This window comes from Streptomyces sp. R302 (assembly GCF_012927245.1).
Lineage (GTDB): Bacteria > Actinomycetota > Actinomycetes > Streptomycetales > Streptomycetaceae > Streptomyces.
The window spans coordinates 1-110,427 of record NZ_JABBGE010000012.1 but is presented as its reverse complement, the minus strand read 5'-3'; the positions used below and the strand labels follow the sequence as shown (position 1 = coordinate 110,427).

The following is a 110,427-nucleotide window of genomic DNA, read 5'->3' as shown; positions in this document are numbered from 1 at the left end:
CCTCGGGGTGCCGGGTGAGGCCGAGGTAGTCGTTGCTCGCCAGGTCGAGGAGGTCCGACTCGGCCGGGCGCGGGCGCAGGGTCCTGACGAGGCCGGCCTCGGCCCGGCGGCGGGCCTCCGCGCCGGTCCAGTCGAAGGCGGCGCGGCGCGCGGGCGGGGTCGGCTGGGCCTGGGGCATGCGGCGCTCCTTCGGTCGGCACCTGGTGCGGGCGCCTCGGGCCGGCACCCGTACGGCGCCTGGGGTCGACGCCTTTTGTAGGCAGCGCACAGACCCTAACGGCAGGAGGCCGAGGTCGGGATGTGGTCATACACACACCTCGATCACGCCCGTTTGTTCAGATCCTCCTTGGCCCGGGGGTGTGCCGTAGGCAAGGATCAACCCTTATGGACCTGCTGAACACGCTGGTGGAGAAGGGGCTGCGGCGCGAGACGCCGACCCGTGAAGAAGCGCTCGCCGTGCTGGCGACCTCCGACGACGACCTGCTCGATGTGGTGGCGGCCGCCGGGAAGGTGCGCCGTCAGTGGTTCGGGCGGCGGGTGAAGCTGAACTACCTCGTCAACCTGAAGTCCGGGCTGTGCCCGGAGGACTGCTCGTACTGTTCTCAGCGGCTCGGCTCCAAGGCCGACATCCTCAAGTACACCTGGCTGAAGCCGGACGAGGCGTCCGAGGCGGCGGCGGCCGGCATCGCCGGCGGCGCCAAGCGCGTCTGCCTGGTGGCGAGCGGCCGCGGTCCGACGGACCGCGACGTCGAGCGGGTCGGCAGGACCATCGAGGCGATCAAGGAGCAGAACGAGGGCGTCGAGGTGTGCGCCTGCCTCGGTCTGCTCTCCGACGGCCAGGCCGAGCGGCTGAAGACGGCCGGCGCGGACGCGTACAACCACAACCTGAACACCTCCGAGGCGACGTACGAGGGGATCACCAAGACCCACACGTACGCCGACCGGGTGGACACCGTGCAGAAGGCGCACGCGGCGGGCCTCTCGGCCTGCTCGGGCCTGATCGCGGGCATGGGCGAGACCGACGAGGACCTGGTCGACGTGGTGTTCGCGCTGCGCGAGCTCGACTCGGACTCGGTGCCGGTCAACTTCCTGATCCCCTTCGAGGGCACGCCGCTGGCGAAGGAGTGGAACCTGACCCCGCAGCGCTGTCTGCGGATCCTCGCCATGGTCCGCTTCGTCTGCCCCGACGTGGAGGTCCGGATCGCGGGCGGCCGCGAGGTGCACCTGCGGTCGATGCAGCCGATGGCCCTGAACATCGCCAACTCGATCTTCCTCGGCGACTACCTGACCAGCGAGGGCCAGGCCGGCCAGGCCGACCTCGACATGATCGCGGACGCCGGCTTCGAGGTGGAGGGCGCGGGCACGACCACGCTCCCCGCCCACCGCGCCGACGCGCTCGCGGCGGCGGGCGGCGGCTGCGGCTCGCACGCCCCGGCGGGCGGCGGCTGCGGTTCCGAGGCGGCGGCCGGCTGCGGCTCGCACGCGGAGGCGGCCGGCGGCTGCGGTCCGTGCGGCGGTCACGCGGCGGCTCCTGCCGAGACTCCTGCCGCGACCCCGGCCGAGGTGCCGGCTTCCGCTTCGGCGTCGGAGGCCCGGACCGACCTGGTGGCGGTCCGCCGCCGCGGCGCCGGCACGGACCTCGCCCCGAACGCGTAACGGGTGACGATGCGCAACGACGAACTCCTCGCCCTGGACCGGGCGCACGTGTGGCATCCGTACGGCCCCATGCCGGGCCGTGCGGAGCCGCTGGTGGTCGCGTCCGCGTCCGGGGTGCGGCTGCGGCTCGCCGAGCCGGCCGAGGGGCACGCCGAGCTGATCGACGGCATGTCGTCGTGGTGGTCGGCCGTCCACGGCTACAACCACCCGGTGCTCAACGAGGCGGCGCGCGGCCAGCTCGACCGCATGAGCCACGTGATGTTCGGCGGGCTCACCCACGAGCCCGCGGTACGGCTCGCGGCCCGGCTCGTCGAGATCACGCCGGAGCCGCTGCGGCACGTCTTCCTCAGCGACTCCGGTTCCGTGGCGGTCGAGGTCGCCGCCAAGATGTGCCTGCAGTACTGGCGTTCGCTCGGCCGCCCCGCCAAGCGGCGGCTGCTGACCTGGCGCGGCGGCTACCACGGCGACACCTGGCAGCCGATGTCGGTGTGCGATCCCGAGGGCGGGATGCACCAGCTGTGGTCCGGCGTGCTCCAGCAGCAGCTCTTCGTGGGCGAGCCGCCGGCCGCGTACGAGGAGTCGTACGCCGAGCTCCTGCGTACCGCGATCGCGCGGCACGCGGACGAGCTGGCCGCGGTGATCGTGGAGCCGGTGGTGCAGGGCGCGGGCGGCATGCGCTTCCACGACCCCGGGTACCTGCGGGTGCTGCGGGAGGCGTGCGACGCGCACGGCGTGCTCCTCGTCTTCGACGAGATCGCGACCGGCTTCGGCCGCACGGGCACGCTGTTCGCCGCCGACCAGGCCGGGGTCTCCCCCGACGTGATGTGCCTGGGCAAGGCGCTGACGGGCGGATACCTCTCGATGGCCGCGACGCTGTGCACGAGCGCGGTGGCCGACGGCATCTCCCGGGGCGAGGTGCCGGTGCTCGCCCACGGGCCGACGTTCATGGGCAACCCGCTGGCCTCGGCGGTCGCCTGCGCCTCCATCGACCTGCTCCTCTCCCAGGACTGGGCGCTGGAGGTCAAGCGGATCGAGAGCGGGCTGCGCGCGGGCCTCGCCGGCGCCGAGTCGATCCCCGGCGTCCGCGACGTGCGGGTGCTCGGCGCGATCGGCGTCGTCCAGCTCGACCACGAGATCGACATGGCGGCGGCGACGCGGGCGGCGGTCCGGGAGGGCGTGTGGCTGCGCCCCTTCCGGGACCTCGTCTACACGATGCCGCCGTACGTGACCGAGGACGCCGACCTGGCCCGGATCTGCGCGGCGGTGCGCGCCGCCGCGGCCGCGGGCTGAGCGGACCTGCAGGAGGAAGGGAACAGCATGGGGATCGTCGTCGTCAGCGGGACGGGGACGGAGATCGGCAAGACGGTCGTCACGGCGGCCGTCGCCGCCGCGGCGGTCGCCGCCGGCCGTTCGGTGGCGGTCCTGAAACCCGCGCAGACCGGGCTCGCGCCCGGGGAGCGGGGCGACGCGGACGAGGCCGTACGGCTCTCGGGCGCGAAGACCGCCGCCGAGCTGGCCCGCTACCCGGAGCCGCTGGCCCCGGGCACGGCCGCCCGGCGGGCGGGCATGGCCCCGGTCGGCCCCGAGGGGGTCGCGGAGGCGGCGCGGGGGCTCGCCGACGGGCACGACCTGGTGCTCGTCGAGGGCGCGGGCGGCCTGCTCGTCCGCTTCGACGACGGCGGCGGCACGCTCGCCGACGTGGCCCGGCTGCTCGGCGCGCCGGTCCTCGTGGTGGCGCCGGCCGGGCTCGGGACGCTGAACTCGACCGCGCTGACGGGCGAGGCGCTGCGTGCGCGCGGGATCGAACAGCTCGGCGTCGTCGTCGGCAGCTGGCCGTCGGAGCCGGACCTCGCGGCCCGCTGCAACCTCGCCGACCTGCCGGACGCGGCCGCCGCCCCCCTGCTCGGCGCGATCCCGGAGGGCTCGGGCGCCCTGCCTCCGGCCGCCTTCCGGGCAGCGGCTCCCGACTGGCTCGCCCCGGCACTCGGCGGCACGTGGGACGCGGAGGCGTTCCGCCGGGAGGCCGGCGCCTGACGCCACGCGCGCGTCCCCTCGCTCCCCCTAAGGTGAGGGGATGCGCGCACACGTACAGGAGCTCGTCTTCGACTGCGGTGATCCGGCCGTGCTGGTCCGGTTCTGGGCGGGGCTGCTCGGCGGGGAGCCCGTGGACCGGAGTCCCGACTGGTCGTACGTGGAGCCGCCCGGGTTCGTCCGGGTCGCCTTCCAGCGGGTGCCCGAGGGGAAGGCCGTGAAGAACCGGCTGCACCTCGATGTGGAGGTGGAGGATCCGGAGGCGGCGGCCGGCGAGGTGGCGCCGCTGGGCGCGGTCCGGGTCGGCGGTCTCGTCACCGACGAGCAGGGGTCCTTCCAGGTCATGCGGGATCCTGAGGGCAACGAGTTCTGCTTCGTCACGGGGTGAGGAGCGGGTGACGAGCGGGTGAGGAGCCACGGCGTCCACGGTGCGGAATGCGCTGGCTGGGCTCCGTAGCCGCGTGATGGGATCGGGCCATGATCGCGATACAGCTCCGTGCCGCCGTGCCCGCCGACGCCGAGGCCGTCCTCGCCTTCTGGCGGGAGTCCGCCGAGGGCACCTCCATCTCCGACGACGTCGACGGGGTGAGGCGGCTGCTCGACCGTGACCCCGAGGCGCTGATCCTCGCCGTGGACGGCGACCGGATCGCCGGTTCCGTGATCGCCGGCTGGGATGGCTGGCGGGCCTCGCTCTACCGGCTCGCCGTGCTCCCCTCGTACCGCAGGCGCGGGATCTCCAAGGCGCTGCTCGCGGCGGCGGAGGAACGGTTCGCCGCGCTCGGCGGGCGGCGGGCGGACGCGATGGTCCTGGAGGAGAACGAGCGGGCGCACCACGCGTGGGGCGCGGCGGGGTACGGGCGGGAGGAGCGGTGGCGCCGGTGGGTGAAGCCCCTCACCGACTGATCGGCCCGTCGTTTTGCTGATCCTTTACCATGGGATCTCCTTCGGACGGCCAAGAGACCGACCGAGACGACCGAAAGGTGTGAACGTCCGCCCATGGGCGAGCCTCCCAGTAGCCGACATCGACACAGGCGAGATCGACACAGCCGAGATCGCGCACTCCGTGCCCCGCTGACTGATCATGGGACGGAGGTGAACCGATGACCGAAGTGCTTCTGCTCCTGGTGGCGCTGCTGCTGTCCCTCGCGTGCGGCGCGTTCGTGGCGGCGGAGTTCTCGCTGACCACCGTCGAACGGGGCGAGCTCGAAGCGGCCGTGGAGCGCGGCGAGCGCGGCGCGGCCGGCGCCCTCAAGGCCGTCAGGTCGCTCACGTTCCAGCTCTCCGGCGCCCAGCTCGGCATCACCGTCACCAACCTGGTCGTCGGCATGCTCTCCGAGCCCTCGATCGCCGCCCTGATCAAGGGCCCCGTCGAGGACCTCGGCTTCTCCGCCGCCGTGGCCTCCTCGATCGCCCTGGTCATCGGCACGGCCCTGTCCACCGTGGTCCTCATGGTGGTCGGCGAGCTGGTCCCCAAGAACTGGGCGATCTCCTCTCCGCTCGCGGTCGCCAAGGTCGTCGCGACCCCGCAGCGCGTCTTCACCGCCGCGTTCAAGCCGCTGATCAGCCACCTCAACAACACCGCCAACCGGATCCTGCGCCGCCTCGGCATGGAGCCGGCCGAGGAGCTGGCCTCCGCCCGCTCCCCGCAGGAGCTGGTGGCGCTCGCCCGCCACTCGGCGAAGGAGGGCGCCCTGGAGGCGGACACCGCCGAGCTGTTCGTCCGCACCCTGAACCTCGCCGAGCTGACCGCCGAGAACGTGATGACGCCGCGCGTCCAGGTGACCGCCCTGGAGGTCCAGGCCACCGCGGAGGACGTCGCCAACGCCACCCGCGCCACCGGCCTCTCCCGCTTCCCCGTCTACCGGGGCAACCTCGACTCGGTCGTGGGCATCGCCCACATCAAGGACGTCCTGGCCATACCGGCGGACGAGCGGCGGCTGCGCCGCGTCGGCGACATCGCCCGCGAGCCGCTGCTCGTGCCCGAGACGCTGACCGTGGACAAGCTGCTCGACCGGCTGTCCGGCAAGCAGACGATGGCCGTCGTCATCGACGAGTACGGCGGCACGGCCGGCGTCGCGACCCTGGAGGACATCGTCGAGGAGGTCGTCGGCGAGGTGCGCGACGAGCACGACCCGCACGAGACCCCCGACCTTGCGCGCGCCGGGACGGACGAGGACGGCCGCCTCCTGTGGTCGGCCGACGGAGCCGCCCGCACCGACCAGCTGGAGCGCATCGGCCTGCGGGTGCCGGACGGGCCGTACGAGACCCTCGCCGGCGTCCTCGCCACCGGCCTGGGCCGCATCCCGGCCGTCGGCGACACCGTGGAGATCGACGGCTGGCGCCTCGACGTGGTCGACGCCTCCGGGCGGCGCGCCGCGCGCGTCCTGATGCACGCGCCGCTCCCCGAGGACGGGAACGAGACCGGGGAGGACCACCGATGACCGCGATCCAGCTGCTGATCGGCCTGCTCACGCTCGTCGTGAACGCCTTCTTCGTCGGCGCCGAGTTCGCCCTGATCTCGGTCCGGCGCAGCCAGATCGAGCCGCTCGCCGAGTCCGGCGACCGGCGCGCCCGCAGCGTCGTCTGGGGCCTGGAGCACGTCTCCGCGCTGCTCGCGGCGGCGCAGCTCGGCATCACGCTGTGCACCCTGGTGCTCGGCATCGTGGCCGAGCCGGCCATCGCGCACCTCCTGGAGCCCGTCTTCGACGCCGTCGGCGTGCCGCACGGCCTGGTCCACCCGATCTCCTTCGTGATCGCGCTGGCCGTGGCCACCTATCTGCACATGCTGCTCGGCGAGATGGTCCCGAAGAACATCGCGCTCGCCGAGCCGGCGAAGACGGCGCTGCTCCTCGGCCCGCCGCTGGTCGCCCTGGCCCGCGCCCTGCGGCCGGTGATCTTCGCGATCAACGCCTTCGCGAACGCGCTGCTCAAGCTGTTGCGGGTGGAGGCGAAGGGCGAGGTGGCGGCGACCTTCTCGGACGACGAGCTGGCCCGGATGGTCACCGACGCGAGCGACGCCGGGCTGCTCGACGACCGTGCGACGGAGCGGCTGCACGACGCCCTGGAGCTGGGCCGCCGCCCGGTCAGGGACGTGGTCATGCCGGTGGAGAAGGTGCGGTACGCGCGCGTGGGCACCACTCCGGAGGAACTGGAGGCGCTCTCCGCCGAGTCCGGCTTCTCCCGCTTCCCGGTCGTGGACTCCGGCCGGCGGATCCTGGGCTACCTCCACGTGAAGGACGCCCTGGACATCTCCCCGCGCGACCTGCCGTTCCCGGTGTCGGCGCTGCGGCCGATCGCCCGGGTGCGGGCGGCGACGCCGCTGGACGACGTGCTGACGGCGATGCGCCGCAGCCGGACGCACCTGGCCGGCGTGCTCGACGAGGACGGCAAGCTGGCCGGCCTGGTGACGATGGAGGACGTCCTCCGCGAGCTGGTGGGGCGCCCCCTGGCGCCGTGACGGCCGGACCGCGCGGAAGGGCCCCGGGAACGCGGTTCCCGGGGCCCTTCCCGTGTGCGCGGCGCGCCGGTCAGAGCGCGCCGGCCGCGAGCCAGTCGTCGAGCGGGCCCCGGTCGCCGGTGAGGGTGAAGCGCGGGTCGTCGGCGTCGTACCGCCGGTGCATCAGGAGCAGCAGGTCGCCCGCGTCGGCCGTGACGGTCGCCGTCGGCTCGGTGCCGCCGCTCCCCCGGCTCCAGGCGAAGCCGCCGCCGCCGAGGACGAGCGTCCAGGCGGCGGCGCTGTCGCGCGCGTCCAGGCGCAGCACGGCGCCGTCGCGGTCGAGGTGGGCGAGCGGCTCGGCGATCCAGGGGATGTGGGGTGCGGTGGCGAGGTGGTGGTCGAGGGCCTCGGCGGCCGTGCCGGGGGCGAGCGGCCGGGCGGTGCCGGTGAGCGCGATCTCGGCGTCGGCGAGGTGGACAGCCGTCTCGGCGAGGACGTGGCGCGGGTAGTGGCGTACGTACGGCTCCGCTCCCGGCGACCAGACCGGCGCGGCGGGGTCGGCGGCGCGGGCCGCGGCGGCGAAGCCCTCGGCGCGGGCGGCGAACCAGCCGGGGTACGAGGCCGGGTCGGCCGGCGGGTCGAGGGCCAGGTCCCCGGCGCGGACCCGGGTGGCGGGGCGGGCGGTCACCAGGTGCGCGGCCCAGCCGTGGACCGTGCCGAGGTGGCGGGTGAGGTCGGCGAGGGTCCAGCCGGGGCAGGTCGGGACCGGCGTCGCCGGGTCGGCGTCGCGGACGGTGTCCGCGTACCGACGGGCGTGGTCGGCGACCGCGTCGACGGCCGCGAGGTGGGGGTCCTCGTCGAGCCCGAAGCCGGGCGAGACCCGGAGGAGGTCCTCGCGCCGGGGCCCGGGCGGGCGGCGGAGGGCGGCCTCGCGGAGGAGGCGGTCGAGGGCGTGCCGGTCGGCGGCGCCGAGGCCGCCGAGGACGTACCCGGTGTCCTCCAGCCACCGCACGGCGGTGTCGGGGTCGAGCACGTCCTCGTCGCTGGTCTCGACGGCGGTGACCAGCCCGGCCAGCGCCTCGGCCAGGGCGTTCAGGAGCGCGTCGCTCATCGGGTCTCCCCTCCCGGGTTCTCCTCGGCGGCCACGCATACCGCGCGGTATGATCGGCTCCGCCATGGAGATCAATGCCACGTACAACAGTCTCGTCGCCGTCGGGGACAGCTTCACCGAGGGTATGTCGGACCTGAGGCCCGACGGTTCCTACCGGGGGTGGGCGGACGTCCTCGCGGGCCGGCTCGCGGCCCGCGCGCCGGGCTTCCGGTACGCCAACCTCGCCGTGCGCGGCAAGCTCATCGGCCAGATCGTCGAGGAGCAAGTCCCCCTGGCCGCGGGGATGGAGGCCGATGTGGTGACCCTCGTCGGCGGGCTCAACGACACCCTCAGGCCCAAGGTCGACATGGGCCGCGTGAAGGGCCTCCTCACCGAGGCCGTGGAACGCCTCACACCCTCCTGCGGACAGCTCGTCCTGATGCGCAGCCCCGGCCGGAACGGCCCGGTGCTCGACCGCTTCCGCCCCCGGATGGAGGAGCTCTTCGAGCACATCGACGACCTTGCCGCCCGGCACGGCACCCTCGTCGTCGACCTGTACGGGGCGCCGGTCCTGGCCGACCCGCAGCTGTGGGACGTGGACCGGCTGCACCTCACCGCCGAGGGCCACCGGCGGGTGGCCGAGGCGGTGTGGCAGACGCTGGGGCTCGCCCCCGGACACGACTGGCGGGAGCCGCTGCCCGCCGCGGTGCGGCCCGGCTGGGTGACCCGGCGCGTCGCGGACGCCCGGTTCGCGAGGGAGCACCTGGGCCCGTGGATCGGCCGCCGGCTCACCGGACGCTCGTCCGGGGACGGCCGCCCGCCCAAGCGGCCGGAGCTGCTGCCGTACGAGACCCGGTCCGAGGTCCGGCCCGACGGCGACGGCCGGCGGGCGTGACCTGGGTCTCGTAGCAAGCTCCAGCCCGGACCACGGCGCTGGCCTGCAGAAATCACCAGTAAACTCTGGACACGTGACTGCTGCGACTGTGAAGCCCCGTATCCCCAACGTCCTGGCCGGCCGCTACGCCTCCGCGGAGCTCGCCGTCCTCTGGTCCCCCGAGCAGAAGGTGAAGCTGGAGCGCCAGCTGTGGCTCGCCGTGCTGCGTGCCCAGAAGGACCTCGGGATCGAGGTTCCGGAGACGGCGATCGCCGACTACGAGCGCGTCCTCGACCAGGTCGACCTCGGCTCCATCGCCGAGCGCGAGAAGGTCACCCGGCACGACGTGAAGGCCCGCATCGAGGAGTTCAACGCCCTCGCCGGCCACGAGCACGTGCACAAGGGCATGACCTCCCGTGACCTCACGGAGAACGTCGAGCAGCTCCAGATCCGCCTCTCCCTGGAGCTGATCCGGGACCGCGTGGTCGCCGTCCTCGCCCGCCTCGGCAAGCTGTCCGCCGAGTACGGCGAGCTGGTCATGGCCGGCCGCTCGCACAACGTCGCCGCGCAGGCCACCACCCTCGGCAAGCGCTTCGCGACCGGCGCGGACGAGCTGCTCGTGGCGTACGCCCGCCTGGAGGAGCTGCTCGGCCGCTACCCGCTGCGCGGCATCAAGGGCCCGGTCGGCACCGCCCAGGACATGCTCGACCTGCTCGGCGGCGACGCCGGCAAGCTCGCCGACCTGGAGCGCCGGATCGCCGGTCACCTCGGCTTCGCGCACGCCTTCACCTCGGTCGGCCAGGTCTACCCGCGCTCGCTGGACTACGACGTGGTCACCTCTCTGGTGCAGCTGGCCGCCGCCCCGTCGTCCCTCGCGAAGACCATCCGTCTGATGGCCGGCCACGAGCTGGTCACCGAGGGCTTCAAGCCCGGCCAGGTCGGCTCCTCCGCGATGCCGCACAAGATGAACACCCGCTCCTGCGAGCGCGTCAACGGCCTCATGGTCATCCTGCGCGGCTACGCCTCGATGACCGGCGAGCTGGCCGGCGACCAGTGGAACGAGGGCGACGTGTCCTGCTCCGTGGTCCGCCGCGTGGCCCTGCCGGACGCCTTCTTCGCCCTGGACGGCCTCCTGGAGACCTTCCTCACCGTGCTCGACGAGTTCGGCGCCTTCCCGGCCGTCGTCGCCCGCGAGCTCGACCGCTACCTCCCCTTCCTCGCCACCACCAAGGTCCTCATGGCCTCGGTCCGCGCCGGTGTGGGCCGCGAGCTCGCCCACGAGGCGATCAAGGAGAACGCGGTGGCCTCGGCCCTCGCCATGCGCGAGCAGGGCGTCGAGCGCAACGAGCTGCTCGACAAGCTCGCCGCCGACGAGCGCATCCCGCTGGACCGCGCGCAGCTCGACGGGCTGATGGCGGACAAGCTCTCCTTCACCGGTGCCGCCGCCGACCAGGTCGCGACCGTCGTCTCCCGCATCGAGGAACTCGTCAAGCAGCACCCGGAGGCCGCCGCCTACACCCCCGGGGCGATCCTCTGACCCGGACCCGCCGGTTCACCCCCGAGGAACTGGAGGCCGCCCGCGACCGCGTCGTCCCCGACGTGGCCGAGGGCGGCCTCGCCGTTCTCTTCTGCGGCATCAACCCGGGCCTGATGACCGCCGCGACCGGTCACCACTTCGCGCGCCCGGGGAACAGGTTCTGGCCGGTGCTCCACCTGTCGGGCTTCACCCCGCGGCTGCTGCGCCCCGACGAGCAGGACGAGCTGCTCGCGTACGGGCTCGGCATCACCAACGTCGCCGCCCGGCCGACCGCGCGCGCCGACGAGCTCAGCCGCGAGGAGTACGTGGAAGGCGGCCGGATCCTCACCGAGAAGGTGCGGCGGCTGAAGCCCCGCTGGCTCGCGGTCGTCGGCGTCACCGCGTACCGCACGGCCTTCGGCGAACCGAAGGCGGCGATCGGCCCCCAGGAGCGGACCGTCGGCACGACCCGGATCTGGGCGCTGCCCAACCCCAGCGGGCTCAACGCGCACTGGACGGCGGAGACGATGGCCGAGGAGTACGCCCGCCTCAGGGAGGCCGCGGGCCTGCCGCCGGCCGCCGCTACGGCGGATCCACCTCGGTGACGACGGCGAGGAGCTGGAACGGCAGCTCCTTGTCCCACTGCGAGACCCCCAGCCCTGTCCAGCGTGCGTCGACCCGCCACAGCACCAGGTCGGGGACGTGCGCGCAGAGCACCCCCCAGGGCTCGGGCAGCTCCTCCCCCTCCATGCTCCGGGCGTGCAGCGACCACAGGCTCATCCGGTCCGGCTCGCCCCAGCGGGCCGTGAGCACGGCGGCCAGTCCGTCGCGCTCCGCCTCGTACTGCTCCTCGACCGCCTCCCGGCGTTCGGCGTCGGCCTCCCAGAAGTCCTCGCTGGTGGCCAGCGCGGCGACGTGGAAGCCGGGCCCGCTGTCGAGGTCGCCGGAGCGCGCCGGCGACGCGGGGAACGCCCGCGACCGCAGTAGGTCGAGCTCCGACAGGAGACGCCTCGTCGTCATGGGCCCAGTAAACCGTCCCCCACCGACAGTTGGCGCCGCGTCAGCCGACCCGGTGGCGGCGGGCGCGGATCTCGGTGCGGACACGTCGCGGACACGGGCCGGGGGCGACTGTCGCCGCTTCCGGAACCATTGAGTACCATCCGGCTGAGACGGGCACGAGCTGGGAGGACACACGGTGGGGCGGCTGACCGGCGGGGATCCGTCTCTGCTGCGGCGGATCAACTCCGCGGTGGTACTCCATGCGCTTCGGGGCTCCGACGCGCGCACCCTGACGGACCTGACCCGGATCACCGGCCTGTCGCGGCCGACCGTCGAAGGCGTCGTCGAGGGCCTCATCGAAGGCGGTCTGGTCGTCGAGGTGGCGCCCGAGGAGGGCGAGGCCCGTCGTCAGGGCCGCCCGGCCCGCAGGTTCCGCTTCCGCGCCGAGGCCGGCCATCTGCTCGGCATCGAGATCGGCCCGCACCGCGTCGCCGCGCTCCTCTCCGGCCTGGACGGCCGGATCATCGGCGCCGGCGCCCGCGAGGTGTCGGAGACCGCGGCCGAGGACGAGCGGCTCGACAAGGTGCGCACGGTCGTCGCCGACGTGCTGCGCCGGGCCGGGGTGCCCCGGTCCAGTCTGCGGGCGGTCGGCGTCGGCACCCCCGGCATCGTGGAGGCCGACGGGACGGTCCGGCTCGGCACCGCGCTCCCCGGCTGGACGGGCCTGGCGCTCGGCGAGCGGCTGCGCCGCTCCTTCCGCTGCCCGGTGATCGTGGAGAACGACGCCAACGCGGCGGCCGTCGCCGAGCACTGGAAGGGCGCCGCGACCGACTCCGACGACATCGTCTTCGTCCTCGCCGGGCTGAGCCCCGGGGCGGGCTCGATGATCGGCGGCCGGCTGCACCGCGGTTACGGCGGCGCGGCCGGCGAGATCGGCGCGCTGCACCTGCTGGGGCGGGGCGTGACGCCGGAACACCTCCTCTCGACGACGGACGAGCCGCTGCACCCGCTGGACGAGCAGGCGGTGGCGGAGGTCTTCACGCTGGCGCGGCAGGGCGACGCGCGGGCCCAGGCCGCCGTGGAGCGGTTCACCCAGCGGCTGGTGCACGACGTCGGCGCGCTCGTCCTGGCGCTCGATCCGGAACTGGTCGTGGTCGGCGGCTGGGCGGCCGGCCTGGACGGGGTGCTCCCGCCGCTCCGGGAGGAGCTGGCGCGCTTCTGCCTGCGCCCGCCGAGGGTGGTGCTCTCGCTGCTCGGCGAGGCCGCCGTCGCGACGGGCGCGCTGCGGCTCGCCCTCGACCACGTCGAGGAGCAGCTGTTCGCCGTCGAGGGCGGCGTGACGGCCCGCCGCTGAGCGTGCCCGCTCGCGTACGTACGACGAAGACCCGGCCTCGGTGGGGCCGGGTCTTCGTCGTACGGATCGGGGCCGCGCGCGGCCCTCGGGTCAGGAGGCCATCGCCAGGTCGGCGGAGTCGCCGAAGGTGAGACGGCAGGTGTCGGCACGGTAGGTGGCGACGGAGACGGCCGCGGTACGGCCCCCGGAGAGGTAGCGGGTCGTCACGACGAGGACCGGCGAACCCGGCAGCCGGTCGAGCTCCTTGGCGTCGTCGGCGCGCGCCGACCCCAGCTCCACGGAGCGGTCCTGGCCGTCGAGGGCGAGCTGCTGGAGCTCGCGCAGCACGGCGGAGGCGGTCGCGGACCCGTCGGCGTCGGCGGTGAGTCCGGTGACGGAGGTGGCGGGCACGTAGAGCAGCTCGGCGGCGACGGCCTGCCCCTGGGTGAGGCGCACCCGGCGCACCACGTGCACGGAGGCGTCGGCCGGGGTCTCCAGGAGGCGGGCGACGGCGGCGGGCGCCGTGCCGAGGACGGAGTCCTGGGCCTGCCAGGCGTCGTCGCCGACACCGGGCCAGGCCTGCTGTGTGGTCGAGACGTCGACGCCGACGCGCGGGGGCGCGACCGTGGTGCCGACACCGCGGCGGCGCTGGAGGCGCCCTTCCAGCTCCAGCTGCTCCAGGGCCTGGCGGAGCGTGGCCCTGGCGACGCCGAAGCGGGCCGCGAGCTCGCGCTCGTTGGGCAGGATCTCGCCGACCGCGAAGTCGGAGTCGAGAGCTTCGCCGATCACCGTCTTGAGGTGCTGGTACTTCGGTTCCTGGACCGATTCCAGCTGCGTGGTCCCCACCCTGTCCTCCGAATTCGCCGTGTCCCGCGGCGTTTCCGCGCCCTTGTTTATTAAAGGTTCCTGCACTAACCCTGTGACGATAAGGCGCGCCACCACCTTGGTCAAGACCAATCCTCCGCCGAACGTCCGGAAATGTGACCCTCTGACCTTGATCGTTCACAGGACGTTCGCACCTCCGTGAGGCGCGCGCGGCACGAGGCCCCGCCCGCCGGATCGGCGGGCGGGGCCCGAACTCGTCGTGCACGGCTCTTGAACTCGCGGCTACCGGCCGGTAATTCTTGCTGACAGGACGTCTAAGAGGATGGGCGAGGGAGTCACCATGCCTGCACGGATCACGTTCGAGTTCGAGACCCCGCGGGGTCCCCGCACCACCTCCCTGACGTACGAGCGCCGCGGGGCGGGCGAGCCGCTGCTCCTGCTCCACGGCATCGGACACCACTGGCAGGCCTGGGAACCGGTCCTCGACGTACTGGCCGCCGAGCGCGACGTCATCGCCGTCGACCTGCCCGGCTTCGGCGCCTCCGACGGCCTCCCGCCCGGCTGCGCCTACGACCTCTCGACCGTCACCCCGGTGCTCGCCGCCTTCTGCGCGGCCCTCGGCGCCGAGCGCCCGCACGTCGCGGGGAACTCGCTCGGCGGACTGCTCGCCCTCCAGCTCGGCGGCGAGAAGGCCGTCCGCTCGGTCACCGCCCTCTCCCCCGCCGGATTCTGGTCCGAGGCCGAGCGCCGCTACGCCTTCGCGACCCTGCGCACGATGCGCGCGGCGGCCCGGGCGATGCCCGTCCCCCTCATCGGCCGGCTCTCCCGGACCCCGGTCGGCCGCACCCTGCTCACCAGCACCATCTACGCCCGGCCCGGCCGCCGTTCACCCGAGGCGGCCGCCGCCGAGACGATGGCGCTGCGCGAGGCCACCGGCTTCGACGAGACCCTCGCGGCGGGCCGCGCCGTCCTCTTCCGCGACGACGTCCCGTCCGTGCCCGTCACCCTCGCCTGGGGCAGCCGGGACCGGCTGCTCCCGCGCCGCCAGGGCGTCCGCGCCAAGCGGACCCTGCCCGGTGCCCGTCTGGTCCGGCTGCCCGGCTGCGGTCACGTGCCGATGAACGACGACCCCGCGCTCGTCGCGCGCGTCGTCCTCGACGGCAGCGCCACCGGCTGAGCCGCCCGCCGCCTTCCGGCGGGTCAGCAGCCCGGTGCCGAGCGCGGCCCCGGCGCCGACCAGCAGACCACCGGCCGCCTGCGGCAGCCCGAGCGTCGCCTGGCCGACCACGGCCGCGCTGAGCGCGGCAGCCACCGGGATCGCTCCGGTGTAGAGCGTGGCGCGCTCCATGCCGATGCGCTGGACCCCCATGTAGAAGAGGACGAAGCCGACGACGGTCGCGAGGGCCGCCTGCCACAGCAGCGCCCCCGCCTCCACGCCGGTCGGCATCCGTACGAAACCGGCCCCGTCCACGGCGAGCCCGAGCAGCGCGGCCTCCACGGCCCCGACCCCGCAGACGGCGACCGTGAGCAGGCGGGGCCCGAGCGGACGCAGCACCGGCACCGCGAGCACGGTGAATCCGACCTCGCCCGCCAGTGCCGCCACCGACCAGCCGAGCCCGGCCGGATCGGTACGCCCCCACCCCTGCACGGTGAAGGCACCGGCGGCGACGAGCAGCGCCCCGTACAGCACCGGCGGCGCGGGCCGCCGTCCTTCGAGGAGCGGGACGAGCACGGCGACCACGATCGGGGCGCAGCCGACGACGACCCCGGGGACGGCGGGTTCGGCGCTGCGCTCGGCCGCGAGGACCGCCAGATTGAAACCGACCATGCCGACGGCCGCCAGGACCGCGATCCGCCCCCACCCGCGGGCGCCGAGCAGCCGGAGCGGGGCGAGTCCGCCGCGGCCGAGGAGGGGCAGGAGGAGGAGACAGGCGGCGCCGTACCGAAGGGCCTGCCCGCCCGCGTACGGGTAGGCGCCGAGCAGGCCGTTGGCGGTGAAGGAGGCTCCGACGAGGGCGTAGGCGAGGGTCACGAGCAGGACCCCGCGCAGGGCGTTCGCGTTCATGGACCTGACGCTAGGGAGCCGGGCGGTCCCGGTTAAGGTCCACTTCCATGACGCCATCGGGGACCACTTCGGACGCGGCACCGACGGGGGCCGGTTCGTGCACGGCACCGACGGGGACCGGCTCGGACGCGGCACCGACGGGGACCGGTTCGGGCACGGCACCGACGAGGACCGGTTCGGGCACGGCACCGACGAGGACCGGTTCGGGCACGGCACCGACGAGGACCGGTTCGGACGCGGCACCGGCGGGGACCGGTTCGGACGCGGCACCGGCGGGGGCCGGTTCGGGCGCGGCCCGGACGCCCGACCGGGACGGTGGGGCGCAGCCCGCCTGGGAGCTGCTGCTTCCGGCGGCCGGGGCGCCCGCCCGGCGACGGGGCCGGGCCCTGCAGGAGGCGCTGCGCGAGGCGGTGCGCTCCGGGCGGCTCGCGGCCGGCACCCGGCTGCCGTCGAGCCGGGCGCTCGCCGCCGACCTGGGGGTCTCCCGCGGCCTGGTGACGGAGGCGTACGAGCAGCTGACGGCCGAGGGCTACCTGCGCAGCGCCCGAGGCTCGGGAACCTGGGTCGCCGACACGGCGCGTACGGGGCGGACGGCTGCGGCGGCCGCAGCGGCGGCGGGTCCTGGGGGCGCGTCGGTGCCTGGCGCCGCCTCGGGTCCTGGCAGTGCCTGGGGTCCTGGCAGTGCCTGGGGTCCCGGCGGTGCTTGGGGTCCCGGGGGTGCCCCGGTGCCCGGGGGTGCCTGGGGTCCCGGTGGTGCTTGGGGGCCTGGGGGTACCTCAGGACCTGGTGGCGCCTCGGGTCCCGGGGGTACCTCGGGACCCGGCAGTGCCTGGGGTCCTGGCAGTGCCTGGGGTTCCGGAGGTACCTCGGGACCCGGCGGTGCCTCAGGTCCCGGCAGTACCTCAGGTCCCGGCGGCGCCTCAGGTCCCGACAGCACCTGGGGTTCCGGAGGTACCTCGGGACCCGGCGGCGCCTCAGGTCCCGGCAGTACCTCAGGTCCCGGCGGCGCCTCAGGTCCCGGCAGTACCTCAAGTCCCGCCAGTACCTCAATGCCTGGCAATACCCCGGGACCCGGCAGTACCCCAGTGCCCGGCAGTACCACGGGACCTGACGGCGCCTCGGTGCCCAGCAGTACCTCGGGACCTGGCGGCGCCTCCGGTCCCGGGGGTACCTCGGGTACCAGCGGCACCTCGGTGACCGGCGGCGCTTCGGGGCCCGGGGGCACCTCGGTGACCGGCGGCACTTCGGGACCCCGGGGCGCCTCGGGACCCGGGAGCACCACGGGACCCGGCGGCGCCTTCGGTCCTGGCGGCGCTTCGGGGGCCGGTGGTGTCTCCGTGCCCGTGCCCGGGGTGTTTGTCGACTTCCGGGCAGGTACGCCTGATCTGTCGCTCTTTCCGCGTGCGGCCTGGGCGGCGGCGCAGCGGGCGGTGCTCGCCGGGTTGCCGCACAGCGCGCTCGGCTACCCGGATCCGCGCGGGCTGCCCGTGCTGCGCGCCGCGCTCGCGGGGCTGCTCGCGCGGCGGCGGGGGGTGGTGGCGGACCCCGGCCGGCTGGTGGTGTGCTCGGGGGTGGCGCAGGCGGCGACGCTCCTCGGCACGGTGCTGCGGGCGCGCGGGCACCGCGCGGTGGGCGTGGAGGACCCCGGCAGCCCGGAGCACGGCCGGCTCTTCGCGGCCACGGGCCTGGACACGGTCTGGTTGCCGCTCGACGAGGAGGGGCTGCGTCCCGGGCCGCTCGCCGCAGCGGACGTACGGGCCGTGGTGGTGACGCCTGCGCACCAGTTCCCCTCGGGGATCGCGTGGTCGGCGGAGCGGCGCGGGATGCTCCTGGAGTGGGCGCGGGCGGTGGACGGCCACGTCCTGGAGGACGACTACGACGGCGACTTCCGGTACGACCGGGCGCCGGTCGGCGCGCTCCAGGGCCTGGATCCCGAACGGGTCGTGTACACGGGCTCGGTGAGCAAGTCGCTCGCGCCCGGGCTGCGGCTCGGCTGGGCGGTGCTGCCGGAGGCGCTGGTCGAGGAGGTCGTCGAGCGGAAGCGGACCATGGACCTCGGGCACCCCTCGCTCGACCAGGCGACGCTGGCGCACCTGGTGACCAGCGGGGCGTACGACCGGCAGCTCCGCCGCTGCCAGCGGGCGTACCGCGAGCGGCGGGACGCCCTGCTCGCCGCGCTGGAACGGCACTTCCCCGGGACGTCGGTGACCGGCATCGCGGCGGGGCTGCACGTCATCGCGTGCCTGCCGGCCCGGTACGGGCCCCCGGAACGGTTCGTGGCGCGGGCGGCGGGCGCCGGGGTGGTGGTGCGCCCGCTGGAGGAGTACGGGACGGCGCGTCCGGCGGACGGGGCGGTACGGCTCGTGCTCGGCTACGCGCATCTGGCGCCGGCGGTGATCGCGGAGGGGATCCGGCGGACGGCGGAGGCGCTCGGCGGGCGGTGAGCGGACGCCGGGGCGAGCTGTTCACGCGGGGTTCGCCCGAGCGCCGCTCCCGGCGGCTAGGCAGGGGGCGGCCGGTGCGAACTCGCGCACCGGTGACCGGCCTTGACGTCCGGCAGCCGTGACGTCCGGTCGTCCTGACGCGCCCTCGGAGGCTCCGTATGACCATGAACCCGATCGGTTCCGGCCCCGCCGTATCTTCGTCCGCGTCCGCGCCCGCGCCCGGGCGCCGTGCTCTGCTGCGGGGCTCGCTCGCGGTCTCCGCCGGACTCGCCCTGGGCGGTGCCGGGTTCGCGGCGCCGGCCTTCGCCCTGTCCGGGCGTCCCGAGGCGCGGTGGGGCGTGCAGGCCGGCGACGTCACCGCCCGTTCGGGGCTCGTGTGGGTGCGGTCGGACCGGCCGGCCCGGATGATCGTCGAGACCTCGGCGACGGAGTCGTTCCGCCGGGCCCGCCGCCACGCCGGGCCCCTCCTCGGTCCGGGCACCGACTTCACGGGGACGACGGCCCTCCACGGTCTGCCGGCCGGCGAGCAGATCCACTACCGGGTCATCCTCGCCGACCCGCACGACCCGCGGCGTACGAGCGAAGCGGTCACCGGCACTTTCCGTACGGCTCCGGAACGGCGCCGCGACGGCGTGCGGTTCCTCTGGTCCGGCGACATCGCCGGGCAGGGGTGGGGCATCAACCCCGACATCGGCGGCTTCCGCGCCTTCGAGGCCATGCGCCGCCTCGACCCCGACTTCTTCCTCTGCAGCGGTGACGCCGTGTACGCCGACGGGCCGCTGCAACCGTCGGTGACGCTCCCCGACGGGCGGGTGTGGCGCAATATGGTGACGCCGGAGAAGGCGAAGGTCGCCGAGACGCTCGACGAGTACCGCGGCACCTTCCGCTACAACCTGCTCGACGGGAACGTCCGGGCCTTCAACGCGCAGGTGCCGACGGTGGCGCAGTGGGACGACCACGAGGTGCGGAACAACTGGTACCCGGGGCAGATCCTCGACGATCCGCGCTACACCGAGAAGGACGTGGACGTGCTCGCCGCCCGGGCGTCCCGCGCCTTCTCCGAGTACTACCCGGTCTCCACGCTGCGGCCCGGCACGGGCGTCGGGAGCGGCGGCCGGATGCACCGGGTGGTGCGGTACGGGCCGCTGCTCGACGTCTTCGTGCTCGACATGCGCTCGTACCGCAACGCCAACTCGCCCGGCCGGCAGGCCGACGACACCACCGGCATCCTCGGGGCGGAGCAGCTCGCCTGGCTGAAGCGGGAGCTGGCGGCCTCCCGGGCGGTGTGGAAGGTGCTCGCCGCCGACCTGCCGATCGGGCTCGTCGTCCCGGACGGGGCGGCCGCCTTCGAGGCGATCGCGCAGGGCGACCCGGGCGCGCCGCTCGGGCGGGAGCTCCAGATCGCCGAGCTGCTGCGCTTCGTCAAGCACCGGCGGATCACCGGCACCGTCTGGCTGACCGCGGACGTCCACCACACCTCCGCGCAGCACTACGCGCCGGAGCGCGCGGCCTTCCAGGACTTCGCGCCCTTCTGGGAGTTCGTGTCGGGCCCGCTGGCGGCGGGCGGCTTCCCGGCGAACAAGCTGGACGGGACCTTCGGCCCGGAGCGGGTCTTCGTGCGGGCGCCCGAGCGGGCGAACGTGTCGCCGATGGAGAGTCCGCAGTACTTCGGCGAGGTGGACATCGACGGCGGGAGCGGGGAGCTGACGGTGCGGCTGCGCGCGGACGACGACGCGGTGCTGTTCACGAAGGTGCTGTGGCCGGGCCTTGTGGGGCAGTAACTCCGAGCGGTATCCGCCGCGGAACGGACTGCGCCAGGGGGCCGATCAAGGCCAGACAGAAATGGCCTGAATCGGTCAGAAATCCTCCAGATCGCCACGTAACCCGCCAGTCACAAAACGTTCGTGATCACGCAACACCGCTCGGTCACAGTGAAGCCATGACCGACGTGACGTCCTCGAAGAGCACCCGCCGCCCGCACCACTGGCGCCACGATCTGATCGAGCTCGCGGCCCTGTTCACCGCCGTGGTGGTGGCCGACACGATCGCCAAGACCATCGTCAAGGGGCCCGACGGCCCCCACCTGCTGGTCTTCTCGGCGATCGCGCTGGTCGCCACCGCGGGCTTCCACACCTGGTGGGCACGGAGGCACAGCCATGCCCCACCCCCGCCCGCACCCGCACCCGCACCCGCACCCGCCCCGACACCCGACAGCGCGCCGGAGTCCACCGGCACCGCCCTGTGGCGCCTGCGGACCACGGTCGACGACGCCCCCGGCAGCCTGGCCGCGCTGTGCACGGTGCTCGCCCGGCTCCGCGTCGACATCCTGACCCTCCAGACGCACCCGCTGCCCCGGGGCACGGTCGACGAGTTCCTGCTCCGCGCCCCGGCCGGCCTCTCCGCCGCCGACCTCGCCCGCGAGACCGCCGCCGCCGGCGGACGCGACACCTGGACCGAACGGGCCGACGCCCACGACCTCGTGGACACCCCCACCCGCGTCCTGGGCCTCGCCACCCGCACCGCGCTCGACGCCGCCGAACTCCCCCTCGCGCTGCGCCGGCTCCTCGGCCGGTGCACCCTGCACTCGATCCCGGCGGTCTCCCTCACCGGACGACCCACCGGCGAGGAGACGCCCGTCGAGGGCGTCCTGGAGGAGACCGTGATGAAGCTGCGCGACCCCGGCGGGGGCACGCTGCTCATCGAGCGGCCCCATCTCCCCTTCACCCCCACCGAGTTCGCCCGGGCCCGCGCGCTCGTCGAACTCGACGCGCGGCTCGGCCCCCGGGTGCCCCGCAGCCAGGACGTGTTCACCCTCCCCGAGGGCAACGAGATCACCGTCCGCCGCGCCGACCAGCGCGACCTGCCCGCCGCCCGCGCCCTGCACGAGCGCTGCTCGGCCCGCACCCTGGGGCTGCGCTACCACGGGCCGGTCGGCGACACGGACCGGTACCTCGACCACCTGCTGAGCCCCCGCTTCGGCCGCACCCTCGCCGTGCAGACCACCTCCGGACGGCTCGTCGCCCTCGGCCACCTGCTGTGGGACGGCGACGAGACCGAGGTGGCGCTGCTCGTCGAGGACGACTGGCAGCGCCGCGGGGTCGGCTCCGAACTCCTCGGCCGGCTCGTGGAGATGGCCGGGGAGGCCGGTTGCGAGAGCGTCTACGCCGTGACCCAGGCCTCCAACACCGGCATGGTCGCGGCGATGCGGGCGCTGGGCCTGCCCCTCGACTACCAGATCGAGGAGGGCACCCTGGTGATCACCGCCCGGCTGGACCCGGCACCGCGACGGAGCGAACCGTCCCTGCCGCAGTCCCACCCTCAGCCCCGCCCGCAGGCTCGGCGGAGCGAGCGCTGAGCGCTTCGGTGAGGTCGCGCCACAGGTCCTCGACGTCCTCCAGGCCCACCGACATCCGCAGCAGCCGGTCGCTGACGCCGGCCGCCCGGCGGTCGCCCTCGTGGACGATGCGGTGGCTGATGGACGCGGGGTGCTGGATCAGGGTGTCGACGCTGCCGAGGCTGACCGCCGGGGTGATGAGCCGGACGCCGGCGATCACCTCGTGCGGGTCCCCGTACACCTCGAAGGCGATCATCGCCCCGCCGATCGCCGGGTAGTGGACGCGGGCGATCCGCGGGTCGGTGGCGAGCCGGCGCACCAGCTCGGCGGCGGTGGTCGACGCCGCGCGCACCCGGACCGGGAGGGTGGAGAGGCCCCGGAGCAGCAGGTAGCCGGCGAACGGGTGGAGCACCCCGCCGGTGGCGAAGCGGACCCGGCGCAGCTCGCGGGCGAACTCCTCGTCGCAGGCGACGACGCCGCCCATGACGTCGCCGTGGCCGCCGAGGTACTTGGTGGCGCTGTGCAGGACGATCCGCGCGCCGAGCCCTGCCGGGCGCTGCAGGACCGGGGTGGCGAAGGTGTTGTCGACCAGGAGCGGCACCGAGCCGCAGGAGTGGGCGACGGCACGGATGTCGACCTCGGCCAGGGTCGGGTTGGCCGGGGACTCCACCATCACGAGGCCGGTGTCGGGGCGGATCGCGTCGGCGACGCCCGCCGGGTCGGTCCAGGTGACCTCGGTGCCGAGCAGCCCGGCGTCCAGGAGGTGGTCGCTGCAGCCGTAGAGCGGGCGGACCGCCACGACGTGCCGCAGGCCCTGGCTCGCGCGGGCCAGGACGACGGCGGTCAGGGCCGCCATGCCGCTGGCGAAGGCGACGGCGGCCTCGGTGCCCTCCAGGCGGGCGAGGGCGTCCTCGAAGCGGGCCACGGTCGGGTTGTCGAGCCGGGCGTAGACCGGCGGGCCTTCGGGCCGGGCGCCGGTGGCGGCGAACTCGTCGATGCGGGCGGCCTCCGCCCGGGCGTCGGACGAGGGGTAGGTGGTGGACAGGTCGAGCGGCGGGGCGTGCAGCCCGAGCGCGGCGAGGTCTTCCCGGCCGGCGTGCACGGCTTCGGTGGCGAGCGCCTTCGGGGTGGCCGAAGGGGCGTGATCCATGGCGTCCATGGGCGGCACTCTGAACGGATACCGGGAAGTAGCGATGCCTCTCCGTGCTACGTTCGGCAGATGGCCGAATCTGTCGTACTGGACACGGTCGATCTGCACATTCTCCGCCTTCTGCAGAACGACGCCCGGAGCACCTACCGCGAACTCGCCGCCGAGGTCGGCGTCGCCCCCTCCACCTGCCTGGACCGGGTGGCCCGGCTCCGCCGCACCGGGGTGATCCTGGGCCACCAGCTCCGACTGGATCCGGCCAAACTCGGTCGCGGTCTGGAGGCGCTGCTGCTCGTCCAGGTCCGGCCCCACCGGCGCGAACTGATCGGTCCGTTCGTCGACCGGATCCGGGCCCTGCCCGAGTCCCGGGCGCTCTTCCACCTCACGGGACCCGACGACTACCTCGTGCACGTGGCCGTCGCCGACCCCGCCGACCTGCAACGACTCGTGCTCGACGAGTTCACCTCGCAGCGCGAGGTGGCCCGGGTCGAGACCCGGCTGATCTTCCAGCAGTGGGAGTGCGGCCCGCTCCTCCCGCCCGGTGCGGGAGCGTCCTTGTCAGCCGTGTGAGCACCGGACGAGGGTGACGGGAGCATGGCGCAGGCATCAGGATGAGTCACATGCCAGAGAGTTCCCGCAGCCACCTGCCCCGTCAGGTCGCCGACGCCTTCGTCGACGACCTCATCGCCCTCGACCCGATCACCGGCACCCACCTGGGCGTCCGGGAGAGCGCAGGCCGCCTCCCCGACTTCTCGCCCGAAGGCCAGGAGGCCGTGGCCGAGCTCGCCCGCCGGACCCTCGCCCTGCTCGACGAGGCCGAGCGGACCCCGGGCGCGGACAGCGACGCCGAGCGGCGCTGTGCCCGCCTGCTCCGGGAGCGGCTCACCGCCGAACTCGCCGTGCACGAGGCCGACGAGGGCCTGTGCGCGGTCAGCAACATGCGCTCGCCGGTGCACAGCGTCCGGATCGCCTTCACCGTGATGCCCACCGAGACCGAGGACGACTGGACGGCCGTCGCGCAGCGGCTGCGGGCCGTCCCGGCCGCCCTGGAGGGCTACCGGGCGTCTCTCGCGCTCGGTCTGGAGCGCAAGCTGTACGGCGGGCCGCGCGCCACCGCCACCTTCGTGGAGCAGCTCGCCGACTGGGCGGGCGGCGACGGCGGGCCCGGCTGGTTCGAGCAGTACGCCGCGGAGCGCCCGGACTCCCTGCCGGCGGAGCTGCGTACCGAACTCGCCGCGGCCGCCGCGGAGGCGAGCGGCGCCCTCGCCGCGCTGCGGGACTGGATGCGCGACGTGTACGCCCCCGCCGTCGCCGGCGCCCCCGACACCGTGGGCCGCGAGCGCTACCGGCGCTGGAGCCGCTACTTCAACGGCACCGACCTGGACCTCGACCAGGCGTACGCGTACGGCTGGGACGAGTACCACCGGCTGCGCGCCGAGATGGTGACCGAGGCCGACCGGATCCTGCCCGGCTCCGACCCGTGGGAGGCGCTCGCCCACCTCGACGAGCACGGCACCCACATCGAGGGCGTCGACGAGGTCCGCGCGTGGCTCCAGGGGCTCATGGACGAGGCGATCGACGCACTGGACGGCACCCACTTCGAACTCGCCGAGCGGGTGCGGAAGGTGGAGTCCCACATCGCCCCGGCGGGCGGGGCCGCCGCCCCGTACTACACCGGCCCCTCCGAGGACTTCTCGCGCCCCGGCCGGACCTGGCTGCCGGTCGACGGGCAGACCCGCTTCCCGGTCTACGACCTGGTGTCGACCTGGTACCACGAGGGCGTCCCCGGCCACCACCTCCAGATCGCGCAGTGGGCGCACGTCGCCGACAGCCTCTCCCGCTACCAGGCGACGATCGGCATGGTCAGCGCCAACGCCGAGGGCTGGGCGCTGTACGCGGAGCGGCTGATGGACGAGCTCGGCTTCCTGCCGGACGCGGAGCGCCGGCTCGGCTACCTGGACGCGCAGATGATGCGGGCCTGCCGGGTGATCGTGGACATCGGCATGCACCTGGAGCTGGAGATCCCGGCGGACTCGCCGTTCCACCCGGGCGAGCGGTGGACCCCGGAGCTGGCGCAGGAGTTCTTCCAGCGGCACAGCAGCCGGCCGCCGGCGTTCGTGGAGAGCGAGCTGACCCGCTATCTGTCGATGCCGGGCCAGGCGATCGGCTACAAGCTGGGCGAGCGGGCGTGGCTGCTCGGCCGCGAGCGGGCCCGCGAGGCGCACGGCGAGGCCTTCGACGCGAAGGCCTGGCACATGGCCGCGCTGAGCCAGGGGCCGCTGGGCCTGGACGACCTGGTGGACGAGATCTCCCGCCTCTGATCCGATCCCGCGGGAGGTTTCCCCGGCGGTCGGCTTGATCCGCCGGGGAAACCCCTGTTGGCTCTGTTGCCATGAACGGTCCCCCGCACGACTACACGCCGGACGCCACCGACTGGCGGATCCTCGACGCCCTCCAGGCCCAGGGCCGGGCCAGCTACGCCGACCTCGCCCGCGCCGTCTCGATGTCGCCCTCGGCGGTGACCGAGCGGGTGCGGCGCCTGGAGGACGCCGGGGTGATCACCGGCTACACCGCCGTGGTCGACCACGAGCGGCTCGGCCTGCCGATCCTCGCCTTCGTACGGCTCCGCTACCCCACCGGCAACTACAAGCCCTTCCACGACCTGGTGGCCGTCACCCCCGAGGTCCTGGAGGCGCACCACGTCACCGGCGACGACTGCTTCGTGATCAAGGTCGCCGCCCGGTCGATGCGCCACCTGGAGGAGATCTCCGGGAAGATCGGCACGCTCGGCTCGGTGACGACCAGCGTCGTCTACTCCTCGCCGCTCCCCCGCCGGCCCGTCAGCCGCTGAGCGCGTCCCCGCCGGTGCGGAGGCGAACGGAGGAGCCGTGCCGGTCCTTGGCGACCTCCAGCTGGGCGGGGATCCGGCGGCGCAGGTCGGCGACGTGGCTGACAAGGCCGACGCTCCTGTTCCGTTCGCGCAGCGAGTCCAGGACGTCGAGGACCTCGTCGAGGGTCTGGTCGTCGAGGCTGCCGAAGCCCTCGTCGATGAAGAGGGTGTCGAGCCGGACGCCGCCGGCCTCGTCGGTGACCACGTCGGCGAGGCCGAGCGCGAGGGCGAGCGAGGCGAAGAAGGTCTCTCCGCCGGACAGGGTGGCGGTGTCGCGGGCGTTGCCGGTCCAGGCGTCGACGACGTGCAGTCCGAGACCGCTGCGGCGGGTGCCCGCGCGCGCGTCGGAGTGGACGAGGGTGTAGCGGCCCGAGGACATCCGCTGGAGGCGGGCGGAGGCGGCCGCGGCGACCTGTTCGAGCCGGGCGGCGAGGACGTACGACTCCAGGCGCATCCGGCGCTCGTTGTCGGCGGAGGTGCCGGCGGTGAGGCCGGCGAGCCGGGCCACCCGGTCGTGTTCGGCGCGCAGCGGGCCGAGGCGGCGCACCTCGGTCTCGGCCTGGCGGGCGAGGGCGGCGAGACCGGTGGCGCGCTCGCGGGCCGCCGTGAGCGCGGCGCCCGCGGCCCGCAGCGCGCGCTCGGCCGCCGCGTGGGCGGCCTCGGCCCCGGCCGGGTCGACGGGCGGCAGCGCGGCTGCCTCGGCGACGCCGGGTTCGGCGAGCCGGTCGGCGACGGTGGCCGCCTCGGCCTGCCAGACGTCGAGCCGGTGCTGGCAGGCGCGGCGGCGCTGCTCGTCCAGGAGGGCGGCGGCGGCCTCGGCGGGGGTGGTGAAGCCGGCCCGGTAGGCGGCGTCGGCGAGGTGGGCGTCCGCCTTCTTCAGGCGGTCGGCGGCCAGTTCCTCGGCGCGTACGGCTCCGGCGGCGCCGACCAGGAGGGCGATGCGGCGCTCCAGGAGCCCGGCGTGCTCGGCGACGGTGGCGAACGCGCCGCGGCCCCGCGCCAGTTCCTCGGCGAGCGCGGCCCGCTGCCGTTCGAGGCCTTCGCGGTGGGAGGTGCGGGCGGCGACGCGCCGCTCCGCGTCCTGCCGCTCGGCGACCCGCTCCTCGTGCTCGCGCTCGGCCCGCGCGAGCGCCTCGCGCGCCGCGTGGGTGCGCCCGGCGAGCGCGTGCGCCTCCGCGTGACGCGCGGTCAGTTCAGCCGCCTCGTCGGCGAGTTCGGCGACGGTGGGCCGGCCGTCCGAGGCTCCTGGGGTGCCCAGGGAGCGCACCTCCTCGCGGGCGGCGGCGAGCGCCTCGCGGGTGCCGGCGAGCGCGCGCTCGGCGGCCCGGCCGCGCTCGTCGGCCTCGGTGTAGCGGGCGTACGCGGCCTCCTCGGCGGCCCGGTCGACGTGGTCGGCCGTGAGGGCGGTCGGGGCGGGGTGGCTGGTGGAGCCGCACACCTGGCAGGGGTCGCCGTCGGCGAGGGTGGCGGCGAGTTCGGCGGCGATGCCGCGCAGCCGGCGGGACTTGAGGTCGAGCCAGGTCTCGTGGGCGGTGTTGCGGGCCTCTCGGGCGGTGGCGTACCGCTCCTCGGCACGGGCCAGGTCCTCGGCGAGGGCGTCGCGGCGGCGGGCGGCGGCGAGCCGGAGGCGGAGGGGTTCGAGGCGGCCGGCGAGCTGTTCGGCGCGGGTGACGGCCTCCTGCGCGGAGTCGACGGCCTGCTGGAGCGCGGCGCGCCGGGGCTCCCAGTCGGCGAGCCAGCCGGCCGCCTCCTGGAGGGCCTCCTCGTCGGCGCGGGCCTCCCGGTCGAGGAGGGCGCGCTCCGCGGCGAGTTCGGCGGCGACGCTCTCGGCGCGGCGGGCGGCGGCGAGCCCGCCGAGCTCCTCGCGGAGCCGGTTCTCCAGGGTGGAGAGGTGCTCGGCCGGGGACTCGGCGAGCTCGGGGGGCAGTTCGGCGCGGGCCGCGTCACGGTCGGCGAGCGCCCCGGCGTGTTCGCGGACGGCCTCGTGGCGCAGGGCGAGCGCGGGGGCGACCCGGTCGGCCTTGAGGGCGAGGTCGAGGGCGTGCCGGTCCCGGTCCCGCTCCGGGACGCGGGCGGTCAGCGCCTCCTGGCGGCGCAGCGCCTCGGCGTGCCGGGCCTGCCGGGCGGCGAGGTCACGGGCGTCCGCCGCGGCGGCGCGGGCGAGGCCCTCGGCGTGCTCGGCGGCGGCGAGGCGGACGGCGGCGATGTCGGCGGCCTCGCGGGCCTCGGTGCGGGCGACGGCGCCCCAGCCGAGGACGGCGTCGGCGAGGCCCGGTTCACCCGGCCTGCCGTCGACGGGGGTGCTCGCGGCGGGCAGGCCCCCGGCGGCCTGGGCCATGCGGTGGGCGAGGGCGAGGAGGCGGGCGTCGCCCTCCTCGACGCGGTGGGCGGCGGCGCGGCGGAGCTCGGCGAGGCGTTCCTCGACGGCGGCGAAGCGACGGGTGTCGAAGAGGCGGCCGAGGAGCTTGCCGCGGGCCTCGGCGTCGGCGCGCAGGAAGCGGGCGAAGTCGCCCTGCGGGAGCAGCACGACCTGGCAGAACTGGTCGCGGCTCATGCCGAGGAGCTGGGTGATCTCCTCGCCGATCTCCTGGTGGGACTTGGAGAGCCCGGTCCACGCGCGCGTGGCGGGGTCGTACTCGCGCAGGGTGCTCTGCGCCTTCTCCGTGGTGAAGCCGCCGCCGCGCTTCTTGGGGCGCGGCTGGGCGGGGCTGCGCCGGATCTCCAGGCGCCGGCCGCCGACGGTGAGGTCGAGCAGCACCTCGGTGAGGGTGTCCACGGGCGCGTGGTCGCTGCGGAGGGTGGAGCCGGAGGACTGGCGGGCGCCGGGCACGCTCCCGTACAGGGCGAAGCAGACCGCGTCGAGGACGGAGGTCTTGCCCGCGCCGGTGGGTCCGTGGAGGAGGAACAGCCCGGCGGCGGACAGGGCGTCGAAGTCGACGGTCTGGGTGGTCCCGAAGGGGCCGAAGGCGGTGATCTCCAGCCGGTGCAGCCTCATCGGCCGGCCTCCCGTTCGGTGGTGGCTGCCTCGACGCGGACGTCGTCGAAGGCGCCGTACAGCACAGTCCGTTCGGCCGGGTCGAGGCCGTCGCCGGCGCGGACGTAACTCACGAAGTCCTCGGCGATCTGCTGGTCGCTGCGGCCCCGGAGCCGCTGGGCGTAGGAGGCGAGGGAGTCGGTGTCGGCGCGTTCGGGGTCGAAGACGAGGCTCAGGGTGTGCGGGAAGCGCGCGGCGAGCCGGGCCATCGGGTCGTGGGGCCGGACGGCGTCGGTGAGGGTGGCCTCGATCCAGGAGTCCCGGTGCCGCTCGTGCGCGGGGTCGTCCAGCAGCTCGTCGAGCCGGCCCCGGAGACGGGCGAGGGGGCGGGGCACCGGGCAGTCGACGCGCTCGGCGGCGGCGATCGCGCCGTCGCCGTCCAGGTCGATCAGCCACATCGTCTTGCGGTGATCGGCCTCGGAGAAGGAGTAGGCGAGCGGCGAACCGGAGTAGCGCACCCGCGGGGTCAGCGTCTGGGAACCGTGCAGGTGGCCGAGGGCCACGTAGTCCACGCCGTCGAAGACCGCGGCGGGGACGGCCGCGACGCCGCCGACGGTGATGTCGCGCTCGCTGTCGCTGGGCGCGCCGCCCGCGACGAAGGCGTGCGCGAGGACGACGGAACGCGTCCCCTCGGGCCGGGCGGCGAGGTCCGCCCGCACCCGGTCCATCGCGGCGGAGAGCACCGCCTCGTGCCCGGACCTCGCCGCGCCGAGCTGCTCCCGTACCAGCGCCGGCTCCAGGTACGGCAGGCCGTAGAGGGCGACCTCGCCGTGGGCGTCCGTGAGGACGACGGGGGTGCCGATGCCTGCCGGGTCGGTCCGCAGGTGGACGCCCGCGCGGCCGAGGAGTCCGGCGCCGACGCCGAGGCGGCGGGCCGAGTCGTGGTTCCCGGAGATCATGACCGTGGGCACGCCGGCCTCGGCGAGGCGGTGCAGCGCGCGGTCGAACAGCTCGACGGCGGGCAGCGGCGGCACGGCCCGGTCGTAGACGTCCCCGGCGACGAGCACGGCGTCCACCTCGCGGTCGCGGACGGTGGCGACGAGGTGGTCGAGGAAGGCGGCCTGGGCTTCGAGCAGGCCGACGCGGTGGAAGGACCGGCCGAGGTGCCAGTCCGAGGTGTGCAGGAACCTCACGTCGTCGTCCCACCCCGCATGCGCGTGCCGCTCCTCGCCCCTGGTCCTGGATCCAAGATCTTGGATCCAGGATTCCGGATCCAGAATCCTGTGTCCCGGATTCTGGATATTGGATCCCGGATCCCGGATCCGAAGTTTGTGTCCCGGATTCTGGATCCAAGATTCTGGATCCAGAATTCTGGCGCCCGGATCCTGGATCCAGGGCCCCGGATCTTGGATCCGTTGCTCTATCGTCCGCCCACCACGCTAACCCGGCGGGGGCAGTGGCCGGGGCCACAAGCGGAGGCTCAGGCGTCGCCGTACGCCTCGCCGCCGAGTTCCACGGTGGCCGTGCCGGCCGTCACGTCGGCGAGCCAGGCGCGGAAGGCGGGCACGTCGGCGTCGGGGAGGCCGATCTCGAGGGTGACGGCCTCGGCGTAGCGCACCTCGCGGACGGAGCGGCCGGTGGAGCGGAGGTCGTTCTCCAGTTTTCCGGCCCGCTGGTGGTCGACGGTGACGGTGGCGAGCCGGTAGCGCTGGCGGGTGAGGGTGCCGAGGGCGTCGAGGGCCTCGCCGACGACGCCGCCGTAGGCGCGGATGAGGCCGCCCGCCCCGAGCTTCACGCCGCCGTAGTAGCGGGTGACGACGGCGGCGACGTACCGCATGTCGCGGCGCAGCAGCATCTGGAGCATGGGGACGCCGGCGGTGCCGCCGGGTTCGCCGTCGTCGCTGGCCTTCTGTACGGAGGCGTCGGCGCCGAGCACGTAGGCGAAGCAGTTGTGGGTGGCCGTCGGGTGCTCGCGGCGGATCCGGGCGACGAACTCCTGTGCCTCCTGCTCGTCGGCGACGGGCGCGAGCGCGCAGAGGAAGCGCGAGCGGTTGATCTCGGTCTCGTGGACGCCCTCGTGGGCCAGCGTGCGGTACTGCTCCTGCATCCCGCCAGCCTACGTGCCGTACGGGTCCCGGTCGGCGCCGCCCGGTCCCGGGGCTCCGGCTGCGGGCGGGTGGGCCCCCGGCACGTCGGGGAGGCCGGCGAAGGGGAGGGCGCGCAGGGCGAGGGCCCAGCCGAGCCGGGCCTCGCCGGATTCGGCGGAGCGGCCGGTGAGCTCGGCGACGCGGCCGATGCGGTTGAGGACGGTGTTGCGGTGGCAGTAGAGGAGTTCGGCGGCGCGGGAGGCGGAGCAGCCGTGGTCGAGCCAGACGCGGAGGGTGGTGAGGAGCGCGGTGCGTTCGCCGCCGGTGGCGAGGACGGGTCCGAGGTGGACGGTGACGATCCGCTCGGCGATGTCGGGGCGGCCGCCGAGCAGGATCTCGGTGAGGCGGTCGTCGAAGACGGCGGCCTCACCGCTGCCGGCGGGGAGGGTGCGGAGGGTCTGCTCGGCGAGCCGGAGGGCGCGGCCCGCCTGGGAGAGGCGTTCGAACTCGGGCGAGACGCCGGCGGTGGCGCCGGTGCGTTCGCGCAGCGCGTCGAGGAGGCGGAGCAGCGCGGGATCGGGCCGGGCGCCGGGCGGGGACGGGGTCCGGCCGGCGGGGGTGTCGCGGCGCGGGAGGCGGACGACGCCGGCGTACCGGCCGGAGCGCGGGCGCCAGAACGACCAGAGTCCCTGGGCCTCCAGGACGGGCGCGGGCTGCGGCGGCGCGGCCGGGTCCTGGGTGGCGACCACGACGACGTACCGGTCCTGGGCGGGCACGCCGAGGGCTGCGGCCGCGGCGGCCGCGACGGCGGGGTCGTCGGCACGGCCGTCGAGCAGCGCGTCGAAGAGGGCGGCCCGGCGGGTGTCCCGCTGGTTCTGGAGCTCCAGCTGGGCGAGCCGGTAGGCGTCGGCCATCGCGACCGAGTAGCGGTCGATGGTCTCCCAGACGGCGCCGGCGACGTCGAGCTCCAGGTCGCGGCTGTCCGCCTCGCGGCCGCTCCTGGTGCGCAGGTGCTCGGCCATGAGCTGCCACAGGACCCGGCCGCCGCGCCGGTACGCCTGGAGGACGATGTCCAGCGGGACGCCCTGCTCGGCGCGGCGGCGGCCGGTGTCGCGGGCGGCGCCCTCGAAGTCGCCGCCGGTCGGGGCGAGGCCGCCGAAGTCCTCCAGGGCGCGCAGCATGTTGTCCCGGCAGAACCCCCACAGGTCCTCGCGGGTGACGGGGTCGCCGGCGGCGTAGGTGCCGGAGTGGGCGCGGATGTCGTCGACGGCCCGGTCGGTGAGCCGGTCGACGTCGGCGAGCAGCGCGGCGGCGAGGGTGCGGCGGAGCGCGCCGGAGCCGCCGGCCGGGTCCAGCCGGGTGTGCGCGCCGGAGCCGCCGGCCGAACCGGGCCGGGTGCGCGCGGCGGGCCCGACGTGCGGGCCGCCCGGCCGGCCGGGCCTCGGTCCGGGGGTTCCGGGGGTTCCGGGGGTTCCGGAGGCTCCGGGGGCTCCGGCAGCTCCGGAAGATCCGAGGGCTCCGGAAGATCCGGGCGGTCCGGAGGCTCCGGGAGCTCCAGGGGCTCCCGGCGCTCCGGGTGGGCTGGACGTCATGGCCCGCACCGTAACGCCGTGGTTTGGCGATTGCCACGCCCGGGCGGCGGCCGGGTGGCCGATGCCCAGCCCGGATCGCCGCATGGTGTGCGTCTGCACATGGTGTGGGGGTGGTCCGGCGATCGATTCTGTGCCGTGTCACGGAATGTTGACATCGCCGTCAACTCCACGTCTTGGGAGCGTGTCATGTCACTGAGCGTCGCCGGCGTCCTGGGCGAGTCCGCCCGTCACTTCCCCGACCGGATCGCCGTCGTCGAGGGCGCGAGCCGGTTCACCTACCGCGAGCTGTGGGACGGGGCGCTGCGCTGCGCGGCCGGGCTGCGGGAGGCGGGGGTGAAGCCGGGCGACCGGGTGGCGGTGCTGCTGCCGAACACCGTCGAGTTCCTGCGCGTCTACTACGGCGCGCTCGCCGCCGGCGCCACCGTCGTGCCGGTGCACGCGCTGCTCGTCGCCGACGAGGTGCGATACGTCCTGGAACACAGCGGGGCGACGGCGATCGTGAGCGGCGGGCCGCTGTGGGCGGTCGCCGACGAGGCGGCGCGGGCGGCCGGGGTGCGGGCCTTCCAGGGCGGGCCGTCGGCGCCGGAGCCGCTGGCGGCGGCGGAGCCCGCCGAGCCGTCCGACACGGCGGTGATCCTCTACACGAGCGGCACCACGGGCCGCCCCAAGGGCGCCTGCCTCACCCATCTCAACATCGTCATGAACGCGTCCGTCACCTCGCAGGACCTGCTCGGTCTCGGCGCGGACGACGTCGTCCTCGGCTGTCTGCCGCTCTTCCACAGCTACGGGCAGACGTGCGCGATGAACGGGACGCTGCGGCAGGGCGCCACGCTGGTGCTGCTGCCGAGGTTCAGCGGCCCCGCGGCGCTCGACGTGCTCGCCGACGAGGGCGTGACGGTGTTCATGGGCGTGCCGACGATGTACCACGCGCTGGTGGAGGCGGCGGCCTCCTCCGACCGGCGTCCTGAGGCGCTGCGGGCGGCGGTCTCCGGGGGCGCGGCGCTGCCGGTCGCGGTCCTGGAGCGTTTCGAGGAGGCCTTCCGGACGCCGGTCCTGGAGGGGTACGGGCTGACGGAGACCGCGCCGGTGGCGACGTTCAACCAGCCGCACCTGGGGCGGCGGCCGGGCACGGTGGGGCATCCGGTGTGGGGCGTGGAGGTCGGGGTGGCCGACGCGGCGGCCGAGGACGCGATCCGGCTGCTGCCGGACGGCGCGGTCGGCGAGATCGTGGTGCGCGGGCACAACGTCTTCGCCGGCTATCTCGACGATCCCGCGGCGACGGCGGCGGCGGTCGTGGACGGCTGGTTCCGCACCGGCGATCTGGGCGTCCGCGACGAGGACGGCTTCCTGCGGATCGTGGACCGGAAGAAGGACCTGGTGATCCGGGGCGGGTTCAACATCTATCCGCGCGAGGTGGAGGAGGTCCTGGTCCGTCACCCGTCGGTGTCCGAGGTCGCCGTGATCGGCGTGCCCGACGAGGCCAAGGGCGAGGAGGTGTGCGCGGTGGTGGTCCGGCGCGAGGGCGCGGGTCCCGTCGCGGAGGAGGAGCTCGTCGACTGGGCGCGGGAGCGGCTCGGCCGCCACAAGTACCCGCGCCTCGTCCGCTTCGTCGACGCCCTGCCCCTGGGCCCGACCGGCAAGGTCCTCAAGCGCGCCCTCGTGGAACCCCGGCCGTGACGGCGCCCGAGGCGGCGCTCGCCGCCGGGCGGGTGCGGGGCGCGTTCGTGGCCGGCGGGGTGGCCCGCTTCCTGGGCGTGCCGTACGCGCGGCCGCCGTTCGGGCCGCTGCGGTTCCGGGCGCCGGAGCCGGTGGAGCCGTGGGAGGGGGTGCGGTCGGCGACGGAGTTCGGGCCGACCGCGCCGAAGCGGCCCTACGCGCCACCGCTGGACGCGCTGTTGCCGGACCCGGCGGTCGAGGGCGACGACTGCCTCAACGTCAACGTCTGGGCGCCCTGGGACACCGCGTCCGGCACCGGGCGGGGCGGCCGGCCGGTGATGGTGTGGATCCACGGCGGTTCGCTGATCCACGGCTCCAACGCCGTCCCCGTCTACGACGGCGCCGCGTTCGCCCGCGACGGCGTGGTCCTCGTCTCCGTCAACTACCGGCTCGGCGTGGAGGGGTTCGGGGTCTTCCCCGACGCGCCGGCCAACCTCGGTCTGCGCGACCAGCTCGCCGCGCTCACCTGGGTGCGGGAGAACGTCGCGGCCTTCGGGGGCGATCCGGCGCGGGTGACGGTCTTCGGGGAGTCGGCGGGCGCGATCTCGATCGCGGCGCTGCTCGCCTCGCCGCTCGCGCACGGGCTGTTCCGGCGGGCGGTCGTGCAGAGCGGGGCGCCCATGGCGCTGCCGGTGGCGCGGGCGCGGCGGACGACCGAGGCCGTGGCGAAGCGGCTCGGGGTCCCGGCGACGGCGGAGGCGTTCGCCGCGGTGGACCGGGAGCGGCTGCTGACGGCGCAGACGGAGGTGACGGCGAAGGGCTCGCCGCTCACCGGCGGCGGCCACTCCTTCCAGCTCGTGGTCGACGGCGACGTGCTGCCGCGCGATCCGGCGGAGGCCCTGCTCGGCGACGGCGGGCCGGGCGTGGCGTCCGGCGAGGTCGACCTGCTGCTGGGGACGACATCGGAGGAGTACCGGCTCTGGTTCGTGCCGAGCGGCCTCGTGGAGCGGCTGTCGGCGCCGACGCTGCGGCTCGCGCTGTGGAAGTCGCGGGTGCCGTCGCGTACGGCGCGGGTCTACCGGGCGAACCGGCCGCAGGCCAGGCCCGGCGAGATCCTGGGCGCGCTGGCCACCGACAAGCTGCTGCGGGTGCCGCTCAACCGGCTCGCCGACGCGCGGCTGCGGTCGGGGGCGGCGGGACGGACGTACGTGTACGAGTTCGGCTGGCCGTCGCCGGTGCTCGGCCTCGGCGCCTGCCACGCCCTGGAGCTCGGCTTCGTCTTCGACACCCTGGACACCCCGGAGGCGCGGGCGATGACGGGGCCGGACGCGCCGCGCGCGCTGGCGGCGGCGATGCACGCGGCCTGGGTGGCGTTCGCGGCGGAAGGCGATCCGGGGTGGCGGGCGTGGGACGCGGAGCGGCCGGTGATGGCCTTCGGCCCGGGCCGTCCGTCCCTGGTCCTGGCCCCCCGGGAGGACGAACGGCGCGCCTGGGACGGCTGAGGCCCCCACCGCGCCCACCGCGCCCACCGCCGGGTCCGGCACGGGAAGGATCCGGGGCCGCGGCGGGTTCGTACCGGGGGAAGGCCCGTACGGAACGAACGAACGAAGGAAGGCATCAGGGATGAGCGTCGACACCACGATCACCGAGGCTGCGGAGCGCTCCGAGGAGGAGACCGTCCGCCGGATCCTGACGGGCACGGGCGACACCTGGGCGATCGTGGGCCTCTCCGCGAACCGGGAGCGCGCCGCGTACGGGGTGGCGGCCGTGCTCCAGCGCTTCGGCAAGCGGATCGTGCCGGTCCACCCGAAGGCGGAGACGGTCCACGGGGAGCGGGGCTACGCCTCCCTCGCCGAGATCCCGTTCCCGGTCGACGTCGTGGACGTCTTCGTCAACAGCTCCCTGGCGGGCGCGGTCGCCGACGAGGCGCGGGAGGCCGGCGCGAAGGCGGTCTGGTTCCAGCTCGGCGTCGTCGACGAGGCGGCGTACGCCCGCACGACGGAGGCGGGCCTGGACATGGTGATGGACCGCTGCCCGGCGATCGAGATCCCGCGCCTGGGCTGACACCGCGTCACGGACGGCGCGTCACGGACGGCGGGTCACGGACGGCGGGTCACGGACGGCGGGTCACGGACGGCCCGCCGCCCGGGCCGTCACTCCACGGGCCGGCCGAGCCCCTCCAGGACGACGGCGTTCGGCAGCTGGGCGAAGGCCTTGCCCGGGAGGATGAGCTTTCCCCGGCGGCGGCCGCTGCCGACGAGCACCCAGGGGGTGTCGACGACGGCGGCGTCCACGAGGAGGGGCCACGCGGCGGGGAGGCCGACGGGGGTGATGCCGCCGTACTCCATGCCGCTGTCGCCGGTGGCGGTCTCCATCGGCGCGAAGCTCACCTTGCGGGCGCCCAGGTGCTTGCGGACGACGCCGTTGACGTCGACGCGGTGGGCGGACTTCACCAGGCACGCGGCGAGCGTCGTCGTCTCGCCGCGCTTCCCCGCCACGACGACGCAGTTCGCGGACGCGTCGAGGAGGGCCGGGCCGTGGTGCTCGACGAAGACGGCGGTGTCGGCGATGGCCGGGTCGGTGTCGACGTAGAGGATCTGCTCGGCGGGCACCGGTCCGGTCCAGGCGCGCACGGCCGCGGCGACGGGCGGCGTGAGGAGGTCCGGGCGGTCGGGGGCGGGCAGGGCGTCGTCGAAGTCTCCGATGGGTGCGCGCATGCGCGCCACGCTAGCGGCTCCCGCCCGGCGCCCGGCCCGCCGTCTCGGCGTACGGGCGGCCGTCTCAGCGTACGGGCGGCACCGAGACGGCCATGGTCAGCTCGACGGTCTCGTCGCCGTCGTTGCGGTACGTGTGCGGGGCCGAGGCCTCGAAGACGGCGGAGGTGCCGGCGGGGACGGTGTGCTCGACGCCGTCGACGACGAGGGTGAGCACGCCGGCGGTGACGTGGAGCAGCTCGGTGGTGCCCTGCGGGTGCGGGTCGGAGGAGCTGCCGTCGCCGGACACGAGGGACCAGGACCAGAGTTCCAGCGGGCCGCGGGCCTCGGTGCCGACGAGCAGGGTGGTGTGGCTGCCGGCCGGGGTGGACCACATGCGGACGGCCTGCTCCGGCGGCACGAGCCGGACGTGGGTGCCCTGCTCGTGGTCGAGGAGGGTGGTGAGGGAGACGCCGAGGGCGTCGGCCAGCTTCACGGTGGTGCCGACGCTCGGGTTGGTCCTGGCCTGCTCGATCTGGATGATCATGCCGCGGCTGACGCCGGAGCGGGCGGCGAGCGCGTCCAGGGTGAAGCCCCGTTCGTTGCGCCAGCGCTTGAGGTTACGGGCGAGCGACTGGGTCAGCTGGTCGAGGTCCGACACATTCCGTCCAATATTCTCGATGGAAGAGTCCAATAGACTGCACTACGGTGCAGCGCACCCGATCGTGCACTGCACTGTACTGCCCCGGCCCGCCCGTACCCGCCTGCGAGGACCCCCATGACCGCCGTGTTCGCCCTGGCCACCGCCCTCCTCTGGGGCCTCGCCGACTTCGGGGGCGGACTGCTCACCCGGCGCCTCCCGGCCCTCACCGTCGTCGTGGTCTCGCAGGTCCTCGCCGTCCTCGTCCTCGGCGCGGTCGTCGCCGCGACGGGCGCCTGGACCGAGGCGGGCCCCGAGCTCTGGTACGCAGTCGCCGCGGGCGTCGTCGGCCCCGCCGCGATGCTCGCCTTCTACAAGGCCCTCGCGCTCGGCCCGATGGGCGTCGTCTCGCCGCTCGGCTCGCTCGGCGTGGTCGTCCCCGTCACCGTGGGCCTCGTCCTGGGCGACCGGCCCGGCCTGTTCCAGGTCGGCGGCATCGTCGCCGCGATCGTGGGCATCGTCCTCGCCGGCGGCCCCGAGCTGCGCGGCGCTCCCGTCCGGCGTCAGGCCGTCGTCCTCACGCTCTTCGCCGCCTTCGGCTTCGGTGCGGTCATGGCGCTCATCGCCGAGGCGTCGACCACGGTCACCGGCCTCTTCCTCGCGCTCTTCGTGCAGCGCGTCACCAACGTCGCCGTCGGCGGCGGCGCGCTGTACCTCTCCGTGCGGCGCGGCGGCCGGGCGCTGCCCGAGGAGGGCTTCGGGGTGATCCGCGGCGCGCTTCCGGCGCTCGCCTTCGTGGGTCTGGCCGACGTCGCCGCCAACGGCACGTACGCCATCGCGGCGCAGCGCGGTCCGGTCCTGGTGGCCGCCGTGCTCGCCACCTTCTACCCGGTGGTGACCGCGCTCGCCGCGTTCGGCATGCTCCGCGAGCGACTCCGCGCCGTCCAGGCGGCGGGTGCGGGACTCGCGCTCGTCGGCACGGTCCTCATCGCGGGCGGCTGACCCGCGGGGGGGCTGACCCGCGGGGGGGTGCACCGCAGGGGGGTGCCCCGCAGAGGGCACCGCAGGGGGGGGCTGCCCCGCGGGCGTCGGCTCACGGGCGCCTGAGCAGCGGGCGTCGACTCAGGACGACGGGGCCTCGGCCTGCTCCTGCTCGATCTCCCAGGCCGCGAGGGCCGCCAGCTGCTCGGAGGTGACGTCCTCCGGTATCGGCCTCGGGGCCGGCGTGCGCAGCGGCGGCTGCCAGCCCCGCTCCGGATCCCAGCGGCGTACGACCCTGGCCGGGGCGCCCGCCACCACCGAGTGGTCGGGCACCTCGCCGCGGACCACCGCGCCGGCCGCGACGACGACGTTCCGGCCGATCCGCGCGCCCGGCAGGATCACCGCCCCGGTGCCCAGCCAGCAGCCGGGGCCGATCGAGACCGGCTCGGAGCGGGGCCACTGGCGGCCGATGGGCTCGTGCGGATCGTCGTAGCTGTGGTTCGTCGACGTGATGTAGACGTACGGACCGCAGTAGGTGTCCGAGCCGATGGTGATCGTCGTGTCGGCGATGACGTGGCTGCCGCGGCCGAGGACGACACCGTCGCCGAGGGTCAGCACCGTCTCCGTGCCGAGGTCGAGCCCCGGCAGCATCCCGGCGGTCAGGGTCACCTGCTCGGCGATGATGCAGCACGCGCCGATCTCGATCCACCGCTCGCCGAAGACCGTGCCCTGCGGGAAGGCGAGCCGGGTGCCCTCGCCGAGCCGCCGGAAGCGCAGCCGCCCGGGGTGCTCCGCCGTCACCGCGCCCGCCTGCTGCGCCCAGCGCAGGCCGCCCTGGAGGGCGTGGGCGACGACCCGGCGCCGCCAGGCGGTCAGGGATGAGAACGTGTTTCCGTTTTTGGGCACCCCGACACCGTAGTCGGCGGCGTCGGAGCCGATCAGCGCCGTCCCCTGTGATGTCCGTCATGGGCCCGGCATAGGGTGCGGGCAGAACACCGGATGGCGCGACACCACCACGGCCGCACGGGCCGTACGGACCCCCAGGAGTGAGACCCCATGGCAGAGGCGTTGATCAAGGCCGTCGGCGGCAAGGAGCCGGTCGTCGACCCGACCGCCTTCACGGCCCCGACCTCGGTGGTGCTCGGCGAGGTGACGCTCGGGGCGCGCGCCGGGATCTGGTACCACGCGGTGCTGCGCGCCGACTGCGGTCCCATCACCGTCGGCGAGGACTCCAACGTCCAGGACAACTGCACCGTCCACGTCGACCCCGGCTTCCCCGTCTCGATCGGCGACCGCGTCACGATCGGGCACAACGCCACCGTCCACGGCTGCGTCATCGAGGACGACGTCCTCGTCGGCATGGGCGCGACCGTGCTCAACGGCGCCCGGATCGGCGCGGGCTCGCTCATCGCGGCGCAGGCCCTGGTGCCGCAGGGCATGGAGGTGCCGCCCGGCTCGCTGGTCGCCGGCGTCCCCGCGAAGGTCCGCCGCGCGCTGACCGAGGAGGAGCAGGCCGGCATCCGGCTGAACGCCGAGATGTACCTCCACCTGGCCAAGACGCACGCCGAGGCGTACGAGGACTGATCCCGCGCTTCCCCCGACACTCGCCTACGTGACGGAGGGCGGCGCCCGGAACGCTCCCGGGTGCCGCCCTCCGTCACGTACGGACGCGCCGCGCGCTCACTCCGCCGCGACCGGCTCCCGCGGAGCGTCCGACTCCGGCTCCGAATCCGAATCCGGCTCGCGCTGCTGTCGCTGCGCCTCTGCGGCGGCCTTCTTGGCACGGTTCTTGATGACGAGCATCGAGGTGACGCCGATGAGGACGGCGAGCACCAGGCCCAGCCAGGAGAACCGCTTCAGCCACGCCTCGGCGACGATGCCGACGGAGTAGATGACGGCGGTCGTGCCGCCCGCCCAGAGGATGCCGCCGAAGACGTTGGCGACGAGGAACTTCCAGTACGGCATCTTCAGGACGCCCGCCAGCGGGCCTGCGAAGATCCGCAGCAGGGCGATGAAGCGGCCGAAGAAGACCGCCCACATGCCCCACTTCTGGAAGGAGCGCTCGGCGAGCGCGATGTTCGCCTCGCCGAAGTGCTTGGGGAACTTCCCGCCGAGCCAGGCGAGCAGCGGCCGACCGCCCTTCCGGCCGATGGCGTACCCGATCGAGTCGCCGATGATCGCGCCGGCGGTGGCGCAGCCGCCGAGCACCCACGGGTTGATGTCGCCGTGCTGCGAGGCGAGCAGGGCCGAGCTGACGAGGACGATCTCGCCGGGGAGCGGGATGCCCAGGCTCTCCAGTCCGATCACCACCCCCACCAGCGCGTAGATGGCGACGGCCGGGATCGTCTCCAGCCACTCCTGGACGTGCAACGCGGGTTCCTCCCGTTGGTCCGGCCCGGCCCCGGTCGCGGGCCGCTGCGGTGGCGCGCCCCGCGTCGGGCACGCCGGGGCAGCCTACCCGGTCGGCCCGAACGGACCTCGACCGTGGCCCGGAGCCCGGGGTCCGCGGCCGACCCGGCGACGCGCGGGGACCGCCGCCCGGCGCCGAGGACGAAGCCGCCGACCGCGGTGGACCAGGAGGAGAGGGTGCGGGCGGTGAGGTGGACGGTGACGCGGCGCCGCTCCCCCGCGGCCGTTCGAGCCGCCGGTAGCCGGCGAGGAGGGAGCGGGGCTGGTCGATGCCGCGCGCGGCCGGGTCGGGCGAGCCGCCGAGGTAGACCTGGGGGACGTCGACGCCGGGGCGGTCGCCGCCAGCACCGCCCGCCGCGACAACCGCCCCCGGCCGTCCCGCACGCGCGCGTGGCCCGGTCCCGGCGCGCCGGACGCGGCGGGCGCGGCGGGCGCCGACGCGCCGCCGGTGGCGGGGGCGCCCGAGGCGGCGGATGGGGCGTACGAGGCACCGATGGCTCGACGCGCACCCGTGGCGGCCCGGTTCGGAACGGTCGGGCTGATCGGGCTGATCGGGCTGATCGGGCCGGTCGGAGTGGTCGACGGCGGCGGGACGGGCGGAATCGGAAGGTCTCGGCTCGTCCGGCATCGGCGGCCCCTCGGGGCGGACGGCCGGACGCCCGCCGGTCTAGCCCGCGCCCGCAGTGTGCGGGACGGGCCCACAGTGTGCGGGACGGGCCCGCCGCTTCCGGGGCGCTGCCCCGGGACGCGGCCGCCCCCGCACCCGAAGGGAGGGTGCGGGGGCGGGGAGGCGGTCCCTACCGGCGGCTCACTTGCCGGGGGCGTTGGGCCTCAGCGTCCAGAGGACGGTCATCTCGCCGGTGACGGCGCCGTCCTCGCGGGTGATGTCGATGCGGACGGGGAACTCGGGGCGCTCTCCGGCGTCGAGTTCGGCGACGACGTCGGCGATCGGGCGGCCGAGGGTGGCGGTCGCGGTGACGACGCCCATGGCGAGCTTCTTGTACGCGATCTCCGCGTTGACGGCGAGCGGCACGGCGCGGCCGAGCTGGTCGCCGAAGGCGGCGAGGACGATGGCGCCGCTGGCGGACTCGGCGAGGGTGAACATCGCGCCGGCGTGCGGGCCGCCCACGTGGTTGTGGTAGGCGGGCTGGTCGGGCAGGCGCACGACGGCGCGCTCGGCGGTGGTCTCCAGGAACTCCAGGTTGAGGGTTCCGGCCATGGGGACCGTGGCGGCGAGCATCTCGCCGACGGACTTCTGGTCTGCGCTCATGAGCCGTGATGTTACCCGTGAGTAGAAGTCTTGGCCATGCCTTCGCGGACCGGAGCGCGACTGCCCGCGGGGCCGCCGGGGCGGGGCCGGGCGTGGCCGGGCCCGCGCCACCCCTCTATCGTTACGGCCCATGTGGCCAGGACAGCAGCCGCCCGGGGGCGAGCAGAACCCGCAGGACCAGAACCAGAACCCGTACCAGCAGCCGGGGTACCAGCAGCCGAACCCGTACCAGCAGCCGACGCAGCCGGGATTCCCGCAGCAGGGCGGCTACCCGCAGTACCCGCAGCAGGGATACGCGCAGCCCAACCCGTACCAGCAGCCGACCGTGCCGCAGTACCAGGTGCCCGGACCGGTCCCGCCGCAGGGCCCGGGCGGCGGCGGCCGGAAGCGGACCACGCTCATCGCCATCGTCGCCGCCACGGCCGTGGTCGTCGCGGGCGGCGTGACCGCCTTCCTCGTCCTGGGCGAGGACGAGGGCGGGAAGGACGTCGCCGAGAAGCCGGCGGCGAGCTCCTCGGCCCCCTCCTCCCCCGCGACCGCGTCGAGCGAGCCCCCGGAGGCGCCGACCTCCGAGATCGAGAACCCGCGCGGCGCCGGCGAGGAGTACCAGCCGACGATCCCCGGCTGGAAGGTCGTCCACAACCCCTCGTACGGCACGCTCTTCGACGTGCCACCGGAGTGGGAGGTCGGCAAGCCGACCATGAGGGTGGGCTTCGAGGACACGAAGAAGGGCGACGGCAGCCCGCTCGTCGTCATGTCCGGGCCCGCCGACCTCAAGAGCAAGTGGTGCGCCTTCGACTCGGACAAGAACGGCAGCCCCGAGTACTCGGGACTCGCGGGCGCCGGCACCAAGGGCGCCCAGGGCGCCAAGGACGCCGCCTCCGCCGCGCGCGGCCAGGCCGGCATGTGGGTGTGGGCGGCGTTCGCCCAGCACATGCCGGAGAAGACCATCAAGATCAGCACGCCCGTCCCGTACACCACGGAGTCCGGTCTCAAGGGGAGCATGGCCACGGCCGTCGCCCCCGGCGTGACGAAGCGCAACAAGTGCGAGACCGACGGCAAGTCGATGGCGTTCAGCTTCCTCAACGCCAAGAACGACCTCTCGACCTTCGTGCTCTACGCGGCGGACGGCGTTAAGGACGAGCTCCCGGACGCGACGATGCGGAAGATCCTCTCCACGGTCCGCCTCACCCCGAGCTCCTGAGCGTCCGACGAGGACGCATCCGGTTCGGCAGAGACCGGTGTGGCAGATTCGGCAGAAACCGGTTTGGCAGGAAGGGGAGGCGGCGGGGATAGTCCCCCGGTGACGAAACGCTCCGCCTCCCCTCGCACCACCCGCCGCCCCGCCTGGGCCGGACGCAACTACGTGCTGCTCACCGCCGCCACCATCGTGACGAGCCTCGGTGCGAACGGCGCCCTGATCGCCACCACCTGGGCCGTCTTCGAGTCCGGCGGCGACGCGGGCGACGTGGGCCTCGTCGCGATGGCGCGCTTCCTGCCGCTCGTGCTCTTCCTGCTCATAGGCGGCGCGGTGGCCGACCGCTTCCCCCGGCACCGCGTGATGGTCGCCGCGAACACGATGAACTTCGTCTCCCAGGCGGTCTTCGCGGCGCTGGTCCTCTCCGGCACCGCCGAGATCTGGCAGATGATGGTGCTCACCGGGCTCTGCGGCGCCGGGCAGGCCTTCTTCAACCCGGCGGCCGAGGGCATGCTCATGTCCAGCGTCTCGGGCGAGCAGGCGAGCCGGGCCTTCGCCTTCTACCGGATGGCGATGCACGGCGCGGGCATCGGCGGCGCCGCGCTCGGCGGCGCGCTCGTCGCCTTCGTCGGCGCCGGCTGGGTCCTCGCCGTCGACGCCGCCGCCTTCGCCGTGGCGGCCGCCCTGCGGGCCTTCCTGGACGTCAGCGGCATCCCCGAGCGCAAGCCCGGCGGCGGGCTCCTCTCCGATCTGCGCGAGGGCTGGCAGGAGTTCGTCGGCCGACCGTGGCTGTGGTCGATCGTCGCCCAGTTCTCCGTCGTCGTCGGGCTCATCGGCGCGGTCGAGTCGGTGTACGGACCGCTGGTCGCCCGCGACGAGCTCGGCGGCGCCCGCCCCTGGGGCATCGCGCTCGCGGGGTACGGCGTGGGCACGGTCGCCGGAGCCGTCCTGATGACCCGGTGGAAGCCGCGCCGGATGCTCCTCGTCGGCACCCTCGGCGTCTTCCCGATCGCGCTGCCCTCGGCGGCGCTCGCCGTCCCGCTGCCCGCGATCGGGCTCACGCTGGTGATGTTCGCCAGCGGTGTGGCGATGGAGATCTTCGGCGTCTCCTGGATGACGACGCTGCACCAGGAGATCCCGGAGGAGAAGCTGTCCCGGGTCTCCGCCTACGACTGGTTCGGCTCCACCGCGCTGCTGCCCCTGACGACCGCCCTCGCCGGGCCGTCCGAGACGGCCTTCGGCCGGACGGCCTCGCTGTGGGGCGCGGCGGCGCTGATGATCCTGGTCACGGCGCTCGTCCTGCTGGTCCCCGACGTCCGCAACCTGACGCGGCGTCCGCACCAGGAGGGGGCCGCCGCGGCCGGTGGGAGCGTGCCGGCGCAGGGCGCGTCAGCCGATGCCGAAGGCGCCCTCGGGCGGCACGGGTGACCCGACGGCCTCGGCGTCGCCGACCGGGGCCGCGTCCCCGGTGAACCGCGCCAGCGCCTCCCCGTGCTCCACGCGCGCGGGGAAGGCGTCCGCGGCCGCCCTGCGGGTGAGCCCGGGCACGTCGAGGGGCTCGTCGGAGGCGACCAGGACCGCGTTCCCGAACCGCCGGCCGCGCAGCACCGCCGGCTCGGCGATCAGCGCGAGCTCGGGGAAGACCGCCGCGAAGGTGGCGAGCTGGCCCCGGAGGAAGTCGAACGGCGCCCCGTCGGCGAGGTTGGCCGCGTAGGTCCCGCCCGGGCGCAGCGCCCGCCGGACCTCGCGGGCGTACGTGAGCGAGGTCAGGTGCGCGGGGACGCGCGAGCCGCCGAAGACGTCGCCGACGATCAGGTCGGCGGAGGCGGTGGGCGCCGCCTCCAGCCAGGCGCGCGCGTCGGCGGTGTGCACGGAGATGCCGGAGCCGTCCGGCAGCGGCAGGTGCTCGGCGACCAGCGCGACGAGCCCGCCGTCGGCCTCGACGACGTCCTGGCGCGAGCCGGGCCGGGTGACGGAGACGTACCTGGGCAGCGAGAGCGCGCCGCCGCCGAGGTGGAGGACGTCCAGCGGCGCCCCCTCGTCGGCGGTCACGTCGACCACGTGCCCGAGCCGGCGGGCGTACTCGAACTCCAGGTGGCCGGGCTCGTCGAGGTCGACGTACGACTGCGGCGCCCCGTCGACGGTGAGCAGCCAGGCCCGCTCCCGGTCCACGTCGGGCATGAGGCGCGCGGTGCCGTGGTCGACCTGGCGCAGGACGGGAATCTGCTCGTTCACCCCTTCATTGTCCTCCCGCACGGATCATGCTCGCGCCACACCGGCACCCCGGCAGACTCGCGCAGCCGCCCGGCGGGATTCCCGGCAGGGGGCGGGTCACAGGTGCTTGAGGGCCTCGCGGACGGAGAGCGGGGAGAGGAGGGAGCGGTTGTCGGCGACGAAGGCACGCACCTCGCCCGGAGCGGTCTTGGCGTACTCGCGCAGGCTCCAGCCGATGGCCTTGCGCAGGAAGAAGTCGGTGTCGGCGGCGCGCCGCAGACAGTACGCGAAGAGCCGTTCGGCGTCCGTGTCCTCCTTGAAGCGCAGCTGGTGGAGGAGGGCGGTGCGGGCGATCCACAGGTCCTCGTCGTCGATCCACCGGTCCATCTCGGCGCCGAGCGCCGGGTCGGCGGCGACGAGTCCGCCGACGACGTGGGCGGCGAGGTGGTCGACGGTGTCCCACCAGGAGACCGTGGTCACGAGCCGCCGGGCGACGGGCAGGAAGCCGGACGAGCACCGCTTCACGTGGCGGCGCAGGTAGTCGACGGCGAAGTAGTGGTACTCGCGCTCGGGGAGGGCGAAGCAGCGCAGGGCGACGGCCGCGCAGTCGTCCTCGCCGGGGCGCGGGATGCCGTCGAGGACGGTGCGGGCCAGGGCCCGGCGCTCCGGCGTCCGGATGCCGAGGAAGGGTGCCACGCCCTTCATGTACGCGACCATCTCCTGCGCCCGGAAGGGGTTCCCGGCGGCGGGGTAGACCGTGGTGAGCCGGCCGAGGACGGTGTCGGCGAGCTCGCTGTCGGGGACGGCGTACGGGCGCGGTTCGGGGACGTCGTACGAAGGCTGTCCCGGCCGCCCGGGGTCGGGCGGGCGGCGGCCGGGGTCGGACATGGCGCACATTACGGCGATCATACGGAGGTCTCCGTTACTCTCCCGGGATGCTCGCTCCCGTGCCCCGGCCGACGGACCCGTTCGCCGTCCGCTGCTCCCGGGCCCTGCTCGCGCCCCGGTCGCGTCTCGCGCTGCTCGCGCTCGTCCTGCTGACCGCCGGCGCGCTGGTCGTGGTGTACGAGCCGCAGCGCCTGCTGGCCTCGGGGTGGCCGCGGGCGGCCGGCGCGGACGCGGTGCTGCTGTTCGGTCTGGCGTACGGGCTGTGCACGGCGGCGTTCGTGCCGCGCCCGGTGCTGAACCTCGCGGCGGGGGCGCTCTTCGGTTCCGCGTACGGGCTGACGGCGGCGGTGGCGGGGACGGTGCTCGGCGCCGGGATCTCGTTCACGCTGGGCCGGGTGCTCGGGCAGGACGCGCTGCGGCCGCTGCTCAAGGGGCGCTGGCTGCGGGCGGCGGACGGGCAGCTGAGCCGGCACGGCTTCCGCTCGATGCTGGCGATCCGGCTCTTCCCCGGCGTGCCGTTCGCCGCGGCCAACTACTGCGCGGCGGTCTCGCGGATGGGGTACGTGCCGTTCCTGGTGGCGACGGCGATCGGCACGGTGCCGAACACGGCGGCGTACGTGGTGGCCGGCGCGCGGGCGGGCGAGCCCGGCTCTCCGGCGTTCCTGTTCTCGGCCGGGTTCATCGTGGTGTCGGGGCTCACCGCGGCGGTGGTCGCCTGGCGGAAGCGGCACGCCCTGCGGCGGCCGGCCACACCCGCGAACGCGCCCGTGGCGGAGTCCGTGACCGCGCCCGCGACGGCCGACGCCGCCTGATCACGAGCACGTCACCTTGGGGCGGTACGCTGCGCTCGACCTTCTGACCGCACACGTACATACGGGACGGCCCAAGCCCCATGAGTTGGTTCGAATCGTTCATCCTCGGACTCGTCCAGGGGCTGACGGAGTTCCTTCCCATCTCCTCCAGCGCGCACCTCCGGCTCACCGCCGCCTTCGCCGGCTGGGAGGACCCGGGCGCGGCCTTCACGGCGATCACGCAGATCGGCACGGAGACCGCCGTCCTGATCTACTTCCGCAAGGACATCGGCAGGATCGTCTCGGCATGGTTCCGCTCGCTGGCGGACAAGTCGATGCGCTCCGACCACGACGCCCAGATGGGCTGGCTGGTGATCGTCGGCTCCCTCCCGATCGGCGTCCTCGGCCTCACGCTCAAGGACCAGATCGAGGGCCCCTTCCGCGACCTGCGGCTCATCGCCACCACGCTGATCGTGATGGGTATCGTCCTCGGCATCGCCGACCGGCTCGCCGCCCGCGACGAGCTCGGCGGCCGCCACCGGGTGGTCCGGGAGCGCAAGACGCTCAAGGACCTCGGCGTCCGCGACGGCCTGATCTACGGCGTCTGCCAGGCGATGGCACTCATCCCGGGCGTCTCCCGCTCGGGCGCGACGATCTCCGGCGGTCTGCTGATGGGCTACACCCGTGAGTCCGCCGCCCGCTACTCGTTCCTCCTGGCGGTCCCCGCCGTGCTCGCCTCCGGTGTCTTCGAGCTGAAGGACGCGACCGAGGGCGGTCACGTCTCCTGGGGTCCGACGATCTTCGCGACGATCGTCGCCTTCGGCGTGGGCTACGCGGTGATCGCCTGGTTCATGAAGTTCATCACCACGAAGTCCTTCATGCCGTTCGTCTACTACCGGATCGCGCTGGGCATCCTGCTGTTCGTCCTGGTCGGCACGGACGTCCTCAGCCCGCACGCGGGCGAGTCCGGCGACTGAGGTCCCGGGAGAGACGATTCCGCCGGGGGCGGGTCCCGCGAGGCGCGGGGCCCGCCCCCTCGCGTTCCTCAGCCCTGGTAGGGGACCCGGGCGATCTCCCTGACGCCGCCGAGGGTGCCCCACTCGTTCTTCCCGAGCCGGGTCAGCGGGCGCATCCGGGTGATCTCGGGGTGACCGTCGTCCAGGAACGCCTCGTCGACGGCGACGTGCACGACACGGCCGAAGACCACGGTCGAGTCCCCGATCCGGAGCGTGCTGTGCAGCTCGCACTCCAGGGCCACCGGAGAGGCGGCCACCCGGGGCGCCTTCACCCGGCGGCCCGGCTCGCGCTCCACCCCGCAGGCGTCGAACTCGCTCGTGCCGCGCGGGAAGTCCGTCGCCGTCGCGTTGATCTGCTCGAAGAGCCCCTCGGGGGCGAGGTTCACCACGAACTCGCCGGTCTCCTCCACATTGCGCAGCGAGTCCTTCCGGCCGACGGAGGTGAACTGCACGACCGGCGGGTTCACCGAGGCGATGGTGAAGAAGGAGTGCGGGGCGAGGTTGTCCGTGCCGTCGGCGGAGCGGGTGGAGACCCAGGCGATCGGCCGGGGGACGACCGTCGCGGTCAGCAGCCGGTAGACGGCGGTGGGGTCGGTCAGAGCGGGGTCGACGTCGATGCGCATCCGGCCAGTATGACCGGGGCCCCGGACAGGGGGGCGCACGCCTCTTGGCGCCGTGCGCCCGCTGCCCGACACTGAGGCGATGACGCAGCGCGTGGACCTCGCGATCGTGATGGACCGGCTCGCCGTCGACGACCTGGTCACCGGGTACGCGGCGGCCGTGGACGACGCCGACTGGCCCGGCTACCGCGCCCTCTTCACCCCGGACGGGCGCGCCGACTACTCCGGCTCCGGCGGCATCGAGGGGCCCGCCGCCGAGGTCGCCGACTGGCTGGCGGCGACCATGACCCTCTTCCCCGTACGCCAGCACCTGATCGTCAACCGCCGGGTGACGCTGCACCGGCCCGGCGGCTACGCCGAGACCGGCGACGCGGCCGAGATCCGCGCCGACTACGTCAACCCGATGCGGACGGCCTCCGGCGACGACTTCGTCTGCGGCGGCCGGTACGCCTTCACGGCCCGCCGCACCGCCGACGGCTGGCGGCTGCGCTCGGTCGTCGTGGAGGAGCGCTGGCGCCGGCTGCCGTAACCGGGCGCAGACTGGAGGCGACGGGCGGGAGGCACACCATGCGGAAGCCCCTGGGGCGCGTGAGGCCGGTGCGGTCGCTGCTCGCCGTCGGCTGCGGCGCGCTGCCGGCGCTCGCCTTCCCCGCGCCGGGCCTGTGGTGGTGGGCGTACGTCTGCCTGGCGCCGTGGCTGCTCCTCGTGCGTACGGCTCCGGGGGCGCGCCGGGCGGCCCTGGACGGGTGGTGCGGGGGCGTCGGCTTCCTGCTGGCCGTGCACCACTGGCTGCTGCCGAGCGTCCATGTGTTCCTGCTGGTGATGGCGGTGCTCCTGGGGCTGCTGTGGGCGCCGTGGGGTGTGCTCGTACGGGCGCTGCTCGGCGGGGTGCCGACTCCGGCGCGGGCCGCCGTGGCGCTGTGCGCGGTGCCGTCGGGGTGGCTCCTGATCGAACTGGTGCGGTCGTGGGAGGGGCTCGGCGGTCCGTGGGGGCTGCTGGGCGCGAGCCAGTGGGAGGTGCCGGCGGCGCTGCGGCTCGCCTCGGTGGGCGGCGTGTGGCTGGTGAGCCTCCTGGTGGTGGCGGTGAACACGGCGGTGGTGCTGCTGCTCGCCGTGCCGGGGCTGCGGGCGGTGGGGGTGGCGGGGCTCGCCGCGTGCGCCCTGGTGGCGGGGACGGCGGCGTGGGGCGTGGCGCCGCCGCGCCCGTCCGGCGCGGTGCGGGTGGCGATGGTGCAGCCGGGGGTGCACGGCGGGCCGGAGGGCGCGGAGCGGCGCCTCGACCGGGCCGCGGAGCTGACGCGCGGCCTCGCCGGGCAGCGGCTCGACCTGGTGGTGTGGGGCGAGAGCGGGGTGGGCCGGGATCCGGCCGGCGATCCCGCGCTGACCGCCCGGCTGACCGCGCTGGCGCGGACGGTCGACGCGCCGCTCCTGGTGAACGTGGACGCGCGCCGGGCGGACCGCCCCGGCATCTACAAGAGCGCGCTGCTCTTCGCGCCGGACCGACCGACCGGTGACCGGTACGACAAGATGCGGCTCGTGCCGTTCGGCGAGTACGTGCCGGCCCGGGAGCTGCTCGGCTGGGCGACCGCCGTGGGCAAGGCGGCCGAGGAGGACCGGCGGCGGGGGAAGGCGCCGGTGGTGATGGAGCTGCCCGGTGCGGGGCGGCCGGCGGTCGGGCCGCTGGTCTGCTTCGAGTCCGCGTTCCCCGACATGGGCCGGCGGCTCGCCCGGGACGGCGCCGACGTGATCGTCGTCCAGTCCTCGACCAGCACCTTCCAGGGCAGCTGGGCGCCCGCGCAGCACGCCTCCCTCGCGGCGCTGCGGGCGGCGGAGACCGGCCGTCCGGTGGTGCACGCGACGCTGACCGGGGTCAGCGCCGCGTACGGCCCCGACGGCCTGCGGGTGGGACCGCCCGTCGGCACGGACGCGAGCACCGCCGTCGTCCGCGAACTGCCGCTGTCGGGGACGACGACGGCGTACGTCCGCTGGGGCGACTGGCCGCTCTACGGCGCCTGCCTCGTGGTCGGCGCGGTGTGCGCGGCGGCGGGCGCCGGGGCGCTCAGGAGGCCTGCTCCAGGGCGTCCCGGACGACGCGCTCGCACAGGGCGTGGGTGAGCAGCGCGTCGCGGGCGCTGAGGAGGGTGCCGTCGCGGACGGCGTCGAGGAAGGCGTGGACGGCCTGTTCGATGCCCCGCTGGCGGGCCACCGGGACCCAGTCGCCGCGGCGGCGGACGCTCGGCTGGCCCTTGTGGTCGACGACCTCGGCGAGGTTCAGGACCTGGCGCTTGGTGTCCTGTCCGGAGACCTCCAGGACCTCCTCGGTGGAGCCGTTCATCCGGTTCATCATGCCGATGGCGGTGAAGCCGTCGCCGGAGAGCTGGAGCACCACGTGGTGCATGAGGCCGTCGCGGATCCGGGCCCGGACGTCGATGTGGTCGGCCTCGCCGGGGAGGAGGAAGCGGAGCGTGTCGACGACGTGGATGAAGTCGTCGAGGACGAGGGTGCGCGGGTCCTCGGGGAGCCCGATGCGGTTCTTCTGCATCAGGATCAGCTCGCGCGGGTGGTCGAGGCACTGGGCGTAGCCGGGGGCGAGGCGCCGGTTGAAGCCGACGGCGAGGGAGACGCCGCGCTTCTCGGCGAGCTCGACGATCCGCTCGGATTCGGCGTACTCGTAGGCGAGCGGCTTGTCGACGTAGGTGGGGACGCCGGCGTCGAGGAGGCGGCCGGCGATCTCGGGGTGGGCGGCGGTGGAGGCGTGCACGAAGGCCGCGTCGATTCCGGCGGCGAGCAGCCCGTCGAGGTCCCGGTGGCGGCGGGCGGCCGGCACGTGGAAGGTGTCGGCGACGCGGTCCAGGGTGGCCGCCGTGCGGGTCTGGAGGTGGAGTTCGACCCCGGGGAGGGTGGCGAGGACGGGCAGGTACGCCTTCTGCGCGATGTCGCCGAGTCCGATGCAGCCGATCTTCACGGGGTCTCTCCCTCTGCGGTGGTCCGACGGCCCGTGGTACGGAGGCCGTTCGCGCCGGTCAGCTTACGCGGGAGGGCTCCGCGACCGGGGGCCGCCAGTCGGCGATGCCGTCGAAGCCGCGCAGGACGAAACCGGGGCCGAAGCGGGAGACGGTCCGCACGAGCGTGTCGCGCAGGGCGACGGCCGGGCGGGCCGACACGAGGGTGAGGGCGCCGGTGCGGGCCGCCTTGCGGACCAGGGCGGTGGTGCGGGGCAGCCGGTCGGCGGTGTACGCGGCGAGGTCCCGGCCCGGGTCGAAGGCGGCCGGGACGCGGGCGTGGTGGGCGAGGACGACGGCGTCCTCGACGGCCTGGTTCCCGCCCTGTCCGAGGCTGGGCATCATCGCGTGCGCCGCGTCGCCGAGGAGCGCGGTACGGCCCTGGTGGAAGGCGGGCAGCGGGTCGGTGAGGTGGTGGACGTCGTGGCGCAGCACCCGCTCCGGGTCGGCGGCGGCGAGGATCTCGGGCACCGGGTGGTGCCAGTCGCCGAAGAGCCTGCGGAGTTCGGCGAGTTCGCCGTCGGGGGCGTGGGACCCGGCGGGCGCGGCGGCCATGGCGTAGGAGTAGATCCGGCCGTCCTTGAGGGGCTGGGTGCCCCAGAGGCGGCCGCGGCCCCAGGTCTCGTGCGGGGCGAAGGGGCGGGCGGGGGCGGGGATGACGATCCGCCAGGTGGTGCAGCCGGAGTAGCGCGGTCCCGGGTGGCCGGGGAAGAGGGTCGCCCGGGCGGCGGAGCGGATGCTGTCGGCGGCGACGGCGAGTTCGGCCTCCAGTTCGCCGTCGGGGGTGGTGACGCGGGCCGGGGTCCGGGCGTCGCCGGGGTGGGCGAGGGCGGCGGGCGCGCCGGTGCGGATCGCGTCCGCCGGGAGGGCGGAGGCGAGGATCTCGACGAGGGTGGCGCGGTGGAGGAGGACGAGGGGGTCGCCGAAGCGCTCGGCGGCGGCGCGGGCGTCGGTGCGGGCGAGCCAGCGGCCGTCCGGGGAGCGCATCCCGCCGTCGCCCTGCCAGGCGGCGAGGTCGCGGACGCGGTCGCCGAGGCCGAGGGTGTCGAGGGCGCGCAGGGCGTTGGGGGCGAGGCCGATCCCGGCGCCGACGGGGGCGAGGTCGGCGGCGCGTTCCAGGACGGTGACGTCCCACCCCCGCCGGTGGAGGCCGACGGCCGCGGTGAGGCCGCCGATACCCGCTCCCAGAACGACGGCGCGGTGCTGTGTCATGACTACTCCCTCGGTGCGACGGCTGCGCCACGGCCGCGGAAGCCGCGAACTACAGCTGTAGTAGGCAGATGCCATGACCGTACTACGGCTGTAGTCACGAGGGAAGGCAGGGAGGGCGGGCAGGGCGGGAAGGGTGAAGGGGTCGCGCCCTCGGACCCTCGGCGGGCCCGTGCCTTCGGGCCGTCGGGGGCCGCGCCCTCGGGCCGTCGGGGGGCCGCGCCTTCGCGCCGTCGGGGGGCCGCGCCTTCGCGCCCTCGGGGGCCCGTACCTTCAGGCCGTCGGGGGCCGCGCCCTCGGGCCCTCGGAGGGCCGCACCTTCCAGCCGGTCGGAGGGCCGTACCCTCGGACCCTCGGAGGGCCGCACCCTCAGGCCGTCGGGGGGCCGCACCTTCGGGCCGCAGGAGGGCCCGCACCTTCGGGCACGTCGGAGGGCCGCGCCCTCGGGCCCTCGGAGGGCCGCACCTTCCAGCCGGTCGGAGGGCCGTACCGTCGGCCGGTCGGAGGGTTCGCCCCATGTCCTAGGTTGGTCCCCATGACCGCGCACTCCCCCGCCCCCGCCCCCGCCCCCGCCCCGGAACCCGCGCGGACCCGCGCGGAGCGGATCGGCGACGCGGCCCTCGACCTGCTGGTGGAGCGCGGCATGCGCGGGCTCACCCACCGCGCGGTCGACGAGCGGGCCGGACTCCCGCAGGGCTCCACCTCCAACCACGCGCGCACCCGCCAGGCCCTCCTGGAGACGGCCGTCCGCCGCCAGGCCGAGCGCGAGGCGCGGGTCCTCGCCCCGGACGAGCTGCCGGCGCCGGGCGCGAGCCCCGAGCTCCTCGCGGACACCCTCGCGCTCGCCCTGCACCGCTATCTGACCGACCACCGCTCCCTGCTCGTCTCCCGCTACGAGCTGGCCCTGGAGGCGACCCGCCGTCCCGAGCTGCGCGGCTTCTTCGACCGCGCCGGAGCCGCCTTCCACGGCCCGGTGATCGCGATGATGCGCGGCGCCGGCTCGCCGACCCCGGAGCGGCACGCCCTCTCGGTGATCGCCTGGTGCGAGGGGCTGATGTTCTCCTGCGCCGCCGGCTCCTTCCACTCCGCCGTGCCCGGCCGCGAGGAACTGCGGACCGGCTTCGACGAGCTGCTGCGCGGCATGCTCACCGGTCCGTCGCACTGAAAGCGCTGGCGCGCCGCCGCGCGCCTCCGCCACGATTCCTCGTATGACCATCGATCACACGGCAGCACCCGAGCGCGTCGAACCCTCCACCACCGCGGACGAGCGCCAGGCCCTGGAGCAGTGGCTCGACTACCACCGTGCGACCCTGGCGACGAAGTGCGCCGGCCTCACCGACGAGCAGTTGCGCACCGCCTCCGCCCCGCCCTCCGACCTCAACCTCCTCGGCCTCGTCCGGCACATGGCCGAGGTCGAACGCGGCTGGTTCCGCAAAGTCCTCGCCGGTGAGGAGACCGCCTGGCTGTACGCCACCGACGAGGACTACGACCGGGACATCCACGCCACCGAGGAGGACACCTACGCGGAGGCGTACGCCACCTGGCAGGGCGAGATCGCCCACGCCCGCGAGGTCGCGGCCGGGCGGTCCCTGGACGACCTCGGAGCCGGCGTCCACCGCAGCGGCGAGCTGTTCAACCTGCGCTGGATCTACCTCCACATGATCGAGGAGTACGCGCGGCACAACGGGCACGCCGACCTCCTCCGCGAACGGATCGACGGCGCCACCGGCGACTGACCCGCCCGGTCAAGGAGGGTGACCTGCCGCTCACCCGTGCGGGGCATTCCCCGCCGGTAGGGGTTCGAAGATCGACGCCGGACCAGCAGAGTGACGCGGGTGCAAGGAAACCGAACCCCCGCGCGGCTGCTGGCCGGTGCCGCCGTCGCCGCCGCCCTGACCGGGTGCGTCGCCGTCGACGGGCCGCCCCCGGCGCCCGCGCCGTCTCCCGCGCCCGCCGTCGACCCCGTACGCCCCGCCCAGGACGTGGAGCCGCAGATCGCCCTCCAGGGACCGGCCCGGGAGGCCCTCGAAGCGGCGCTGCCTGCGCCGGCCCGGAGCACGGCCCCGCCGCGCGGCGAGACCCGCCGCGCCACCGGCCACGCGGCCCCGTCCCGTACCCCGCCCCCCGCGGCCTCCCCGCCCTCCCCCGCCGCCGCCCGGCCGCCCGCCGGGCACGTGCCGCGGGTGGCGCCGCCCGCCGGGCCGGAGGCCCGTGAGCTGGAGCGGCTGACGGAGCGGCTGCGGAAGGCGCCGCCGGTGACCGGGAAGGACGTCTGCGAGCTCGGCGAGCGGTACGGCGCCCTGGACCCCGCGAACGTCCGGGCCGAACTGTGCCCGGACGCGCACGCGCGCTGAGCCGCCCGGCACCGCCTCAGCCCTCGCGGAGCCGCTGGTCGAGGCGGTCGATGGCGGCCCTGACCCCCCGGCCGTACCGGTCGTCGTCGAGGGCGTCGGAGGCGGCGCGGGCCCGCTCCAGGTGGGCCCGCGCGGCGTCCGGCCTGCGCAGCTTGGCGTAGTCGGCGGCGAGGTCGAGGTGGAGCTTCGGATAGAGGGCGCGCAGGGCGGCCGCCGAGTCGTGCGCGGCGAGCCGCCCGTCCTCCAGGCCCTCGGCGGCGCTGAGGGCGCGCAGGTCCCAGGCGAGCTCGGTGTCGGGGTCGTCCTGGGTGTCGGCCAGGTAGTGGGCGAGGGTGCAGCGGTGGAGGGGGTCCCCGTCGGGGCCGAGCTGCTGCCACAGGGCCCCGAGGCGGTTGCGGGCCTCCTCCCGGTCGCCGCCGTGGAGGAGCATCCTGGCCTGGCCGATCCTGGTCAGGACCCCCTCGTCCGACGTCCGCTGCTGCTCGGTCACCGCGGCCTCCCGGCACTCGCCCTGCGTGGAGATCCGACGCTAACCGGCGGAGGACCCGATCACGCCGAGGCTCAGCCGAGGTCCGGGATGCGCCAGTCGATCGGCTCGTGGCCCTGGGCGGCGACGGCCGCGTCGATCTGGGTGAACGGATGGGAGCCGAAGAACTTCTTCGCCGACAGCGGCGAGGGGTGGGCGCCCTTCACCACGACGTGCCGCTCCTCGTCGATGAGCGGCAGCTTCTTCTGGGCGTAGTTGCCCCACAGGACGAAGACGGCCGGGTCCGGGCGGGAGGCGACGGCCGTGATGACGGCGTCGGTGAACTTCTCCCAGCCCTTGTTCTTGTGCGAGTTCGCCTCGCCGGCGCGGACGGTGAGGACCGCGTTGAGCAGCAGGACGCCCTGCTCGGCCCACGGCATCAGATAGCCGTTGTCCGGGATGGGGTGGCCGAGCTCGGCGTGCATCTCCTTGTAGATGTTCCGCAGCGACGGCGGGGTCTTCACGCCGGGGCGGACGGAGAAGCAGAGGCCGTGGCCCTGGCCCTCGCCGTGGTACGGGTCCTGACCGAGGATCAGGACCTTCACCTTGTCGTACGGGGTGGCGGACAGCGCCGCGAAGACCTCGTCCTTCGGCGGGTAGACCGGCCCGGCGGCCCGCTCCTGCTCGACGAACTCGGCGAGCTGGGCGAAGTACGGCTTGTCCAGCTCCTCGCCGAGGACACCCCGCCAGGACTCGGGCAGCATGCTGATGTCGGTCACGGTCCACAACCTCCGGTGGTTCGTCAGTTCCGGATACGGAACCTACCGGGGCCCACTGACAGCGGGCCCCGGCGGCCCCTCCGTGACGCCGGCTACCAGCTGGCGCGGCGGTGCAGCTCCCACAGCTGCATGACCGTCTGCGGGTCGAGCGCGCGCTCGCCGCCGCCGATGTCCTCGCGGGCGGCGATGTACAGCTTGCCCTGCCACAGCGGCAGCAGCCGGACGTCCTCGACCATGATCGCCTGCGCCTCCTCGAACTCGTCGGTGACGGCCCCCCGGTCGCTCTCGCGGCGGGACTTGGGCAGCAGCACGTCGGTGATGCGCGGGCTCAGGTAGGGGGTGCCGAGCACGTTCTTCTTGCCCAGGAAGGGGGCGATGAAGTTGTCCGGGTCCGGGAAGTCGGGGAACCAGCCGCGCCCGAAGACGGCGTACTCGCCCTGCTGGTAGGCGGCCTGGTACTCGGTCCACGGCTTGCCCTGGATGGTGACCTCGAAGAGGCCGGAGTCCTCCAGCTGGCGCTTCAGCTCGGCGAACTCGTCGGCCGTGGCGGAGCCGTACCGGTCGGTCGTGTACCAGAAGTTCAGCTCGACCTTGTCGGTGATCCCGGCCTTCTGGAGGATCTTCGCGGCCTTCTTCTTGTCCGGGTGGCCGTAGGTGTCGAAGTACTTGGTGGTGTGGGCGGCGATGCCCTTGGGCACCATCGAGTACAGCGGCTCGGCGGTGCCGCGGTAGACCTTGCTGACCAGCTGGTCGCGGTCGACGAGCTGGGCGATGGCCCGGCGGACGGCCGGGTTCGCCACCGACTCGTCCTCCGTGTTGAAGACCAGGTAGCGGATGTCGGCGCCGGTGGACTCGACGAGCTGGAGACCCTTGTTCTCCTCGCTGTCCGCCTCCAGGGAGGTCACCTCCTCCGCGGTCAGACCGCGGTAGGTGGCGTCGATCTCCTCGTCGCGCAGGGCCTTGACCATCGCCTCCGACTCGTCGAAGTACTTGATGGTCACGCCGCCGTTCTTGCGGTCGGCGAAGCCCTTGTAGTTCGGGTTGCGGGTCAGCTCGGCCTGCTTGCGCACCTCGTACCCGTCGAGGACGTACGGGCCGGAGCCGGCGATCTTGCCGTCCTTCTCGCGGAGCTTGTCGGCCGGGTACTCGGCCGGGTCCACGATCGACATCGCGGGGGTGGCGAGGACGAAGGGGAAGGTCGCGTCGGCCTTGTTCAGCTTGAAGACGACGGTGCGCTCGCCGACCGTCTCGACCGAGGCGAGCGAGCCGAGCATGCCGTTGGGGCCGCCCTCGGCGTCGATGGTGCGGATGCGCTCGATGGAGTGGCGCACGGCCTCGGCGTCGAGCTTGTGCCCGTTGGAGAACGTGAGACCCTCGTAGAGCGTGCACTCGAAGACCCGGCTGGACGCGTCGGTGAATTTGCATTCGGCCGCGTCGGGCTTCGGCACGTTCGATCCCGTGGGGAAGCTCACCAGGGTCTGGTAGACGTTCCGGAAAAGCTCCCAGGAATTGTCCCAGGAAGCCGCGGGATCGAGCGTCGTGGGGGAACTCATGGTCCCGATGGTGATCCTCTGCTCCCCGGCGGACTCGGTATCCGAGAAAACACCGCATCCGGATACCAGGGATATGGACGCAAGGGCTGCAGCGGCCTGCAGACTCGTCCGGTTGAACACGTGCACGCTCCTCGTTCAGCCTGGGGTCGGCCGACGATACCGCAGTACCCCGCCAGGTCAATGGGCGAGCCCGGCGGGGCACTTGAGACGTTCGAGACGCAACCGGGGCCAATCCGGACAGGAAATTCCGGAAAGTGTCCGATAATCGGTCAGCCGACTCCGGCGTTCAGGAAGATGCCGCCGTCGACGACCAGGGTCTGGCCGGTGATCCATCCCGACTGGTCCGAGGTCAGGAAGGCCGCGGCGCCTCCGATGTCCTCGGGCACGCCGAGCCGGCCCATGGGGTACGCGGCGGCCGCCTCGGCCTCCCGGCCCTCGTAGAGCGCCTGGGCGAATTTCGTCTTCACCACGGCGGGGGCGATGGCGTTCACCCGGACCACCGGTGCGAATTCGTGCGCCAGCTGCTGGGTCAGGTTGATCATCGCGGCCTTGCTGACGCCATAGGCGCCGATGAAGGGCGAGGCGGAGATTCCGGCGACGGAGGCGATGTTCACGATCGTGCCGCCGTTGTCCTTCTGCCACGCGTGCCAGGTCCGCTGCGCGAATCCGAGCGCCGAGACCACATTCGTCTCGAAGACCTTCCGGGCCACGTCCAGGTCCAGATCGGCGATGGGGCCGAAGACCGGGTTCGTGCCGGCGTTGTTCACCAGGTGGTCGACGCGGCCGAAGGCGTCCATCGCGGCCTCGACGGCGGCGGCCTGGTGGGCGGTGTCGTGGGCCTTGCCCGCGACGCCGACGGCCCGGTCGGCGCCCAGGCGCTCGACGGCCTCCTTGAGTGCCTCCTCGCCGCGCCCGGTGATGACGACCCGGTCGCCCCGGGCGACGAGCGCCTCGGCGATGCCGAAGCCGATGCCCCGGCTGGCGCCGGTGACGAGCGCGACCCTGCCGGAGAGCTCCGGCGGCTGCTGTACGGTCATCCCGCTCTCCTCGTTCTCTGGTACGGGGGTCAGTTGAGCGGGCCGCCGGCCACGTACATGACCTGGCCGGAGACGAAGCCGGCGTCGTCGCCCGCGAAGAAGGCGATGGCGTTGGCGACGTCCTCGGGGCGGCCGACGCGCTGGACCGGGATCATGGAGGCGGCGGCGGCCTGGAAGTCCTCGAAGCCCATGCCGACGCGCTCGGCGGTCTGGGCGGTCATCTCGGTGACGATGAAGCCGGGGGCGACGGCGTTGGCGGTGATGCCGAACTTGCCGAGCTCCTTGGCGAGGGTCTTGGTGAAGCCCTGGAGGCCGGCCTTGACGGCCGCGTAGTTGGCCTGGCCGCGGTTGCCCAGGGCCGAGGAGGAGGAGAGCGAGACGATCCGGCCGAAGCCCGCGTCCACCATGTGCTTCTGACAGGCCTTCGCCATCAGGAACGCGCCCTTGAGGTGCACGTTCATGACCAGGTCCCAGTCGGCCTCGGACATCTTGAAGAGCAGGTTGTCGCGGAGCACGCCGGCGTTGTTGACGAGGATGGTGGGCGCGCCGAGCTCGGCGGCGACGCGGGCGATGGCGGCCTCCACCTGGGCGCCGTCGGAGACGTCGCAGCCGACCGCGAGGGCGCGGCCGCCGGCGGCGGTGATCTTCTCGACGGTGTCCTTGCAGGCCGCCTCGTCCAGGTCGAGGACGGCGACGGCGCGGCCCTCGGCCGCGAGGCGGATCGCGGTGGCGGCGCCGATGCCCCGTGCGGCACCGGTGACGACGGCTACGCGCTGCTCGGTGGTGGACATGCTGCTTCTCCTCGCCCTCAGGGGGTTCCCGGGCTCTCCCCCGGGACATGAGCGACCGCTTAGTACGACCGCTGGACGAGACGCTAGAAGCCCTGGCACCCGGTGTCAACGGCCCACCGGGTGCACCCCGTCACTCCCCCGTCACTCGTCCGTCGTTCAGCGGACGAGCAGGTCGAGCAGACGTTCCACCTCGGCCTCGGGGTCCCCGGTGAGGCCGGTGTGCACCGGGCCCGGCTGCACCACCGTGGAGCGCGGCGCGATCAGCCACCGGAAGCGCCGCCCCGCGTCGTCCCCCGAGGCCTGCCCCGCCGCCTCGCCGCCGAGGCAGACGCCCTCGACGGCGCGCAGGGCGGCGCGGACGCCGGTGACGTCCGCAGCCGGGTCGAGCGCGGCCAGCTTGGCCTCGTCCAGGTGGGTGCGGGCGGCGACGAAGGACCGGGCACGGCAGTAGACGACCACGCCCGCGTTGAAGCACTCGCCGCGCTCGACGCGCGGCACCACGCGCAGCAGCGCGTACTCGAAGACATCGCGGTCGGTCACGTGGTGCTGTCCTTCTGGGCGGGGCGGGGGGCGAGGCGCTCGGCGAGCCAGCCGGGCGGCTGCTGCGGACGGCGGTCGGTGCGCGGGCCGAGGGTGATCCGCTCGTGGATGGTGGCGGCGCGCGGCAGCAGCGCCTCGACGTACGCGGCGCGCAGGGCGTCGGTGGAGTCGAAGCCGGGCTCGTCGACCAGCCACTCGTCGGGCACGTCGGCGGCGACCTCGTCGAGCAGCTCCCGGGTGACGAGCGGCGCGAGCTCGGCGGCGGCCGCGGCCACGTCCGGGCCGAAGGGGGCCAGGGCGTGGTCGGAGGCGTCGTACGGCTTGGCGGCCGAGGCGGCCGCTCCCGGCCAGTTGTGGTGCCAGATCATCGTGGCGCCGTGGTCGATGAGCCAGAGCTCGCCGTGCCAGACGAGCATGTTCGGATTGCGCCAGGACCGGTCGACGTTGTTGATCACCGCGTCGAACCAGACGACCTTCCCGGCCTCCGCCGGGTCGACCTCGTACGCCAGCGGGTCGAAGCCCAGCGAGCCGGGCAGGAAGTCCATCCCCAGGTTGAGCCCGCCGCTCGCCTTGAGCAGCTCCTGCACCTCCTGGTCGGGCTCGGAGAGCCCGATGACCGGATCGAGCTGGATGGTGACCAGCTCGGGCACCCGCAGCCCGAGCCGCCGGGCGAGCTGCCCGCAGATCACCTCCGCGACGAGCGTCTTGCGCCCCTGTCCGGCACCGGTGAACTTCATGACGTACGTGCCGAGGTCGTCGGCCTCGACGATCCCGGGGAGCGAGCCGCCCTCACGCAGTGGCGTGACATAGCGGGTCGCTACGACCTCTTCCAACACTTTCCCAGGCCACCCATCTCTTCAACCTTACAATCCACGGAGGACTTCTTCGCAGCACAGAGACCAGGAACACGGGTCAACAGGGCTGGGGAGAATCTGGTGAGTTTCGGCTGGCAAGCTGATCCCCCCGCGCTCACCGAGCAGAACGTCGATGGTGCCGCGCCCCTTGCTGCCGGACTCCGGCATGAAGTGAGCATAGTAACCGAGAGTGATCGCAGGCGAGGAGTGTCCGAGCCACCGAGCCAGAGGCACGACGGACTCTCCGGAGCGCCGGGCCATGGCGCTGCGGGCGGACCTGCAGGGCCTCGGCGGCCCGTCCCCCGCCGCGGAAGGACGCGATGCGTGATCCTGGCGCTCAGAAACGCCGAGACGTGAGACACCGCGCCGCCCACGCGGGAAGGCGCGGGCGGCGCGGTGAGGTGAGGTGAGGTTCCGGCACCGAGCGGATCAGGTACCGAGGATGCGGCTCTTCTGGGCCTCGAACTCGGCCTCGGAGAGCACCCCTTGCTCCTTGAGCCGGCCGAGCTCCTTCAGCTGGGAGATCTTGGTGTCCATCGACACCTCGGCCGGCGGTTCGGGTGCGGGTGGCGGAGCGGAGTAGGCCTGCTGCGGCGCCGCGGCGCCGCGCTCGTAGTCCTGCTGTGCCCATCGGCCCGCCTGTCGGCGTGACACGCGGTTGGACACGGCGGTGGCAGTGCCGGAGATGACCGCGGTGCGCGCGATACCGCGAAGGAGACCAGGCATGACAGATTCCTTGTCGTCAGGTGGCCTTCGGGCCGACGGCCCTCAGGAAGTCGAAGCCGGGCTCTCGGCCTCGATGGCCTCCAGGCTGGCCAGGAGGTCCTCGGCCGGAATCCTTCCGTTGGCGACCATGCGCGCTCCGCCGCGGCGCAGGGCGGCCGCCAGCGGCACAGCCCACAGGTTCTCGTACACGAGGACGCCCGCGGAGTTGCCGGGTTCGAGGACGGCGGCGGCCTCCTGGAGGTCGTCCTCGCCGAGCAGGCCCGAGGAGGCGCCCTCGAACATGGTCAGGTCGAGTTCCCCGTCACCGTCCAGGTCCGTGAGCTTCAGCGCCGTGACCGAACCGTCCTCGTCCTTGCGGACGAAGGACAGGTCGAGGACTCGGATGATGCGCCGCTCGACGAGGTCGAGCAACAAGGGCAGTCCTTCTCCGGTCATGCGATTTCCGGGGAACTCGAGGACCAGGAAGTCCACGGGTCCCATCTCGGAGAATTCGTCGTCGCTCATTCCGGCTCCTCGCTGGCGGCTTTCAGCCTTCCACCGTGCGGCAACCACGCCCCGGCCGCACTCGTCGCCCTGCCTTCCATTCCAGCACCGCGCGACCGGGCACGCATCTTCGTGACGGCCCCCGGCCACCACGCGGTCCGCCGCCCCCGCCATCCGTTCGGCGGACTCGCCGGGCGACGGCAGGGCCGTGCTCGTAGCGTCGGGCCGGAACGGGGATCGTCCTCTCACCTGGAGTAGCCGATGACTGATGAGTCGATGGAGAAGCTGGCCACGGAGGCATGGCTCTACGGGTACCCGCTGGTCACGGCCGCCGTGACGAAGAGCGACATGACGGCGGTGCCGGCCCGGGACGACGCGCGCCGGAAGGCCCCGGTCAACCAGTTCTGCTACATGCGCGTCACCCCGGACGCCGCCTTCACCGAGGTCGTCTCGCCGAACGCCGACACCCTGTACTCCAGCGCCTGGCTCGACCTGTCCGACCAGCCCCTGGTACTGGCCCTGCCCGACTTCGGCGACCGCTTCTGGATGGTCCCGATCCTGGACGCCTGGTCCGACGTCTGCGCCGTCGTCGGCCGACGCACGAACGGATCGTCCGCCGGGCCGTTCCTGATCGCCGGGCCGTCCTGGTCCGGAGCGGTCCCCGTCGGCCTGACCCTGCTGAAGTCCCCCACCGCCGTGAACTGGATCATCGCGCGGTACGCGACCAGCGGCCCGATGGACTTCCCGGCCGTCAACAAGCTCCAGGACGCCACCCGGCTGATCCCGCTCTCGCAGTGGACCGGCGACCCCGACGACTACTCCCCTCCCACCGACGTCCCCGTCTCCGCCGTCGCCGACACCACGACGGCGCCCGTCGACCAGGTCCACGCGCTCAGCGGCCGCGACTACTTCGCCCTCCTCAACCGGATGATGGTCGACAACCCTCCCGACCCCGCCGATGCCCCGTTCCTGGGCCGCATCGCCGAACTCGGCATCGCCCCCGGCGCGAGCCTGGACGACCTCTCCCCCGAAAGACTGGCCGCCCTGGACGCGGGCGCGCGACGCGGCCCCGAGGCCCTGCGCGAGCTGTTCGCCCGGGCGGAGTCCGCGGGCACCGGAGGATGGGCCGTGCACCGGGGCCTGGGCGACTACGGAACCGACTACGCCAAGCGCGCGGTCATCACCCGGTTCGGGTACGGAGCCAACCTCGACGCCGACGCCCTGTACCCGCACGCCACCACCGACGCCGACGGCCGCCCCCTCGACGGTGCCCACACCTACGTGCTGCACTTCGACGCCGAGGAGATCCCGCCCGTCGACGGCTTCTGGTCCCTCACGATGATGAACGAACGTCAGTTCTTCGCCGACAACCCGCTGGACCGCTACGCGATCGGCGACCGCAGCGGCATGCGCACCAACCCCGACGGCTCCCTGGACATCCTCGTCCAGCACGACAGCCCCGGACCCGACCGCGAGAGCAACTGGCTGCCCGCACCCGCGGGAAGCTTCAACGTCTTCCTCCGCCTGTACTGGCCGCGGCAGCCTGCCCTCACCGGCGAATGGACCCCGCCCGCGCTGCGGCGTACCGGCTGAATCGTCAAGCCACCAGCTGGTAGATGCTCCGGGCCGTCAGCCACAGGCCGGCGGCCAGGGAGAGCGTGATGATGAGCTGTTCCTGGTGCCCGTCCAGCCAGCTTCGCAGGGCGTTCAGCCGGGCGTTCGCGGCCGTGGGCGCCCAGACCACGTACATCTCCATGACGATGAGGCTGAGCGTGGCCAGCACGCAGTAGCCGGCCAGTGCGAGCCAGTCGGTCAGGGTGGAGAGCTGCGCGTCGACGACGGTCGCGGCGCCGGCGGCGACCAGTCCCCAGGGCTGCAGCAGCCAGGCCAGACCGGCCGCCGTGACCGGGGTGGCGTTGTCGATCCGGGCGGTCCAGCGGGGCGGGCCGTGCGGGCGGGGCGGCCGACGGTGCCGATACGCCCCGTACAGCACCAGCGCCAGCCCGATGACGAGTTTCGCGGCGATCCCGGCGGTCGAGGGCGCGCTGTGACGGGCCGGGGGCTGACCGCCGGTCAGCAGCACCACGACAGCGATCACCGCCACCAGGTTGGCCAGCCACGACAACAAGAACGCCAGGCCCTGACGAACGCCGCGCCGCGAGAACAGCAACAGGATGAAGGCGCTGTTGTGCAGGGGCCCCAGGGTGACGGCCGTCCCGATCACCATCAGGTCAAGAACCACCGGACCGGTCACTCCTGGTTGTCGGGGCCGTCCGCCACATGCGCGGCAGGGACCGGCCGGAGGGGGATCCGGCGCTGCCAGGGTGCCGCATCTCAGTAACCGGTGCCGCGCTTGACCAGGGCCCGCTCGGCGTCGTGCGTCGCGCCCTTGTCGTCCAAGGTGCGACACGCGTCGGTAATGTCCTGGCTCAGGCGATCGATGTGTTCTCGGCTCAGGGTCTCCTTGACGAGAGCACGCATGATCTTCACCCGATCCGCGTTGGGCGGGAGCGTGTACGCCGGCACCATCCATCCGCGCTCGGCGGTAAGCTGCCAGGCGATGTCGGACTCGTCGTAGGAGTGCTTTTCGGCGAGGCGGAACGCGACGAGGGGCAGCTGTTCGAGGTCGCTGCCGATCACTTCGAATCGGCCGCTCCTCCGCAGGTTGTCCGCCAGTACGCGGGCGTTCTCCTGCATCATCTTCATGACGTAGGTGTAGCCCTGGCGTCCGAGGCGCACGAAGTTGTAGTACTGCGCGAGCACCATCGACGCGCCGGTGGAGAAGTTCAGCGTGAATGTGGCGTCGGTCTTTCCCAGGTAGTTCTCGTAGAACACGAGGTCCTTGGCCAGGTCGGACTCGTCGCGGAAGATCAGCCAGCCGATGCCGGGATAGACCAGTCCGTATTTGTGGCCAGAGACGTTGATCGAACGGACCTGCTCAAGACGGAAGTCCCATGTGGAGTCCGGGTAGAGGAAGGGCCACACGAATGCGCCGCTGGCGCCGTCGACGTGGATCGGAATGTCGAGGTCCCGCTCTTTGCGGATGTCCCGCAGGAGCTTGTCGATGCCGACGACGTCGTCCTTGTGGCCGGTGAACGTAGTGCCGAGGACGGCGACGACACCGATCGTGTTCTCGTCGAGGTGGGGTTCCACGTCCTCCGGGCCGATCGTGTACTTGCCCTCGGCGAGCGGTACGACCCGCGGCTCGACGTCGAAGTAGCGGCAGAACTTCTCCCACACCACGTGGACGTCCCCGCCGAAGATCAGGTTGGGCCGATCGGTCGACAGACCCGCGGCCTCGCGGCGCTCGCGCCACTTCCACTTCAGTGAAAGCGCTCCGAGCATGATCGCCTCGGACGAGCCCTGGGTCCGGCACCCGGCCGTCCTGCCCGGCGCGTGGAAGAGATCGGCGAGCATGCGTACGCAACGCTGCTCGATCTCGGCGGAAATCGGGTACTCCGCGTGGTCGATGAAATTGCGATGGAGATTCTCGGCGATCAGCCGCTGCGCCTCCGGCTCCATCCACGTGGTGACAAACGTGGCGAGATTGCGCTGCGGGTCGCCCTCCATGGCGAGATCCACGTCCACGAGCCGCATCGCGTCCGTCGCGGCCATCCCCTCCTCGGGAAACTTGCTCGAGGGAGCGGGCACGGTCAGGAATCGGTTGCCGAAAAGCTCCGCGTCATCACGCTTGGTCATACGACAATTCAAACAGCGCGGGTTCCCGACTCAGCGAGGGACACGCCGAGCCGCAATCGCTGCCACGGGCGAACAGCCGACCCGGCGTGCGCGCGGTTTGGACCTGCCGGTCCATTTCCTGCTCCCTCATGCGACTGAACCTCTTTCATCCTGTGCTGGAGGGTGAAATGGGCTGTTCAGCGGGGGTGTGACGAGGCAGGGCCCCTGGTCGTTGGCGTGGTGATTCCATATCCTGCCACGCTCGACCTCCCTTATAAACGGAACGCCCTCTCGGCTACGGGGAGAACCTACCTCTGCGAGTGCGGCTCGCAGCACAACTCAGGCTGGACCTTACGGACCGGCTGGAAGATTCCGCCCTGGGTCTCCTCGGCAATCCTCCCTTTCCGCGAGCCGGGCTTGCAGCACCACCACGGCGCGGTGCCGCCCATAGTCCTGGGCCTGAGGCTGGATCTGTGTCTGCGAGTACGGTTCGCAGCGCCACTGCGGCTGACCGAGCGGGGGCAGTATCCCCCCGGCCCCGCCCCGCCGTCTCTGCGGGTTCAACTCGCAGCACCCCCACGGCGACCGCCTCCTGGGCGCAGCTCTGCTGACCCACGGACGACTTCTCCGGGGCGTCGAGGCGGGGACCAGCGGCCGGCGGCGCCGGGGAGGAACCGGGGCTCGACCGGCGGGCCGGTCTCCCTGCTTTCCACCGGTCCGCTTTCCCATCGGTCCACCGATGGTGCCCCGCCCTGTCGGCCACCGGTACGAAGAAGGCATGGTAACCGAGCGTGATCGTCGGCGAGGAGTGCGAACCGGCCTCCGTGGCCGCCGCTTCGAGGCCGGTGGTTTCGCCGATGCCCGGGGGCCGTGGTGGCTGGACAGTGGCGGCGTCCGCCAGGACACGGCCCGCCGGCCGGCGCCGCCGGAGGCGGGTGCCCCACGACACGAGAGGACGGCTTCGTCGTGAGACGACACCTTTCCCTGGCCACCGCCGCGGCGTCCGCGTGCTTCGCCCTGCTCCTCGCGCCCGGCGCCCAGGCCGCCGGGACGGCGGCGGAGAATCCGTACGAGCGCGGTCCCGCCCCGACCCAGTCCGGTATCGAGGCGCTGCGCGGGCCGTACGCCGTGGCGCGGACCAGCGTCTCCTCGCTGGCCGCGACCGGCTTCGGCGGTGGCACCATCTACTACCCCGCGTCGACCGCCGACGGCACCTTCGGCGCGGTGGTGATCTCGCCGGGGTTCACCGCGTACCAGTCGTCGATCGCCTGGCTCGGGCCGCGCCTGGCCTCGCAGGGGTTCGTGGTGTTCACCATCGACACCCTCACCACCCTCGACCAGCCGGACAGCCGCGGAAGGCAGCTCCTCGCGGCCCTCGACCACCTGACGCGGCGCAGCTCCGTACGCGACCGGATCGACGCGAGCCGACTCGGCGTGATGGGGCACTCCATGGGCGGCGGAGGCGCTCTCGAAGCCGCGAAGAGCCGGCCGTCCTTGAAGGCCGCCATCCCGCTGACGGGCTGGAACACGGACAAGACCTGGCCGGAGATCGCCACGCCCACGCTCGTCATCGGCGCGGACGGCGACACCATCGCGCCGGTCGCCACCCACTCGGAGCCCTTCTACGAGAGCCTCCCGGACACCCTCGACAAGGCCTACCTGGAGCTCAACGGCGCGACGCACTTCACCCCGAACACGTCGGACACGACGATCGCGAAGTACAGCGTCTCCTGGCTCAAGCGCTTCCTCGACGACGACGTGCGCTACGAGCAGTTCCTGTGCCCGCTGCCACGGCCGAGCCTGACGATCGAGGAGTACCGGGGCAGCTGCCCGCTCGGGTCCTGACCCGCGGCGGCGACCGCGCGCCCTGTGCGCGGTCACAGAACGGGGTCCCCGGGGACTGGGCCGGTGCCCAGTCCCGGGGACCTTCCACGGTCCGATACGGGTCGGTAGCGTGGTCCGGGTGATCGGAGCGACGTCCTCCCCGGAAGGCCCGGAGCTCTACGGATGCGGGGCCCCACTCGCCGCCGTGGCCAGGCTGTCGGCCCGCGCCGCGGACGGCTCCGGCGGTCTGCTCCTCGTCACCGGCGGCCCCGGCACCGGGCGCTCCACGCTGCTGGCCCGCGCGGCCCGCGGCTTCCCCGGCGCCGCCTACGGCGTGGCCGCGCCCGGCCACCGGGCGCCGTGGAGCGGGGTGCGGGCGCTCCTCGCCGCGCTGGCCCCGTCGGCGCCGGCTGCCCGCCGGGCGCTGCGGGAGGCACGCGGACCGGCCGGTCTCCGCGGGGCCCTGGCGGGGCTGCTGTCCGGGCGCGGCGCGCTGGTGTGCCTGGACGACCTGCACATGTGGGACGCGCACTCGCGGGCCGCGCTCGCCGCCGCGTGGCGCGAACCGGCGGGACCGGGCTGGCTCGTGTCGCTGGCCGCGCACCACCGGCCGCCCGAGGTGCCGGGAGCGGAGGGCGTCCGCCTCGGACGCCTGGTGCCGGACGCGGCGCGGGCCCTGCTCGACGCGGTGTCCCCGGTGCCGGTGCCCGCCGTCGTACGGGAGCGGCTCCTCCACGAGACGGCCGGGCACCCCGGGGTGCTCGTCGCGGCCGTACGGCGCCTGGACGCCGAGCGGCTCTCCGGACGCGCCCCCTTGCCCGATCCCGTCGTCGACGACGACGTCCTCGGCCGGGTGTACGGCGGGCTGCTGCGTTCGCTGCCCGTCGACTCGCGCCGACTGCTCTGCCTGGCGGCCACGGTGACCCGGTCCGGCGGGGGCGTGGCCGCCGCCGAGACGGTGCGGACGGCGGCACGGGCGGCCCGCACACCGGCCAGAGCCCTGGACGGTCTCGTCGCCGACGGGCTTCTCGGGCGCACCGGCCCCGCCCTGCGCTTCGCCGACCCCTTCCTCGAACGCGCCGCCGTGGCCGCCGCCGGACCCGGCGGTCCGGCTCTCGCCTGGGGCGAGCGGCGTCGCGCCGAGCCGGTGACCCCGGAGCGGACGCTCGCCGCGGGCCGCGCCCTGCTGTTGCGGGGGCTGGCGGCGGCGGCCGGCGGTCCGGTGCGGGAGGCCCACGAGGCGCTGCTCCAGGCGGGCCGGCTGTTACGGGACGGGGCGCCGGCCGAGGCGGCCGACGCGCTGTTCCTGGCGATGGAGGCGGCCTGGGCGGGCGGTGACGCCGCCGCCTGCCTGGCGGCGCTGGACGGCGCGCGGGGCGCCGAGGGCCCGGAGCGCGACTTCTCCGACGGGCTGCGGGCCGCCCTCGGCGGACGGCTCGCCGAGGTCCGCCCGCCGCTCGCGCGCGTGGTCGCGCGGGACGGCGCGGAGGCCGAACCGCGGCTCCTGCTGCGGGCGGGCTCGGCTGCCCTCGTGCTCGGCGACACCGCCGCCGCGGCCCGGATCCACGCCCGAGCACTCGCCCTGGCCCGGGCGGAGCCGCGCGGGACGCTGGTCCCGCGCGCGCTGGAGCACCTCGCCTACGCCGAACTGCGCGCGGGGCTTTACAGCCGGGCCGCACGCCACGCGCGGGAGGGGCTGCGGGCCGCCGGACGGACCGGCCAGCCCAATGCGGCGGCCCATCAGCACGCCGTGCTGGCCCTCGCGGCCTCGGTCCTCGGGGAGGACGGGCGGCGGGTCGCCGAGCACGCCGGGGCGGCCCTCGCGACCGCCCGCGCGCACGGGCTCGTCCAGGCCGCGACGCTCGCCGAGTGGGCGCTCGCCCGGGCGGAGTCAGGCGTCGGGCTCGCCGCCCAGGCGGCCGCCCGCCTTGCCCCGCTCGTCCGCCCCGGGCCCCGGGGCGGGCACTTCGCGCTCCGCATGCTGATGGCCCCCTGTTTCGTCGAGGCCGCCGCCGTCTCGGGCCGCCGTGCGGAGGCCCGGGAGGTGACGGAGGAGTACGCCGACTGGGCCGCGCAGGGCCTGGACCGGGCGGCCCCGGCCCAACTGGCGCGCTGCCGGGCGCTCCTGGCGGAGGACGACCGGACGGCGTACTGGTTCGGCGAGGCGGTGCGGCACCACGAGGGCTGCGGCAACGACTTCGAGCGGGCCCGGACTCTGCTCGCGTACGGGACCTGGCTGCGGCGCCGGCGTCGGCCGGGCGACGCGCGCGGTCCGCTGCGCGACGCCCTGGTCACCTTCGAACGGGCCGCGGCCGTCGGCTGGGCCGAGCGGGCCCGCTGGGAGCTGCGCGCGACCGGCGGCGTCGAGGGCTCCGGCGGCTCCGGCCCGGCCGCCCTCGCCGTCCTCACGCCGCAGCAGCAGCTGATCGCCCGCCTGGCGGCGCAGGGGGCGACCAATCAGGAGATCGCGGACCGGCTCACGTTGAGCCCGCGGACGATCGACCACCACCTGAGGAACGTCTACGCCCGGCTGCAGATCCGCTCCCGGGTGCAGCTGTCCGGCGTGGTGGCGGCCCTCCCTGGCCCCTAGGCCGTGTCTTCCGGATCATGCCGGGCTCGCGGCGTCTGGCACCGCGCCTCGCCGCGTTGTCGTCAGTCGCCGATGCTCCGCATGGACTCCCTCCTCCGCCTTGCGATGCACGGCACCAGACGCCGCGAGCTGATCCGACCTGATCCGAAAGACACGGCCTAGGGCCTGTCCGGCGGGCCCGGAGCGAGGAGGGCCCGCCCGCCCCGGCTCAGACGCCGCGCCAGAGGTTGGCGAAGGCGGAGGCCTCGATGGTGCGGCGCTGGCGTACGGCCTCCAGCTCCATGACCGCGTCGTGCACGGCGGCCACCACGGCCGTGACCGCCTCGTCTTCGAAGCCGGGCTCGATCACGGCGAACTCCCGCTCGTCCGCGTCCTCGCCCTCGGCCGCGTCGTCGGCGGGGGCGGGGGCGGGGGCGGGGGCGGCGACGCCGATGCCCAGGGCCGAGGCGAGGGCGGTCAGGACGGGCTCCCGCTCCTCCCAGCGCTCGGCCGCCCGGCGACGGGCCGGCGTGTCGAGCGGTTCCACGCGCTGCCTGCCGAAGGGCATCCGGCCGCCGCGCTTCGGCGCCAGCTCGCCGTCCTCCTCCAGGGCGGTCCGGTAACCGGCCGAGAGGTCGCGGCCACGGCGCCAGAGCCAGTCCTCGATCCGCTCGTACGGGGCCTGCCGGGTGAGACCGGCCACGGCCTCGCCGAGGAGCCGGTCGCCCGGCTCCGCGGATCCGCCGGGCACGACGCGGTCGTCGTCGACGGTGACGGCCTCCGCGCCGAGGAGATCGATCAGTTCGGCTCCCGCGAGGGCGAGCGAGAGGTCGCCCTGCCCCACGGCGCGTTCGGGATCCTGGTCCATGGCAAGGATGAACAGGTCTTTCGCCGTGGTCATGAAAGGGTTCCTCCCGAAGGCGACGACGGAGCGGCCGCCACGATCATTACCACCTCCCCCACCGGCCGTCGAGCCCTCAGGGCGTCCCCGGTGTCCCCGTGGGCGCGGCGGGGGCGGGGCAGGCGACCGCGCCGGGTTTCACGGAGAGCTTGAGACGGGGGGTGGTGAGCAGGCCGGGGATCTGGAAGTCCTGGGCGGTGCCGGTGATCCGGTCGAACTTGGCGTAGCGGGCCTGGATGCCGAAGCGGTGCTGCGGGGCGCCGAGGGGGTTCGGCACGTACGCGCCGGAGGCGTCCTTGACGGTGCGGACGTCGGCGCCGTTGACGTTGAGGTCGACGATGCCGTCCATGTCGAGCTCGCCGGTGGCGTTCCTCAGGTCGAGGACGGTGTTGCGGGTGCGGATCTCCCAGGAGGCGGGGTCGTCGTCGCCGAGGGTGAGCAGCAGGGTGTACGTGGCTCCCGCGATCTGCTGGCGCCGGCTGAGGCAGAGCCCGTTGAGGACCCCGTCGGCGAAGCCCATCCGCAGCACCCGCACGCTGCCGGCCGTGCCGTCGGCGCGTACGACCGCCTGGTCGACGACGGCCGCGCCGTACTGGGTGCCGTACAGGCTGCTGGTGGTGAAGTCGACCGGCCGGTCCTGGACGCTCAGGCCGACGGCGAGCGCCCCTGTGGCCATCGCCGAGCCGATCCCGCCGGCGGCGAGGAGTGCGGGGGCGGCGACGGCGAGGGCGCGCCGCCAGTGGGTGCGGCCCTCGGGGCGGAGCGGTGCGGAGCTGGTCATGGCGTGGTCACCGTGATCGTTCCGGGGAGGTGGACGGGGTTGTCGGTGGAGTTGAGCTCGGCGTGGTCGTCGACGGTCCGGATGGCGTAGATCTCGCCCTCGAACTCCTCCGCGCCGGCCGTGAGCGGGATGAGGGAGCCGAAGAAGTCGAGCAGCCCCTGGACCTCGCAGATCTGGAAGATCACGCGGACGCAGACCCGGTTGATCTTCCCCCACATCGTCGTGGTCTCCGGCCGGCCGGCGCTGTCGTAGCCGCCGAGCGAGCCCTCGTTCGGCACGTCGATGACGAGGGTGTGGCCGTCGGCCCGCTGGGTCACGTTCATGTGGGAGCGGATCTTCAGCTTGGTGAAGGTGTACTTGTTCGTCACCACGGAGGTGCCGTCGGAGAGCCGGATGGTGACGCCCTTCTCGACGGTCAGGGAGACGGCGACCATGCTGTCGATGCGCACCTGGAGCGGGTACGGGCTGGGCAGGAACGGTACGCCGAGCGGTTCCACGGCGGCGGGCGGGCGGCCGGCGGCGCTGCTCGGCCCGCCGGAGGTGAGCGCGGTGGCGACGGCGAGCAGCAGCGCGGCCACGACGGCGACCGCCTTGCGCCGTCCCCGTACGCCCGCCCCGGCCGTCATCCCTCCACCGCCTCGGGTACGGCTCCGGCGGCGGCCCGCGCCGCTCCGCGCGGGCGCTTGGCGCCCCAGCCGACCGTCATCGAGCCGCCGAGGACACCGAGGACCATGCCGAGGAGGAAGCCGCCGAGGTTGGAGACGACGAGGGAGACCACGGCGAGGACGCAGCCGATGAGGCCGAAGGTGTACCGCTGGCGGGGCGCGGCGAGCGGGATGAGCCCGCAGAGGATCATCCCGCCGCCGACGAGGTAGCCCGCGACGCCGCCGAAGCCGGTGCTGACGATGAGCTGCACGGAGCTGAGCGAGAACTTGAGCACGGTCCAGCCGCCGGCCACCAGCCACACCGCGCCCCAGAAGGGGCGGGTGCGCCGGAAGGCCCGGAACCACCGGTACGCGGCGCGGGCCCGGCTCAGCATGCGGTGGCCGTTCCGGCGACGACCCTCAGCTTCAGGTTCGGCAGGACCAGCGCGCCGGCCATCTCGGCGTCGTACGCGGTGGCGTCGAGGCCGTGCAGCCGGATGGAGCTGCCGCCCTCGCCGCCGGCCGAGCCGAGGCCGAAGCCGCCGGGGAGCGCGCCGGTGAGCGGCTTGCCGGCGACGGTGACCTGGTCGGCGGACTGGCCGAGGACCGCGTTCTGGAGGGTGGTGGGGCCGTAGGCCTGGAGCTCGGTCGCCTGGAGGTAGAGGTTGGAGGCGTCGATGTCGGTGGTGAAGCTCGCGGGCGGGGTCGCGGTCACCGTCTGGCCGCCGGTGAGCAGGAGCGAGTACGGCACGCCGGCGATCGACTGGTGGACGATCCCGCACAGTCCGGCGAGGCCCGCGCTGGCGAAGCCGACGCGCGCCATCGCCGTGTCGGTGGTGGTCGTGCCGTCCGGGCGGCCCACGGCGGGGGTGTTGACGATGGCTCCGAAACCGCTGCCGGAGACGCCGTTGGAGGTGAGGGTGAACGGCTGTCCGGTGACGCTGAAGTTGGCGGCGAGGGCGCCCTGCGCGAGGGCCGCGCCGAGCGCGCCGATCGCGAGGCAGGAGGGGACGAGGGCGAGCGCGCCGCGGCCCCAGCGGGTGCCCCGGCGGGTGCCGTCGGCGGCCTCGGCGAGCATCCGGGCGTTCCAGCCGGCGGCGGCGCGGACGCCTTCGGCGCCGAGCCGGGCGAGCGGGCCGCCCGTGGTGCGGGGCGCTGCGTGGAGGGGGTTCATACGGAGCCGCTCCCAACGGATGCGGGGGACGCGGGGGTCCCGTCGGTGACGCTCTCGCGCCGGCGCGACAGGCGGCCGGGGCGCTTGGCGGGCTTCTCGGGCAGCCAGGCGAAGGCCATGGCGCCGCCCAGGACGGAGAGGCCCATGCCGACGAAGAGGCCGCCGAGGTTGGAGAGGGGGAAGGAGGCGACGCCGGCGATGACGGCGAGGGTGCCGGCGGTGTGGCGCTGGCTCGGCAGGGCGAGGACGAGCAGGGCCATCGCCATGATGACGACGCCGCCCGCCATGCCCGCGATGCCGCCGACGCCCACCTGGAGGATCCTGCCGAGCGGCGCCAGCGGCAGGAAGAAGATCACGAAGCCGCCGAGGGCCATCCACATGGCGGCCCAGAACGGCCGGGTGCGGCGCCAGCGTCGGAAGCCGCGGCGGGCGCGGGCCGGGACGGAGGGCTCGAAGTCCTCGGCGGACTCGGCGACTTCGGGCACTTCGGGGACTTCGAAGGCCTCGGGGGCCTCGGGGGCGGGCGGGTCGGTGCTGGTCACGGGGGCCTCGCAGGAGCGGTCCGGAAGGGGCGGGCGGTGGGCCGGTCCGGGGCGGCGCGCCCCGCGGTGGCGCGCCGTCCCGGGTCCGGGTCGTGCGGTGGTGCCGTGGTGCGGTGGTGCGGCTGTGCTCATGTGGTGCGGAGGGGGTGTCAGCAGCCCGTGTCGCCGTGCTTGATGGCGATCGCGAGGTCGGGGAGCGTGATGGCCCCGGCGATCGTGGCACCGTTCGCGTCGGCGTTCAGGTTGCTGATGTCGGTGCGGCCGCCGGTGGCGTCGAGGCCGAACTGGCCCGCGGAGCCGTCCTGGATGCCGGTGGCCTTGATGCCGGCGCCGTCGGCCGCGGCGCCGATGACGTTCGGGGTGGTGTCGGAGGCGTTCAGGGTGGCGGTGGCCGCCTTGAGCGCCTGCGCGTCGAGGATGAGCTTGTTGGCCTGGAGTCCGGCGCCGTTGGCCAGCTGGTCGCTGGTGAGCGGGGTCTCGGCGGCGGGCGAGGAGATGTTGAGCGACCAGGTGCCGAGGGTGCCGATCACCGGGAGGTTGACCGACTGGGTGGCGTGGACGCAGATCCCGTCGAGGCCGGCCTTGGCGATGCCGACCTGCGCGGCGCCCTTGGGGCCGCCGGCGTCGATGGTGTGCATGACCGCGCCGATGCCCTGCGGGGCCGCCACCGTCTTGGAGCTGAGGGTGAACGGCACGCTGGTCAGGGAGAGGTTCGCCGCGAGGGCGCCCTGGACCATCGCGGTGGCCATGGCCGCGACCGCCGCGCAGGCGGGGACGGCGAGGAAGGCCGATCTGCGCCAGCGGGTGACGCCTCTGGGCTCGTTCTGCATGAGGGTTCTCCAACCGTGGGTCCGCGCCGACGGCGCGGGGTGGGATGAGGGACGGCCACGCCCGGGGCCGGTGGCCGAGGACGACAGACACTCTGTGGCCGCCTGTTCGAGAATTGGACACTGCGAGAAGTTGTGTCAAGAGTGCGGACGGACTCGGTGGTTCTGTCGCCCGCCCTGAGGGGTTCCGGCGCTGCTCTAGGCTGGCGCAATGGCACGCTTCAGGGAGACGGTCCGGACACTGCTGCGCGAACGGCTCCTCGACGCCGCCTTCGAGCGGGTCGCGGAGCACGGCTTCGACAAGCTGCGCATGGCCCATCTCGCCGGTGACGTGGGCGTCAGCCGGCAGACGCTGTACTCCGAGTTCCCTTCCAAGGAGGCGGTCGGCGAGGCGCTGTTCCGGCGCGAGCTGGAGCGCTGCCTGGTCGGCATCCAGCAGGGCCTGGACGCCCACCCGGACGACCTGCGCGCGGCCGTGGAGGCCGCCGTCGGCTTCACGCTGACGCTGGCCCGCCGCAATCCGCTCATCCGCGCGATGCTGACGAGCACCGGCGAGGGCGGCCTCCTCCCCTATCTGACGACGCGCTCCGCCGCCGCCTTCGAGCTGGCGACGACGATGGCGGGGACGTACGTGGCGGAGACCTGGCCCTCGATCGACCCGGTCGCCCGGGACCTGGCGGTGGACACGGCGGTCCGCCTGACGGCGAGCCACGTCGTGCAGGCCACCGCCTCCCCCGAGGAGTCGGCACGCCGGATCGCCGACACGGCGGTACGGGTCGCCCTCAGCACCGGCGCGGAACGCCTCCCGGCGGGCACGGCCCGCGCCTGAACCACCCGCGCCCGCCTCGCTCCTACGGCGGCGGAGGACCCCCGTACTCCTCCAGTACGGGCCGGTTGCCGAGGCCCGGCGCGGTGGTGACGGGGTAGGCGCGCAGCCCGACCCGCCCCTCCACCCGGTCGATCGCGCCCCAGCCGTACTGCCGGGAGTCGTCCGACAGGTCGGGGTTGTCGCCCAGGTAGAAGAAGCGGCCCTCCGGCACGGTCCGCAGCTCCGCGCGCGCCGACCGGGTGCCCTCCGCCGAGCAGCAGGCGCCCGCGCGGTGGGCGCGGTCGGTCCACTGGGCGGCGACCACCCGGCGTACGGGCCCCTTGCCGCCCTCCTGGAGGAGGACCTGGAAGGGCTCCGCGCCGGTCGACACGATCGCCACCCGGTCGCCGGGCAGGCCGATCACCCGTTTCACCATGAGGGAGTCCTGCCGGCCGCCGCGCAGCAGGACCACGTCGAAGCGGTCCACCCGGCCCTCCGAGCCCGGAAGGACGAGGATCCGGTCGCCGGGGCGGAGGGTCGGGTCCATGCTGGACCCGTCGACCCGGACGCCGAGGGCGGTCACGGCCACTCCCGCGAGCAGGCAGAGCAGGGCACCGGCCCCGAGGACGGCGCCGAGGACGCGCCCCGCCCTCATCGGCGCCCCCTTCGTCCGCCGTGTCGGCCGGGGTGCGGTACGACCCCGGACCGGTCGAATTCGGTCATGGCGGGACGGTAGGCCGGGCGGCGGGCGGCGGCTGTGACCGTACCGCTCAGCCTTGTTGACCGCGCGTCAACAAGGGCAGGGGCGCAGGTCCCGGCCCCGGCCCGGGCACGGCGTCCCGGTCGCGGACCTGGTAGGCGCGCGGGGTCTCGCCGGTCCAGCGGCGGAACGCCCGGTGGAAGGCGCTGGGTTCGGAGAAGCCGAGCCGCCGCGAGAGCCGCTCGATGGAGACCCGCCCCGAGGTGAGCTCCGCGATGGCGTGATCCCGCCGCACCTGGTCGCGCAGCCGCTGGTACGTGGTGCCCTCGGCGGCCAGTTGCCTGCGGAGCGTCTGCGGGCTGACCGAGAGCCGCTCGGCGAGCTCCTCCGGGGTGGGCACGGGCCCGGCCGGCAGCGCCCGCCCGATGAGGTGGCGCACCCGCCCGGTGACGGTGCTCCCCCACTCCGAACAGACGAGGACGCCGTCGGGGGCGCGGCGCAGGAAGGCCTGGAGCGCCGCCGCGTCGCGCAGCACGGGCTCGTCGAGGTCGGCGCGGTCGAAGACGGCGGCGGTGCGCCCGGCACCGAAGACGCAGGGGGCGCCGAACAGCAGGGCGTACTCGGCGGAGTGGCGGGGCTCGGCGTGGGCGAACTCGACCCGGCGGAGCCCGATCCGGCGCCGGACCAACCAGCCGGCGAAGCGGTGGGCGACGAGGACGGTGGCCTCGGCGCCGAAGTGCAGGGGGTCGTCGTAGCCGGAGACGTCGAATTCGAGCCGGGCCTCGTCGGCGCCGTCGCGCTCCCCGTCGTACTCGCTGCTGCGCCCCCTGCCGTACCCCTTGCCGTACTCCCCCTTCGGCGCGGCCGGTTCGACAAGTCGGAAGCTCGGACCGCCGGGGAGGAGGGAGTAGAAGGTCCGGGCCCGGTGCAGGGCCTCGCGCAGGTCGCGGCTGCCGTGGACGACGAGGTGGCCCATCATCGCGAAGGCCCCGACCTTGGTGGGCGCGCCGCCGAAGCCGAGCAGCTCGTCGTCGAGGCTCGCCCAGACCAGTCGGACGAGGCGCCCGAACCGCGCGGAGGGCACCCGGTCCGACGCGAGGCCGGTGAGCAGTGCGGGCGACAGCCCCGCGCGTGCGAGCAGCGGCCCGGCGTCCACCCCGCGCCGCTCGGCGCCCAGGACCACGGCCCGTACGTGGTGGGCGCTGACCGATCCCGTCCGCATGCCCGTCGCCGTCCGCATGCCCGTCGCCGTCCGCATGCCCGTCGCCTCCGCTCGGCGCGTTTGACACTTCGCCTGCTTGTTGTCCAGGTTCGGACACTCTAATGCGGACTGTAAGGCGGCTGGGGGGAGTCTGCGCCGAACGGGGCCTACGTCACAGCAACTCCGTCTACCGTCACTACCGGAAGACTCCAGCGGTGCATCGAGAGGGGCAGGCATGAGCGGAGTGGCACGGCGGACCGTGGTCGCGGCCGGCGGGGCGGGGCTCGCGGCGGCGGCGCTGACCGCCTGCGGCGGCGGTACGAACGCCGAGGGCGACACCGGCACGGGCGGCACGGACGGCGCACCGGAGGGTCCGCTCGCGAAGACCGGGGACATCCCGGTGGGCGGCGGCAAGGTCCTGGCCGGCAAGGGGGTCGTCATCACCCAGCCGAAGGCGGGGGAGTTCAAGGCCTTCTCGTCGAAGTGCACGCACGCGGGGTGCGCGGTGAGCGAGGTGAAGGACGGCGTGATCGTCTGCCCGTGCCATCAGAGCAGGTTCGACATCTCGGACGGCAGTGTGAAGGGGGGTCCGGCGACTTCGTCGCTGCCGCCGGAGCCGATCGAGGTGAAGGGCGAGGACATCTCCTTCGGCTGAGCCCGCCCGGCTCCCCCTCTCCCTCCCTCTCCCCCTCCTCCTCCCTCTGCTCTCCCTCTACCCCTGGCCGCCGGGGTGCCGCCCCGGCGCCTTCCAGGCCGCGAGCAGTTCGTCGGTGGTGGCGATCGCGGCGACGAGGGAGAGGGTGTTGCGGACCATCGCGGGGGTGTAGTCGGCCGGGACCCCCGCGATGGCGTCCCTCGGCACGACGACGGTGTAGCCGAGGTTCACGGCGTCGAAGACGGCGTTGGGCACGGCCACGTTGGCGGAGACACCGGTCACGACGAGGGTCCGGCAGCCGAGGTTGCGCAGCAGCGCGTCCACGTCCGTGCCGGCCAGCGGGGAGAGCCCGTGCAGCCGCCGCACCACCAGGTCCTCGTCGGCCACCCGGATCGGTTCCGCGATCCGTACCGCCGCGGAGCCGCTGTGCTGCTGCACGGGCAGCCGGGCCGCTGCCCGGAAGAGGCGGGCGTTGCGGTTGGAGCCGCGCCCGTCGGGGCGCCGCTCGGCGACCGCGTGGACCACCTGGACGCCGGCGGCGTGGGCGGCGTCGACGAGCCGGGCCACGTTGGCGAGGGCACCGGACTCCCTGGCGGTGGCGGCGAGTTCGGGCAGGGCGCTCTCCTCGCCGACGACTCCCCGCTGGCATTCGACGGTGAGCAGGACGGCCCCGTCGGGACGCAGCCGCTCGTCGAGCCCTTCTCCGCGCCCCATGACTCCCTCGCGTCCCATGGCCCCCTCGCGCCCCACGACTCCCTCGCGCCCCATCGCCCCTTCGCGTCCCATCGCTCCCCCTCGCACCCGCCGGCCTCTTGCACGGGCGTGCGAGAGGGATCCATGATTTCTGACGTCTCATCAGAAATCCAGAAGGGTGCGGACGATGACCGTCGCACAGCGCCATGGCCGCCGGATCATGATGACCCCGGCGGAGCTCGACTCCTTCCTCACCGAGCAGCGCACCTGCCGGGTCGCGACCGTCTCGGCCGACGGCCGCCCCCACCTGAGCGCGCTCTGGTACGCCTGGGACGGCACCTCGCTGTGGCTGTACTCGCTGACGCGGAGCCGCCGCTGGGCCGAGCTGTGCGCCGACCCCAGGCTCTCGGTCCTGGTCGACGACGGCGAGGAGTACGGCGAGCTGCGCGGCGCCGAGCTGTCGGGGACGGCGGTCTTCGTCGGCGAGGCGCCGCGCACGGGCGAGCCGTGTCCGGAACTCGACGCGGTGGAGCGCCTCTTCGCGGCGAAGAACTTCGGCCTCGACGCGATGCCGCACGACGGCCGGCACGCCTGGCTCCGGCTGACCCCGGACGCGATCGCCTCCTGGGACTTCCGCAAGCTCGCGACGCTCTGAGAGCTCAAGAGCCGACGGGGCTCAGCCGGCGTGCGGCCGCCCCGCCTCCCGCAGCGCCTCGACGACCGCGCGCAGGGAGGGCCGGCGGCCGGCGTCGGTGCGCCAGGTGGCGTAGATGTGCCGGCGCACCTGCTGGCGTACGGGCACGCAGACGACGCCTTCCGGGTACGGCCGGCCGAGCCGGGGCGTGACGCACACGCCGAGTCCGGCGGCGACGAGGGCGAGCTGGGTGTGGTGCTCGCCGGCGTAGTGGGCGATGCGGGGTTCGATGCCCTGGGAGCGGAGGGTGAACATCAGCCAGTCGTGGCAGAACTCGCCCTCCGGCCAGGACACCCACTCCTCGTCGGCGAAGTCCGCCAGGTCCACCGCCTCCCGCCCGGCGAGCCGGTGGCCGGCCGGCAGGGCCACGTCCGCCGCGTCGTCGAGCAGATGGGCGCGCTCCAGGTCGCCGGGGACCGGCGCCCGGCGGTTGCTCCAGTCCAGGACGATCGCCAGGTCGGCGTCGCCGCGCAGCACCGCCCGCACCCCCTGCTCGGGCTCGAACTCGGCGGTGCGGACCCGCAGGTCGGGGTGGCGGTCGCGCAGCGCGGCCAGGGCGGCGGGGAAGAGGCCGCGGGCGGCGGTCGGGAAGCCGACGAGCCGCACCTCGCCGACGACCTGGCCGCGCCGGGCCTCGATGTCGGCCTGGGCGAGCTGGACGTGGGAGAGGATCCGGGCGGCGTGCTCGGCGAGCAGCAGACCGGCGTCGGTGAGCCGCACGCCGCGCCCGTTCTTGGCGAGGAGCCGCTGGCCCACCTCGCGCTCCAGCTTGGACAGCTGCTGGGAGACGGCGGAGGTCGTCACGTGCAGACCGTCGGCGGCGCCGCTGACGGAGCCGTGCCGGGCGACGGCGTCGAGGGTGCGCAGGCGCTCCAGGTTCAACATGTAAGCAATGCTAAGCGAAGAGGCCGCGACAATCTCGCTTGTCCTACGAGGTCGTCACCGTCACCCTGAGTACATGACCAGCCGTGAAGCCGCCCCCACCCGCTCCCCCTCACCACTCCTGGACTGGCGCGTCCGCTTCGGCGTGCTGGCCCTGATCTGGGGCTTCAGCTTCCTCCTCATCAAGGTGGGCACGGACGGCTTCGCGCCGTTCCAGGTGACCTTCGGCCGGCTGCTCTTCGGTACGGCGGTGCTGGCCGTGGCGCTGGTCGTGAAGCGGGACCGGCTGCCGCGCGGGGCCCGGACCTGGGGCCGCCTGGCAGTGGCGGCGTTCCTGCTGAACGCGCTGCCGTTCTCGCTCTTCGCGTACGCGGAGCTGACGATCCCGTCGACGCTCGCGGGGATCTGCAACGCGACGACGCCGCTGTGGGGCATGGTCCTCTCGCTGGTGGCGCTCTCGGAGGACCGGCCCACCCGGGTGCGGGCGGCGGGCCTCGGCATCGGCTTCGCCGGCGTCCTGACGGTCCTCGGCGCGTGGCAGGGCTTCTCGGGCCTCGACGTCACGGGCACGGCGCTCGCCCTCCTCGCCTCCTTCAGCTACGCGGTCGGCTGGATCTACGTCCGCCGCACCCTGAGCGGCACGGGCTCCTCGCACCTCTCCCTGGCGACCGCCCAGGTCGGCACGGCCACCCTCCAGCTGGCCCTCGTCACCCCCTTCTTCACCACCCTCCCGGACTCCGTCGAGCTCCTGCCGCTCCTGGCGGTGATCGCCCTCGGCGCCCTCGGCACCGGCTACGCGATGCTGCTCCAGTACGGCGTGGTCGCGGAGGTCGGCCCGACGACGGCCTCGATGGTCACGTACTTCATCCCCGTCATCGCCACGGCGGCGGGCGTCGCCTTCCTGGACGAGCGCCTCGCCTGGAACACCCCGGTGGGCGCCGCCGTCGTCCTCCTGGGCGCCGCCCTCACCCAGACCCGCACCTCCCGCCGCACCCCGACGCCTGCACCCCCGACGCGTCAGGCGGCCCCCAGCACCCCCGCGCCCCCTTCCGCCGCCTCGGCGGCGAACTCCTCGAACCCCAGGTTGCCGAGCTCCAGGTTGACGTGAACCGACGGGACGGCGGCCGGCCGAAGCCGGAACTCCCTCGGCGCCGGCGAGTCGACGAGCTCCTGGTAGTACACGGGGTCGAGCGCGCTCTCGTCCTCCCACAGGGTGTCGACGGCGAGCAGGGCCCGCACGGGCGATCCCATGGTGTGCCGGTCGGCGACGAAGACGGCAGCCGGGCCGTCCTCGTCGTCCACGGCCGTCAGCACCTCCTCGACGCTCGCCCCCGCCCAGCACGGCGCGTCGAGCACCCGCACCGCGACGTCGACCTCCCCGTCCGGCCGGCCGAGCTCCGCGAGCACCTCCCGCCATGCCTCCTCGTCCCCGAAGTCGGTGCGGACGACGAACGCCGCCCATGTGTCCCCTGTCTCGATCGCGCGCCGCGCGTCGTCCCGTCGCTGCTGAGCCGTCATGCCGGGGACTCTCGCACACCGGTCCGACACCGCCGCCGCTCCGGGGCGGTCGTCAGCCGTAGGCGCGGGCCGGGGCCGGGCCGGCCGCCGCGGCGACGGCGTCGGCGAGGGGCTCGATGTCGTCGGGGGCGAGCGGGGAGACGGTGAGGCGGACGGCGGGTCCCGAGGCGAGGCGGAAGCGGGCGCCGGGGGCGACCGCCCAGCCCGCGGCGAGGAGGCGCGCGACGGCGCCGGTCTCGTCGGCGACGGGCACCCAGACGTTCATGCCGCTGCGCCCGTGGGCCTCGACGCCCCGCCGGGCGAGCGCCAGGACGAGGGCGTCGCGCCGCTCCCCGTACGCGTCGGCGACGGTCTCGGGGTCGACGGCGCCCGTGGTCCACAGGTGGACGACGGCCTGCTGGAGGAGGCGGCTGACCCAGCCGGGGCCGAGGCGCTGACGGCCGAGGACGCGGTCCACGGTCTCGGGGTCGCCGGTGAAGGCGGCGATGCGCAGGTCGGGGCCGTACGCCTTGGCGACCGAGCGGACGAGCGCCCAGTGGTCGGTGGCCCCGGCGAGCGGCCGCAGCCGCCTGGTGACGATGCCGTGGCCGTGGTCGTCCTCGACGAGCAGCACGCCGGGGTGCGCGGTGAGCACCCGCCGCAGCTCCGCCGCCCGCCCGGCGGCGAGGCAGGCGCCCGTGGGGTTCTGCGCCCGGTCGGTGACGATCACCGCGCGGGCGCCGTCGCGGACGATCACCCGCTCGACCCCGTCGGCGAGCGGCCCGTCGTCGTCGACGGCGACCGGCACGGGACGCAGCCCCAGGGCGGGTACGAGGTCGAGGAGGCTGCCCCAGCCCGGGTCCTCGACGGCGACGGCGTCACCGGGCCTGAGGTGCACGGCGAGGACCCGCTCGATCGCGTCGAGGGAGCCGGAGGCGACGCCGACGGGCCCGGCGGGCACCCCGTCCGCGTCGAACGCGGCCCGGGCGAGCCGCGCGAAGTCGGGGTCGACGGGCGCCTCCCCGTACAGGCCGGGCCGCACCGCGTACCGCCGGGCAGCTTCGGCGAAGGCCTCGCCGAGCGGCGGCAGCAGCGCCGGGTCGGGGTTGCCGCCGCTCAGGTCCCGGACCCCCGGCGGCGCCTCGACGCGCAGCGAGCCGCGCGCGGTGGTCGCCGGCCGCGGCCGCACCCGGCTGCCGCGCCGCCCGTCCGTCTCGATGACCCCGCGCTCCCGCAGGGTCCGGTAGGCGGCGGCGACCGTGTTCGGGTTCACCCCGAGCCCGGCGGCCAACTCCCGCATGGGCGGCAGCACGTGGCCCGGCTCCAGCGCCCCGGTCCCGACCCCCCGCTCCACGCTGGCGGCGATCTCCGATGCGCGACGACCCTCGATCCGATACTCTCCTAGCACAAACCACATTATGCACTAGTGCAATACGAGGGGCAAGGGAAGCAGAACCATGAGCACCACCGACGACCACACGCCCGCGGACGGCCCCACCCCCACCGACGGCTACACGCCCACCGACCGCACCGTGCCCACCCGCTCCCGGAAGCGCGCCTCCTACGACCGGGCGGTCGTGCACGCGATCCTCGACGAGGGGTACGTCTGCCACCTCGGCTTCATACGCGACGGCGCCCCCGTCGTGCTCCCCACCCTCTACGGCCGGATCGGCGAGCGGCTGTACGTCCACGGCTCCACCGGCTCCCGCCCGCTCCGCATGGCCGGCGCGAAGGAGCGGACGGACACCCCCGGCCTGCCCGTCTGCCTCACCGTCACCCACGTCGACGGCCTGGTTCTCGCCCGCTCCGCCTTCCACCACTCCCTCAACTACCGCTCGGTCGTCGTCCACGGCACCGCCCACCAGGTCACCGACCCCGAGGAGCTGCGCGCGGCGCTCGACGCCCTCGTCGACCAGGTCGTCCCCGGCCGGGCGGCCGACGCGCGCCCGGCCGACGCCAAGGAGCTGGCCGCCACCGCCGTCATCCGGCTCGACCTGGAAGAGGTCTCCGCCAAGGTCCGCACCGGCGGTCCCAACGACGACCCCGGGGACCTGGCCCTGCCGCACTGGGCGGGCGTGGTCCCCGTCGCCCCGCGCACCGGAGCCCCCGTCCCGTCGGCGGACCTGGACCCGTCGATCGCCCTGCCCGCCTACCTGACCGCGCCCTGAGGGACACCCGATGCTCATCCACCCCTGGGACGCCGCCACCGACGAGACCGAGTGGCGCGAGTGGCTCACCCGCCACGACTTCGGTCAGATCGCCGCCAACGGCCTGCCCGGCGAACCACCCATGCTGCAGCCCGCGCACTTCCGGTACGAGGCGGAGCCGGGCCCGTACGGCCGCGTCCTCACCCACCTCGCCCGCCCCAACCCGCTGTGGCGCGCCCTGGAGGCGAACCCGCGGGTGCTGCTCAGCGTCGTCGACGACTACGTGTACGTCCCCGGCACCTGGACCGCCCCCGAGGGCGCGCCCTCCGAACACGGCACCCCCACCTCGTACTACGCGGCCGTGCAACTGCACTGCGTCGCCCGTGTGGTGGACGACCCGGCGGAGAAGGCCGAGCTGCTGAACCGGCAGGTCGGCCACTTCCAGCCGGACGGCGGGACCGCGCCGGTCGTTCCCGGCGAGGCCCCCTTCGGGCGGCTGCTCTCCGGCATCCGGGGGCTGGTCCTGGAGGTGACGGAGGTGCGCGCCAAGTTCAAGTACGCGGGCAACAAGGCGCCCGAGGTGCAGCGCCGGGTCGCGGCCCGGCTCGCGGAGCGGGCCGGGCCCGGCGACCTCGCCGCCCGGGCCCACCAGCTCCGCCGCCTGGCCGCGGGGACCGACGGCTGATCCGCCGGCCCCCGCGGACGGCGGGACTACACGGCCGCGGGCCGGACCGCCCGGCGCCGCTCCGCGGCCGTCCGGGCCTCCGCGAGGGCCAGCCCGGTGACGGCCGCGAGCAGCAGCACGGTGCCGAGCACGGTCGTCGCGGTCAGCTCCTCGTCGAGGAGGGTGACGGCGAGCAGCGCGGCGCTGACCGGCTCCAGGAGCATGATCACGGAGACGGTGGCGGCGCGGACGACCGCGGCGCCCGCGAAGTACAGCGCGTAGGCGAGGGCCGTCGGGATGGCCGCCACGTACAGCAGCAGGAGCAGCAGCCGGACGACGTCCTCGGTGTGCGGCAGCAGCCCCTCGACGACGGCCAGGGGCAGCACGACGAGCGCCGAGACGCCGAAGGTCCACGCGGTGCTCGCGAGCGAGCCGGCCTCGCCGGCGCCGCCCCGGCCGAGCCACCGGGTCAGCAGGGTGACCGCGGCGAACCCGGCGGCGGACAGCACCGCGTAGCCGACGCCGGCGAGCCGGACCTCCGCTCCCCCGCCGCCCAGGACCAGGACGACGAGCCCGGCGAGCGCGCCGGCGACGGCCGCGAGGCCGCCGAGGCCGAGGCGCTCGCCCATGGTGACGCGGGCGCCGACCGCGATGAGGACGGGCCCGGCGCCGAGCGTCACGACGGTGCCGACGGCGAGCCCGGTGGACTCGACGGCGGCGAAGTAGGCGGTCTGGAAGACGGCGAGTCCGACGCCGGTGCCGACGATCCGGACCAGCCGCGTCCGGCGCGTCTCGGCGGCGGCCGCGGCGGTACGTCCGGACGGCCGCGTCCGCCGCCTCCGCAGCGGGCGCAGCGCCGGGACGGCGAGGAGCAGCAGGAGCCCGCCGGCGCAGCGCCAGAAGGAGAGGGCGAGGGGGCCCATGTCGCTGTTCCGGAAGACGAGGGATCCGGCGGCGCCGGCGGTGCCCCACGCGATTCCGGCGACGACGAGGTAGGCCAGGCTCCGCCCGACGGGCAGGACGGGGTGCGCGGCAGGAAGGGACTGCGGGTTCGACACGTGGTTTCTCCGTGAAGACGGTCGTCCGTGCGGACGGACCGGGGTGAAAGGTGGTCGCCTGCTCCGCGCGCGGGCAGCGACGGACCGCTCGGGGGCGAGATGTCGCCCGCCCGAGCCCGGTCGGTCGTCTTCTGGAGGAAGGAGCCGCGCGTGCTAGGCGACGGGCGGCGGAAGAACGGTCGAATGCATGGCCGTCACCCTACGGGGTGGCCCTTCCGCCGGACAACCGCTCCTCGTGCCCCGCCGGGAGGCCTTCGCCGTCGGACCCGGCGACCGGCCCCTCGGACGGCGCCTTGGGGGCGGCGGACTGGGCGATGAAGGCGCCGACGAGGACGAGCGCGCCGCCGGCGAGCTGCGGGGCGTCGAGGTGCTCGCCGAGCAGCACCCAGGCGAGGACGGTCGCGACGACCGCCTCCAGGCAGGCGACGACCCCGGCGACCTGGGGCGAGAGCCGGCGTATCGAGACGACGCCGGTGACGTACGCGAGGACGGTGGCGATCAGGACGATCCAGCCGAGCAGCAGCCACGCAGGTACGGAGCTCCCGCCGAGGTCGGCGCGGCCGGCCAGGACGGAGGCGTCCATGCCCCACGGGCGGGCGATCACGGTGAGCACGAGCGCGCCGATGAGCAGTCCGTACGCGATCACCCCGAGCGGGTCGGCGGGTTCGGCCTCGTCGGTGCCCTGGTCGGAGAGGACGAAGTAGCCGACCTGGCAGCAGGCGGCGGCGAGCGCGAGCAGCAGTCCGAGGAGGTCGAAGCTCAGTCCGGACCAGACCTGGACGACGCAGGCGAGACCGCCGACGGCGAGCACCACGCCGAGGGCGGCGGCGCGGGTGACCGGCCGCCGCTGGACGAAGCGGACCCAGCCGAGGACCAGGGCCGGGGCGAGGTACTCGATGAGGAGGGCGACGCCGACCGGTATCCGGGAGAGGGAGGCGAAGTAGAAGGCCTGGACGCCGGCGACGGCGAGGAGGCCGAATCCGGCGAGGAGGCCTGGCTTGCGGCGCAGCAGCGCCCGGTGGCGCCAGGCCACGGGCAGCATGACGAGCGCGGCGCCGGTCACCCGGAGCCAGACGACATGGAGCGGATCGAGTCCCGCCTCGATCAGCGGCTTGGCCGCCACTCCCGAACCACCGAATGCGAAGGTCGAAACCAGGGCGAGTCCCAGGCCGGCGCTTCTCCTCTGAGACGCGTGCATCGGGCCATGGTGACAGGAGCCGGCCAGGCGCGTAACCCCTGTCGCACCTGTTGAGACGGCGCCCCGGGGAAACCCACCCGGAACCCGGAACGCACCCCTCCGCACCCCCGGCGCTCACCCCGCCCCCACCGCGGAACTCATCCCTCCGCGCCCCGCTCCACCGTCCTCTCCCCGGACACCGGCTCCTCGCCGTCGAGCGCGTCGGCCGCGGATCCGCGCGGCGCGACGACCGAGGCGAGCGCCACGGCGCGGGCGCCGAGCACGGGCGGGTCGATCCCGGCGTGGCGCAGCACCTCGCCGGCCCGGCTGGTGGGGTCGGCGGCGAGCCCGGCCAGCAGGTCGAGCCCGTGGGGCTGCTCCTCGCCGCGCGCGGCGGCGCGCCGCAGGGCCTCCTCCAGGGCGGCAGCGGCGGCGGGCGACCAGCGGGAGGTGCGGCGCGGCGCCCCCTCCCCGGCCCGTACGGCCGGCAGGGGGCGCGGGGCGGCGTCGCCCTCGGCGGAGCGCTGCCAGCGGAGCCCGTATCCGATCGAGCGCTGGACGAGGTAGCCGAGGACCCGCGCGACCCGCTCCTCGCCGTCGAAGGCGGCGCGGGTCTCGGGGTCGGACTCGACGAGGGCGTGCAGCAGGTGGGCGGTGTCGACCTGCCGGTCGCCGTCCCGCAGGGCCCGGCGGCGGGCGGCGCCGAGCACGGTGGCGAGGAGCGGCGCGGGCCCTGCGGAAGCCGGGGGCGCGAAGGGGCGGGACGGGACGGAAGGGTGCACCCTGCCACCTCATCAGCCGCGCGGGCCCGGGTCATCACACGGGAGAACCATGTCCGCGTCCCACCGGAGTCGTGCGCACGCGTGCGACTCCTCCTCCTCGGGGAGGAGATCCGGGCGATTTCCCCCCATGCGGCGCGCGCCGCCTTGCCTCGCGCCCCGAACGCAACCACGAGCCGCCGCCGAGCGTCTTTCCTGTGTGTTCTGGATGGTCGGTCTGCCCGCGCGTGACGGCCGGCAGTTCGTGTACCGGGTGTACGCACCCCGGGAGGCGCTGCCGGGCGATCTGTTCTGGGCCGCGTTCCACTGCCACGAGGAGGACGGCGGTCCGCGGGTCTCGGACTGCTTCGACGCGGCCGAGATCCGGTGGATCGGCGGTACGGGTCCGGCCACCGCAGAACTGACGGTTCATCAGTATTGAATGTTCACGCCCCTCCGGCTACGTTCCGCGACACCAGAACCCAGCGGGCACGCGTGAAGGGGTGGTCGTCATGGCCGAAGTCACCGCGGAGGCACGGATCGAGGCACCGGCCGGGAAGGTGTGGGAGCGCCTCACCGACTTCGGCTCGTACGGGGAGTGGAACGCCACCCACACCGGTTTCCCGGACGGCGGCCCGGAAACCCTGGCCGCCGGGTCCACCTTCATCGAGAACATGAAGCTCATGGGCTTCCCGGCCGAGGTGCTGTGGACGGTCGAGGAGCTGGAGGACGGCCGGGTCCTCGCCATCCGCGGCAAGGGCCCGATGGGCGTGATCGTCGGCACCCGCTACTCGCTGGCGGACGACGGCGGGGGGACGACGGTCCGCATCGACGGCGAGTTCACCGGCGCGGCGGTCTCCCTGATGGCCGGGAAGCTGAAGGACTCGGCGACGGCGGCGCTGAACGAATCGCTCCGCAGCCTCGCCGGCCTGCTCACCTGACCCCCCACACACGGAAGGACCCCTCGACGGCACACGCCACCGAGGGGCCCTCCGGTCTCAGTGCTCGTCGGCGAGGATGAGATACAGCTTCTTCCGAGCCTCGTTGATGACCTCGACGGCCTTCGTCCGCTGCTCGGCGCTGCCGGTCTTCCACACCTGCCCGAACGCCTCCATCAGACCGAAACCGGCCTGCCGGACCTCGTTCATCGCCTCCCAGTCGACGCCACGGCCGACCTCCTCCCAGGGCGCCTCGGCACCGGCCTCGGCCTCCTCGCGCCCGGAGTCGGTGAGCGAGAAGAGCTTCTTGCCGCCCTCGCTCGCGCTGACGATCAGCCCCTCGTCCTCCAGCAGCTGGAGGGTCGGGTAGACCGAGCCGGGGCTGGGCTTCCACGCCCCGCCGCTGCGCTCGCCGATCTCCTGGATCATCTCGTAGCCGTGCATCGGGCGGTCCTTGAGCAGCGCCAGGATCGAGGCGCGCACATCACCGCGACGCGCCCTCCCCCGACCACCCCCGCGACCGCGCCCGAAGGGCCCGCCACCGAAACCGGGCCCGCCACCGAACCCGGGGCCGAAAGGCCCGAAGGCAGCACGCCGCCCCTCGAATTCACCCCGCGGCCCGGGCCCGCCGAAACCGCGCCCGGGGCCGCCTTCGCAGCCGTGTCCGTGCCCGTGTCCGTGTCCATGAGTACGCATCGCAACGCTCCTTCCGTGAGATTCATCGTTGAACTGTCGCGATACCTCAACGATATATCGGAACAGTTCACCGAGCAACCCACCGACTGTCCGATCCACGTCGTACGGCCCGGCCCGCACGGGGTCGATCTGGCGATAGCGTGATCCTCGTGACGGCTGAAGACGAGGCGCTGGTCGGCGGGATGGTGAACGCCGGGGCGGTCGTCCACCGAGGGGAGTCGGTGGAGCGACCGGCACCGCGCAACGCGCCCGCCCTGCATGCCTGTCTCCTTGCGCTGAAGGAGCACGGCTTCGACGCGGCGCCGGCCCCTGTCGGGCTCACCGCGGAGGAGCGGCCGGCGGCTGACCTCGACCTGCGTGGCCGCCACCCGATGCAGCGAGGCCGTCAATCCCACCTCCGGGCCGGAGCCGTCGGACCGGCGGGGTGCGGGCAGGTCACCGCCCGCGGTGACGCGGCGGCCGACTCCGGTGGGCAGTCCGTCCCCGTACTTGTCGTCCAAGACGCGGGCGCGCCTCGGCCAACGGCCCGGGGGGCAGGCGGCCAGAAGGGTCTCGCCCTGGCGGCGGTCGGGAGTCGTGGAGTGCAGCGCGACCTGGGATCTCGTGGCCCTGATCTCGACCACCCGGCGCGGACGGACCCGCCTCGCCGGCACCGCACCGCGTAGAGGTTCGCCTCGAAAGCGACGAGGCAGTCCTTGCCGACGTAGCGGAGGTGCCGCTGGGCGACCACATCGGGCGTGGCCGGCCGCGGACGCAGGGCCATGCGGTCGCGGACCGCCCGCAGGCCGATGACCTCACCTTGGCTGGCCCCCAACGGAAGCGCGGCGGCCCGCCGACCGCCCACCCCGCCTCACCCCACCTCACCCCGCCCAAGGAGGCCGGACCGGTCCAGAGATCCCCGATTGGCCGACGCCCGCCCCCTCCGGGCGCCGGTACGGTCCGAGCCATGCGCATCCGAATCGTCGACGCCTTCACCGACCGGCCCTTCTCCGGCAACCCCGCCGGAGTCCTCCTCCTCGACTCCGCCGCCTCCTTCCCGGAGGACGACTGGCTGCGGAAGGTCGCCGCCGAGGTCAACCTCTCCGAGACCGCCTTCGCCCACCCGCTGCCCGCCGGCGGCGAGGCCGACTGGGCGCTGCGCTGGTTCACCCCGACCACCGAGGTCGACATGTGCGGCCACGCCACCCTCGCCACCGCCCACGTCCTGCACGCCACCGGCGCGGCGACCGGGCCGGTCCGCTTCGCCACCCGCTCGGGCGTCCTCGGTGCCGAGGCCGGGGCGGACGGCGGCATCACCATGGACTTCCCGACCTCCTCCCTCACCCCGGTCCCGGCCCCGGACGGCCTGGCGGACGCGCTCGGCGCCGAGATCGTCGCCGTCCACAACACCGCGGCCCACATCGGCGACCTGGTCGTCGAGCTGCGCGACGAGGCCACCGTCCGCGGCCTCGCCCCCGACCACGCGGCGCTCAGGACCCACTCCTCGCGCGGGGTGATCGCGACCGCGCTCGCCGCCGACCCCGGCAACGGGTACGACTTCGTGTCACGCGGCTTCTTCCCCGCCGTCGGCATCGACGAGGACCCGGTCACCGGCAGCGCCCACACCGCGCTCGCGCCGTACTGGTCGGCCCGCCTCGGCCGCGACGAGCTCACCGGCTTCCAGGGCGGCGCCCGCACCGGCCTGGTCCGCACCCGCCTGCGCGGCGACCGCACCCTCCTGACCGGCCAGGCCGTCACGGTCATCGAGGGCGAGCTCCACGCCTGAGAAGGCCCCCGGGAACGCCGGAGGGGCGTACGGCTCCGCTGCCGTACGCCCCTCGCCCGCTTCTCGCCCCGCCTCACACGGTGGGCAGCCAGCCCACCTTCCCGGCCAGCAGCCCGTAGCCGACGAAGGCCACGATGTCGAGCAGCGCGTGGGCGACCACCAGCGGCCCCACCCGCCCCCAGCGGCGGTAGAGCAGCCCGAAGACGACGCCCATCACCATGTTGCCGACGAAGCCGCCGACGCCCTGGTAGAGGTGGTACGAGCCGCGCAGCACCGCGCTCGCCGCCAGGGCGCGCATCGGCGTCCAGCCCAACTGGTCGAGCCGGCGCAGCAGATAGCCGACGACGACGACCTCTTCCAGGACGGAGTTCTGGATCGCCGAGAGGATCAGGACCGGGTACTTCCACCACACGTCCGGCAGCGACTCGGGAACCACCGTGAGGTTGAAGCCGGAGGCCCGCGCCGCGAGGTAGAAGGCGAGGCCCGCGCTGCCGATGCCGGCCGCCACCAGCGCCCCGCGCCCGAGGTCGGGCCAGGGCCGGGTCCGGTCGAAGCCGATGGCCCGGAGCCCGGAGCCCTCCCGCATCAGCAGATGGGCGACGAGCACCACCGGCACGAGCGCCGTGGCGATGCCGAAGAGCTGCCAGGTCAGGTCGAGCCAGGGGCGCCCGGGGGCGTACGAGCCGTTGAGGGTGGCCGCCTGCTCCTTGAGCGCGCCGGGCCGGGTCAGCGAGCCGATGAAGCTGATCAGCGAGGAGACCGCGCTCGCGCCGAGCGAGAGCGCCAGCACGATGAGCGTCTCGGAGCCCAGCACCCGGCGCGAGAGGCCGCCGCCGGGCGGGCCGGTGTCCACGACCCGTTGTTCCGCCACCACACCCGTCTCCCGTTCGCGTCACGACCGTCCCGGGGACCCGGACCTCGGTCCCCGTACGACGATCATGCGCGACGGCCCGCCCGGAACGCCATCCGGGGCGGGCTCAGGCCCCCGCCACCCCCACCGGCCAGGTGTGCACCGGCTCGCCCTCCAGCATCAGCGCGCGGTACCGCCGGGTGGTGGCAGCCAGGGCCGCGTCCCGGTCGAGGCCCGCCTCCAGGGCCTGGTGGAAGGTGTCGGCCTGCCAGGACGCGCCGTTGACCCGGCGGCGGCAGCGCTGCTCGATGACGCCCAGGTAGTAGTCGCGGTCCGCCGGGTCGACGTGCCAGGCGTCGAGCCCCGCGGCGGCCAGCGGCAGCAGCTCGTCGAGGACGAGCCGCACGGCAGGCCGGCTCGCCACGCCGCCGACGCGGCCCGGCCGGGGCCAGCGCAGCTCCGCCTCGATGCCGTGGCGGCAGGCGGCGTCGAAGTTGGCCTCGGCGTCCGCGAAGTCCATCCGCTTCCACAGCGGGCGCGGCTCGTCGGCGAGCGCGCGGACGAGCCCGTAGTAGAAGGCGGCGTTGGCGATGACGTCGGTGACGGTGGGGCCCGCGGGCAGGACCCGGTTCTCGACCCGCAGGTGCGGGACGCCGTCGACCCAGCCGTAGACCGGACGGTTCCAGCGGTAGACCGTGCCGTTGTGCAGGACGAGTTCCTTCAGCTGCGGCACCCCGCCCTCGTCGAGGACGCGCAGCGGGTCCTCCTCGTCGCACAGCGGCAGCAGCGAGGGGAAGTAGCGGACGTTCTCCTCGAAGAGGTCGTAGACCGAGTCCACCCACCGCTCGCCGAACCAGGTGCGCGGCCGGACGCCCTGGGACTGGAGTTCGGGCGGACGGGTGTCGGTGGCCTGGGTGAAGAGCGGCGGACGGGACTCGCGCCACACCTCCCGGCCGAAGACGAAGGGCGAGTTGGCGCCGAGGGCTATCTGCACGCCGGCCACGGCCTGGGCCGCGTTCCAGACGGAGGCGAAGCGGGCCGGCGTCACCTGGAGGTGGAGCTGCACGGAGGTGCAGGCGGCCTCCGCGACGATCGACTCCGAGGTGTGCCGGAGTCTTTCGACGCCCTGGATGTCGAGCGTGATCTGTTCCCCGCGGGCGACCAGGATCTGGTCGTTGAGCAGGGCGTAGCGGTCGGCCGAGGAAAGGTTCTCGAAGACCAGGTCGCGCCGGGAGAGGGTCGGCAGTATCCCGATCATGAGGACCCCGGCGTCGAGTTCCGCGGCCTGCCGGTCGGCATATCCCAGACCCGTTCTCAGCTCTTCCGCGAGCCGGTCGAAAACGTGGCCGCCGAGCCTGCGCGGGGCGATGTTCACTTCCAGGTTGAACATTCCGAGTTCGGTCTGGAAATCGGTGCTGGCGATCTTTTCCAGGACGGCTTCGTTCAGCATCCTCGGGAGTCCGTCGGAGCCCGCGAGATTGAGTTCGATCTCGACGCCCATGAGGTTGCGCGGGCGGTCGAAGCGCTGTTCCGCGAGGAGCCGGGCGAGCCCCGCCAGACACTGCTGGAGCTTGCGCCGGTAGCGCTGCCGGTCGGCCGGGCCGAACCCGTCCGTCACGACCTTCTCCCCCATCGAGGCGTCCCTCCCGCGTGGGCGGCCACCGGGCGGGGCCGCGCGTACGGACGATGATGCCCACGCCACTGATCGACAACGCCTGCGTTTCCGGCCGCTCCACGGATAGTCTGGTACGAACCTGCCGGCGCCCGCGCGGACCCTCGCCTTCGGAGCGGGGCGGGGACATATACCAATGTCATATTGCCGCCCCGGTGCAGCCGGGTACGGCTTTCGGAATTTCGACGTCCGGCTTGCCGGGGAATGCGAGGACGGAGATCCTGTCCACGCTCCGATTCCGCCGCACCGCCCACCGGATACGACCTGATGACGCCTTGTCAGGAATATCGGACGGGGCTAGCGGAAACAATCTCTGAACACGTGTCGTATAAACTCCGCGGACGAGGCAGAGCGCCGGCGTACGGCCACGACCCGTGGCCCCCCGCTCCGCCCCCGTCGCGACAGCGCCGTCGTACCCGGCCCCGCCGCCGCGCATCGCCGCACCAGCACCCGTACCGAGACGGGTACGTACCAGCACCGCACCGAGAGCCGTACCGAGACCGGTACCAGGAACCCGCACCCGTATCCGTATCCCCGTGTCTCCTGAGCGAGAGGCGACCCACACGATGCTCCGACCCTCCCCGGCCCCCGCGCCCGCCCTGCGCAGTGTCCTCGCGGCACTGGGCTCGCCCACGGCCGTCCGAGAGGCCCGCACCCCGGCCCTGCGGGCCGCTCCGGGACCGCTGAGCCCCGAACTCCCGCTGCCCGTCCACGTGCTGAGGATCTCCGGGGCCCCGGGACACGAGCCCGGCACCCGGCTCGTCGGCTGGCGGTTCCTGATCCGCAGCGGGGACCGGGCGATCGCCGCCGCGGACACCATGCTCACCCCGGACGGCTGGTCCTTCTCGCACTTCTTCGAGGGGCCGTACGTCGCCGCCACGGAGCGGGCGCTGGCCCAGGCCGAGGCGCTGCCGGGCACGTACCAGCCGCGGCTGGTGTCGGTGCCGGAGCTGTACATGCTGACGCTCTGGCTGCACGCCGAAGCGGACCCGGACGGCACCGAGCCGGGAGCGGACTCCGCCGACGTCCTGGTCCCGCTCGCCCCCGCGCCCCCCGGCATCGCCGCCAACCGCCCCTACCGGGTGGCCGATCTGCTGCCGGTGCTCAGCACCCGCCTCGCCCCGCCGCCGCTGCTCGGCTCCGCCGCCTCCGCCTGACCGGGTCCGCCCGCCCCGCCCCGTGACCCGCCCGGGTCACGGGGCGCGCTGCTGTCCGCGACCCGCGTCCGAACGCCGTTCCCGAACGCCGTTCCCGAACACCCCTCCCGGACGGACTAGCCCGCTCGGGCCACCCCGAACCACCCGAAAAGGCGGGGGTGTTGACCTGAACCGCCCCTGCGGGTGATGCGTCTTCCCAGGAGAGGACGAGCTGACGCGAAATACCTGCGGAAGACCGTCCGTGCGGCAAGACTGGGACCGGAACCGAACCGACCGACGGGGGCGGCCATGAGCGCGAGCAGCCGCAGGACATCCACCACGACGCAGCGAAAGAACCCATCCATGTGCCAGCACCAGCCTGCCTGTCCCACCGCCGACTCCGCCGACCGTGAGGCCGCCGCTCCGGTGGCGTGCCACCCGGAGCAGGGGTGGAGCCTGCTGTGCAACGGTGTCCTGCTCTTCGAGGACACCGGCGAACTGCTGCCGGACGGGCAGATCATCGCTCCGCACCGGCCGCTGACGACGGGCCGGGTGACGACGGCGGCCTGATCCGGGGCTCGGGAAGCGCCGAGGGCCGGCCCGGAGGAGACTCCGGACCGGCCCTCTGTCATGCCGTCGTGATGCCGTCGCTCAGTGGTCGTACTCGTCGAGCGGCGGGCAGGAGCAGACCAGGTTCCGGTCGCCGAAGGCGCCGTCGATGCGGCGGACCGGCGGCCAGTACTTGTCGGCGGCCGAGACGCCGGCCGGGAAGACCGCCACGTCGCGGTCGTAGGCGTGGGCCCACTCGCCGCCGAGCGCGGCCGCGGTGTGCGGGGCGTTGCGCAGCGGGTTGTCCTCGGCCGGCCACTCGCCGGAGCCGACCTTCTCGATCTCGGCGCGGATCGCGATCATCGTGTCGCAGAAACGGTCCAGCTCGGCCAGGTCCTCGGACTCGGTCGGCTCGATCATCAGCGTGCCGGCGACCGGGAAGGACATGGTCGGCGCGTGGAAGCCGTAGTCGATCAGGCGCTTGGCTATGTCGTCGACGGTGACGCCGGTCGCCTTGGTCAGCGGGCGCAGGTCGACGATGCACTCGTGGGCGACGAGCCCGGCCGGACCGGTGTAGAGGACCGGGTAGTGCGGCTCCAGGCGCTTGGCGATGTAGTTCGCCGCGAGGACGGCGACCTGGGTGGCGCGCTTGAGGCCCTCGCCGCCCATCAGGCGGACGTACGTCCAGGAGATCGGCAGGATGCCGGCGGAGCCCCACGGGGCGGCCGAGATCGGGCCGACACCGGTCTCCGGGCCCGCGGTGGGCTGGAGCGGGTGGTTCGGCAGGTACGGGGCGAGGTGGGCGCGGACGCCGACCGGGCCGACGCCGGGGCCGCCGCCGCCGTGCGGGATGCAGAAGGTCTTGTGCAGGTTGAGGTGCGAGACGTCGCCGCCGAAGTGGCCCGGCTTGGCGAGGCCGACCAGCGCGTTGAGGTTCGCGCCGTCGACGTACACCTGGCCGCCGGCCTCGTGCACGGCCGCGCAGATGTCGGCGACGTGCTCCTCGAAGACGCCGTGCGTCGACGGGTAGGTGATCATCAGCACGGCGAGCTCGTCGCGGTACTGCTCGATCTTGGCGCGCAGGTCCTCGATGTCGACCTCGCCGTCCTCGGCGGTCTTCACGACGACGACCTTCATGCCGGCCATCACGGCGGAGGCGGCGTTGGTGCCGTGCGCGGAGGACGGGATGAGGCAGACGGTGCGCTGCTCGTCGCCGTTGGCGCGGTGGTAGGCGCGGACCGCGAGGAGCCCGGCCAGCTCGCCCTGCGAACCGGCGTTCGGCTGGATGGAGACCTTGTCGTAGCCGGTGACCTCGGCCAGGCGCTCCTCCAGCTCGGTGATGAGCGTGACGTAGCCCTGGGCCTGGTCGATCGGTGCGAAGGGGTGGATCTGGCCGAACTCGGGCCAGGTGACCGGCTCCATCTCGGTGGTCGCGTTCAGCTTCATGGTGCAGGAGCCGAGCGGGATCATGCCGCGGTCGAGCGCGTAGTCGCGGTCCGCGAGACGGCGCAGGTAGCGCAGCATCGCGGTCTCGGAGCGGTGCGCGTGGAAGACCGGGTGGGTGAGGTACGCGTCGGAGCGCAGCTGCGCGGCCGGGAGGGCGTCCTCGGTGACGGCGTCCAGGGCCTCCACGTCGGCGGTCACGCCGAAGGCGGCCCAGACGGCGGCGAGCTGCTCGCGGCCGGTCGTCTCGTCGCAGGAGACGGAGACGTGGTCGGCGTCGACGCGGTACAGGTTGACGCCGGCCTCGCGGGCGGCGGCGACGACGGCGTCGGCGCGGCCCGGCACGCGGGCGGTGATCGTGTCGAAGAAGGCGCCGCTGGTGAGCTCGACGCCCCCGGCGGTCAGACCGGCGGCGAGGATCGCCGCGTACCGGTGGGTGCGCCGCGCGATCTGCTTCAGGCCCTCGGGGCCGTGGTAGACGGCGTACATGCCGGCCATGACGGCGAGGAGCACCTGGGCGGTGCAGATGTTGCTGGTGGCCTTCTCGCGGCGGATGTGCTGCTCGCGGGTCTGCAGGGCGAGGCGGTACGCCTTGTTGCCGTCGGCGTCGACGGAGACGCCGACGAGGCGGCCGGGCAGCGAGCGGGCGTGCTTGTCCTGGACGGCCATGTAGCCGGCGTGCGGGCCGCCGAAGCCCATGGGGACGCCGAAGCGCTGGGTGGTGCCGACGGCGATGTCCGCGCCGAGCGAGCCGGGCGAGTCGAGCAGGGTGAGCGCGAGCAGGTCGGCGGCGACGGTGACGATCGCGCCGAGCTCGTGGGCGGCGTCGATCAGCGGCTTGATGTCGCGGACCGCGCCGGAGGCGCCCGGGTACTGGAGGAGCACGCCGAAGACACCGCGCTCGGCGATCTCGGCGGGGATGCCCTCGCTGAGGTCGGCGACGACGACCTCGACGCCGGTCGGCTCGGCGCGGGTCTCGATCACGGCGACCGTCTGCGGCAGGGCGTCGGCGTCGACCAGGAAGACGCCGTTCTTGACCTTGCCGACGCGGCGCGCGAGCGACATGGCCTCGGCGGCGGCGGTGCCCTCGTCGAGGAGGGAGGCGCCGGAGGTCGGCAGACCGGTGAGGTCGGCGACCATCGTCTGGAAGTTGAGGAGCGCCTCCAGGCGGCCCTGGGAGATCTCCGGCTGGTAGGGCGTGTACGCCGTGTACCAGGCGGGGTTCTCCATGACGTTGCGGAGGATCACCGGCGGGGTGAAGGTGCCGTAGTAGCCGAGGCCGATCATCGGGGCCAGGACCTCGTTGCGGCCGGCGAGGGCGCGCAGCTCGGCGAGGACCTCGGCCTCGGTGCGGGCGCCGGGCAGGTCCAGCGCCTCGGCGTTCTTGATGACGTCCGGCACCGCGGCGGCCGTCAGCTCGTCGAGCGAGCCGAAGCCGACCTGGGCGAGCATCTTGGCCCGCGCCTCGGCGTCGGGTCCGATGTGCCGCTGCTCGAAGGGGATGCCCTGCTCGAGCTCGGAGAGCGGGGTGCGGTTGGCGGTCATGATGCGGGGGCCTCCTGGTCGTCACGACCTGCGAGGGGCACCACGGCGCGGGTGCCCGGACGGCCTCCCCCTCTGTCATCTCAACCTGAGAGCTTCACCGGCACGCCCGTGGGCACGCCGGCTTTCACCGTCGGTGAGAGCGGATGCCGTCGGACTCCCGCCCTGCTTTCCAGAGTGACCTCGCCCGCGCGGTACCGGGTGCCTGAGAGATTCCGGGGAGGATTTGCTCCTTCGGCGCCACCGGAAACCTCTCCGATGGACTCTCCCGCACGGTGTCGACAGCCACAGCCAGCCTACCAGCGCCGTTGTCGCTCCCTTCGCTCAAGTGGCCGACATCCCAGTTGTGCACTTTCGTAGGGGTGTAGAGCAGTTGCGACCAGTTGGAGGGACCGTGCAGACCGACATCGATCCGCGCAGCCTGATCGGCCGCAAGGCGTTCGACCGGAACGGACACAAGATCGGAACCGTGGACGAGGTGTACCTGGACGACGCGACCGGCATCCCCGAGTGGGCCGCCGTCCGCACCGGCCTGTTCAGCAGGGACGCGTTCGTCCCCCTGGAGCCGAGCGAGCTGACCGACGACGGCCTCCACATCCCCTTCGAGCGCGCCCTGATCAAGGACGCCCCGGACTTCGGCGTGGGCCGCCACCTCTCCCCCGAGCAGGAGCTCCAGCTCTACCGCCACTACGAACTGACCCTCCCGCCCCCGCCGGACGGCGTCCCCGACTTCGGCCGCATCGCCGGCCACGACGACGCCGCGTAGGCCCGGCTCCCGTACCGGCCCCGTCCGCCGTGGCACCGGGCCGGGCGCACCGGGGGCGCGGGAAACCCTCGGAAGCAGCGGCCCCGGGCGCCGGGGCCCGCCCCGCCGCCCGGGGCGGCTCACTCACCCGTACGGACGACCGGCGCCGCCCGGCCCCGCGCCCCCGTCTTCTCCGCCCCTATCTCCTCCGCCCCTATCTCCTCCGCCCCTGTCTCCTCCGCCCCCGTCACCCCACCGGACACCAGCGGCAGCGGATCCGCCGGCTCCAGGTCGGGATCGTCCACCGAGAAGGTGCGCACCCGCCCGGGAGCCGTGCTCCCGGGCTCCTCGAAGCGGACGGTGACCCGCCCGAGCCCGCTGCCCTGCACCCATCCCGCCCCGAGCACCGCGTGCCGCACGTCGTTCCCCGGCGCCCACCGCCGCAGCGCGGTCTCGGTCGCGGTGGGCACCACGGCGGGCGCCACAGCCGCCACCGCCGCCACAGCCGCCACCGCGCTCTCCGCAGGCTCCTCCTCCGCATCGTCCCCGGCCCGGGCCTCCGCCCCTGCCTCCGCCCCCACCCCCGCCCCGGCCTCCGCCTCGGCCTGGGCGAACAGATCCTCCTGCGTGTAGTCGGCGAGCCCGCTCACCCCCACGCCGAGGAGCCGCACCCCACCCGTCGTGTCCACGAGTTCGAGGAGCCGCTCCGCCGCCTCCCGCACCACCAGAGGGTCGTCCGTGGGCCCCCGCAGCGTCTCGGACCGGGTCAGCGTCGAGAAGTCGTACCGCCGCACCTTCAGCACGATCGTCCGCCCCGAGTGCCCCGAGCGCCGGAGCCGCTCCACGCACCGCTCCGCGAGCCGCTCCACCTCCAGGCGGATCCGCAGCCGGTCGTGCAGGTCGATGTCGAAGGTGTCCTCCACCGAGACCGACTTCGCGTCCCGCTCGGCCACCACCGGCCGGTCGTCGTGCCCCAGCGCCATCCGGTACAGCGAGGCGCCGTGCGACCGCCCCAGGATCCGTACAAGCTCGTCCTCGCCCGCCTCCACGACGTCGGCGACCGTGGTGATCCCGGCCCGCCGCAGATGGTCGCCGGTGGCCGGCCCCACTCCGGGGATGATGCGCACGGACCGCGGCGCGAGCAGCGCCCGCTCGGTCCCGGGCTCGAACAGCACCAGGCCGTCCGGCTTGGCCTCCTCGGAGGCGATCTTCGCGAGCATCTTGGACCCCGCGAGCCCCACCGACCCCGTCAGCCCCGTCGTCGCCAGGATCTCGGCCCGCAGCCGCTCCCCCACGCTCCGCGCGCTCGCGCTGTCGTCCGCGAGCCCGCCGGCCTCCAGGTCCACGAAGGCCTCGTCGAGGCTGAGCGGCTCCACCAGCGGCGACAGCCGCCCGAGCAGTTCCATCACCTGCCCGCTGATCGCCCGGTAGAAGGCGAAGCGCGGCACCAGGTACGCCGCGTTGGGTGCGAGCCGCCGCGCCTGCCCCATCGGCATGGCCGAGTGCACGCCGAAGCGCCGCGCCTCGTACGAGGCGGTGGCGACCACGCCGCGCGGCCCGAGGCCGCCCACGACCACGGGCTTCCCGCGCAGACTCGGCTTCGACGCCTGCTCGGCGGCGGCGAAGAAGGCGTCCATGTCGAGGTGAAGGATCGTGGGGGCGGCTCTCACATCTCCGATCCTGCCTCACACCACCGACAACGGGCGGTACGGGAGACAGCACACGGCCCCGACCGCCCCGCGGCCGGCTCCGGGGCCCCCTCGGACGGCCCGGTCGCCTCAGACGGCCCGGTCGCGCCGCCGCCGCGCCAGCTCGTCCTGCGGGTTGTGCCCCACCAGGGTCTCCCCGGTGTCGACGCGCTCCCCGTGCAGCTGCGAGAGCGCCGCCTCGACGTCCTGCCACACGACGCCCACCGCGATGCCGAAGACGCCCTGGCCTCCCTGGAGCAGCGAGACGACCTCGTCGGGCGAGGAGCACTCGTAGACGGTCGCCCCGTCGCTCATCAGCGTCATCCGCTCCAGGTCGCGGAAGCCGCGGGCGCGCAGGTGCTGCACGGCGGCCCGGATGTTCTGGAGCGCGACGCCCGTGTCGAGGAAGCGCTTGACGATCTTCAGGACGACGACGTCCCGGAAGCTGTAGAGCCGCTGCGTGCCGGAGCCGTACGCGGGCCGCACGCTCGGCTCGACGAGCCCGGTGCGCGCCCAGTAGTCCAGCTGGCGGTAGGTGATCCCGGCGGCCGCGCAGGCCGTGGGGCCGCGGTATCCGATCGCCTCGTCCGCCGCCCCGGCACTCGCCGTCTCCGTACCGAAGCCACCGAAGTCGCCCACATTGCCGTGAAGCGGATACGCGGCGCTCTACCCGGACGTTCGTCCGAGCGAGCTCCCTGCCGTACCGTCCGCGCTGCTCATCACGCCGACCCTCCGTCCTTGACCTGCCCACTCGAAGGTAGGCAGTCGCTAGGGGTGCGTCAACGATCGCCACACTCGGCACGCCGAGTGATAATCACCCAGAGAGTGGTTTCACGTGTCCCACCCCGGGGAAAGGCTACTCGAATGCGCCGACGGCGCCCTCCGGCAGCCCCGCACCGCACCCGGTGCGATCCCGGGCAGCCCCGCAGCACGCCCGGTCGGATCCCCGTCCGATCCGGGTCCGATCCCGGTCCGATCCGCACGCGCCCCCGCCCCGGGAGCGGCCCCTCACTGGCTCCCGAAGTCCTCGGGCGAGATCTGGTCGAGGAACTCGCGGAACTTCTCCACCTCGTCCTCCTGCTCGTCGGGGATCGCGATCCCGGCGTCGTCGAGGACGCCGTCGCTGCCGAAGATCGGCGAACCGGTCCGCAGGGCCAGGGCTATCGCGTCGGACGGCCGCGCGCTCACCTCCACACCGCTGGCGAAGACCAGCTCGGCGTAGAAGACCCCGTCCCGCAGATCGGTGATGCGGACCTGGGTCAGCTCCTGCCCCACCGCCTCCAGCACGTCCTTGAACAGGTCGTGCGTCAGCGGCCTCGGCGGGGCCATGCCCTGCTGGGCGAAGGCGATCGCGGTCGCCTCGCCGGGTCCGATCCAGATGGGCAGGTACCGATCGCCCCCCACCTCTCGCAGGAGAACGATCGGCTGGTTGGAGGGCATTTCCACCCGGACACCCACAACGTCGAGCTCGTTCACACAGCAACCCTAGGACGTGGCCGACCGGTTTGGATAGTCGGGCCCCCGCTCAGCGCCCTCCGCACCCCGCCGCGAAGCGCTCCGGGACCGTCACTGGAGGCGGATCCCGAGCGCCGTCTGCACCAGCGCGGCGTGCAGCCGCACCGAGAGCTGCGCCAGATCGGCGGCCGTCTCCTCGGCGTGCGCCCGGGTCTGCGGGTTGCGGTGCCGGCGCAGCGGCGCCACGACCTGCTCGATCAGCCCGGCCTCCCGGTCCGCCGAGGCCTTCACGGACCGCAGGTGCCGGGGTTCGAGCCCGAACCGGCCGAGGTCGGCGACGATCCTGGCGACGGTGACGCTCTCCGGGTCGTAGCCGCCGCCCTCGTTCTCGACGAGCAGGCCGTACGACTCCCACTCCGTCAAGTCGGCGTCGGTGACCCCGGCCGCGGCGACCAGCTCGGCCCGGCCGAGGCGCGCCGCGGTCGGCCGCTCGCCGCCCTCCTCGTCCACCGGACCGTCGAGCAGCCCGTCCAGCAGGTCACGACGCCGACCGGGAGCGGGGAGCGTCACCTGCTCGCCCCGGGCGAGGGCGTCGAGGTGCTCCCGGATGACCTTCAGCGGAAGGTAGTGGTCCCGCTGCATCCGCAGGACGGCGGCGAGCCGCTCCACGTCCTCCGGGCTGAACTTCCGGTACCCGGAGGCCGTACGGCGCGGCTCGACGAGCCCCTCGGCCTCCAGGAAGCGGATCTTGGAGATCGTCACTTCGGGAAACTCGTCCCGCAACTGGTTCAGCACGGTGCCGATACTCACCAGCCGGTCACCCGCGGTGGCGGTGCCGGATCCGGCACCGCCCGTCGGTGTTCGCACCATGGACCTTTCCTGAAGGATCTCCGCCAGGCGTGTCAGACGCCTCGCTGGCTCGCGTAGAAGACCAGCCGGTACTTGCCGATCTGCACCTCGTCGCCGTTGTTGAGCACCACGTCGGTGTCGATCGGCTCGCGGTTGAGGTAGGTGCCGTTGAGACTGCCCACGTCGGCGACGGTGAAGCTGCCGTCCTGGCGCCGGCGGAACTCCACGTGCCGCCGGGAGACCGTGAAGTCGTCCAGGAAGATGTCGCTCTGCGGGTGCCGGCCGGCCGTCGTCAGCTCGCCGTCCAGGAGGAAGCGGCTGCCCGAGTTCGGACCGCGGCGCACCACCAGGAGCGCGGAGCCCGGCGGCAGCGCCTCGACGGCCGCGAGGGCCTCGGGGGACAGCGCCGGCATCGCGATCTGGCCGGTGGTCTCCGCGTCGTACGCCTCCAGACCCGAGATCGAGATCGTCGACGTCGTCTCGGAGGGACGCTCGGCGGCGATCCCGCCCCGCAGCGGAGTGCCGCAGTGGGAGCAGAACCGGCTGTCCGCCGTATTGCGGTGACCGCACCTCGTACACACCGGCATGGACGCGTCCTCCTGCCTCGGCTGCCCCGCGGAGGTCTGGGTCGCGTACGGATCGGGGGTGAACCCTCCACCCGCACTTGAGGTTGATGGTTCACCGAAACCTATGCGCGGGGCACCGGCGGGGTCAACAGACGACGCGCCCTGACCACCGACCTCGTCGCGGAAGAGCGGACGCTCGCCGCCCTGCTCCTCGCTCTGGGTGTGGCGCGGCGCACGGTGCCTGGCGTTGCCGCCGTCCTCGCGTGCGCTCTTGCCGAACAACTTCGCAAACAACTTCACGGGCGATTCCCCTTGACCGAAACAGACCCGCCCGTGGGGCAGGACGAACCGAGATCCATCACACCTGCCGACCCGGACACCTTCACAACGTCCGTATCCTCCGGACAGTTTCCACCACGCACCACCGTTGTGGTGCGCCGACCCCCCGCAACGCTCCAGCCCATGTCGCGGGACCCCTCGCCCCCCTCTCTCACGGGGAGGACGACCGAGCGTAGTCAGGCCGCTTCACGGGTCGCAAGGCGTCGACGACGATCTTCGCCGACCGCTCCACCGTGGCCGTGGCCTGCTCCTTCTCGAGGGTCTGGACGACTCCACCGGGGATGTTGAGCGCGGGCTCGAGATCCTCGGGCTTGCCGATGACCTTGAAGACGTACGGAGCGGTCACCGGCGTTCCATCGATCCGCATGTCTTCACCGCCACCGGTGAAATAACTGTTGGCGACCACGCGCACGCCGTCGACCTGGATCGCCTCCGCGCCGGCCGCCCGCAGCTCCTGGATGGCGTCGAGCAGCATGTCGGACTCGACCGCGCCGACCGGGTCGGTCACCGTCAGCGTGATGCCCGGCCCCTCGGCCGCCACCGTGCCGGCCAGGATCCCGAGCTGCCGCTCCTTCTCCTGCGTCTGCCGACGGGCCTCCTCGGCCTGATCGGAGCTGGACTCCAGCTCGGAGCGCTGCTTCTCGAGCCGCGCCTTCTCGTCCTCCAGGCGCTGCGTACGGTCGTCGAGCTCGTCGAGGATCCGTACGAGATCCTCCTGCCGCGCCCCGCGCAGGGCACTGCCCTCGCTGGTCGAGGAGACCTGGATGGCGAGGCCGAAGCCCAGACAGGCCAGCAGCAGCGCCACGACGAGCTGGGCCCGCGTCACCCGCGGCGGCCACAACGCGTCCGCGAGCCTCCGGCGACCGCTCGGCGCCCCGGCACCGGGCCCTTCGCCCGCGGCGGGCACGGCGGCCTCGGGAGCGCTCTCGGCGCCCTCCACGGCCGGGGCCGCCGGTGTCTCGGGCTCGACCGCCGTCGCGGGCGCCTCCGGCTTCTCGACGCCTTCGTCCGGCTTCTCGTTCAGCTTCCCGTCCGGGTTCTCGTTCGGTTTCTCGTTCGGGTTCACACTCATCGGCCTCACGCCCGGAAGACATGGCGGCGGATCGCGGCCGCGTTGGAGAAGATCCGGATGCCGAGCACGACGACGACACCCGTGGAGAGCTGCGCGCCGACGCCGAGCTTGTCGCCGAGGAAGACGATCAGCGCGGCCACGACCACGTTCGACAGGAACGAGACCACGAAGACCTTGTCGACGAAGATCCCGTCGAGCATGGCCCGCAGACCGCCGAAGACCGCGTCGAGGGCGGCGACCACGGCGATCGGGAGATAGGGCTCGACGACCGCCGGGATCTCGGGCCGGACCAGCAGTCCCGCCACGACTCCGACGATCAGGCCCAGTACGGCGATCACGATGTTGCCTTCCCCTTGTCGGCCGTGGCGCGGCCGGTCGGCGTCGCCGCCCCGGCCCCCCTCGGCTCAGCTGTACGTACGATCAGGCTCGGCGCGGCCGGCAGGCTCAGCTCGCCCTCGACCGAGGTGGTGCTGCGGATCCCGAAGTTCTCCACCAGCGCGTGCAGGTACTGCCCGTCGGCACTGTCCTGGAAGGCCGTTCTCAGCCGCTGCCCGTCCCCGATCGCAAGGACGGTGTACGGCGGCACGAGCGGCCGGTTGTCGACGAGTACTGCGTCACCGGCGGCCCGGATCGCCGAGAGCGAGGTCAGCCGCTGGCCGTTGATCGACACGGCCTCCGCGCCGGACTCCCACAGCCCGTTGACCACCCGCTGCATGTCACGGTCGCGCACCCGCCCGGTGTCGGAGAAGCCGGCGCTCTCGCGCGGACCGCCGCCCCCGCTGTCGGACCCCTTGGCGTCGTCGACCACGAGCTTCACCCCGGGACCGCGCACCGGGGTGGCCCCCGAGAGCAGGGCGACCAGTTCCGTCTGGTCGCCGCCGTGCTCTTCGAGCGCGGCACGCTGCCGCTCGCCGACCTCGAGCCGGATCCGCTCGACGTCCCGCTCCAGGCCGTCGGCCGCCGCGTTCTCGTCCTCGATCCGGCCGATGAGCTCCTGCCGCTCCTTGGCGACCACGGGGGCCGAGATCCGGGCCTCGGCCGCGCCCACCGTCACGACGGCGGCGGCCAGCACCAGACCCGCCGCGAGCCCCAGCTTCGCCCGCAGCGGCTTGGGCAGCGCACCGCCCTCGGCCCGGCGCCGCGCGGTCGCCTCCGCGTACCCGTCGTCCAGCGCGTGGTCGATGACGTTGTTCAGCAGCGACATCGACGCGTCCGGGCGCGGGGGCGGAGAACCAGTGCTCCGAACGGGGGGCTGCTGCGACATGCCGCACATCGTCGCACGTCGCACGCCCTACCGCCGAATGGCCCCCGGGAAGGGCCGGACGGCACCGAGATGGCGCCGTCCGGCCGCGCTCCGCCCTCCGGTCAGCGCCCCGCGCTCTCGACCACCTGCGCCCACTCGTCGAGCAGCGCCTGCGCGGAGGTGTCGTCGGGTCCCTCCGCCCACAGGTGGGTGACGGCCTCGGCCGGGTCCGGCAGCACCATCACCCACCGCCCGTCGGCCTCCACGACCCGCACGCCGTCGGTCGTGTCCACCGACCTGCTGCCGGCGGCCTCGACCACCCGCCGCATCACCAGCCCCTTCACCGCCCACGGCGTCGCCAGGTCCCGCTTGATCACGTGCGCCCGCGGGATCCGGGCGTCGATCTGGCTCAGCGTGAGCTGCGTCCGCGCCACGAGCCCGATGAGCCGCACGAAGGCCGCGGCCCCGTCGAAGACGCTGCTGAACTCGGGCACGATGAACCCGCCGCGCCCGTCCCCGCCGAAGATCGTCGACTCCTGCCGGCCGACCCGGGTCAGGTCGTCGGGCGAGGTGGTCGTCCACTCCACCTGGGTGCCGTGGTACGCCGCCACCTGCTCGGCGATACGGGTCGTGGTCACCGGCAGCGCCACCCGCCCGGACCGCCGCTCGGCCGCCACCAGGTCCAGCATCACCAGGAGCGCCCGGTCGTCCTCGATGATCCGCCCCCGCTCGTCGACGAGCGACAACCGCTCGCCCACCGGGTCGAACCGCACCCCGAACGCCGCCCGCGCCGACGCCACGATCTCCCCGAGCCGTACGAGGCCGGCCCGCCGCCGCTCCACGGACTCGGTGGGCCGCGACTCGTCGAGCCCGGGGTTGATGGTCAGCGAATCCACCTGGAGCCGTCCGAGCAGGCTCGGCAGCACGAGCCCCGCGCTTCCGTTGGAGGCGTCCACGACCACCTTGAGCCCCGCCTCGGCGATGCCGGTCGTGTCGACGTTCCGCAGCAGGGATCCGGTGTACGAGTCGAAGACGCTCGCCGGGAAGGACAGGTCGCCGATCTCCCCGGGGAAGGCCCGCCGGTACTCCTGCCGCGCGTACACCCGGTCCAGCTTCCGCTGCCCGGCCTGCGAGAGGTCCGCGCCCCTCTCGTCGAAGAACATGATGTCGACGGAGTCCGGCACCCCCGGAGAGGTACGCACCATGATCCCGCCGGCGCTCCCCCGCGCGGTCTGCTGCCGGGCCACCGGCAGCGGCACGTTCTCCAGGTCGCGGACGTCGATGGCGCTGGCCTGGAGTGCGGAGATGACGGCCCGCTTGAGGGCACGCGCACCGCGCGAGTGGTCGCGCGCGGTGGTGACGGTGGCGCCCTTCTTCAGCGTCGTCGCGTACGCCCCCGCCAGCCGCACGGCCAGCTCGGGGGTGATCTCGACGTTGAGGATCCCGGTGACCCCGCGCGCCCCGAAGAGGTGGGCCTGCCCGCGGGACTCCCAGATCACCGAGGTGTTGACGAAGGCTCCGGCCTCGATGGTCTTGAAGGGATAGACCCGGACGTTGCCCTGCACGATCGATTCCTCACCGATCATGCACTCGTCGCCGATGACGGCCCCGTCCTCGATCCGGGCCGCCCGCATGACGTCGGTGTTCTTGCCGATGACACAGCCGCGGAGATTGCTCTGCTGCCCGATGTAGACGTTGTCGTGGACGACCGCCTTGTGCAGGAAGGCCCCGGTCTTCACCACCACGTTGGAGCCGATGACGGTGTGCTCGCGGATCTCGGCGCCGGCCTCGACCTTGGCGTAGTCCCCGATGTACAGCGGCCCGCGCAGCACCGCGTCGGGGTGCACCTCCGCCCCCTCGGCGACCCACACGCCGGGCGAGATCTCGAAGCCGTCGATGTCGACCTGGACCTTGCCCTCGAGCACGTCGGCCTGGGCCTTGACGTAGCTCTCGTGGGTGCCGACGTCCTCCCAGTACCCCTCGGCGACATAGCCGTAGATCGGCTTGCCTTCCTTCATCAGCCGCGGGAAGACGTCTCCGGACCAGTCCACCGGAACGTCCGCTTCGACGTAGTCGAACACTTCGGGCTCCATGACATAGATGCCCGTGTTCACGGTGTCGGAGAAGACCTGTCCCCAGGTCGGCTTCTCCAGAAAGCGTTCGACCTTCCCTTCCTCGTCGACGATCGTGATGCCGAATTCCAGCGGATTCGGCACGCGCGTCAGACAGACCGTGACGAGGGCGCCCTTCTCCTTGTGGAATCGGATCAGGTCGCTGAGGTCGAAATCGGTGAGGGCGTCCCCCGAGATCACGAGGAAGGCGTCGTCCTTCAACGCCTCCTCGGCGTTCTTCACACTGCCCGCTGTTCCGAGCGGCTTCTCCTCGTTGGCGTACGTGAGCTCCATCCCGAGCTCCTCGCCGTCCCCGAAGTAGTTCCTGACGAGCGACGCGAGAAACTGCACGGTGACGACGGTCTCGTTGAGACCGTGCCTCTTGAGCAGTCGCAGGACGTGCTCCATGATCGGCCGGTTCACCACCGGCAGCAGAGGCTTGGGCATGCTCGAGGTCATGGGGCGAAGGCGGGTTCCTTCGCCACCGGCCATCACGACGGCCTTCATGTCGGAAGCGTCCTCCTTGAAGAGACGACGGTCCTGCCGGCCGACCTGTCCGGTCACTGGCCCTCGGACGCCCTCGTTCCTGCCGGCGACGCTGCACGGCACGGGACGGACGGGCTCAATCGGCCGCGGCATCCGCCTTCACGAGTCGACGGACCTGGACCACGTAGAGGATCCCTGCCCACCAATACAGAGTTGTACCCCAAACGGCGAAAGCCCATCCGAAAACTTCAGCGAGTGACGCCAGCCAGGTGGTTCCGTCACTGAGAAGCAGCAACGGGAAGGCGTACATGAGGTTGAAAGTCGCAGCTTTCCCGAGGAAGTTCACCTGCGGCGGCGGGTAACCGTGCCGGCGCAGGATTCCCACCATGACGAGCAGCATGACTTCGCGTGCCAAAAGCACGGCGGTCAGCCACAGTGGCAGGATCTCGCGCCAGGTGAGACCCACCAGCGTGGACAGGATGTACAGCCGGTCGGCGGCCGGGTCGAGCAGCCGGCCGAGGCTGCTGACCTGGTTCCACTTCCGTGCGAGCTTGCCGTCGAGGTAGTCGCTGACACCGCTCAGCATCAGGACGACCAGGGCCCAGACGTCACTGTTGGGCCCGTCGAACTCCGGCCGGAGGATGAGCCACAGGAACAGCGGCACGCCGAGAAGACGCGCCATGCTGAGAATGTTGGGGATGGTGAGGACCCGGTCCGTCTGGACCTCGGTCTCCTGGACCTCCACCCGGGGGCCTCCTGCTCGGAACCGTACCGACGTTGACCCCTGACCTTACCTCCCACCACGACCGGCTCCGCCCACCGGGTCGCCCGTAAAACGCAGAAAAGCCCCGCACCATAAGGTGCGGGGCTTCCCCACAATGATTGTTCGGCGGCGTCCTACTCTCCCACAGGGTCCCCCCTGCAGTACCATCGGCGCTGAAAGGC

General features: G+C 74.0%; 107 protein-coding genes, 4 pseudogenes and 1 riboswitch (1 of these 112 only partly in view). Of the genes and pseudogenes, 49 read left to right on the top strand and 62 right to left on the bottom strand.

What is annotated here, in order from left to right:
- Window positions 1-178, bottom strand: the 5' portion of a protein-coding gene (locus HHL19_RS31405; protein WP_169093778.1) for an 8-amino-7-oxononanoate synthase. Its footprint begins 1,001 nt before the window's first position; the window shows 178 of its 1,179 coding nt (coding positions 1-178); it begins with the start codon at window positions 176-178; the stop codon falls past the left edge of the window.
- A 206-nt stretch (window positions 179-384) separates the two neighbouring features.
- On the opposite strand from HHL19_RS31405, the gene bioB reads away from it, so the two are divergent.
- The 7 genes from bioB (at window position 385) to HHL19_RS31370 (ending at window position 7,144) form a co-directional block, all read left to right on the top strand.
- The gene (gene bioB, locus HHL19_RS31400; RefSeq protein ID WP_169093777.1) at window positions 385-1,656 is read left to right on the top strand and encodes a biotin synthase BioB; all 1,272 of its coding nucleotides are present in this window, start codon (window positions 385-387) and stop codon (window positions 1,654-1,656) included.
- Between the two features lie 9 nt (window positions 1,657-1,665).
- Window positions 1,666-2,946, top strand: a complete 1,281-nt coding sequence (locus tag HHL19_RS31395) for an adenosylmethionine--8-amino-7-oxononanoate transaminase (RefSeq protein WP_169093776.1) — start codon at window positions 1,666-1,668, stop codon at window positions 2,944-2,946.
- Between the two features lie 27 nt (window positions 2,947-2,973).
- Window positions 2,974-3,690 (top strand): dethiobiotin synthase, encoded by a 717-nt coding sequence (gene bioD / locus HHL19_RS31390; protein WP_169093775.1) that lies wholly within the window; start codon window positions 2,974-2,976, stop codon window positions 3,688-3,690.
- Between the two features lie 40 nt (window positions 3,691-3,730).
- Window positions 3,731-4,075 (top strand): VOC family protein, encoded by a 345-nt coding sequence (locus tag HHL19_RS31385; protein WP_169093774.1) that lies wholly within the window; start codon window positions 3,731-3,733, stop codon window positions 4,073-4,075.
- 89 nt (window positions 4,076-4,164) lie between these two features.
- Entirely contained in the window at window positions 4,165-4,590 is a 426-nt protein-coding gene (locus HHL19_RS31380; protein WP_169093773.1) for a GNAT family N-acetyltransferase, read from the top strand.
- A 197-nt stretch (window positions 4,591-4,787) separates the two neighbouring features.
- The gene (locus HHL19_RS31375; RefSeq protein WP_169093772.1) at window positions 4,788-6,128 is read left to right on the top strand and encodes a hemolysin family protein; all 1,341 of its coding nucleotides are present in this window, start codon (window positions 4,788-4,790) and stop codon (window positions 6,126-6,128) included.
- A complete protein-coding gene (locus tag HHL19_RS31370) occupies window positions 6,125-7,144 on the top strand; it encodes a hemolysin family protein (protein WP_169093771.1) in 1,020 nt (339 codons plus the stop codon). Before HHL19_RS31375 ends, HHL19_RS31370 begins: the two co-directional genes overlap by 4 nt.
- A gap of 70 nt (window positions 7,145-7,214) precedes the next feature.
- Here HHL19_RS31370 and HHL19_RS31365 read toward each other — a convergent pair whose 3' ends face one another.
- Window positions 7,215-8,234: a maleylpyruvate isomerase N-terminal domain-containing protein gene (locus HHL19_RS31365; protein WP_169093770.1), complete on the bottom strand. Its 1,020-nt coding sequence runs from the start codon at window positions 8,232-8,234 to the stop codon at window positions 7,215-7,217.
- Between the two features lie 64 nt (window positions 8,235-8,298).
- On the opposite strand from HHL19_RS31365, the gene HHL19_RS31360 reads away from it, so the two are divergent.
- From HHL19_RS31360 to mug, 3 genes are all read left to right on the top strand, one after another.
- Window positions 8,299-9,108 (top strand): SGNH/GDSL hydrolase family protein, encoded by an 810-nt coding sequence (locus HHL19_RS31360; protein WP_169093769.1) that lies wholly within the window; start codon window positions 8,299-8,301, stop codon window positions 9,106-9,108.
- Between the two features lie 73 nt (window positions 9,109-9,181).
- Complete coding sequence (purB, locus tag HHL19_RS31355) at window positions 9,182-10,624, top strand: adenylosuccinate lyase (protein ID WP_169093768.1); 1,443 nt, start codon at window positions 9,182-9,184, stop codon at window positions 10,622-10,624.
- A gap of 62 nt (window positions 10,625-10,686) precedes the next feature.
- Complete coding sequence (mug, locus tag HHL19_RS31350) at window positions 10,687-11,208, top strand: G/U mismatch-specific DNA glycosylase (RefSeq protein ID WP_346768494.1); 522 nt, start codon at window positions 10,687-10,689, stop codon at window positions 11,206-11,208.
- On the opposite strand, the gene HHL19_RS31345 is transcribed toward mug, so the two are convergent.
- Window positions 11,186-11,623, bottom strand: coding sequence for a hypothetical protein (locus tag HHL19_RS31345; protein WP_169093767.1), 438 nt, complete (start codon window positions 11,621-11,623; stop codon window positions 11,186-11,188). The genes mug and HHL19_RS31345 overlap by 23 nt on opposite strands.
- A 175-nt stretch (window positions 11,624-11,798) precedes the next feature.
- Between HHL19_RS31345 and HHL19_RS31340 the strand changes: the two genes are divergently transcribed.
- Window positions 11,799-12,956 carry an ROK family protein gene (locus tag HHL19_RS31340; RefSeq protein ID WP_169093766.1) on the top strand — a complete coding sequence of 386 codons (1,158 nt, stop codon included), beginning with the start codon at window positions 11,799-11,801 and terminating at the stop codon, window positions 12,954-12,956.
- 90 nt (window positions 12,957-13,046) lie between these two features.
- Here HHL19_RS31340 and HHL19_RS31335 read toward each other — a convergent pair whose 3' ends face one another.
- The gene (locus HHL19_RS31335; RefSeq protein ID WP_169093765.1) at window positions 13,047-13,781 is read right to left on the bottom strand and encodes a GntR family transcriptional regulator; all 735 of its coding nucleotides are present in this window, start codon (window positions 13,779-13,781) and stop codon (window positions 13,047-13,049) included.
- 319 nt (window positions 13,782-14,100) lie between these two features.
- Here HHL19_RS31335 and HHL19_RS31330 point away from each other — a divergent pair, with 319 nt between their 5' ends.
- Entirely contained in the window at window positions 14,101-14,937 is an 837-nt protein-coding gene (locus HHL19_RS31330; protein ID WP_169093764.1) for an alpha/beta fold hydrolase, read from the top strand.
- A 51-nt stretch (window positions 14,938-14,988) separates the two neighbouring features.
- Here the strand turns inward: HHL19_RS31330 and HHL19_RS37860 are convergent.
- Window positions 14,989-15,588: pseudogene (locus HHL19_RS37860) on the bottom strand (EamA family transporter); the annotation flags it as partial.
- Between the two features lie 575 nt (window positions 15,589-16,163).
- Between HHL19_RS37860 and HHL19_RS31320 the strand changes: the two are divergent.
- From HHL19_RS31320 to HHL19_RS31305, 4 genes and pseudogenes are all read left to right on the top strand, one after another.
- Window positions 16,164-16,391: pseudogene (locus HHL19_RS31320) on the top strand (winged helix-turn-helix domain-containing protein); the annotation flags it as partial.
- Between the two features lie 483 nt (window positions 16,392-16,874).
- On the top strand, window positions 16,875-18,269 hold the full coding sequence (locus tag HHL19_RS31315; RefSeq protein ID WP_169093879.1) for a PLP-dependent aminotransferase family protein: 1,395 nt from the start codon (window positions 16,875-16,877) through the stop codon (window positions 18,267-18,269).
- A 164-nt stretch (window positions 18,270-18,433) separates the two neighbouring features.
- Entirely contained in the window at window positions 18,434-20,050 is a 1,617-nt protein-coding gene (locus HHL19_RS31310; protein ID WP_169093878.1) for an alkaline phosphatase D family protein, read from the top strand.
- A 158-nt stretch (window positions 20,051-20,208) separates the two neighbouring features.
- Window positions 20,209-21,624: a GNAT family N-acetyltransferase gene (locus HHL19_RS31305; RefSeq protein ID WP_206325569.1), complete on the top strand. Its 1,416-nt coding sequence runs from the start codon at window positions 20,209-20,211 to the stop codon at window positions 21,622-21,624.
- On the opposite strand, the gene HHL19_RS31300 is transcribed toward HHL19_RS31305, so the two are convergent.
- A complete protein-coding gene (locus tag HHL19_RS31300) occupies window positions 21,527-22,762 on the bottom strand; it encodes a PLP-dependent transferase (protein WP_169093763.1) in 1,236 nt (411 codons plus the stop codon). The genes HHL19_RS31305 and HHL19_RS31300 overlap by 98 nt on opposite strands.
- Window positions 22,763-22,822: 60 nt before the next feature.
- Here HHL19_RS31300 and HHL19_RS31295 point away from each other — a divergent pair, with 60 nt between their 5' ends.
- From HHL19_RS31295 to HHL19_RS31285, 3 genes are all read left to right on the top strand, one after another.
- Window positions 22,823-23,320, top strand: a complete 498-nt coding sequence (locus HHL19_RS31295) for an Lrp/AsnC family transcriptional regulator (RefSeq protein ID WP_169093762.1) — start codon at window positions 22,823-22,825, stop codon at window positions 23,318-23,320.
- A 41-nt stretch (window positions 23,321-23,361) separates the two neighbouring features.
- Window positions 23,362-25,071: a DUF885 domain-containing protein gene (locus tag HHL19_RS31290; protein ID WP_169093761.1), complete on the top strand. Its 1,710-nt coding sequence runs from the start codon at window positions 23,362-23,364 to the stop codon at window positions 25,069-25,071.
- Between the two features lie 71 nt (window positions 25,072-25,142).
- On the top strand, window positions 25,143-25,601 hold the full coding sequence (locus HHL19_RS31285; RefSeq protein WP_169093760.1) for an Lrp/AsnC family transcriptional regulator: 459 nt from the start codon (window positions 25,143-25,145) through the stop codon (window positions 25,599-25,601).
- Here HHL19_RS31285 and HHL19_RS31280 read toward each other — a convergent pair.
- The 4 genes from HHL19_RS31280 to HHL19_RS31265 all read right to left on the bottom strand — a co-directional run bounded on the left by HHL19_RS31280 (window position 25,591) and on the right by HHL19_RS31265 (window position 32,293).
- Window positions 25,591-28,635 (bottom strand): SMC family ATPase, encoded by a 3,045-nt coding sequence (locus tag HHL19_RS31280; RefSeq protein ID WP_169093759.1) that lies wholly within the window; start codon window positions 28,633-28,635, stop codon window positions 25,591-25,593. The two genes, HHL19_RS31285 and HHL19_RS31280, sit on opposite strands and share 11 nt — an antisense overlap.
- On the bottom strand, window positions 28,632-29,807 hold the full coding sequence (locus tag HHL19_RS31275) for an exonuclease SbcCD subunit D (protein WP_169093758.1): 1,176 nt from the start codon (window positions 29,805-29,807) through the stop codon (window positions 28,632-28,634). The genes HHL19_RS31280 and HHL19_RS31275 overlap by 4 nt, the downstream gene beginning before the upstream one ends.
- 287 nt (window positions 29,808-30,094) lie before the next feature.
- Window positions 30,095-30,721 (bottom strand): YigZ family protein, encoded by a 627-nt coding sequence (locus HHL19_RS31270; RefSeq protein ID WP_169093757.1) that lies wholly within the window; start codon window positions 30,719-30,721, stop codon window positions 30,095-30,097.
- A gap of 9 nt (window positions 30,722-30,730) precedes the next feature.
- Window positions 30,731-32,293: a PucR family transcriptional regulator gene (locus HHL19_RS31265; RefSeq protein ID WP_240981997.1), complete on the bottom strand. Its 1,563-nt coding sequence runs from the start codon at window positions 32,291-32,293 to the stop codon at window positions 30,731-30,733.
- Window positions 32,294-32,479: 186 nt separating this feature from the next.
- Here HHL19_RS31265 and HHL19_RS31260 point away from each other — a divergent pair, with 186 nt between their 5' ends.
- From HHL19_RS31260 to HHL19_RS31250, 3 genes are all read left to right on the top strand, one after another.
- Window positions 32,480-33,970 (top strand): long-chain fatty acid--CoA ligase, encoded by a 1,491-nt coding sequence (locus HHL19_RS31260; RefSeq protein WP_169093756.1) that lies wholly within the window; start codon window positions 32,480-32,482, stop codon window positions 33,968-33,970.
- Complete coding sequence (locus tag HHL19_RS31255; protein ID WP_169093755.1) at window positions 33,967-35,451, top strand: carboxylesterase family protein; 1,485 nt, start codon at window positions 33,967-33,969, stop codon at window positions 35,449-35,451. Before HHL19_RS31260 ends, HHL19_RS31255 begins: the two co-directional genes overlap by 4 nt.
- Before the next feature lie 121 nt (window positions 35,452-35,572).
- Window positions 35,573-36,013 (top strand): CoA-binding protein, encoded by a 441-nt coding sequence (locus HHL19_RS31250; protein WP_169093754.1) that lies wholly within the window; start codon window positions 35,573-35,575, stop codon window positions 36,011-36,013.
- A gap of 89 nt (window positions 36,014-36,102) precedes the next feature.
- Here the strand turns inward: HHL19_RS31250 and HHL19_RS31245 are convergent, their stop codons facing one another.
- Together HHL19_RS31245 and HHL19_RS31240 are read right to left on the bottom strand one after the other, a co-directional pair.
- A complete protein-coding gene (locus HHL19_RS31245) occupies window positions 36,103-36,666 on the bottom strand; it encodes a YbaK/EbsC family protein (RefSeq protein WP_169093753.1) in 564 nt (187 codons plus the stop codon).
- Between the two features lie 64 nt (window positions 36,667-36,730).
- The gene (locus tag HHL19_RS31240; RefSeq protein WP_169093752.1) at window positions 36,731-37,303 is read right to left on the bottom strand and encodes an XRE family transcriptional regulator; all 573 of its coding nucleotides are present in this window, start codon (window positions 37,301-37,303) and stop codon (window positions 36,731-36,733) included.
- A gap of 117 nt (window positions 37,304-37,420) precedes the next feature.
- On the opposite strand from HHL19_RS31240, the gene HHL19_RS31235 reads away from it, so the two are divergent.
- Window positions 37,421-38,284, top strand: coding sequence for a DMT family transporter (locus HHL19_RS31235; RefSeq protein ID WP_169093751.1), 864 nt, complete (start codon window positions 37,421-37,423; stop codon window positions 38,282-38,284).
- A gap of 120 nt (window positions 38,285-38,404) precedes the next feature.
- On the opposite strand, the gene HHL19_RS31230 is transcribed toward HHL19_RS31235, so the two are convergent.
- Window positions 38,405-39,169: an acyltransferase gene (locus HHL19_RS31230; RefSeq protein ID WP_169093750.1), complete on the bottom strand. Its 765-nt coding sequence runs from the start codon at window positions 39,167-39,169 to the stop codon at window positions 38,405-38,407.
- A gap of 150 nt (window positions 39,170-39,319) precedes the next feature.
- Between HHL19_RS31230 and HHL19_RS31225 the strand changes: the two genes are divergently transcribed.
- A complete protein-coding gene (locus HHL19_RS31225) occupies window positions 39,320-39,847 on the top strand; it encodes a gamma carbonic anhydrase family protein (RefSeq protein ID WP_169093749.1) in 528 nt (175 codons plus the stop codon).
- 96 nt (window positions 39,848-39,943) lie between these two features.
- Here the strand turns inward: HHL19_RS31225 and HHL19_RS31220 are convergent, their stop codons facing one another.
- Window positions 39,944-40,633 (bottom strand): DedA family protein, encoded by a 690-nt coding sequence (locus HHL19_RS31220; RefSeq protein ID WP_240981996.1) that lies wholly within the window; start codon window positions 40,631-40,633, stop codon window positions 39,944-39,946.
- A gap of 847 nt (window positions 40,634-41,480) precedes the next feature.
- Window positions 41,481-41,942 (bottom strand): DUF4442 domain-containing protein, encoded by a 462-nt coding sequence (locus tag HHL19_RS31215; protein ID WP_169093748.1) that lies wholly within the window; start codon window positions 41,940-41,942, stop codon window positions 41,481-41,483.
- Window positions 41,943-42,072: 130 nt separating this feature from the next.
- On the opposite strand from HHL19_RS31215, the gene HHL19_RS31210 reads away from it, so the two are divergent.
- Together HHL19_RS31210 and HHL19_RS31205 are read left to right on the top strand one after the other, a co-directional pair.
- Entirely contained in the window at window positions 42,073-43,146 is a 1,074-nt protein-coding gene (locus HHL19_RS31210; protein WP_169093747.1) for a hypothetical protein, read from the top strand.
- A 99-nt stretch (window positions 43,147-43,245) separates the two neighbouring features.
- Window positions 43,246-44,568: an MFS transporter gene (locus tag HHL19_RS31205; RefSeq protein WP_169093746.1), complete on the top strand. Its 1,323-nt coding sequence runs from the start codon at window positions 43,246-43,248 to the stop codon at window positions 44,566-44,568.
- Here the strand turns inward: HHL19_RS31205 and HHL19_RS31200 are convergent.
- Together HHL19_RS31200 and HHL19_RS31195 are read right to left on the bottom strand one after the other, a co-directional pair.
- Complete coding sequence (locus HHL19_RS31200) at window positions 44,530-45,375, bottom strand: fused MFS/spermidine synthase (protein WP_169093745.1); 846 nt, start codon at window positions 45,373-45,375, stop codon at window positions 44,530-44,532. The genes HHL19_RS31205 and HHL19_RS31200 overlap by 39 nt on opposite strands.
- A 96-nt stretch (window positions 45,376-45,471) precedes the next feature.
- A complete protein-coding gene (locus HHL19_RS31195; RefSeq protein WP_240981995.1) occupies window positions 45,472-46,263 on the bottom strand; it encodes a DNA alkylation repair protein in 792 nt (263 codons plus the stop codon).
- A 26-nt stretch (window positions 46,264-46,289) separates the two neighbouring features.
- Here HHL19_RS31195 and HHL19_RS31190 point away from each other — a divergent pair, with 26 nt between their 5' ends.
- Together HHL19_RS31190 and HHL19_RS31185 are read left to right on the top strand one after the other, a co-directional pair.
- Window positions 46,290-47,054, top strand: coding sequence for a TVP38/TMEM64 family protein (locus HHL19_RS31190; protein ID WP_169093744.1), 765 nt, complete (start codon window positions 46,290-46,292; stop codon window positions 47,052-47,054).
- An 80-nt stretch (window positions 47,055-47,134) separates the two neighbouring features.
- On the top strand, window positions 47,135-48,010 hold the full coding sequence (locus HHL19_RS31185) for an undecaprenyl-diphosphate phosphatase (RefSeq protein WP_169093743.1): 876 nt from the start codon (window positions 47,135-47,137) through the stop codon (window positions 48,008-48,010).
- 68 nt (window positions 48,011-48,078) lie between these two features.
- Here HHL19_RS31185 and HHL19_RS31180 read toward each other — a convergent pair whose 3' ends face one another.
- Window positions 48,079-48,672 (bottom strand): flavin reductase family protein, encoded by a 594-nt coding sequence (locus HHL19_RS31180; RefSeq protein WP_169093742.1) that lies wholly within the window; start codon window positions 48,670-48,672, stop codon window positions 48,079-48,081.
- A gap of 79 nt (window positions 48,673-48,751) precedes the next feature.
- Here HHL19_RS31180 and HHL19_RS31175 point away from each other — a divergent pair, with 79 nt between their 5' ends.
- Window positions 48,752-49,198: a nuclear transport factor 2 family protein gene (locus tag HHL19_RS31175; protein WP_169093741.1), complete on the top strand. Its 447-nt coding sequence runs from the start codon at window positions 48,752-48,754 to the stop codon at window positions 49,196-49,198.
- Window positions 49,199-49,236: 38 nt separating this feature from the next.
- Window positions 49,237-50,784: an apolipoprotein N-acyltransferase gene (gene lnt / locus HHL19_RS31170; protein WP_169093740.1), complete on the top strand. Its 1,548-nt coding sequence runs from the start codon at window positions 49,237-49,239 to the stop codon at window positions 50,782-50,784.
- Here lnt and HHL19_RS31165 read toward each other — a convergent pair.
- Together HHL19_RS31165 and HHL19_RS31160 are read right to left on the bottom strand one after the other, a co-directional pair.
- The gene (locus HHL19_RS31165) at window positions 50,729-51,634 is read right to left on the bottom strand and encodes a Gfo/Idh/MocA family oxidoreductase (protein WP_169093739.1); all 906 of its coding nucleotides are present in this window, start codon (window positions 51,632-51,634) and stop codon (window positions 50,729-50,731) included. The genes lnt and HHL19_RS31165 overlap by 56 nt on opposite strands.
- Window positions 51,635-51,692: 58 nt before the next feature.
- Complete coding sequence (locus HHL19_RS31160; RefSeq protein WP_169093738.1) at window positions 51,693-52,883, bottom strand: FAD-dependent monooxygenase; 1,191 nt, start codon at window positions 52,881-52,883, stop codon at window positions 51,693-51,695.
- Window positions 52,884-53,415: 532 nt separating this feature from the next.
- Between HHL19_RS31160 and HHL19_RS31155 the strand changes: the two genes are divergently transcribed.
- The 3 genes from HHL19_RS31155 (at window position 53,416) to HHL19_RS31145 (ending at window position 55,234) form a co-directional block, all read left to right on the top strand.
- On the top strand, window positions 53,416-54,045 hold the full coding sequence (locus HHL19_RS31155) for a TetR/AcrR family transcriptional regulator (RefSeq protein WP_169093737.1): 630 nt from the start codon (window positions 53,416-53,418) through the stop codon (window positions 54,043-54,045).
- A 43-nt stretch (window positions 54,046-54,088) separates the two neighbouring features.
- Window positions 54,089-54,616, top strand: a complete 528-nt coding sequence (locus HHL19_RS31150) for a DinB family protein (protein WP_169093736.1) — start codon at window positions 54,089-54,091, stop codon at window positions 54,614-54,616.
- 99 nt (window positions 54,617-54,715) lie between these two features.
- Complete coding sequence (locus HHL19_RS31145; protein WP_240982012.1) at window positions 54,716-55,234, top strand: hypothetical protein; 519 nt, start codon at window positions 54,716-54,718, stop codon at window positions 55,232-55,234.
- Between the two features lie 16 nt (window positions 55,235-55,250).
- Here HHL19_RS31145 and HHL19_RS31140 read toward each other — a convergent pair whose 3' ends face one another.
- The 9 genes from HHL19_RS31140 to HHL19_RS31095 all read right to left on the bottom strand — a co-directional run bounded on the left by HHL19_RS31140 (window position 55,251) and on the right by HHL19_RS31095 (window position 62,484).
- Window positions 55,251-55,724, bottom strand: coding sequence for a hypothetical protein (locus tag HHL19_RS31140; protein WP_169093734.1), 474 nt, complete (start codon window positions 55,722-55,724; stop codon window positions 55,251-55,253).
- 71 nt (window positions 55,725-55,795) lie between these two features.
- Window positions 55,796-56,479 (bottom strand): uracil-DNA glycosylase, encoded by a 684-nt coding sequence (ung, locus tag HHL19_RS31135; RefSeq protein ID WP_169093733.1) that lies wholly within the window; start codon window positions 56,477-56,479, stop codon window positions 55,796-55,798.
- A 92-nt stretch (window positions 56,480-56,571) separates the two neighbouring features.
- Window positions 56,572-58,152 carry an ABC transporter substrate-binding protein gene (locus HHL19_RS31130; RefSeq protein WP_169093732.1) on the bottom strand — a complete coding sequence of 527 codons (1,581 nt, stop codon included), beginning with the start codon at window positions 58,150-58,152 and terminating at the stop codon, window positions 56,572-56,574.
- Between the two features lie 149 nt (window positions 58,153-58,301).
- The gene (locus tag HHL19_RS31125; protein WP_169093731.1) at window positions 58,302-59,069 is read right to left on the bottom strand and encodes an SDR family oxidoreductase; all 768 of its coding nucleotides are present in this window, start codon (window positions 59,067-59,069) and stop codon (window positions 58,302-58,304) included.
- A gap of 29 nt (window positions 59,070-59,098) precedes the next feature.
- Entirely contained in the window at window positions 59,099-59,860 is a 762-nt protein-coding gene (gene fabG, locus HHL19_RS31120; protein ID WP_169093730.1) for a 3-oxoacyl-ACP reductase FabG, read from the bottom strand.
- 156 nt (window positions 59,861-60,016) lie between these two features.
- On the bottom strand, window positions 60,017-60,400 hold the full coding sequence (locus HHL19_RS31115; protein ID WP_169093729.1) for a DUF3037 domain-containing protein: 384 nt from the start codon (window positions 60,398-60,400) through the stop codon (window positions 60,017-60,019).
- Complete coding sequence (locus tag HHL19_RS31110) at window positions 60,397-61,236, bottom strand: HipA family kinase (protein WP_346768493.1); 840 nt, start codon at window positions 61,234-61,236, stop codon at window positions 60,397-60,399. The genes HHL19_RS31115 and HHL19_RS31110 overlap by 4 nt, the downstream gene beginning before the upstream one ends.
- A gap of 447 nt (window positions 61,237-61,683) precedes the next feature.
- Entirely contained in the window at window positions 61,684-61,980 is a 297-nt protein-coding gene (locus tag HHL19_RS31100; RefSeq protein ID WP_169093727.1) for an SHOCT domain-containing protein, read from the bottom strand.
- 42 nt (window positions 61,981-62,022) lie between these two features.
- Complete coding sequence (locus HHL19_RS31095) at window positions 62,023-62,484, bottom strand: DUF6325 family protein (RefSeq protein ID WP_240981993.1); 462 nt, start codon at window positions 62,482-62,484, stop codon at window positions 62,023-62,025.
- A gap of 240 nt (window positions 62,485-62,724) precedes the next feature.
- On the opposite strand from HHL19_RS31095, the gene HHL19_RS31090 reads away from it, so the two are divergent.
- Complete coding sequence (locus HHL19_RS31090; protein WP_169093726.1) at window positions 62,725-64,056, top strand: DUF1254 domain-containing protein; 1,332 nt, start codon at window positions 62,725-62,727, stop codon at window positions 64,054-64,056.
- A gap of 4 nt (window positions 64,057-64,060) precedes the next feature.
- On the opposite strand, the gene HHL19_RS31085 is transcribed toward HHL19_RS31090, so the two are convergent.
- Both HHL19_RS31085 and HHL19_RS31080 read right to left on the bottom strand, forming a co-directional pair.
- Window positions 64,061-64,705, bottom strand: coding sequence for a GAP family protein (locus tag HHL19_RS31085; RefSeq protein WP_169093725.1), 645 nt, complete (start codon window positions 64,703-64,705; stop codon window positions 64,061-64,063).
- 92 nt (window positions 64,706-64,797) lie between these two features.
- Window positions 64,798-66,162: a glutamate decarboxylase gene (locus tag HHL19_RS31080; RefSeq protein WP_169093724.1), complete on the bottom strand. Its 1,365-nt coding sequence runs from the start codon at window positions 66,160-66,162 to the stop codon at window positions 64,798-64,800.
- Between the two features lie 945 nt (window positions 66,163-67,107).
- Between HHL19_RS31080 and HHL19_RS31075 the strand changes: the two genes are divergently transcribed.
- Window positions 67,108-67,986 carry a dienelactone hydrolase family protein gene (locus HHL19_RS31075; protein WP_169093723.1) on the top strand — a complete coding sequence of 293 codons (879 nt, stop codon included), beginning with the start codon at window positions 67,108-67,110 and terminating at the stop codon, window positions 67,984-67,986.
- Between the two features lie 118 nt (window positions 67,987-68,104).
- Window positions 68,105-70,555, top strand: coding sequence for a LuxR C-terminal-related transcriptional regulator (locus tag HHL19_RS38615; protein ID WP_169093722.1), 2,451 nt, complete (start codon window positions 68,105-68,107; stop codon window positions 70,553-70,555).
- Between the two features lie 208 nt (window positions 70,556-70,763).
- Here HHL19_RS38615 and HHL19_RS31065 read toward each other — a convergent pair whose 3' ends face one another.
- From HHL19_RS31065 to HHL19_RS31035, 7 genes are all read right to left on the bottom strand, one after another.
- A complete protein-coding gene (locus HHL19_RS31065; protein WP_169093721.1) occupies window positions 70,764-71,435 on the bottom strand; it encodes a GPP34 family phosphoprotein in 672 nt (223 codons plus the stop codon).
- A 76-nt stretch (window positions 71,436-71,511) separates the two neighbouring features.
- Window positions 71,512-72,216: a DUF6230 family protein gene (locus tag HHL19_RS31060; RefSeq protein WP_169093720.1), complete on the bottom strand. Its 705-nt coding sequence runs from the start codon at window positions 72,214-72,216 to the stop codon at window positions 71,512-71,514.
- Entirely contained in the window at window positions 72,213-72,842 is a 630-nt protein-coding gene (locus HHL19_RS31055; protein ID WP_169093719.1) for a hypothetical protein, read from the bottom strand. Before HHL19_RS31055 ends, HHL19_RS31060 begins: the two co-directional genes overlap by 4 nt.
- Window positions 72,839-73,255, bottom strand: coding sequence for a DUF6114 domain-containing protein (locus HHL19_RS31050; protein ID WP_169093718.1), 417 nt, complete (start codon window positions 73,253-73,255; stop codon window positions 72,839-72,841). Before HHL19_RS31050 ends, HHL19_RS31055 begins: the two co-directional genes overlap by 4 nt.
- On the bottom strand, window positions 73,249-74,034 hold the full coding sequence (locus tag HHL19_RS31045; protein ID WP_169093717.1) for a DUF6230 family protein: 786 nt from the start codon (window positions 74,032-74,034) through the stop codon (window positions 73,249-73,251). The genes HHL19_RS31050 and HHL19_RS31045 overlap by 7 nt, the downstream gene beginning before the upstream one ends.
- Window positions 74,031-74,576 carry a DUF6114 domain-containing protein gene (locus HHL19_RS38290; protein WP_346768492.1) on the bottom strand — a complete coding sequence of 182 codons (546 nt, stop codon included), beginning with the start codon at window positions 74,574-74,576 and terminating at the stop codon, window positions 74,031-74,033. Before HHL19_RS38290 ends, HHL19_RS31045 begins: the two co-directional genes overlap by 4 nt.
- A 149-nt stretch (window positions 74,577-74,725) precedes the next feature.
- A complete protein-coding gene (locus tag HHL19_RS31035) occupies window positions 74,726-75,406 on the bottom strand; it encodes a DUF6230 family protein (RefSeq protein WP_169093716.1) in 681 nt (226 codons plus the stop codon).
- A 208-nt stretch (window positions 75,407-75,614) separates the two neighbouring features.
- Between HHL19_RS31035 and HHL19_RS31030 the strand changes: the two genes are divergently transcribed.
- Window positions 75,615-76,232: a TetR family transcriptional regulator gene (locus HHL19_RS31030; protein WP_169093715.1), complete on the top strand. Its 618-nt coding sequence runs from the start codon at window positions 75,615-75,617 to the stop codon at window positions 76,230-76,232.
- 22 nt (window positions 76,233-76,254) lie between these two features.
- On the opposite strand, the gene lepB is transcribed toward HHL19_RS31030, so the two are convergent.
- Both lepB and HHL19_RS31020 read right to left on the bottom strand, forming a co-directional pair.
- Window positions 76,255-76,866, bottom strand: coding sequence for a signal peptidase I (gene lepB, locus HHL19_RS31025; protein ID WP_169093714.1), 612 nt, complete (start codon window positions 76,864-76,866; stop codon window positions 76,255-76,257).
- 115 nt (window positions 76,867-76,981) lie between these two features.
- A complete protein-coding gene (locus tag HHL19_RS31020) occupies window positions 76,982-78,169 on the bottom strand; it encodes an AraC family transcriptional regulator (protein ID WP_240981992.1) in 1,188 nt (395 codons plus the stop codon).
- A 178-nt stretch (window positions 78,170-78,347) separates the two neighbouring features.
- On the opposite strand from HHL19_RS31020, the gene HHL19_RS31015 reads away from it, so the two are divergent.
- Complete coding sequence (locus HHL19_RS31015; RefSeq protein WP_169093713.1) at window positions 78,348-78,767, top strand: Rieske (2Fe-2S) protein; 420 nt, start codon at window positions 78,348-78,350, stop codon at window positions 78,765-78,767.
- A gap of 57 nt (window positions 78,768-78,824) precedes the next feature.
- On the opposite strand, the gene HHL19_RS31010 is transcribed toward HHL19_RS31015, so the two are convergent.
- On the bottom strand, window positions 78,825-79,481 hold the full coding sequence (locus HHL19_RS31010; RefSeq protein WP_169093712.1) for a cysteine hydrolase: 657 nt from the start codon (window positions 79,479-79,481) through the stop codon (window positions 78,825-78,827).
- Between the two features lie 166 nt (window positions 79,482-79,647).
- Here HHL19_RS31010 and HHL19_RS31005 point away from each other — a divergent pair, with 166 nt between their 5' ends.
- Window positions 79,648-80,115 (top strand): pyridoxamine 5'-phosphate oxidase family protein, encoded by a 468-nt coding sequence (locus tag HHL19_RS31005; protein WP_169093711.1) that lies wholly within the window; start codon window positions 79,648-79,650, stop codon window positions 80,113-80,115.
- A gap of 21 nt (window positions 80,116-80,136) precedes the next feature.
- Here HHL19_RS31005 and HHL19_RS31000 read toward each other — a convergent pair whose 3' ends face one another.
- Window positions 80,137-81,039 carry a LysR family transcriptional regulator gene (locus HHL19_RS31000; RefSeq protein ID WP_169093710.1) on the bottom strand — a complete coding sequence of 301 codons (903 nt, stop codon included), beginning with the start codon at window positions 81,037-81,039 and terminating at the stop codon, window positions 80,137-80,139.
- Between the two features lie 73 nt (window positions 81,040-81,112).
- Between HHL19_RS31000 and HHL19_RS30995 the strand changes: the two genes are divergently transcribed.
- The gene (locus HHL19_RS30995) at window positions 81,113-82,144 is read left to right on the top strand and encodes a DMT family transporter (RefSeq protein ID WP_169093709.1); all 1,032 of its coding nucleotides are present in this window, start codon (window positions 81,113-81,115) and stop codon (window positions 82,142-82,144) included.
- Here HHL19_RS30995 and HHL19_RS30990 read toward each other — a convergent pair.
- The gene (locus HHL19_RS30990) at window positions 82,054-82,554 is read right to left on the bottom strand and encodes a hypothetical protein (protein ID WP_169093708.1); all 501 of its coding nucleotides are present in this window, start codon (window positions 82,552-82,554) and stop codon (window positions 82,054-82,056) included. The genes HHL19_RS30995 and HHL19_RS30990 overlap by 91 nt on opposite strands.
- 52 nt (window positions 82,555-82,606) lie before the next feature.
- Window positions 82,607-83,941 carry an aminotransferase class I/II-fold pyridoxal phosphate-dependent enzyme gene (locus tag HHL19_RS30985; RefSeq protein ID WP_346768491.1) on the bottom strand — a complete coding sequence of 445 codons (1,335 nt, stop codon included), beginning with the start codon at window positions 83,939-83,941 and terminating at the stop codon, window positions 82,607-82,609.
- A 49-nt stretch (window positions 83,942-83,990) separates the two neighbouring features.
- On the opposite strand from HHL19_RS30985, the gene HHL19_RS30980 reads away from it, so the two are divergent.
- Together HHL19_RS30980 and HHL19_RS30975 are read left to right on the top strand one after the other, a co-directional pair.
- Window positions 83,991-84,701: a pyridoxamine 5'-phosphate oxidase family protein gene (locus tag HHL19_RS30980; protein WP_169093706.1), complete on the top strand. Its 711-nt coding sequence runs from the start codon at window positions 83,991-83,993 to the stop codon at window positions 84,699-84,701.
- 10 nt (window positions 84,702-84,711) lie between these two features.
- Window positions 84,712-85,365, top strand: a complete 654-nt coding sequence (locus tag HHL19_RS30975) for an FMN-binding negative transcriptional regulator (RefSeq protein WP_169093705.1) — start codon at window positions 84,712-84,714, stop codon at window positions 85,363-85,365.
- Window positions 85,366-85,391: 26 nt separating this feature from the next.
- Here HHL19_RS30975 and HHL19_RS30970 read toward each other — a convergent pair whose 3' ends face one another.
- The 3 genes from HHL19_RS30970 to HHL19_RS30960 form a co-directional block, all read right to left on the bottom strand.
- Entirely contained in the window at window positions 85,392-86,402 is a 1,011-nt protein-coding gene (locus HHL19_RS30970) for a DMT family transporter (RefSeq protein WP_169093704.1), read from the bottom strand.
- Window positions 86,403-86,601: 199 nt separating this feature from the next.
- On the bottom strand, window positions 86,602-87,600 hold the full coding sequence (locus tag HHL19_RS30965; protein ID WP_169093703.1) for an EamA family transporter: 999 nt from the start codon (window positions 87,598-87,600) through the stop codon (window positions 86,602-86,604).
- Window positions 87,601-87,737: 137 nt separating this feature from the next.
- Complete coding sequence (locus HHL19_RS30960; RefSeq protein ID WP_346768497.1) at window positions 87,738-88,289, bottom strand: Clp protease N-terminal domain-containing protein; 552 nt, start codon at window positions 88,287-88,289, stop codon at window positions 87,738-87,740.
- Window positions 88,290-88,557: 268 nt separating this feature from the next.
- On the opposite strand from HHL19_RS30960, the gene HHL19_RS30955 reads away from it, so the two are divergent.
- On the top strand, window positions 88,558-88,779 hold the full coding sequence (locus HHL19_RS30955) for a hypothetical protein (RefSeq protein ID WP_169093701.1): 222 nt from the start codon (window positions 88,558-88,560) through the stop codon (window positions 88,777-88,779).
- Between the two features lie 70 nt (window positions 88,780-88,849).
- The gene (locus tag HHL19_RS30950) at window positions 88,850-89,278 is read left to right on the top strand and encodes an SRPBCC family protein (RefSeq protein WP_169093700.1); all 429 of its coding nucleotides are present in this window, start codon (window positions 88,850-88,852) and stop codon (window positions 89,276-89,278) included.
- 57 nt (window positions 89,279-89,335) lie between these two features.
- Here HHL19_RS30950 and HHL19_RS30945 read toward each other — a convergent pair whose 3' ends face one another.
- The gene (locus HHL19_RS30945) at window positions 89,336-89,971 is read right to left on the bottom strand and encodes a PadR family transcriptional regulator (protein WP_169093699.1); all 636 of its coding nucleotides are present in this window, start codon (window positions 89,969-89,971) and stop codon (window positions 89,336-89,338) included.
- A gap of 149 nt (window positions 89,972-90,120) precedes the next feature.
- Here HHL19_RS30945 and HHL19_RS37845 point away from each other — a divergent pair.
- Window positions 90,121-90,306, top strand: a pseudogene (locus HHL19_RS37845) (aminoglycoside phosphotransferase family protein); the annotation flags it as partial.
- Here the strand turns inward: HHL19_RS37845 and HHL19_RS37840 are convergent.
- Window positions 90,301-90,776: pseudogene (locus tag HHL19_RS37840) on the bottom strand (IS21 family transposase); the annotation flags it as partial. The pseudogenes HHL19_RS37845 and HHL19_RS37840 overlap by 6 nt on opposite strands.
- 141 nt (window positions 90,777-90,917) lie before the next feature.
- Between HHL19_RS37840 and HHL19_RS30935 the strand changes: the two are divergent.
- On the top strand, window positions 90,918-91,736 hold the full coding sequence (locus tag HHL19_RS30935; RefSeq protein ID WP_169093698.1) for a PhzF family phenazine biosynthesis protein: 819 nt from the start codon (window positions 90,918-90,920) through the stop codon (window positions 91,734-91,736).
- A 73-nt stretch (window positions 91,737-91,809) separates the two neighbouring features.
- Here the strand turns inward: HHL19_RS30935 and HHL19_RS30930 are convergent, their stop codons facing one another.
- Together HHL19_RS30930 and HHL19_RS30925 are read right to left on the bottom strand one after the other, a co-directional pair.
- Window positions 91,810-92,610: a CPBP family intramembrane glutamic endopeptidase gene (locus HHL19_RS30930; RefSeq protein WP_346768490.1), complete on the bottom strand. Its 801-nt coding sequence runs from the start codon at window positions 92,608-92,610 to the stop codon at window positions 91,810-91,812.
- Between the two features lie 103 nt (window positions 92,611-92,713).
- Window positions 92,714-94,219 (bottom strand): glutamate-cysteine ligase family protein, encoded by a 1,506-nt coding sequence (locus HHL19_RS30925; protein WP_169093697.1) that lies wholly within the window; start codon window positions 94,217-94,219, stop codon window positions 92,714-92,716.
- 605 nt (window positions 94,220-94,824) lie between these two features.
- On the opposite strand from HHL19_RS30925, the gene HHL19_RS30920 reads away from it, so the two are divergent.
- Both HHL19_RS30920 and HHL19_RS30915 read left to right on the top strand, forming a co-directional pair.
- Window positions 94,825-95,415: a hypothetical protein gene (locus tag HHL19_RS30920; RefSeq protein ID WP_169093696.1), complete on the top strand. Its 591-nt coding sequence runs from the start codon at window positions 94,825-94,827 to the stop codon at window positions 95,413-95,415.
- Between the two features lie 342 nt (window positions 95,416-95,757).
- A complete protein-coding gene (locus tag HHL19_RS30915) occupies window positions 95,758-95,964 on the top strand; it encodes a DUF5999 family protein (RefSeq protein WP_043229447.1) in 207 nt (68 codons plus the stop codon).
- Window positions 95,965-96,045: 81 nt separating this feature from the next.
- Here the strand turns inward: HHL19_RS30915 and gcvP are convergent, their stop codons facing one another.
- Window positions 96,046-98,931 carry an aminomethyl-transferring glycine dehydrogenase gene (gene gcvP, locus HHL19_RS30910; RefSeq protein WP_169093695.1) on the bottom strand — a complete coding sequence of 962 codons (2,886 nt, stop codon included), beginning with the start codon at window positions 98,929-98,931 and terminating at the stop codon, window positions 96,046-96,048.
- Between the two features lie 179 nt (window positions 98,932-99,110).
- A riboswitch (glycine riboswitch) is annotated at window positions 99,111-99,209 on the bottom strand.
- Window positions 99,210-99,322: 113 nt separating this feature from the next.
- Here gcvP and HHL19_RS30905 point away from each other — a divergent pair.
- A complete protein-coding gene (locus HHL19_RS30905) occupies window positions 99,323-99,694 on the top strand; it encodes a PRC-barrel domain-containing protein (protein WP_169093694.1) in 372 nt (123 codons plus the stop codon).
- Between the two features lie 119 nt (window positions 99,695-99,813).
- On the opposite strand, the gene HHL19_RS30900 is transcribed toward HHL19_RS30905, so the two are convergent.
- From HHL19_RS30900 to HHL19_RS30855, 10 genes are all read right to left on the bottom strand, one after another.
- The gene (locus HHL19_RS30900; RefSeq protein ID WP_169093693.1) at window positions 99,814-101,343 is read right to left on the bottom strand and encodes a DNA polymerase IV; all 1,530 of its coding nucleotides are present in this window, start codon (window positions 101,341-101,343) and stop codon (window positions 99,814-99,816) included.
- Between the two features lie 108 nt (window positions 101,344-101,451).
- Entirely contained in the window at window positions 101,452-102,000 is a 549-nt protein-coding gene (locus tag HHL19_RS30895) for a MerR family transcriptional regulator (protein ID WP_169093692.1), read from the bottom strand.
- A 369-nt stretch (window positions 102,001-102,369) separates the two neighbouring features.
- Complete coding sequence (locus HHL19_RS30890) at window positions 102,370-102,837, bottom strand: bifunctional nuclease family protein (protein ID WP_030492457.1); 468 nt, start codon at window positions 102,835-102,837, stop codon at window positions 102,370-102,372.
- Window positions 102,838-102,927: 90 nt separating this feature from the next.
- Window positions 102,928-103,686: a MerR family transcriptional regulator gene (locus HHL19_RS30885; RefSeq protein WP_169093691.1), complete on the bottom strand. Its 759-nt coding sequence runs from the start codon at window positions 103,684-103,686 to the stop codon at window positions 102,928-102,930.
- 32 nt (window positions 103,687-103,718) lie between these two features.
- Window positions 103,719-104,639, bottom strand: coding sequence for an FHA domain-containing protein (locus tag HHL19_RS30880; RefSeq protein ID WP_206325574.1), 921 nt, complete (start codon window positions 104,637-104,639; stop codon window positions 103,719-103,721).
- Between the two features lie 82 nt (window positions 104,640-104,721).
- Window positions 104,722-105,651, bottom strand: a complete 930-nt coding sequence (locus tag HHL19_RS30875; protein WP_346768489.1) for a DUF881 domain-containing protein — start codon at window positions 105,649-105,651, stop codon at window positions 104,722-104,724.
- On the bottom strand, window positions 105,648-105,980 hold the full coding sequence (locus HHL19_RS30870; RefSeq protein ID WP_030492461.1) for a small basic family protein: 333 nt from the start codon (window positions 105,978-105,980) through the stop codon (window positions 105,648-105,650). Before HHL19_RS30870 ends, HHL19_RS30875 begins: the two co-directional genes overlap by 4 nt.
- Window positions 105,977-106,915, bottom strand: a complete 939-nt coding sequence (locus HHL19_RS30865) for a DUF881 domain-containing protein (protein ID WP_206325572.1) — start codon at window positions 106,913-106,915, stop codon at window positions 105,977-105,979. The genes HHL19_RS30870 and HHL19_RS30865 overlap by 4 nt, the downstream gene beginning before the upstream one ends.
- 92 nt (window positions 106,916-107,007) lie before the next feature.
- A complete protein-coding gene (locus tag HHL19_RS30860) occupies window positions 107,008-109,503 on the bottom strand; it encodes a mannose-1-phosphate guanyltransferase (RefSeq protein WP_169093687.1) in 2,496 nt (831 codons plus the stop codon).
- A 115-nt stretch (window positions 109,504-109,618) separates the two neighbouring features.
- Window positions 109,619-110,227, bottom strand: coding sequence for a CDP-alcohol phosphatidyltransferase family protein (locus tag HHL19_RS30855; RefSeq protein ID WP_169093686.1), 609 nt, complete (start codon window positions 110,225-110,227; stop codon window positions 109,619-109,621).
- Window positions 110,228-110,427 lie beyond the last annotated feature (200 nt).

What these genes read in the sequence shown, in the direction of transcription:
- bioB (WP_169093777.1), top strand. Translation starts at nt 385, where the DNA reads ATGGACCTGCTGAACACGCTGGTGGAGAAGGGGCTGCGGCGCGAGACG.
- HHL19_RS31395 (WP_169093776.1), top strand. Translation starts at nt 1,666, where the DNA reads ATGCGCAACGACGAACTCCTCGCCCTGGACCGGGCGCACGTGTGGCAT.
- bioD (WP_169093775.1), top strand. Translation starts at nt 2,974, where the DNA reads ATGGGGATCGTCGTCGTCAGCGGGACGGGGACGGAGATCGGCAAGACG.
- HHL19_RS31385 (WP_169093774.1), top strand. Translation starts at nt 3,731, where the DNA reads ATGCGCGCACACGTACAGGAGCTCGTCTTCGACTGCGGTGATCCGGCC.
- HHL19_RS31380 (WP_169093773.1), top strand. Translation starts at nt 4,165, where the DNA reads ATGATCGCGATACAGCTCCGTGCCGCCGTGCCCGCCGACGCCGAGGCC.
- HHL19_RS31375 (WP_169093772.1), top strand. Translation starts at nt 4,788, where the DNA reads ATGACCGAAGTGCTTCTGCTCCTGGTGGCGCTGCTGCTGTCCCTCGCG.
- HHL19_RS31370 (WP_169093771.1), top strand. Translation starts at nt 6,125, where the DNA reads ATGACCGCGATCCAGCTGCTGATCGGCCTGCTCACGCTCGTCGTGAAC.
- HHL19_RS31365 (WP_169093770.1), bottom strand. Translation starts at nt 8,234, where the DNA reads ATGAGCGACGCGCTCCTGAACGCCCTGGCCGAGGCGCTGGCCGGGCTG.
- HHL19_RS31360 (WP_169093769.1), top strand. Translation starts at nt 8,299, where the DNA reads ATGGAGATCAATGCCACGTACAACAGTCTCGTCGCCGTCGGGGACAGC.
- HHL19_RS31345 (WP_169093767.1), bottom strand. Translation starts at nt 11,623, where the DNA reads ATGACGACGAGGCGTCTCCTGTCGGAGCTCGACCTACTGCGGTCGCGG.
- HHL19_RS31330 (WP_169093764.1), top strand. Translation starts at nt 14,101, where the DNA reads ATGCCTGCACGGATCACGTTCGAGTTCGAGACCCCGCGGGGTCCCCGC.
- HHL19_RS31315 (WP_169093879.1), top strand. Translation starts at nt 16,875, where the DNA reads ATGCCTGGCAATACCCCGGGACCCGGCAGTACCCCAGTGCCCGGCAGT.
- HHL19_RS31310 (WP_169093878.1), top strand. Translation starts at nt 18,434, where the DNA reads ATGAACCCGATCGGTTCCGGCCCCGCCGTATCTTCGTCCGCGTCCGCG.
- HHL19_RS31305 (WP_206325569.1), top strand. Translation starts at nt 20,209, where the DNA reads ATGACCGACGTGACGTCCTCGAAGAGCACCCGCCGCCCGCACCACTGG.
- HHL19_RS31300 (WP_169093763.1), bottom strand. Translation starts at nt 22,762, where the DNA reads ATGGACGCCATGGATCACGCCCCTTCGGCCACCCCGAAGGCGCTCGCC.
- HHL19_RS31295 (WP_169093762.1), top strand. Translation starts at nt 22,823, where the DNA reads ATGGCCGAATCTGTCGTACTGGACACGGTCGATCTGCACATTCTCCGC.
- HHL19_RS31290 (WP_169093761.1), top strand. Translation starts at nt 23,362, where the DNA reads ATGAGTCACATGCCAGAGAGTTCCCGCAGCCACCTGCCCCGTCAGGTC.
- HHL19_RS31285 (WP_169093760.1), top strand. Translation starts at nt 25,143, where the DNA reads ATGAACGGTCCCCCGCACGACTACACGCCGGACGCCACCGACTGGCGG.
- HHL19_RS31280 (WP_169093759.1), bottom strand. Translation starts at nt 28,635, where the DNA reads ATGAGGCTGCACCGGCTGGAGATCACCGCCTTCGGCCCCTTCGGGACC.
- HHL19_RS31270 (WP_169093757.1), bottom strand. Translation starts at nt 30,721, where the DNA reads ATGCAGGAGCAGTACCGCACGCTGGCCCACGAGGGCGTCCACGAGACC.
- HHL19_RS31265 (WP_240981997.1), bottom strand. Translation starts at nt 32,293, where the DNA reads ATGACGTCCAGCCCACCCGGAGCGCCGGGAGCCCCTGGAGCTCCCGGA.
- HHL19_RS31260 (WP_169093756.1), top strand. Translation starts at nt 32,480, where the DNA reads ATGTCACTGAGCGTCGCCGGCGTCCTGGGCGAGTCCGCCCGTCACTTC.
- HHL19_RS31250 (WP_169093754.1), top strand. Translation starts at nt 35,573, where the DNA reads ATGAGCGTCGACACCACGATCACCGAGGCTGCGGAGCGCTCCGAGGAG.
- HHL19_RS31245 (WP_169093753.1), bottom strand. Translation starts at nt 36,666, where the DNA reads ATGCGCGCACCCATCGGAGACTTCGACGACGCCCTGCCCGCCCCCGAC.
- HHL19_RS31235 (WP_169093751.1), top strand. Translation starts at nt 37,421, where the DNA reads ATGACCGCCGTGTTCGCCCTGGCCACCGCCCTCCTCTGGGGCCTCGCC.
- HHL19_RS31225 (WP_169093749.1), top strand. Translation starts at nt 39,320, where the DNA reads ATGGCAGAGGCGTTGATCAAGGCCGTCGGCGGCAAGGAGCCGGTCGTC.
- HHL19_RS31215 (WP_169093748.1), bottom strand. Translation starts at nt 41,942, where the DNA reads ATGAGCGCAGACCAGAAGTCCGTCGGCGAGATGCTCGCCGCCACGGTC.
- HHL19_RS31210 (WP_169093747.1), top strand. Translation starts at nt 42,073, where the DNA reads ATGTGGCCAGGACAGCAGCCGCCCGGGGGCGAGCAGAACCCGCAGGAC.
- HHL19_RS31195 (WP_240981995.1), bottom strand. Translation starts at nt 46,263, where the DNA reads ATGATCGCCGTAATGTGCGCCATGTCCGACCCCGGCCGCCGCCCGCCC.
- HHL19_RS31190 (WP_169093744.1), top strand. Translation starts at nt 46,290, where the DNA reads ATGCTCGCTCCCGTGCCCCGGCCGACGGACCCGTTCGCCGTCCGCTGC.
- HHL19_RS31185 (WP_169093743.1), top strand. Translation starts at nt 47,135, where the DNA reads ATGAGTTGGTTCGAATCGTTCATCCTCGGACTCGTCCAGGGGCTGACG.
- HHL19_RS31180 (WP_169093742.1), bottom strand. Translation starts at nt 48,672, where the DNA reads ATGCGCATCGACGTCGACCCCGCTCTGACCGACCCCACCGCCGTCTAC.
- HHL19_RS31175 (WP_169093741.1), top strand. Translation starts at nt 48,752, where the DNA reads ATGACGCAGCGCGTGGACCTCGCGATCGTGATGGACCGGCTCGCCGTC.
- lnt (WP_169093740.1), top strand. Translation starts at nt 49,237, where the DNA reads ATGCGGAAGCCCCTGGGGCGCGTGAGGCCGGTGCGGTCGCTGCTCGCC.
- HHL19_RS31160 (WP_169093738.1), bottom strand. Translation starts at nt 52,883, where the DNA reads ATGACACAGCACCGCGCCGTCGTTCTGGGAGCGGGTATCGGCGGCCTC.
- HHL19_RS31155 (WP_169093737.1), top strand. Translation starts at nt 53,416, where the DNA reads ATGACCGCGCACTCCCCCGCCCCCGCCCCCGCCCCCGCCCCGGAACCC.
- HHL19_RS31150 (WP_169093736.1), top strand. Translation starts at nt 54,089, where the DNA reads ATGACCATCGATCACACGGCAGCACCCGAGCGCGTCGAACCCTCCACC.
- HHL19_RS31125 (WP_169093731.1), bottom strand. Translation starts at nt 59,069, where the DNA reads ATGACCGTACAGCAGCCGCCGGAGCTCTCCGGCAGGGTCGCGCTCGTC.
- fabG (WP_169093730.1), bottom strand. Translation starts at nt 59,860, where the DNA reads ATGTCCACCACCGAGCAGCGCGTAGCCGTCGTCACCGGTGCCGCACGG.
- HHL19_RS31100 (WP_169093727.1), bottom strand. Translation starts at nt 61,980, where the DNA reads ATGCCTGGTCTCCTTCGCGGTATCGCGCGCACCGCGGTCATCTCCGGC.
- HHL19_RS31095 (WP_240981993.1), bottom strand. Translation starts at nt 62,484, where the DNA reads ATGAGCGACGACGAATTCTCCGAGATGGGACCCGTGGACTTCCTGGTC.
- HHL19_RS31090 (WP_169093726.1), top strand. Translation starts at nt 62,725, where the DNA reads ATGACTGATGAGTCGATGGAGAAGCTGGCCACGGAGGCATGGCTCTAC.
- HHL19_RS31080 (WP_169093724.1), bottom strand. Translation starts at nt 66,162, where the DNA reads ATGACCAAGCGTGATGACGCGGAGCTTTTCGGCAACCGATTCCTGACC.
- HHL19_RS31065 (WP_169093721.1), bottom strand. Translation starts at nt 71,435, where the DNA reads ATGACCACGGCGAAAGACCTGTTCATCCTTGCCATGGACCAGGATCCC.
- HHL19_RS31060 (WP_169093720.1), bottom strand. Translation starts at nt 72,216, where the DNA reads ATGACCAGCTCCGCACCGCTCCGCCCCGAGGGCCGCACCCACTGGCGG.
- HHL19_RS31055 (WP_169093719.1), bottom strand. Translation starts at nt 72,842, where the DNA reads ATGACGGCCGGGGCGGGCGTACGGGGACGGCGCAAGGCGGTCGCCGTC.
- HHL19_RS31050 (WP_169093718.1), bottom strand. Translation starts at nt 73,255, where the DNA reads ATGCTGAGCCGGGCCCGCGCCGCGTACCGGTGGTTCCGGGCCTTCCGG.
- HHL19_RS31045 (WP_169093717.1), bottom strand. Translation starts at nt 74,034, where the DNA reads ATGAACCCCCTCCACGCAGCGCCCCGCACCACGGGCGGCCCGCTCGCC.
- HHL19_RS31035 (WP_169093716.1), bottom strand. Translation starts at nt 75,406, where the DNA reads ATGCAGAACGAGCCCAGAGGCGTCACCCGCTGGCGCAGATCGGCCTTC.
- HHL19_RS31030 (WP_169093715.1), top strand. Translation starts at nt 75,615, where the DNA reads ATGGCACGCTTCAGGGAGACGGTCCGGACACTGCTGCGCGAACGGCTC.
- lepB (WP_169093714.1), bottom strand. Translation starts at nt 76,866, where the DNA reads ATGAGGGCGGGGCGCGTCCTCGGCGCCGTCCTCGGGGCCGGTGCCCTG.
- HHL19_RS31020 (WP_240981992.1), bottom strand. Translation starts at nt 78,169, where the DNA reads ATGCGGACGGCGACGGGCATGCGGACGGCGACGGGCATGCGGACGGGA.
- HHL19_RS31015 (WP_169093713.1), top strand. Translation starts at nt 78,348, where the DNA reads ATGAGCGGAGTGGCACGGCGGACCGTGGTCGCGGCCGGCGGGGCGGGG.
- HHL19_RS31010 (WP_169093712.1), bottom strand. Translation starts at nt 79,481, where the DNA reads ATGGGGCGCGGAGAAGGGCTCGACGAGCGGCTGCGTCCCGACGGGGCC.
- HHL19_RS31005 (WP_169093711.1), top strand. Translation starts at nt 79,648, where the DNA reads ATGACCGTCGCACAGCGCCATGGCCGCCGGATCATGATGACCCCGGCG.
- HHL19_RS31000 (WP_169093710.1), bottom strand. Translation starts at nt 81,039, where the DNA reads ATGTTGAACCTGGAGCGCCTGCGCACCCTCGACGCCGTCGCCCGGCAC.
- HHL19_RS30995 (WP_169093709.1), top strand. Translation starts at nt 81,113, where the DNA reads ATGACCAGCCGTGAAGCCGCCCCCACCCGCTCCCCCTCACCACTCCTG.
- HHL19_RS30990 (WP_169093708.1), bottom strand. Translation starts at nt 82,554, where the DNA reads ATGACGGCTCAGCAGCGACGGGACGACGCGCGGCGCGCGATCGAGACA.
- HHL19_RS30980 (WP_169093706.1), top strand. Translation starts at nt 83,991, where the DNA reads ATGAGCACCACCGACGACCACACGCCCGCGGACGGCCCCACCCCCACC.
- HHL19_RS30975 (WP_169093705.1), top strand. Translation starts at nt 84,712, where the DNA reads ATGCTCATCCACCCCTGGGACGCCGCCACCGACGAGACCGAGTGGCGC.
- HHL19_RS30965 (WP_169093703.1), bottom strand. Translation starts at nt 87,600, where the DNA reads ATGCACGCGTCTCAGAGGAGAAGCGCCGGCCTGGGACTCGCCCTGGTT.
- HHL19_RS30950 (WP_169093700.1), top strand. Translation starts at nt 88,850, where the DNA reads ATGGCCGAAGTCACCGCGGAGGCACGGATCGAGGCACCGGCCGGGAAG.
- HHL19_RS30945 (WP_169093699.1), bottom strand. Translation starts at nt 89,971, where the DNA reads ATGCGTACTCATGGACACGGACACGGGCACGGACACGGCTGCGAAGGC.
- HHL19_RS30935 (WP_169093698.1), top strand. Translation starts at nt 90,918, where the DNA reads ATGCGCATCCGAATCGTCGACGCCTTCACCGACCGGCCCTTCTCCGGC.
- HHL19_RS30925 (WP_169093697.1), bottom strand. Translation starts at nt 94,219, where the DNA reads ATGGGGGAGAAGGTCGTGACGGACGGGTTCGGCCCGGCCGACCGGCAG.
- HHL19_RS30920 (WP_169093696.1), top strand. Translation starts at nt 94,825, where the DNA reads ATGCTCCGACCCTCCCCGGCCCCCGCGCCCGCCCTGCGCAGTGTCCTC.
- HHL19_RS30915 (WP_043229447.1), top strand. Translation starts at nt 95,758, where the DNA reads ATGTGCCAGCACCAGCCTGCCTGTCCCACCGCCGACTCCGCCGACCGT.
- gcvP (WP_169093695.1), bottom strand. Translation starts at nt 98,931, where the DNA reads ATGACCGCCAACCGCACCCCGCTCTCCGAGCTCGAGCAGGGCATCCCC.
- HHL19_RS30885 (WP_169093691.1), bottom strand. Translation starts at nt 103,686, where the DNA reads ATGGTGCGAACACCGACGGGCGGTGCCGGATCCGGCACCGCCACCGCG.
- HHL19_RS30865 (WP_206325572.1), bottom strand. Translation starts at nt 106,915, where the DNA reads ATGTGCGGCATGTCGCAGCAGCCCCCCGTTCGGAGCACTGGTTCTCCG.
- HHL19_RS30860 (WP_169093687.1), bottom strand. Translation starts at nt 109,503, where the DNA reads ATGAAGGCCGTCGTGATGGCCGGTGGCGAAGGAACCCGCCTTCGCCCC.